This window comes from Serratia liquefaciens ATCC 27592 (assembly GCF_000422085.1).
Lineage (GTDB): Bacteria > Pseudomonadota > Gammaproteobacteria > Enterobacterales > Enterobacteriaceae > Serratia > Serratia liquefaciens.
Window position 1 is genome coordinate 1,376,375 of record NC_021741.1, and the last position, 113,084, is coordinate 1,489,458.

Here is a 113,084-nt window from a genome sequence, read left to right on the forward strand (position 1 = left end):
TGCTCATGCTGTGCCTCAGGTGTTTTTTATGCATTTAAAACCAATTTAAATCGGTTTATTTAGCGATACCTCACAGATTTGTCTGAACATATCGGCGGCGCTCCGGTTTTTATTTAATAACCTCCTCATCATTAGTGGAGGAAAAACGATGACAACAATGAAAACCTTAGTGTGTGAGCAGCCGACAAAATTAGTTTATCAACGGCGTCCGGTGCCTTTTCCTGCCGCGCAGGAAGTGGTGATAAAAATAATCACCGTCGGCATTTGCGGCACGGATATTCATGCCTGGTCCGGTCATCAGCCTTTCTTCAGTTATCCACGCGTATTGGGTCATGAAATATGCGGTGAAATTTTCAGCGTCGGCAATAACACCACTGACTGGCAGGTGGGCCAGCGGGTGGCGGTAATGCCGTATATTTCTTGCCACCGCTGTGGCGCCTGCCAAAGTGGCAAAACCAACTGCTGCGAGAATATTTCGGTGATTGGTGTTCATCAGGATGGCGGTTTTTGCGAATACCTCAGCGTGCCGATCGGCAACCTGCTGGCGGTGGACGATGTGGCTCCTGAAGCGGCGGCGCTGATTGAGCCCTTTGCCATCAGCGCTCATGCGGTGCGTCGTGCCGGAATTGCGGCGGACGATCAGCTGCTGGTGGTGGGTGCCGGGCCTATCGGGCTGGGCGTCGCGGCGATCGCCAAAGCCGATGGCGCGCAGGTGGTGGTGGCGGATACCAGCGCCGAGCGTCGGCGGCACGTCGAGCAGGTGTTGCAGTTACCAACGCTTGATCCGCAGGATGAACGCTTTGATGCGGCGCTGCGCGGCCAGTTCGACGGCAAATTGGCCGCCAAGGTGATTGACGCCACCGGCAACCCGCAGGCGATGAACCACGCCGTCGATCTGATTCGTCACGGCGGCAGCATCGTGTTTGTCGGCTTGTTTAAGGGCGACCTGCAGTTCTCCGATCCGGAGTTCCATAAAAAGGAAACTACCCTGATGGGCAGCCGCAACGCGACCAGCGAAGACTTTGCCAAGGTGGGGCGGCTGATGGCGGCAGGGAAAATCACCGCTCAGATGATGCTTTCACACCATTTTGATTTCGATACCCTGGCGGAGCATTACGAAGCGCAGGTGATCAACAACAAGCAGTTAATTAAGGGTGTCATTCACTTTCAATAAGCCCCTGCGGGAAATGATGGCACGCGTCATTTCCCGGCCACAAAAGCATCATCCCGTTGTCATAAACTTATCCGTTAATAGGTGCCCATAATGATTAGTCACTGAAACCAGAGAAATCATATGGCTCAGGCACTGTTAAAACTGGCACCAACCGATTTTCCAGGGCAGCAACCGGTTCAACTACAAAAAGTGTTATCGGTTAAAGGTTTGGGAAAAGCGTATAAATCTCAGCATCGCGTGCTGGATGACATCAACTTCGATCTGCACGTCGGTGAATTCGTGGCGGTGATCGGGCGTTCCGGCGCCGGCAAATCCACCTTGCTGCATACCCTGAACGGCACCATTCCTTCGAGCTGTGGCGAGATGCTGCACTTTGAGGATGACGGCGTAGCTCAGGATATCGCGCAGCTTTCCCCTCGTCAGATGCGGCAATGGCGTGCCCGCTGCGGCATGATCTTCCAGGACTTCTGCCTGGTGCCACGGCTGGACGTGATGACCAACGTGCTGTTGGGGCGACTGAGCCACACCTCGACCCTGAAATCCTTCTTCAAACTGTTTGACGATACCGACCGCGCCCGTGCTATCGAGCTGTTGCAATGGCTCAATATGCTGCCGCATGCCCTGCAGCGCGCCGAAAACCTGTCAGGCGGTCAAATGCAGCGAGTGGCGATCTGCCGCGCGCTGATGCAAAACCCCAAAATCCTGCTGGCCGATGAGCCGGTGGCGTCGCTCGATCCGAAAAATACCCGTCGCATTATGGATGCGCTGCAAAAAGTCAGCGAAAACGACATCGCAGTGATGGTGAACCTGCACTCGGTCGAGTTGGTAAAAGAGTATTGCACCCGGGTGATCGGCATTGCACAGGGCAAGATCGTGTTTGACGGCCACCCTTCGCAATTGAACGAACGGATACTGCACCAGCTGTACGGCGAGGAAGCCAATCAGATCCATTAACCACCAGAACCTTTATCTTCACTTTTACCTTTACACACACAAGGCATTGTAATGAAAAAAGTATTGAGTCTGACCACAGTGATGGCCGGCGCGATGATGGTATTTAATGCTGCCGCAGCGGATGCACCTAAAGAACTGAATCTGGGCATTCTTGGCGGACAGAACGCCACCCAGCAAATCGGCGACAACCAGTGCGTGAAGCAGTTCCTGGACAAGGAACTGAACGTGGACACCAAGCTGCGCAACTCGTCTGACTATTCTGGCGTGATCCAGGGTCTGCTGGGCGGCAAAATCGATCTGGTGCTGAGCATGTCACCGTCGTCGTTTGCCTCGGTCTATATCAAGGATCCGAAAGCGGTTGATATCGTCGGCATCGCGATAGATGACGTTGACCAATCTCGCGGTTACCACTCCGTGGTAGTGGTTAAAGCCGGGAGCCCGTATAAAAAGCTGGAAGATCTGAAGGGCAAGGCCATCGGCTTCGCCGATCCGGATTCCACTTCCGGTTTCCTGATCCCGAACCAGGAGTTCAAGAAACTGTTCGGCGGCACGGTAGACAATAAATATAACAACGCCTTCTCTAGCGTCACCTTCTCCGGCGGCCATGAGCAGGACATCCTTGGCGTGCTGAACGGCCAGTTCGAAGGCGCGGTGACCTGGGCGTCGATGATCGGCGACTACAACACCGGCTATACCAGCGGCGCGTTCAACCGCATGATCCGTATGGACCATCCCGATTTGATGAAACAGCTGCGCATTATCTGGCAGTCGCCGCTGATCCCGAATGGCCCAATCCTGGTGAGCAACTCGCTACCGGCTGATTTCAAAGCCAAGGTCGTGACGGCCATCAAGAAGCTGGATAAGGACGATCACCAGTGCTTCATCAAGGCCATGGGCGGTAAACAGCACATCGGTGACACCACTCTGGCGGAATACCAGAACATCATCGACATGAAACGTGAGCTGACCAAAGGCGACCGTTAATGCTGACGGGGCTCGGCCTAGTCGAGCCCCGCTGAATTCCTCACGTCGGAAACCTATTTTGAATACAGATTTTGCGCACTACTACCAACAGATCCGCAGCAAACAAAAGCGCGAGACGCTGTTTTGGTCGCTCGGTCTGGTGGCGCTCTACCTGGGCGCCGGCAGCATCGCCGAGTTCAACCTGCACACCGTGTGGGTCTCCATTCCTCACTTCTTTGATTATCTGGCGGAAACCATCCCCACCCTGCATTGGAATCTGCTGTTCGCCGATGGCCGCACCGAAGGCTCTTTGGCCTACTGGGGCTATCGGTTGAATATCCAACTGCCGCTGATTTGGGAAACGCTGCAGCTGGCGCTGGCGGCCACCATTCTTTCGGTACTGGTGGCGGGGGCGCTGGCATTCCTGGCGGCCAATAATACCCACAGCCCGGCGTCGTTGCGGCTGGCAATCCGAACGCTGGTGGCGTTTTTGCGCACCATGCCGGAGCTGGCCTGGGCGGTCATGTTCGTGATGGCGTTTGGCATCGGTGCCATTCCGGGCTTTTTAGCCCTGGCGCTGCACACCATCGGCAGCCTGACCAAACTGTTTTATGAATCGATCGAAACCGCGTCCAACAAGCCGGTACGTGGGCTGGCGGCCTGTGGCGCGACGCCGCTGCAGCGCATGCGGTTTGGCCTTTGGCCGCAGGTAAAACCGGTCTTCTTGTCGTACAGCTTTATGCGCCTGGAAATCAACTTCCGTCAGTCGACCATTTTGGGGCTGGTGGGGGCGGGCGGCATCGGCCAAGAGCTGATGACCAATATCAAACTCGATCGCTATGACCAGGTCAGCATGACGCTGCTGCTGATTATTCTGGTGGTTTCGCTGCTGGACTATGCCTCAGGCGAACTGCGTAAACGGGTCGTGGAGGGGAAAAAATGATCACAGCACCAACGCTCACGGCGGAAGGAATGCAGGCGCTCAAGCAGCAGCATCCGGAAATATTCTCGCAGCAGCGTCGCTACCTGCGCACCGTCGGCATTATCGCGGTAGCGATCGCGCTGTATTACCTGTTCTTCTTCCAGTTTTTCGGCATCTCCTGGCCGCAGTTCGTTAACGGATGCCATCAGCTTGGCCGCTATTTTATGCGCATGTTCGTCTGGCATGATTTCGTCAACTGGCCGTTCATGTACTATTTCCAGCAGATTTTCATCACCATCGGCATCGTGTTCGCCGGGACCATTACCGCTTCGCTGATCGCCTTACCGCTGTCGTTCTTCGCAGCGCGCAACGTGATGTCAACGCCGCTGTTGCGACCCATATCGGTGGTGGTGCGACGGTTTTTAGATATTTTTCGTGGCATCGATATGGCGATCTGGGGGCTTATTTTTGTCCGCGCGGTTGGTATGGGGCCGCTGGCCGGGGTGCTGGCGATCGTGATGCAGGACGTTGGTCTGCTCGGAAAACTGTATGCGGAAGGGCATGAAGCGGTCGATAAATCCCCGAGTCGTGGTCTGACGGCGGTGGGGGCCAACGGCCTGCAAAAGCACCGTTACGGTATCTTCACCCAGTCGTTCCCGACCTTTCTGGCGTTAAGCCTTTACCAGATTGAATCCAATACCCGCTCGGCGGCAGTGTTGGGCTTTGTGGGGGCCGGCGGCATAGGGTTGGTGTATGCGGAAAACATGCGGCTGTGGAATTGGGACGTCGTGATGTTTATCACGCTGATCCTGGTGGTGGTGGTGATGATTATGGATAAGGTGTCGTCGATCCTGCGTAATAAATACATCATCGGCGAAGACATTCCGTTGTACCAGCAGAAAAGCCAAATCGATTAAGCCCCGACACTATTTCACTGGCGGTTGGACATATTTGGCTTCTGATACTGCGTTATCCACTTACAAGATTAATGCAGCGTATAGATAGCCAGGTAGTTATGATTAAGGCGCAATGTCACCGTTGCGCCTTTTTATTTTATGGGATTTATCCCCCTCGCTGTTCTATGTGTTGTGTGGTACTTCAGTAATCGCTATCGATTAGTGCATAAGTGCATTCTTAATTATTTTATCCAGGTCTGTTAGAGGACAAAATAACCTTGAGGAATGCAGGATGCCAACTATCACTAAATCAAAATCACTTTATACTTTGACGCGACCCGTTTGGTTAGATGCTGCGGGCATGAGCAAAGGAATTGACCACGATCGTCAACATCTGGGGATTATTCTCGCCGCCGGCCAAGTGGTGCGCGTTCGCCAGACCAATGCGGCCTTTAGCGGCAAGCTGAAGCTGCGCTTGCTGAACGACGACAGCAAAACCGAGGCCGAATTCACTATCGGCAGCAGCTGGGTTGAGGCCAGCGTGAAGGCCGTATCCGTGCCGTTTATCGACACGCCATACGCGGCTGGGGCGCCCGTCGTGGAGGTTGAGTACCCGGACACGTCGAAAATCTTGCCGGTCTACCGTAAAGGCGAAAACGAAACGGCGTTCTTCGCCCGCTGGGATAATCAGGATGCGGAATTTGCACTTGTCGAGTCCGACTACGCGGCGCTGCTGGTGCCAAAAATCAGCAAAAAAGAGCTGAAGGCGCTGGGCGAAGCTAAAAACATCGACGGCCTGATCGCCTATTACGATCGCATTTTCACTTTTTATAATGCGCTGGCGGGGGTGTCATTCGAGGCTGAGAATGCTTCGGATCTTAATATCAAAAACCGCTACTTTATTAAGGCCGATAAAAATGGCGCCGGCGCTGCTTATTACGGTGGTCGTTGGACGGCGGAAACCAGTAATTCGGTCAGCAGTTTCTGGCTAACCCCGAAAGACAATAACTGGGGAAGCCTGCATGAAATTGCCCATGGTTATCAGGGCCATTTTATGGGCGATAAATACTTCGCCACCGGTGAGATGTGGAACAATATCTATGCTGCCTGTTATCAGGACGTGATGCTGGGGGCGCGCAAATATCAAGAAGGCTGGTTGTATGCGCATGGCGATATGGCTGGCGTGGAGAAGGTTATTGTTGATTTTATCGCCAAAGCGACTCCGCTTAATCAATGGGACCTGCGCTCGAAACTCTACTTTGCGGTTCTGATGGTGGATAAGGCGGGCAAAAATGCCTTTACCCACTTTAATCAGCAATACCGTAAAAGTTGCAACACCCCAGGCTTTGTTCCTTCCGAACATGCGCTGCTGGATATGCTCAGCGAAAGCTTTGCGGTCTCCGGCGAGCAGGTTGACGTTACGCCATTTATCCAACTGGTCGGCGGCTACGTCACACCGGCCCAGCAGAAGCGTAATGTCTTTAGCCATGCGAAAGCGGTTTATCCTCTCTATCAATTGGTTGCCGCGCAGGATCTTGATGCGGTGAAAACGCAGTTGAAGCTGGACTCCACCCTGCGTCTGGTGGATTCCGCCCAGTTGAAGGCTACCGGCCTGAAAGGCAACGTTACCCTGAGCTTTGACATTGACGATTTCGCCCAGATTTACGGCGAAGATCTGATCCTGCTGGAAGGGGCACGTTACGTTCGCAAAATGCGGATCGACAGCTCAACCCTGGTGCTGAAAGAGCTACCGATTGGCGTTTATACCCTGCGACTGCCTACCGGCAAAGACCGGAAGTATCAGTTGGCCCATGCTTACCTGGTGCTGAAACAGGGCGATAACGCGCTGAAGCTCGGCTTGGTTAAAAAAGTTGCGTCGCCGATCGCCACGCAAGAAATTAACCTGTTGGGGCTGAGTGATGCCGTTTTCGCCACGATTGTGGCCGATCGCGGCAGGGGCAAAGTGGTGATTGACGTTACCAGCAAGGAACCGCACTCTTACTTCCCCGGAGAGACCTATGCCAAAATCACCCTGCGCAATGCACAAGATGCGGTGATCTTCAGCAAGGATATCCAGGGTACCGCCGCGAGCCTGAGCCATGATGAGTTGCCTCTTGCCGTCGGCGACAAAATTGAAATCTATCATGTGGAGCCGGGACGCGTACGGGTGGCACCGGCCTCTCCGGATATCATTGATAATAAAAATAAAACCAACGTATTGACGATCACCCAATACGGATTGAAGAACGAAACCTTGTCGGGAGATCCGCAGGCAGCTCTGTTGGTGCGTCTTGAGGCAGCGGTACAGCGTCTGCGTGAATACCGTCAGGCCTATTTAGCGCCGTTCAGTGAGTTTAAAGACGATATCTATCTGGCGATCAATACCTTCGACAGCCCGCAGCGCGAGCAGTTATCGGCAAGCTATCAGGACTGCATTCCGGCTCACAATACCCGGCCGGGAGATCACCTGGGCAATGCCTTTACCATTGCCGGCAAAGGCATTGGCGATCGTCAGTTCCTGACCGGTACGGTCGATCTGGTGAAGAAAACTTTCACCCTGTCGATTGGGGCAGGGATTGCACATCATTACTTCACGGATGTTTATGCGGCCGTTAGCTACACGGATGCGGAAGGAAACGTACTGTATAGCGATGAGGTGGTGGGTAACCAAGAGCAACAGGCTCGTTCGGTCGTGTTGCCAATTTCCGGCTACGGCGGCGAGGTGATTCAACTGCGGCATGAGGAACCGGATAACCGCCTGATTATCACCAACGAGATGCAGCATGTCCGGCTGGCTGAAAAGGGCAAGCAGCAGAGCTATTGCCTCACGCCGGTGGGGTTGGAGCGGATGGCTGAATAACCTGTAGCAAGGCGGTTAATGGCGCCGGGTTGATCACCCGGCGCTGTTTTAGTTTAAGAGCCCAAAAGCCAAATCGATTGAGAAACCCTGCACTGATCCTTATACTGCCGCACATATTCAAGGCGTGCGGCACTTATTTGATTTAACAACGCGAGCACGCCTTCCGGTTTACAAGCTAAAGGCAATTCTATGATCAACAATGACGTGCTGCGCAGCGTGCGCTACATGCTGAGTATTAACGACGCGAAAATGGTCGAGATTATCAAGCTGGATAATTTCGATGTTGCGGTCTCGGCAATGGGTGCTTACGTCATCAAAGAAGGTGAGCCAGGTTTCGAGAAGTGCCCGGACGAAGTGATGGCTCACTTCCTGAACGGTCTGGTGTTTTTCAAACGCGGCAAGGACGACAAGTTCCCGGCGCCGGAAGTGGAACTGCCGATCACCAATAACCTGGTGTTGAAAAAGCTGCGCGTGGCGTTTGAGTTGAAAGATACCGACATGCATCAGATTTTCACCGCCGTAGATTTCCGTATTTCCAAGCCGGAGCTAAGTGCGCTGTTCCGCAAAGAAGGCACCAAAAACTTCCGCCCGTGCGGCGATCAGATGCTGCGTTATTTTCTCAAAGGCTTGGCGCAACGTCTTCGCGGCGCATAAGTTACGCCACCATTGATGAAACCCGCTGCCCAACGCCAACATCCTGTTGGCGTTGTTCTTTCTGCGATATGAACCAAAATCGAGCTTAACTCTTATTTAGCGCCTCAAAAACGGCTCCAATTCTCCGCGTCGTCATCGGCAACCGCTGGTCCTTTTGCTGCGGTAATAACCTGCGGCCGGACATTAATCGCGGCGGGCACGGACGTGGATAGTTTGAAAACGGCGACGGTTTGGTTCAAGTGATTGGCCTGATCTTCCAGCGCACTGGCGGCGGAAGCTGATTGTTCAACCAGCGCGGCATTCTGCTGGGTCACCTTATCCATTTCGTTAACGGCCTGCGCGATCTGTGCAATCCCACGGCTTTGTTCTTCTGAGGCGCTTGAGATCTCCTGCATGGTTTCCGTGACCTGACCGATGGCGGTTACAATCTCCGTCATGGCTCCGTTAACGTTCTCCACCAGATCGTTGCCCTGACTGACGCGCAGCACCGACGTATCGATCAGCGTTTTAATTTCTTTGGCTGCCTGAGCGCTGCGCTGTGCAAGGTTGCGCACTTCACCGGCGACCACGGCAAAGCCACGGCCTTGTTCACCTGCACGCGCCGCTTCCACTGCCGCATTCAGGGCCAAAATATTGGTTTGGAAAGCGATACCGTCAATGACGCTGGTGATATCACCAATTTTGCGTGAGCTGTCGGCGATATCGCTCATGGTGACCACCATTTTGCGAGTAATCTCGCCGCCGTTGATGGCACTTTGCGAAGCGCTTTTCACCAACGAAGTGGCAGCGCCGGCGCTCTCTGCGTTGTTTTTCACCGTAGCAGAAAGCTGCTCCATGCTGGCCGCCGTTTCTTCCAGTGAACTTGCCTGTTCTTCCGTGCGGCTTGAGAGGTCGTTGTTACCCGCGGCAATTTCCTGCACGCCGGTATAAATATTTTGCGTGCCTGCACGGACGGCGCTGACGGTATTCGCCAGCTCATCACGCATATTGACGAGGCCTTGCATCAGCTTGCCAATTTCATTATTCCCACTGGCATTAATTTCTATCGCCAAATTTCCGTGTGCAATTTCAGCTTGATAGTCGATAATCTGATTGATTTTGTTGATCACATATTTTCTGATCCAGACCAGTACCACGCCGGTTAGCAGAATAAAGATGAAAATAAACGTCAACGATAAAGGCACCATTTTATGGTAACTGTCCTGTGCCGCAATACCCGCTGGAGTAATAATATCGTTGGCAACGTAGGCTGAGGTCTCATCAAGCGCAGACATGAAATGCGTGGCTGAGCTATTGTGCATAATTGTTTGGAAACGGGAGATATCGCCATCTTCCAGGCTGATAATTAATTTAAGCAGGTCGCCGCGTGCTTTTTCATACAGATTCTTGACGTTCTTGGTCCGCGCTTGTTCATCCTGATCCTTCAGTGACAGTTGATAAAATTCTTCCATCAATTTATCAACTTCAGTGAGGCGCTGGCGAAGTTCGCCCAGAGATTTTTTTGCATTGTGATTTTGTGGCTGCGTGCTGAGCATCAAGGCATCTTTCAGCACGTCTTCACGGATCTCGGTAACGGAAGCGTAGGCATTATCCATTGCCATGATTTGATTAAAGCCGGAGGAGATTTGTGTAATGCGGTTATTGGTGCCTGAGGCATCCAGAATGCTCCATGCGCCGGAGAATATCTGAATAATACAGAATAGGGTTAAAATCCCCATTAGCCCGTGGGAGATTTTTAATCGTTCAAACATAGTACAACCTGAGATTTCAGTGAGGTGCCAGTGCGGCAAATAACACTATTTTGCCGCGAGAAGTGCTGTGTGTTTTCGGCAGATTACGATAAAACTTTAGTGATTAATTGGGGGCGGGATTTGAGTGCCATAATATCTTTGTTTTTAACTTTTCGTTTTTAGTTGAAACATACAGATAACATGAACTGGCCTGAGACCTATTATCCAAAGCCCGGCAGTAAAGTAATAGCGATACCTCGAGGGAAAATAGCTTAAGATTTTGTAACGGAGCGTATTTATTTTTCCAGGTAATTATTAATCATGTTTCTATTTTGATGGCGGTGCAGCCAAACCCAAACAGGGCTCAGACTGCTGACAAACGCTCGAAAAGGCTAAACCGGTAGGGGTCGAACATATTCGACCCGATTTAATTCATTGATTATGCTATTGGGCGCAGCATGCAGCGCCCCTACCATTAAACAACAGAGCACTTTGTCAACGGCTTCAGCTCGCAGGGGGGATTGGCGAAGCGCCGAGCAATTGCTGCGCCAGCGATTCTGCGTGTTGCGCCACCTGCGGCAACCCCATCAGTTCACCGAAGCGTCCGCGAGCGGCGGGGCCTGCCACGTAGAGACGATCGTTACTTTTTCCCTGGCGATCAATCGCTCGCGAGTGGGCATCAACCCAAATTCCCAGCGCCAGCGGATCGGGCTGGATAGCCCCTTCCGCTGCGAGCTGCTTCAGCAGCGTATCGCTGTTGAGCAACGCACCGTGCGCCGGGCCAGTTGTGACAATCAGTTTATCCACCCGCAGAGTTTCCGTGGCGGCTTTACCGCGTGCCTTCACCGTCAGAATGAGCGTTTCTTTGTCTACCTCAACCTGCTTAAGGCTGGCGGCCAGCACCTTAAGGCGCCCATTTTGCTGTAGCAGGGACAATACCTCACTGACCTGCGGTGCAATGCGGTAACGGTGCACGTCCCACCATGGACGCAGATGGCGTAGAAAACGCCGCTGTTCTTTCAGCGAAAGCCGTTGCCAAATCTGCTGTCCGTTCAGCCGTATGTCATCCAGTACCCCTTGCCAGGGCAGGCCTTCCTTGGCGGCCAGCGCTACTTCCTGTCGGACTCGCCGCAGCCAGGCGCGGGCGCTGTCGGCCTGTGGACGCCGATAATCAAGCTGGCGAGGCGGCGACTCACCGGTCAGATTTGGCCGGGGCAGCAGGCCGCGGCGCGAGAATGCCAGGATCGGCCCACGATGCCCCTGGCGGTCAAGCGATGCCACCACGTCAGACATGGTTAACCCGGAACCGATGATAGCCACCCGCGCACTCTTCTCCACCTCGATTAACGCATCTGTCCGCCACGGGTTGGCGATAAGGCCTGGATGGTCTTGCGGCACCTGCTGTAGTTGTCTCGGTACGTCAGGGGGCGGGTGGCTGATGGCCAGCACCACCTCATCCGCGCGATATCTATCCCCGGAGGCCGTCAGCACCTCTGCATTTTGCAGCGCCACGGCATAATCCTGAACATGGGTGACCTCTACTGGCGATGTTTCCAGCGCAGCGGCCAGCTTGTCGACGATATAGGCGGCAAACCGTCCCCGTTGCGGATAAAGGCTACCATCCGTCCAGAGCGCTTTGTCATCCTGTTTGAGGCCTCCCTCAGCCCTCAGCCAGCGGTCGAAGTCACCTTCTTCGGCGGCGGAAAGCTGCATACGTGCGGCAGGGACGTTTATGCGATGCGCCGGGTCGACCGTGCCATAAGCCACGCCCTGAGCCAACTGGGCTCGAGGCTCGATAACGATCACCTTCAGGCCGGATTGGCCCAACCGCGCCAGATGAATAGCCAGCGCGGTACCGCTAAAGCCGCCGCCAATGATGACAATCTGCCGATCAGCCATGACTTAACACCGGTTGCTGTTGGCGTTCCAGCTCGCGAACCCGCGGGATCACTTCGCGGCCAAAGAACTCCACCTCTTCCTGAAAATGCAGGAAGCCCAGCAGCATCAGATCCACGCCGGCTTGTTTGAGTTCGACGATCCGCTCCGCTATCTGCTGCGGGGTGCCAATCAGGTTGGTTTTGAAGCCATCGTTATATTGCACCAAATCTTCCAGCGTCGATTTCGCCCAGTTACCTTCCCCCTCAGGGGAGGCGCTACCGGCATTTTTCACCTCAGACTGGAACCCTTTCACCGCATCCGGATTCGCATTGTCCAGGATATCACGCAGTACGCTTTGCGCTTCCTGCTCCGTTTGGCGGGCAATGACGAAGCCATTGACGCCGATCTTGACCTTGTGCTGATTTTCGGCGGCTTTTAGCTGGATATCTTCAACCTGCTGACGGATACCTTCCGGGGTGTTGCCGTTGGTGAAGTACCAGTCGGACACTCGTGCGGCCATATCCCGCGCGGCTCTTGAACTGCCTCCCTGGAAAATCTCCGGTTGTGGATCCAGCGGTTTCGGCTTCAGCGAATAGTCGCGGAAGCGGTAAAAATCACCGGCAAAGGTGAAGCTGTCCTGCTGCCAGATGCCCTGCAGGCAGCGAATGAACTCTTCCGAACGCAGATAGCGCTCCTCGTGATCCAGCCAGGGTTCGCCAATGGCTTTGAACTCGCCCCGGAACCAACCGCTGACGATATTGACCGCAATACGCGCGTTGGACAGATGGCTGATGGTGGCAATCTGTTTGGCGGCGAGGGTTGGATTCCATGGGCCCGGCAACAGGGCGGCGATGACCTTGAGCTTCTCCGTCGCTCCCAGCAAGTCCTGTGAAAATGTCACCGACTCATGTTGATTATCCGCGCCATAGCCGGCGGTAAAGCGGATCTGCGTCAGGGCATAGTCAAACCCGGCGCGCTCGGCAATTTGCGCCAGCTTGCGGTTATAGTTTGCATCCCAACTGGTGCGCTGAGGAATTTGGCTGATCACCAGGCCACCCGACACGTTAGGGACCCAGTAGGCGAACTTGATCGGTTCATTGCTCATGGTTTTCTCCTCAGTTTCACTTTTTCACCGGACGACGATCGCCGCCGATGGTTTCTCCAAATGGCCCGGTGTTAACCGTGCGCTGACGTTTTTCGACGTTGCCCGCCAGCGGCAACAGCGGCATTACCAATTCGGCAAACCGATGAGCCTCTTCCAGGTGCGGATAACCCGAGAAAATAAAATTAGTGATCCCCAATGCCTGATATTCACGGATGCGTTCGGCAACCTGTTGTGGATTGCCGACCAATGCGGTACCTGCGCCGCCGCGCACCAGCCCCACGCCTGCCCATAAGTTGGGGGCGATGCGCAAACTGTCCTTCGAGCCACCGTGCAGTGCGCTCATACGGGCCTGTCCGGTCGAGTCCATACGCGAGAAAATTTTCTGTGCGGCGGCGATGGTGTCATCATCCAAATGGGCAATCAGTTTGTCGGCGGCAGCCCAGGCTTCCTCTTCCGTTTCCCGAACAATGACGTGCAGGCGAATGCCGTAGTCCAGCGTGCGTCCGCGCTCCTGTGCGCGCCGACGCACCACGGCAATTTTCTCCGCCACCTGCTCAACCGGTTCTCCCCAGGTGAGATAGGTGTCGATCTGGCTCGCCGCCACCTCCAGCGCTTCCTCTGACGAGCCGCCAAAAAATAGCGGCGGCCCGTTCTCCTGTACCGGCGGGAACAGCACTTCAGCGCCTTCAACCCGCAAATAATCGCCCTGAAAATCGACCTTTTCGCCTTTCAGCAGGCGGGAATAGACCTCCAGAAACTCGCGGGTGACCTGATAGCGCTCGGCGTGACTGAGGAAGATCCCATCGCCTTTGTTCTCGATGGGATCGCCACCGGTCACCACGTTGATTAACAGACGTCCCTCCGAAAGGCGATCCAGCGTGGCGGCCATCCGCGCGGCAAGGCTCGGGGGCTGCAACCCAGGGCGCACGGCGACCAGATAGCGCAGACGTTTGGTGAGGGGGGCGAGTGCGGCAGCGACCAGCCAGGAATCCTCGCAGCTTTTGCCGGTTGGGATCAGCACGCCGTAATAGCCAAGGTTGTCTGCCGCCAGCGCAACCTGTTGCAAATAAGGCAGATCTACGGCTCTTCCGCCCTCGGTCGTGCCCAGATAACGGCCGTCGCCGTGGGTCGGTAAGAACCAGAATACGTTGATGTTTTGCGCCTGCCGTTCGCTCATTAGTCATTTCCTATATAACGATATCTTAATTTATTCAATAGAATATCCATGCTTGGTTATAAACAACCAAGCAGAAAGCATGCCAAAATGATTGGTTATTTTTGTTCTTATCTATTAACGGGTTAGCGATTTTTGCCGTGGACGGTTTTGCTGCAAATGCAGCAGTGACTGATGGCAGGCTGTTGCATTTGCAGCAACGGGGGCGGTCGAGCCTCTCGTCTTGTCTGGCCGCTGTCGGTATTGTTTCTGTACTGTTCCCTTAAAGGTATCGACGATGCAAAGCTCCGGTCCGCAGTTAATTGATCCCGCTTCTCTTGCCTTCCAAAACGTTCTGGATCGTCTGGCTCCGACGGACGCCACCGTGCTTATCGTGGGCGAAACCGGCACGGGTAAGGAGCTAATGGCCCGCTATCTGCACCATCACAGCCTAAGGCGCGATCGCCCCTTTCTGGCGGTGAACTGTGGCGCGCTGACGGAGAGCCTTGCCGAGTCGGAACTTTTTGGACATGAGAAAGGTGCTTTCACCGGGGCGGTGGATCGCCACCAGGGTTGGTTCGAGGCGGCAGAAGGGGGCACCTTGCTGCTGGATGAAATCGGTGAGTTAAGCCTGCCGCTACAGGTAAAGCTGCTGCGTGTATTGCAAGAACGGGAAGTGACCCGGGTGGGCTCCCATCGGCCGGTAAAAGTGAACGTCCGCGTCGTGGCCGCTACCCATGTGGATCTGGCGAATGCCATCCGCGAACGCCGCTTTCGTGAAGATCTTTATTACCGGCTCAACGTGGCCGCCGTCACTCTGCCTCCCTTGCGCCAGCGGCGGCAGGATATTCCACTGTTGGCTGAGCATTTCCTGACGCTGTACGCGTGGCGGTTGGGGCGCCCTCAACTGCGTCTTAGCGCAGAGGCGCTGGCCACGCTGATGGATTACCCGTGGCCGGGGAATATCCGCGAGCTGGAAAACACCCTGCATAATGCGGTGCTGCTCAGCAAAGCACCGCTGATTACGCCGCAACAGCTGAGGCTAAGCGCTGAAATGGCCAGCTTGCCGCCTCAGGGGGATGCTTCGCTGGACAGCTTTCTTCGCCAGCAGTTGGCGGGTAACGATGGCCCCCTCTACCAGCGGGTGATCGACTCGCTGGTGCGCAATGCTTTTGAACTGAGCCAGGGTAACCAGTTGCAGGCCGCGGCGCTGTTGGGCATCAGCCGTAATACGCTGCGTACCCATCTGGGGCATCTTGGCTTAATCAAAGCCAGGAGAAGCGCCGGCGGCACGGCGTTAAAATCAGGCCGGGAGACCGGCAGCCGCGAACGCGAACTGCGTATTGGTTACCAGAAGTTTGGCAACCTGGGAATACTCAAGGCCCGCCAGTCGCTGGAGGCGCGCCTGGCCGACAGTGGGGTGAGCGTGTTGTGGAGCGAGTTTCCTGCCGGTCCTCAGTTGCTGCATGCCCTGACTAACCGAGAGATCGATTTTGGCACCACCGGCGAGGTTCCTCCTTTATTTGCTCAGGCCGGCAACAGCCCATTGCTGTACGTTGCCTGGGAACCGGCCGCACCACAAAGCGTGGCGTTGCTGGTTATCGATGACAGCCCGATCCGCACTCTTGCCGACCTGCGCGGAAAGCGGATTGCGGTCAATAAAGGCTCCAATGTGCATTATCTGCTGTTGCAGATCCTTGATGAAGCCGGATTGACGCTGGAAGACGTACGGGTGGTTTATGCGCCGCCAAAATACCCGCTGACCCCCAGCGATCATCATGCGGTGGATGCCTGGATGATGTGGGATCCCTTGCTGAGCGATGCCGAACAAAGCGGGCAGTTCAGGGTTATCGCCAACGGCGTAGGGCGGGTGAGCAACCATCAGTTCTATCTTGCTCACCGCGATTTCGCCGGCCACTCTTCCGATTTGCTGCACGGCCTGATGGCGGCGCTGGAACAAACCGGGCGCTATATTGACGCCCATCGCGACGAAGCGGCAACGCTGCTGTCGGCCGAACTGGGACAAGGTATCCCCTCGCTCACCCACGCACTGGCTCGCCGCAGCCATCAGACACGCCGAATGGATTTAAATATCATTCGCCAGCAGCAGGCGATAGCCGATCGTTTTTACGCTTTGGGGCTGTTACCCCGAGCGATTAAAGTTCGCGAGGCGATATGGCAGTGACGGGTTACTTCCGTCATCAACCCAGTTCCCTTGGCGCTAATGCATTCATCAAAGTGGGCTGCGGCTTGTTTGTGATCAATCGAAAAGCGGCATTTAGCCGTGTGAGTCGAGAGCGTGGTGCATACCAGAAAGCCCCGCCAGCGCTGTAATAACAGAAAGTATACTGCACCTTTTTTGCTCGCCGATTGTGCAGCGCTGGTGCAGGATGATTATTTTATTGTCATAAGTTTTAATTATAATTTATTGAAATCATACGATTAAAAATTGGCACGTCGGTTGCTCTATTGAATCCCATCTTGTGTACTAGATGGAATTCAGCCGATGACCCAGCCTGTTAATACGCTACGTGGTTTTACCCTCAGCGAATGGCAACACCACTATCACACCCGCCCGGCCGACGAGCGCATTGCCTGCGTGCGCGCTACCCTGACTGCACTGGCCGCCGACCTGCCGGCGGATGACAACGCCTGGCTGTATCTTGCCAGCGCCGCACAGCGTGAAGTGCAGTACCAAAGATTGGCGCAGTGGCTTGAAGCGGTTGCCGGCGATATCAGCCAGCTTCCGCTGTTTGGCGTCCCCTTTGCGGTAAAAGACAATATCGACGTCGGCGGCTGGCCGACCAGCGCGGCCTGCCCGGAGTTCGCTTATCTGGCGGCATCGGATGCCACCGTGGTCACCAATTTGTGCGCTGCCGGAGCCATCGTGATCGGTAAAACCAATCTCGATCAGTTTGCGACCGGGCTGGTGGGCACCCGTTCGCCACACGGCGCGGTGGTCAACAGTTTCGATAGTCGTTACGTCAGCGGCGGTTCCAGCTCCGGTTCGGCGTCGGTAGTGGCGCGCGGCCTGACGCCGTTTTCTCTGGGCACCGACACCGCAGGTTCGGGGCGCGTTCCGGCAGGATTCAACAATATTGTCGGCCTGAAACCGACCAAAGGCGGGTTGTCGAACCGTGGCGTGGTGCCCGCTTGCCGATTGAATGACACCGTATCGGTGTTTGCCCTGACGGTGGCGGACGCAGCGCTGGTGGCCGAATTGGCCGGCGGCTATGACGCAGCCGATGCCTATTCCCGCATTAACCCCCGTACCGCCCCGGCGGATTTACCTGCGTCACCTCGTTTCGCGGTGCCTGCGCAACTCGAATTTTTCGGCGATGTGCAGGCCGAGCGGGCATTTCAGCGGGCGCTGGTGCAGTTGAAAAGCAGCGGCGTGACGCTGGAAACCCTCGATTTTACGCCGTTTCGCGTGCTGGCGGAGCAGCTCTACTACGGCCCTTGGGTGGCGGAGCGTACCGTGGCGGTCGAAGCGGTGCTGAGCGCCAACCCGCAGGCCATCAATCCGGTGGTGCGCGGCATCGTCAATAACGGCCTGAAGTACAGCGCCTGCGATGCTTACAAGGCGGAATACCTGCGTGCCGAACTGACGCGGCAGATTGAGCAGCAACTGGCTCCCTTTGATGCGCTGGTGGTGCCGACCTCGCCGACGATCCGCACCCTGGCGGAAATGGAGCAAGAGCCGGTGTTGTTTAACTCGCAGTTCGGCACCTACACCAATTTCACCAACCTGGCCGATCTGAGCGCACTGGCGCTGCCTGCGCCGATGCGTGACGACGGATTGCCTGCCGGTATCACCCTGATTGCACCCGCCTGGCACGATCGTGCGTTGGCGGCGTTCGGCCAGCGCTGGCAGCAGGCCCAGGATCTGCCGCTTGGCGCAACGGGTCGCCGGTTGCCTGCTGCTCAATTCTTGACGCCATCCAGCCAGCACGTGCGGGTAGCGGTGGTCGGTGCGCACCTCAGCGATATGCCGCTGAATTTCCAGCTCGTGCAGCGCGCGGCAACCTTCGTAGAGCAAACCACTACCGCGCCGTGCTATCGCCTCTACGCCCTCGCCAATAGCCAACCGCCAAAGCCGGGGTTGGTCAAAGCCGCTCAGGGGGCCGCCATCAGCGTCGAACTATGGGATATCCCGCTGGCGCGTTTCGGCGAGTTGGTGGCCGAGATCCCGGCGCCGCTGGGTATGGGCACCTTGCTGCTGGCAGACGGGCGACGGGTGAAAGGCTTTATCTGCGAACCCTGGGCGCTAGAGGGCGCGACGGACATCACTGAATTTGGCGGTTGGCGCCACTACATCGCCAGCCAGAAGGGGGCCTGATCATGTTTACTACCGTATTAATTGCCAACCGCGGCGAAATTGCCTGCCGGGCGATCCGCTCTCTGAAACGTTTGGGCATCACCAGCGTAGCGGTTTATTCCGACACCGATCGCAATGCGCCGCACGTGACCGAGGCTAATCTGGCGATACCGCTCGGCGGCGACAAGGCCGCTGACAGCTATCTGTGCATCGACAAGATCCTGGCGGCCGCGGCGCAAACCGGCGCGCAGGCGATTTATCCGGGCTATGGCTTCCTTTCCGAGAGCGCCGAGTTTGCCGACGCCTGTGAAACGGCGGGCATTGCTTTTATCGGTCCGACGGCGGCGCAAATCCGCGAGTTTGGCCTGAAACACCGTGCTCGCGAGCTGGCGGCGGTGGCGCAGGTGCCGATGACGCCGGGTACGGGCCTGCTGAACAGCGTTGAGGAGGCGGTCAGCGCCGCCGGCCGCATTGGCTATCCGGTGATGCTGAAAAGTACCGCCGGTGGCGGTGGCATTGGCCTGACGCGCTGCGACGATGAAGCCGCGCTGCGTGAGGCTTATGACAGCGTAAAACGCCTGGGCGAGCAGTTCTTCCGCGACTCTGGGGCCTTTATTGAGCGCTTTGTCGATCAGGCCCGGCACGTGGAAGTGCAAATATTTGGCGACGGTCAGGGCTGGGTGGTGGCGCTGGGTGAGCGCGACTGCTCATTGCAACGCCGCAACCAGAAAGTGGTGGAGGAAACCCCGGCACCGAATCTGTCCGCCGTCACGCGTCAGGCGCTGCATCAAGCCGCAGTGGCGCTGGGGGCGTCGGTCAACTACCGCAGCGCCGGCACCGTGGAATTTATCTACGACGCTGCGCGTGACGAGTTTTATTTTCTGGAAGTGAATACTCGCCTGCAAGTGGAGCATCCGGTGACTGAATGTGTCACCGGGCTGGATCTGATCGAATGCATGTTGCAGGTGGCGGCGGGCGATGCGCTGGACTGGGCGGCGTTGCAACGAGCGCCGCAGGGGGCATCGATTGAAGTGCGCATTTATGCCGAAGATCCTCTGAAGCATTTCCAACCCAGTCCCGGCGTGCTGACTGAAGTGCACTTTCCGGACGACGTGCGCGTCGACGGTTGGGTGGCCACCGGCAGCGAAGTGTCGGCCTTTTATGACCCGATGATCGCCAAGCTGATCGTTCATGGCGAAGACCGCCGCCAGGCGCTGGAGAAAATGCGTGTCGCGCTGGATGCAACCCGACTGCACGGGATTGCCACTAACCTGGACTACCTGCGACAGGTGATTGCGACCGAGGCATTCCAGAACGGCAGCGTCTGGACACGCATGCTGGACAGCTTCCGGTTCCAACCCAATAGCATTGAAGTGCTGCAGCCGGGCACCTACAGCAGCGTGCAGGATTATCCCGGCCGTGTTGGCTATTGGGATATCGGCGTGCCGCCGTCCGGGCCGATGGACGACTTCGCTTTCCGGCTGGCCAACCGCATTGTCGGCAACCACCCCAGCGCCGCCGGGCTGGAGTTTACCCTGCAGGGGCCGACCCTGCGCTTTCACTGCGACGCCATCATTGCCCTGACCGGTGCGGATTGTCCCGCCGATCTGGACGGTGAGGCCGTGGCCTACTGGCAGCCGATAGCGGTGCGTGCCGGTCAGGTACTGCGTTTGGGGCGAGCACAGCGGGGATGCCGTACCTATCTGGCGGTACGCAATGGTTTTGACGTGCCGGTGTATCTGGGCAGTCGTTCGACCTTTGCGCTGGGGCAGTTTGGCGGCCACGCCGGCCGTACCCTGCGCGTGGCGGACATGCTGGCGGTATCGCAACCGGGTTTGGCCGCCGCCACTACCCCGGCGCCGATTGCGGCCCCGCAGGCAATGGACGAAAGCCTGATCCCGCAGTACGGCAATCTGTGGAATATCGGCGTGCTGTATGGTCCGCACGGCGCACCCGACTTCTTTACCCCGGCATCCATCGAACGTTTCTTTGCCGCCGAATGGCAGGTGCATTACAACTCTAACCGGTTGGGCGTACGCCTGTCCGGGCCTAAACCGGAATGGGCGCGACAGGACGGCGGCGAGGCGGGGCTACACCCGTCCAACGTGCACGACTGCGAGTACGCCATCGGTTCGATTAACTTCACCGGCGATTTCCCGGTGATCCTTACCCGCGACGGACCGAGCCTGGGCGGCTTTGTTTGCCCGGTGACCATCGCCAGGGCGGAGCTGTGGAAGGTCGGTCAGGTGAAACCGGGGGATCGCATCCGTTTTCATCCTATCGGTTTCAAGCAGGCGCAGTCGCTGGAGCAGGCGCAGCTCGGCAGTATCGAAGCCCTGGCAGCGGTGAAGGCTATCACCCTGGCACCGCCGGATCTGATGCCGGGCACGACCGCCTCCGCCGCCATAGTGGCGGCGTTACCGGCCACCGACAGTCGGCCGGCAGTGGTCTATCGCCAGGCCGGAGATGGTTACATTTTGCTGGAGTACGGCGACAACGTGCTCGATCTGGCGCTGCGGCTGCGCATCCATTTGCTGATGCAATCGCTCAAGCAGGATGCGATCCCGGGCGTGGAGGAGCTGGCACCCGGCGTGCGATCGCTGCAGATCCGTTATGACAGCCGCATTCTCGGTCAGGCCGATTTACTCCAGCGCTTGTTGGCGCGCGAACAGGCGTTGGGTGATGTCAGTCAGCTGAAAGTGCCGACGCGAACGGTTTATCTGCCGATGGCGTTTGAAGATTCCGCCACGCTGGGCGCGGTGGAACGTTACCAGCAGACGGTGCGTTCGTCGGCCCCCTGGTTGCCGAACAACGTCGATTTTATCCAGCGCATCAACGGGCTCGGCAGCCGCGAGCAGGTACGCGACATCATCTTCGACGCCAGCTACCTGATCCTCGGGCTGGGCGACGTCTACCTGGGCGCACCCTGCGCGGTGCCGATCGACCCGCGGCACCGTTTGCTCAGTTCCAAATACAACCCGGCGCGCACCCATACCGCCGAAGGCACGGTTGGCATCGGCGGCATGTACATGTGCATCTATGGCATGGATTCGCCGGGCGGCTATCAGTTGGTCGGACGTACCTTGCCGATTTGGAACAAATTTCTCAAAAACCCGCAGTTCAACTCCGGCGAGCCCTGGCTGCTGCATTTCTTCGATCAGGTGCGTTTCTACCCGGTGAGCGAGCAGGAGCTGGATGAGCAGCGCGAGGCGTTCCGCGAAGGGCGCGCGCAGATCCGCATTGAGGACAGCGAATTCGATTTTGCCGATTACCGCCGTTTTCTGGCGGAAAACGCGGAAGACATCAGCGCCTTCCAGCAGCGCCAACAACAAGCATTCAGCCACGAAGTGACGCGCTGGCAGGCGGAAGAGGGGGAGGCCGAGGCCCAATTGTTGCCACCGCAGACTGATGAGGAAGAGGTGGATGGCGACCTGGTCAGCGCCGACCTGAATGGCAGCGTGTGGAAGATCCTGGTTGAGCCGGGGCAGAGGGTAGAAGCCGGTCAACCGCTGATCGTGGTCGAGGCGATGAAAATGGAGCTGGCGGTCACCGCGCCGCGCGCCGGGATCATCAAGCGCATCAGTTGCCAGCAGGGGCGACCGGTGGGGCCGGGCGATGCGCTGCTGTGGCTGGAACACGCCAGCTGACGCTCAATCATTCACGTCGGGGCGCGCTATGCCGCGCCCACGGAGAGGCATGAGATGCAAATCACCAATAACCGCAGCAAGGCTCGGCCGGAGGGGCTGGCGGAACGTATCTATCTGCAGCTCAAGGACGACATTTTTGATTTTCACCTGCTGCCGGGCGATCGCTTCAGCGAAAACGAAATTGCCGTGCGTATGGACGTCAGCCGTACGCCAGTGCGTCAGGCGTTGTTCTGGCTGGAGCGCGAGGGCTACGTAGAGGTGCATTTTCGCAGCGGCTGGCAGGTGCGGCCGTTCGATTTTGCCTACTTCGAAGAACTGTATGACCTGCGCATCGTGTTGGAGTGCGAAGCGGTAAAACGGCTGTGCGCTCGGTCAATGGGCGAGGTGCCGGGGCAGTTGGCGGCGCTTACCCGTTTTTGGATCGACGAACCGCGGCTGGAGGAGGGAAAAACCGTCTCAGTGCACGACGAGCAGTTTCATATGACGCTGGTCGAGGCGGCGGGGAATGGCGAAATGGCGCGTATTCACCGCGATTTGACCGAGAAAATTCGCATCATACGTCGGCTCGATTTCACCCAGGAAAGCCGGGTGGAGGCGACCTACAACGAACACGCCGCCATTTTGCTGGCGATCTTGCAACACCGAACCGAGGAGGCGCAAACGCGGCTCAGTCACCATATTGCCGTCAGCAAGGCTGAAGTAAGAAAAATAACTCTGCATATGCTGCATCAGGCCCGGCTTCGTCAGCCATAACCCGGCGTCTTTCGAGCTGCAGCGTTGTTGGCTGCAACTCGAAATTCCTAGGGTTAATTCTTCTTAACAAGGTGGGTTTTCTAACATCAACATCAGGAGTTTGAATTATGCAACGTCGTCACTTTATAAAAGCTTTTGCGTTGTCCGCCACCGTGATCGGCATGGGGATGGCCTGGGGCGTACAGGCCGCCGACACCATCAAGGTCGGTATCCTGAGCTCGCTGTCCGGCACCATGGCGATTTCTGAAACGCCGCTGAAAGACGTGGCGCTGATGACCATCGACGATATCAACGCCAAAGGTGGCGTGTTGGGTAAAAAGCTTGAGCCGGTGGTGGTGGATCCAGCCTCCAACTGGCCGCTGTTCGCCGAGAAGGCGCGTCAGCTGTTGAGTCAGGACAAGGTGGCGGCGGTGTTTGGCTGCTGGACTTCGGTGTCGCGCAAGTCAGTGCTGCCGGTGTTTGAAGAGCTCAACGGCCTGCTGTTTTACCCGGTGCAGTACGAAGGGGAAGAGATGTCGCCGAACGTGTTCTACACCGGTGCCGCGCCTAACCAGCAGGCAATCCCGGCGGTGGAGTATCTGCTGAGTGAAGACGGCGGAGCGGCCAAACGCTTCTTCCTGTTGGGAACCGACTACGTGTATCCGCGCACCACCAACAAGATACTGCGCGCCTTCCTGCATTCGAAAGGGATCCAGGATAAAGACATTGAAGAGGTCTATACACCGTTCGGTTACAGCGACTATCAGACCATTGTCGCCAACATTAAAAAATTCTCCGCCGGGGGCAAAACGGCGGTGATCTCCACCATCAACGGTGACTCCAACGTCCCCTTCTACAAAGAGCTGGCCAACCAGGGTATCAAGGCTACCGATGTGCCGGTGATTGCCTTCTCGGTCGGTGAAGAAGAGCTGCGCGGTATCGACACCAAACCGCTGGTGGGTAACCTGGCGGCCTGGAACTACTTCGAGTCGGTGGATAACCCGACCAACAAGCAGTTTGTCAGCGAATGGCGAGCCTACGCCAAGGCCCATAACTTGCCGAACTACGCCACCGCCGTGACCAACGACCCGATGGAAGCGACCTATGTCGGCATTCACATGTGGGCGCAGGCGGTTGAGAAGGCCGGAACTACCGACGTTGATAAGGTGCGCGCCGCCATGGCCGGACAGACCTTCGCTGCGCCATCGGGCTTTACCCTGACCATGGACGCCACCAACCACCATCTGCATAAGCCGGTGATGATCGGTGAGATTGAAGGCAACGGCCAGTTCAACGTGGTGTGGCAGACCGATGCGCCTGTTCGCGCTCAGCCGTGGAGCCCGTACATTGCCGGCAACGATAAAAAGCCGGATCACCCGGTAAAAGGCGGTCAGTAAAACCCGGTTCCCCCGCTGCGGCGGGGGCAGGCTACGACGCCCCATTGCGACGAGACACCCGATGAAACTTTTCTCTTTAAGCCAACTCAGGCCTCTGTGTTTTCTGCTGTGCTGCCTGCCGATGTTCGCGCAGGCGGGGCCGGCCGATGAATTTGCTACGGCCAATCGCACGCAGCAAGCCAAATTATTACAGGCATGGGCCACCGCGCCGGATGCTTCGCGACTGCCGCTGCTGCAAGCGCTGAAACAAGAAAGTGTGGTGATCGACGACGCCAAACATGCCTTTGTCCAGCAGGGCGAAAATTACCAGCCCTTGTCTGGCAGCGCTGCCCCGGTCGGCACACCGAAGAAGCTGTGGTTGAACAACCGGCTGCGCATCCTGATTGCCAACGCACTGTCGGCGCATCGGCTGGTCAGCGAGGACCCGGCGGTGCGTTTACAGGCGGCGCAGGCCCTGCAGCGCGAGGCGCAAAGCGATCAGTTGCCGCTGCTGACCCAGCGTTTGGCGCTGGAACAAGACAGCCGGGTGCATGAGGCATTGAGCATCGCGCTGGCGAATCTGCAACTTAACGATGCCGATGCCGGGGTACGCCTCAACGCGGTGCGCTTGCTTGGCAGCTCGGGCGATCCTGAAACGCAAACGCGCCTGCAGGCGTTGACGGAGACAGGCCATGAGCCGGACGCCGCGGTACGTGCCGAAGCGATGAAAAGCCTGAGCAGCGTGAAACATCGGCTGATGATCGGTGACCTGATCGGCCAGGCATTTACCGGTCTGTCGCTGGGTTCGATCCTGCTGTTGGCGGCGCTCGGTTTGGCAATCACCTATGGCCTGCTGGGGGTGATCAACATGGCGCACGGCGAAATGCTGATGCTCGGCGCCTATTCGGCTTATCTGGTACAGGGGCTGTTTCAGCAGTTTGCGCCGCAGTGGCTGGCGCTGTATCCGCTGGTGGCGCTGCCGGTGGCGTTCGCCATCACGGCCTGCATCGGCATGGCGCTGGAGCGCACGGTGATCCGCCACCTTTACGGCCGACCGCTGGAAACGCTGTTGGCCACCTGGGGCATTAGCCTGGTGCTGATCCAAGGGGTACGGGTGTTGTTCGGTGCGCAAAACGTGGAGGTCGCAAACCCGGCCTGGCTGTCGGGCGGTATTCAGCTCCTGCCGAATCTGGTGCTGCCGTGGAACCGCATTGCCGTCATCGTGTTTGTGGCGTTGGTCCTGATCCTCACCTGGCTGTTGCTGAATAAAACCCGACTGGGCATGAACGTGCGAGCCGTGACGCAAAACCGCGGCATGGCCGCGTGTTGCGGTGTGCCCACCGGCCGTGTCGATATGCTGGCGTTCGGGTTGGGGTCCGGCATTGCCGGGTTGGGCGGCGTAGCCTTGTCGCAGTTGGGCAACGTCGGGCCCGAGCTGGGGCAGGGTTATATCATCGACTCCTTCCTGGTGGTGGTGCTTGGCGGCGTGGGCCAGTTGGCCGGTACGGTGGTGGCGGCTTTTGGCCTCGGCATCCTCAACAAAATTCTCGAACCACAGATTGGCGCCGTGCTGGGTAAAATCCTGATCCTGGCGCTGATTGTCCTGTTTATTCAAAAGCGTCCTCAGGGGCTATTTGCCCTCAAGGGCAGGGTGAATGACTGATGAGCCAACCTTTGACTGTAACCGGGGTGCAAAAGGCCCCCCGGCTGGCGCTCGGCATCGGCGGGCTGGCGTTGCTGACGCTGTTAATCATGCCGTTTCTCGCGCTGTTACCGGCGGATCACCCGCTGGCGATCTCCACCTATACCCTGACGCTGGTAGGCAAAATTCTGTGCTATGCCGTGGTGGCGGTGGCGCTTGATCTGGTGTGGGGCTATGCCGGGTTGTTGTCCCTGGGTCATGGGCTGTTTTTCGCTCTGGGTGGCTATGCCATGGGCATGTACCTGATGCGCCAGGCGGCGGGAGAGGGCCTGCCGAGCTTTATGGCGTTCCTGTCCTGGAGCGAACTGCCCTGGTTTTGGAGCGGCACCCAGTATTTCGCCTGGGCATTGTGCCTGATTGTGCTGGTGCCGGGCGTGCTGGCTTTTGTCTTCGGCTACTTCGCCTTCCGTTCAAAAATCAAAGGCGTCTATTTTTCCATCATGACGCAGGCATTGACCTATGCCGGCATGCTGCTGTTCTTCCGCAACGAAACCGGGTTTGGCGGTAACAACGGCTTTACCGGCTTCACCACGCTGCTGGGTTTTCCGATCACCGCGATCGGCACGCGGGTGGCGCTGTTTCTGGCAACGGTGTTGTTGCTGGCGGCCAGTTTGGCGATCGGCTTTGCCCTGGCGCGCAGCAAGTTTGGCCGGGTGTTAACCGCGGTGCGCGATGCGGAAAATCGCCTGACGTTTTGCGGTTACGATCCAAAAGGTTTCAAGCTGTTCGTCTGGACGCTGTCGGCGGTGCTGTGCGGCCTGGCCGGGGCGTTATATGTGCCGCAGGTGGGCATTATCAACCCGGGTGAAATGTCGCCGACCAACTCGATCGAGGCCGCTATCTGGGTGGCACTCGGTGGACGCGGCACCTTGGTGGGGCCACTGCTCGGTGCCGGTATCGTCAACGGCGCCAAAAGTTGGTTCACCATGGCGATCCCGGAATACTGGCAGTTCTTCCTTGGCCTGATGTTTATCATCGTCACGCTGTTCTTGCCCAAAGGGGTTATCGGCCTGCTACGCAGAGGGAAATCACAATGAATTCGCTGCAAATGACCGACGAGTTGTTCACCCAACCGTTGCCGGCGGATAAACACCGCCAGCAAACCGATCCGGTGCTGTTGCTCGACAAGATCAACGTCAGCTTCGACGGTTTTCGCGCACTGAGCGATTTGTCGTTGCAGATTGGCGTAGGGGAATTGCGCTGTGTGATCGGGCCAAACGGGGCAGGGAAAACCACCTTGATGGATGTGATCACCGGCAAAACCCGGCCGGACAGCGGCAGAGTGTTTTACGATCAAACTGTCGATCTGACCGCGTTGGATCCGATGCAGATTGCCCAAGCCGGCATTGGCCGCAAGTTCCAAAAGCCTACGGTGTTTGAGGCACTGACGGTGTTCGAAAATCTTGAGATTGCCCAGAAGGCGAAGAAATCGGTGTGGGCCTGCCTGCGCGCCAGGCTGAGCGGCGAACAGCGCGACCGTATCGATGAAATGCTGAAAACCTTGCGGCTGGGCCATGAGCGACATCGGCCCGCCGGACTGCTGTCCCACGGGCAGAAGCAATTTCTTGAGATTGGCATGCTGTTGGTGCAGGAGCCGCACCTGTTGCTGCTCGACGAACCGGCAGCCGGAATGACGGATGCGGAAACCGAGTACACCGCCGAGCTGTTCCGCGCATTGGCGGGCAAGCATTCGCTGATGGTGGTAGAGCACGACATGGGCTTTGTCGAAACCATCGCCGATCATGTCACCGTACTGCATCAGGGCCAGGTGCTGGCGGAGGGCTCTTTGGCGCAGGTGCAGGCCAACGAGCAGGTGATTGAAGTCTATTTGGGGCGCTGAGGAACCACTATGTTGCAGGTTAACGAGCTGAATCAATACTACGGTGGCAGCCATATTTTACGCGGCCTGTCGTTTGAGGCCCGCATCGGTGAGGTGACTTGCCTCCTGGGGCGCAACGGCGTGGGGAAAACCACGTTGCTGAAATGCCTGATGGGGCTGATCCCGGTTAAAAGCGGCACCCTCAGTTGGCAGGGAACGGCCCTTAACGGCAAAAAACCGCACCAGCGTGTACAAGCGGGGATCGCCTATGTGCCGCAGGGGCGAGAGATTTTCCCGCGCCTGACGGTAGAGGAAAACTTGCTGATGGGGCTGGCGCGTTTTTCCGGCACGGAGGCACGTAAGGTGCCGGAGCATATTTATGAGTTATTCCCTGTCCTGTTGCAGATGAAAGATCGGCGCGGTGGCGATCTCTCTGGCGGGCAGCAACAGCAGTTGGCGATTGGCCGTGCGCTGGCCTGTCGGCCGCAGTTGTTGATCCTCGATGAGCCGACCGAGGGGATCCAACCTTCGGTGATCAAAGAGATCGGCGCTGTGATCAAGCAGTTGGCGGCAGGTGGCGATATGGCGATCCTGCTGGTAGAGCAGTTCTATGATTTTGCCGCCGAATTGGCAGACAGCTATCTCGTGATGTCGCGTGGCAGCATCATTCAGCGCGGGGCAGGCAGCGCGATGGAGCAGGACGGCGTACGCGGGCTGGTGGCGATATAAACGTGGGGATTACCTAATAAATTGCGTGCGGGTGGGATCCCGGGAGTGATGCAAAACCCTGATGATTCTTACCCAATGGATATCTTCACGAAAATAAATGAGATGCCCAGCGGCTGGCAGAACGCAGAGATCTTGTGCAATCAAGGCTACGTTTCTGCCAAGCTGAGAATGGCTAAGATTATCAAATGCCTTATGAATATGGTTAAGGTAGTCTTTGGCGGCTTGTAATCCATACCGCTCCAGGCCATAGAAATAAATACTTTCCATGTCATCCAGTGCTTTTGGGCGGACGACTATTTTTCTCCGCATCCTTTTGTTTTACTCCGTATTCTTTCCATGAACACATCTCGATCCCACTCTTGGGCATCGCCACTATTTTCACCTTCGGCGATCAAGCGGCGCAGTTCTTCCAGTTTTGATGCAGCTGTACGTTCGCGCAGGGTACGTACCGATTCGCGGATGACCTCGCTTGGGGTACGGTAGTCGCCGCTGGCGACCAGGCCTTCGACAAACCCACGCAGTTCTTTACCCAGGTCTACCGTCAATGTTCTGCCCATTGTGCGCCTCCATCAATTATGTCTCTTTTGTAAGATTTGTTCTTACAATATAGTTGCTAAGATACTCCAGGAACTGACCGACTGCAAACCTCGGTCCGTTTGGATAATCGGGGATACACCTAAAATAATTAAGGATAATTATGAACGAAATCAATATCTCACGCCTGTCTTGTATCGTCCTGTCACTGTTCCCGGCCCTGTGGGGGATTTTCAGCCTGCTGAACAATACTGCGGATTTTGCCAATACCGCCCGGCATGCCGTGGGGCCCCTGCTAACTATGCAAAATACCTATCAGGTGCCCGGTCTGATGTGGCGTGCCATCACCGCGCCCTGGGCCGGAATGGTCGGGTTGGCGTTTATTACCCTGCTGGAATCTCTGGCCGGGATCGCGGCAACCTTGGGCATAGTGTTGATGGTGAAACATAGGGGTCACTCTTATGCGACGTTCGCCAGAGGCAAAGCCTGGGCCATGCTGGGTGCGCTATGTGCGATTACAGTATGGGGGATCGGTTTTATGGTGGTCGCCGGCGACTGGTTTATGGCCTGGCAGGCCAAGGAGGATCCGCTGGCGGTGCAGCTGGGTGCCTTACTGTATATGGTGCCCAATACGCTGGCGCTGATGTTGTTGATGCTGCAACGGGACTCGCGATAGGCGCTGAGGGGGCGACATTTTAATAAAACTGCGGCGAAGTTCGCGAAAGTGTTGCCAAATGCTAACCTGCCGCAGTCTGTCACATTTCGTTCATAATTGTGCCATAGCATAATGACTCTTAAATAAATTGATAATAAATCAACAGGTTAAATTTTTTAAGGGAACAGGCATGAGCGATAAACCACAGAATGATTTGCCGCCGTCGGCGCAGGATCAACAGCAGCAACCGAGCAACCCGGCGCGTCGCCGCTTTTTGGCGGGAGCGACGGCATTGGGCGTTGGCGCCTCCATTGCCCCCTTGGCCGGAGCCGCGGCGGAGGGGAACAAAAAAGTGCTGCTAAATGCTTTGCCGCAAAGTGCGCAAAACTCGTTGCTGCGGCGCTATGTGAAGAATGTGGTGGTGATTTACGCCGAAAACCGCAGCTTCAACAACCTGTTCGCCAATTTCCCCGGGGTAGAAAAACCGCTGTCGGCGCTCAAGCCGGAGGAGTACCAGCAGCGCGATCGCGATGGTCAACTGCTGGATACGCTGCCGCCGATCTGGAAAGGCCTGGTGCCGAAGGCTCAGGAAGTCGGGCATGTTAACTACAAAATCGACGAAGATGCGGTTTTTACTACTCAACTGCCGAACCAGCCGTTTGTGCTGACCGGGCCGCAGGGGGAAAACCTGCCGCATGGCGTGGTAACTCGCGATTTGTGGCACGTGTTTTATCAGAACCAGATGCAGATCAACGGCGGCAAAAATGACAAATTCGTCGCCTGGGCCGATTCCGGTGCTCTGACCATGGGCTATTACGGCGACGGCGCATACAACCTGCGGCTATGGACGTTGGCGCAGGAATTTACCCTGTGCGATAACTTCTTCCAGGGGGCGTTTGGCGGCTCGTTCCTCAATCATCAGTATCTGATTTGCGCCCGCCCACCGTTCTACCCTGACGTGCAAAACTCTGTCGCCAAAGACGGCATTGCTCAGCTTGAAAGCGACGACGTGACGGACTGGCGTTTAAAGCCGCTGAGCGATTCGCCGGTCAGCGCTTCATTCGGCATTCCGCTGTTCGGCAAAAGCCTGCTGACGCCGGACGGTTACGCGGTCAATACCATGGCGCCACCGTACTGGCCGTCATGGACGCAGGATGAGAAAGATCCGACGTTGGCGGATGCCACCATGCCCAACGTTATGCCGCCACAGAAACACCCGCACATTGGTGATTTGCTCAGCCAGAAAGGGATCGATTGGGCCTGGTACGCCGGTGGTTGGCAGTACGCGCTGGACAACCGCAAAGATCAGGGTGATTTCCCCGGCGCACCGGATTTTCAGTATCATCATCAACCGTTCAATTACTTTGAAAATCTGGGGCCGTCCAACCCGCAGGCGCGCGAAGCTCATTTGCGTGATGGCGGCATTGGCGATTCAACCGCCGGCAATAAATTCCTGGCGGCGGTGGAAGCGGGCACCTTGCCGCCGGTCGCTTTCTACAAGCCACAGGGCAACCTCAATATGCACGCCGGCTATTCGGATGTCGAAGCCGGAGACCGTCATATTGCCCATATTATCAATAGCCTGCGTAATGGCCCGCAGTGGGATAACAGCGTGGTGGTCATTACCTTCGATGAAAACGGCGGCTGGTGGGATCACGTTGCACCGCCGCAGGGGGATCGTTGGGGACCTGGCTCGCGCATTCCAGCGTTGGTGATCTCACCGTTCGCCCGTAAGGGATATGTCGATCACCAAGTGTACGATACCGGATCCATCTTGCGATTCATCAGTCGGGTGTTTGATTTGCCAACGCTGGAAGGGCTGGCAGATCGCGATAAGGCAATGGCGACGCGTGGCCAGAAACCCTTGGGGGATCTGACCGGCACGCTGGAGTTTCCGGGTTAATCTCATGCTTGAGCGCTGGAGTTACAGCGCTTTCGACATATACCAGATGCCGATGGAACCTTGGGCGCTGGTGTAGCAGGTCTCGCCGCAAATGCTCAGCCCCTGACGTTGGTAAAAACGCTGGGCGCTGGTGTTGCGCTTTAGCACCTCCAGCCACAGCGTTGTCTGCCGGCGTTCGAGTGCCCGCTGCTGCACCTGTTCAAAAAAACGCTGGCCATAACCCTGGCCGGCATATTCCGGCAGGAAATAGATTTTCTGCAGTTCTGCGCCCGTCTGTTGAGTGGGCGCCAGCAGGCTGTTGAAGTTCAGCCGTGCATAGCCCACCAGACGCTCGTCTTCATAGCCCAACAGCCAGCACACGTCCGGATCCTGCAGGGTCTGCTCCAGGGCTTCGACCGCAAAGTCCTGAGCCAAAAAAGCATCCAATTCCGCTTTATGGTGCCAAAGTTCGCCAAAATGGGCCTGATAAGTACGAATACCGACGTCACGAACTAGCGCTAAATCATGGCGTAAAGCCTGGCGAATACTGAACATGTAAACCTCTTGATGGATAGGAACAGGGCCGTTGGCGAGGATTTAGGCAATCCAGCGCATACTCAATTTACTCAATTTACTCAATATCCGCATACCGGAGGGAGTATGACCGAGAAACAACACACCCATCGTCGACAGGGACATCGCATGGCCATGCAGATGCTCACTGCCGATCAGCTACAGCATCTTAAGCCAAGTAAAGGTTCGGCGCGATTCCTGGTAGTTGAAATCGATCCCGATGCTCATCAACCCCAAGGCCAGAGTCACGTCGGTAATAACGCTTTGCGTAAAAAACTGACGGACATGGTCAATGACCCCGCGGTGGATCCGAATACGGCGATGCAAATGCTGGAGATTGCGTGGGATAGGGTGACAAAGTCTGCTGGAGTGAAGGTTCCGGTAGCTGCAGTCGACATTGAAAGCGAAGCCAGTGAACCTGACGCTTTAATGGAAACGAGTTATCTATTGCTGTTAGCACGGTATCAGTAACAGATAAAAGCGTTTTAATACATCTATTCGAACTGGCCGATAGCATGGGGATGACGCTTCTGGAGGGGGGTTGAGCACGCCAATATTATCGGTTTAGCGCTTTTCCTCTCTTCCTCTCTTCTTCCTGATCCTGACTGAGCCCGATCAGTCCAAATGTTTCGGCGTCTCGCGCCTGAATCCCAGACCGATAATCCGGCCAAACAAATGTGGCAACCAACGGCTGTTGCCTACCCGGGCCATCAGTTTGGAGCTCTCGCCGGCACGGCGTTTTTTCGGCCTGCGCTGGCTCATTTTGATTTGCAGGAACTGAGTGGCTTTGGTGGGGAAGTTGCGGCGTCGCTGTACCTGCTGCAGGTGTTTTAGCTGCAAGCGCTGGCTGCGCAGCGGGGGAATGATCGCGTTGGCGGTCGCGACTGCATCCTGAATCGCCAGATTCACCCCAACGCCACCGATGGGTGACATGGCGTGCGCGGCATCGCCAATGCACAGCACGCCCGGCTTGGCCCACTGATCCAGACGATCGATGCGGATGCTGAGCAGCTTCACCTGTTGCCAACTGACGATCGTTTGCAGGCGATGATCCTGGAACGGTGCCACCTCGGCAATCTGCAGTAAAAAATTCTCCAGTCCGTCTTGTTGGATCGCCTCGAAGCTGCCTTTGTCGATCGAATAGCCACACTGCCAGTATTCACCCCGGTCGATCATGATGAAGTTTTGCTTTGGTCCGGTGTGGCCCATCGACCAGGCCGGATCGCCTTCCTGTTTATCGATTTTCATCCACAACACGTCACGCGGTGAGCCAAAACTGTGGCTGCTGAGAGAAGCCTGTTCACGCACCACCGAGTTGCGTCCGTCGGTACCTATCACCAACTGGCAGCGAACGCGGATCGGCCCTTCCGGCGTGTCCGCCAGCACGCCGCAGACCTGGCCGCGATCGTACAACAGCTGGTGCACCTGCGCGGACTTGATCAGTGTGAATTCGGGAAAGGCGGCGGCCTTTTCTGCCAGAAAGTTGAGAAACTCCCATTGCGGCATAAAGGCGATAAATTTGCAGCGGGTTGGCAAGCGTGTGAAGTCTGCCAGCCGAATGTCACGCCCGGCGATCTCGGCATGCAGCGTTTCCGCACGCTGGTGTGGCAGAGCCAGCAATGCTTCCAGCAGGCCAAGCTGGTGCATGATTTCCAGCGTCGAGGGGTGAATGGTATCGCCGCGAAAATCTCGCAGAAAATCGGCGTGTTTTTCCAGCACCGTCACGTTAATGCCAGCCCGAGCCAACAAATAGCCGAGCATCAGCCCGGCGGGGCCGCCGCCAACGATACAGCAACGGGTGACATAAGGCGTGATCAGGGACTGTGGCATAGCGGTGACCTCAACGAGTCGCATCCTGCAAATCGTTATTGAAAACTTTATTGTGATAATGATTATCAATATCAAATAAGGCTGTCAACCCGTGGCACTGTGTGGTCAAAGAGTGAAAACCGATTTTTACCCGTGCTCGCCTGGCGTCAGGCTTTACCTCATGCTGAATGGCAGCCCCGTCGTCACCGGCGGGCAGGGGGAAGAGTATTCCCGAACGCCTTGCTGAAAGCGGTTGACCCGCGATGCCTGACGCGCCATGTTTATCCATAAATCGGTATTATTTTGATTAATGGTTCTTAAAAACGGGACGGTCAGTATGGGGCGTGTCACCTTTGATCTCGAAGATCTGCGCAGTTACGTTACCGGTATTGAGTTGGGCAGTTTCGCCAAAGCGGCGGAGCGGCTGGGGCGCTCAACCTCGGCAGTCAGCGCGCACCTGAAAAAGCTGGAGCAACAGGTTGGCACCCCGATTCTGCGCAAGGCCGGGCGCAACATGGTGATGACCGAGGCCGGCGAGACATTGCTGGGCTACGCCCGCCGGCTGCTGGAGTTGAACGATGAGGCCGCCGCGGCGGTGCGCGGGCTGGATTTGCATGGCCGGGTACGCTTGGGGTTACAGGAGGACTTCGGGGAAACCTTTTTGCCGCAGGTGTTGGGCAGTTTCACTCGCGCGCATCCGCGTGTGCGCATCGAAGCGCGGATCGCCCGCAATGCCGAGCTGATCGACTGGGTATTGAAAGGGGAGCTGGATTTGTCGCTGGCGTGGGACGGGGGCATCAGCACGCCATTTCACCAGGCGCTGGGGCAAAGGCAAATGCACTGGATCGCCTCGCCTGATTTTGATCTGTCGCTCTGGCGCAGTGGGCATGAACCGCTGCCGCTGGTGATGTTCGACGCCCCTTGCCTGATGCGCAGTGCGGCGACGCAGGCATTGGATCGCGCCGGGATTGCGTGGCGTGTCGCCTTTACCAGCCGTAGCCTGAATGGCGTATGGGCCGCCGTCAGCGCCGGGCTGGGAGTGACGGTACGCACCGATGCCGGGCTGCCGTCGGGATTATCCCTTCTGCCGCCCGGCATGTTACCGACGTTAAGCCCGCTTGGCGTGGTGTTGCATCGCGCACAAGAAACTCCAACGGCGGCCATTCAGCGGTTGGCGCAAATCGTGGCCGACAGAATCAAAAACTAGTCCTGCTCGATCGGCTGATTGCCGCTCAGCGCACCCCATTCGGTCCAGGCGCCGTCATACAGTTTCACCTGTTTTGCATCGAGGGAAAGCAGGCCAAAAGCCAGCACTGCCGCAGTTACCCCGGAGCCACAGCTGGTGATGATTGGCCCGTTGAGATCGACGCCCTTGTCGCTGAAGGTTTTCTTGAGGGCTTCCAGCGATTTGAAGCGGCCGTTTTCCAGCAGTTCGCCGTAAGGAATATTGATGCTGCCGGGAATATGGCCACGGTGCAGGCCGGGGCGCGGCTCTGGGGCTTCAGCGTAAAAACGCGGTGCGGCGCGTGCGTCGAGGATCTGCACCTGCGTGTTCAGCGCCTGTTCCACCTGCTGCATAGTGACTACCGCGTCTGCATTGAAGCGGGCGTTGAAGGTTTGCTGCGTGCGTTGCGTTGCGCCGGTTGCCAGCGGTTGGCCCAGCGCAGTCCAGCCGTTGAGGCCTTCGTCCAGCACATAAACCTGCTGCGCGCCAAAGTTACGGAAGGTCCACCAGCCGCGTGGGGCAGAGAACTGATTGCCCTCGTCATAGAACACAATGGTGTGTTGATCGCTAATGCCCAACTTGCCTGCCGCCGCGCTGAAGGCTTCCGCCGTAGGCAGCATATGCGGCAGATCGGTGTTTTTATCCGCGATGTCATCGATATCGAAGTACACCGCGCCCGGGATATGACCGCGTTCAAATTCGGCAAGCATATCTTTTTTCGGTACCAGGCCGACCGGAGACATTCTGACATCGACCACGACCAGATTTTCATCGTTGATATGTTGTGCAAGCCATTGGGGAGTAACCAGAAACGGAGAGTTCATCGTCATTGTTCGCCTGTGGTGAAAACGGTTTTTCACTATACACCAGCGCGCACTCCGATGAGGTAAGATGTTAGCTCAATGGCGAAAACGGGAGCCAGGCGGGATGACGGATAAGCATTTTGGTGGCGCGAAAATCGCGCTGTTGTGCGGCAACAGCGTGCTGACCTATCAGCGAGACGACAAGCCCGACATTCCCTGGCCTGGCTGCTGGGATCTGCCCGGTGGCGGGCGCGAAAACGACGAAACGCCGCTGCAATGCGTGCAGCGGGAAACCCTGGAAGAGTTCGGCCTGCGGATTGCCGCGGGGCAGGTTCTTCACCAGCAGCGCTACGAGGGGATTTTCGCCGGCTATCCACCGACCTGGTTTATGCTGGGCGAAATCACCCCGCAGCAGATTGCCGCCATCCGCTTTGGCGATGAAGGGCAGCGTTGGCAGATGATGACACTCGACCGCTTTATCCATCACCCGCAGGGGATCTCCCATCTTCAACAGCGGCTGGCGGAGCACCTGCAGCGTTAGGGTAGCTCCTCGGCCTCCACCCGGGCGATCAGCGCCTCCAACTGACGGTCGGAAAAGACCTCAATGCCATTCTGACGCAGCAGTTCGGCGGTGACGCCGCTGCCGGGTTTGGTCTGGCCGCTGAAAGAACCGTCGTAGATAAATTGGCTGCCGCAGGACGGGCTGCCGTCGGTGAGCAGGGCAAAGCGGCAGCCGTGGCGCCGCGCGGTTTCCAGCGCCAGATGGGCGCCAAGCAGGTAACTGTCGGTGACGTCACCGCCGCTGATCTCCATAACCCGAGCCCGTTGCGCGAGCACCGTGGCCCCTTCGGCGGCCGGAGTGATTTCTGCTGAGGGACGTGGCGTGGAGAAGCCGGCGGCCAGTTCCGGGCAGCAAACCACTAAACGGCCTTCGCGCTGCCAGCGCAGCAGGGTGAGATGGGGCAACGGTTTATCGGAACCGTTATAGCGAACCTTAAAACCGGCCAAGCAGGCGCTGAATAAAATTTTTGACGGCATGGGTCTGTCTCTGTCGCAGTGGCGAAAGCGTGGCACAGGTGGCCCACGCGCGCGGCTTTAACATAGCAGAATCAACCCGCCGAGGGCAGGGCCAAACGGTTAATCTCCACCGGTTCAAGGATGCGCAAGTCTGTCTCGCGCCGTGCCACGGCCAACATTGCCAGTCCGATACGTTCGGTGGTGGTGACCTGATTGGGGAACAGCCGTTGGGCGCCAAACCACAGCGGTTTAAAAAGCCGGTACAGCAGATCATAAAGCCGGGTTCGGGAGCGGATGCCGTGCAGCGGCACGATAACGCCCGGGCGGAACATCACCGCATGGAACGGCAGCGCCAACAAGGCATTTTCGGTTGCGCCCTTGACCCGTGCCCACATGCTGCGGCCTTGCTCGCTGCTGTCGGTGCCGACGCCGGAGACATAAATAAAGACCATGTTCGGGTTTAACCGCGCCAGCGGGCGGCCCGCAGCCAGCGTCAGATCGTAGGTCAGGGCACGGTAGCGTGCTTCGCTCATGCCGGCGGAAGATACGCCAAGGCAGAAGAAGCAGGCGTCGTAGCCGCTGAGCTGAGTCTCCAGGGCGGATAAATCACTCAGATCGGGCAACGTCAGTTGGCGGAGCTTGGCATCGCTTTGCGCCAGTTCACTGCGGCCGATGCTCAGCACTTCCGTCACCTGCGGATCGAGCAGACATTCGCGCAGTGCGCCTTGCCCGACCATGCCGCTGGCACCGAATATTATCACTTTCATAACCTGTTCTCCTGACGCCCGGCGATGCGTTGATGACGCCAACGGTTCGGCGTTTGTGATTCCCATTGCATAAAGGCACGGCTAAATGAATTCAGTTCTTCGAACCCGAGCACGAAGGCAATTTCACCGGGCTCCAGATCGGTATCCGACAGCAGATGACAGGCCGTACGGTGGCGGGTTTTATCCAACAGTTGCTGATAGCTGTAGCCGTGCTGTTGCAGACGACGCTGCAGGGTGCGTGGGCTGAGGTACAACTCGGCAGCCACGCTGTTTACGCTGGGTCGTTGTCCGCGCATGCTACGGGTGAGGATCGCCATCACCCGTGCGGGCAAACTGTCGTCCTGCTCGACCTTGGCCAACTCGGCTTCCAGCCCAGGCAGCAGCACGGCCAGCATGTCCTGGTTATAGGTGATAAAGGGCTGCTGCATCAGCGCACGATCAAATATCAACACGTCCAACGGGGCGTCGAAGCGGATCGGACAGCTAAAATGGCGCAGCAACGGCGAAGCGGGATCGTGGTGCCGCGTCAGTTCAATCGCCCTCGGTTGAATAGCCAGGCCGGTGCCACGACGGCACAGAGTGGTGATGGACGCAAACATGGCGTCCACCAACAGCTCAGGGGCATGACCTTCGGCCATGGTCCAACGGGTGTGCAACCGCACGGCCTCGCCGTCTTCCGTCAGCGTCAGTTCTTCGGGACACACCAACCGCTTGTAGCGGGCGACTTTTTGCAAGGCCTCCCCCAGCGTCGCAGAATGCAGCGCCGCGACCGAAGCGATATCGTAATGCTCGGGTGCGACGTCACTGCCGAGGCGAAGACCAAAGGCCGTATCATCGGTCAGGCGCGGGAGCGCCTGCCAAATATCAAAAAATTGCCTGGTGGAAAGCTTGACCTTTTCGCGCCCGTGGCTGAGTAGCCCGCTGGGGAGGCCGGCCAGTTGACCAAGCTTTTCAATATCCACCCCCAGCGCTTTGAGACGAATGGCTAAGGCGCTGGAGACCGGGATTTGATCGCTGCTCATGGTGTTCCTTATGATTTGCCAGCCACCAACGCCGCCATGGTTTCGTGATCCGGTTGGCTATCGTCCCGGTCGGTGCTCAGGCTGAGGTAACGGAATTTGGCATCCGCCGCTTCACGTTCGGCCTGCACCTGTCCGGCGATAAATACCGCATCGCTGCCGAGTAACAGGCGCAGCGGGGGTTCATCCATCTCGGCGATCTGCAAGATAACCTGCGCGGCCTTGGCCGGGTCGCCGGGTTGGTGGCCGTTATGCTGTTGCAAGTAGTCTAGCATGGGCCCAAGCGTTGCCTGATAAGCGGCGCTGACAGGGGCGATGGTCATTGATGAGCCGGCCCAGTCGGTGCGGAAGCCGCCGGGTTCAACCAGGGTCACCTTCACGCCGAAGGGCGCAATTTCTTTTGCCAGCGATTCGGAGAAGCCTTCGACCGCCCACTTGGCGGTGTGGTAAGCGCTCAGACCCGGTACGCCAAGGCGTGCGCCTATGGTGGAGATCTGAATGATATGGCCGCTGCCCTGTTGACGCAGCACCGGTAGCGCCGCGCGGGTGACGTTAAAAACGCCATAGAAATTGGTATCGACCTGGGCGCGGAAATCGGCTTCATCGGCATCTTCCACCGGCGCGATGTTGCCATAGCCGGCATTGTTGACCACCACATCCAGTCGGCCGAAGCTGTCTATTGCTGTCTGTACCGCACGTTTGGCGGCCACGGCGTCAGTAACGTCCAACGCCACGGTGACCACTTGCTCACCGTACTGTTCCACCAGCGGCTGTAACTGCTGTGGCTGGCGTGCGGTCGCGACCAGACGGTGGCCGGCGGCCAAAACAGCCTGCGCCAACTGCTGGCCCAAACCGCGTGAACTGCCGGTAATTAACCATACCTGAGACTGAGACATAACCACCTTCCTGTACCTGCTTGTTGAAGAGGTTCTACTCTAGAAGGTTCGGCCACATGCGGATAATCCGATTGCGCCAGAGTTTAATCCGATCGCGCCAATGTGATGTCGCGCTCTGGGGCGTGCGCCAGCATCAGCATTTGAATGGTCTCGCCAACCCGTTGCACCGCTTGTTCAATCTCTGGCGTCAGCTTGGGCGCATAGTTGATACGCAGGCAGTTACGGTATTTACCGGAGGCGGAAAAAATGCTGCCGACGGCGATCTGCACACCCTGTTGTTCCAAATGGCGATTTAGCCGCAGGGTATCAAACGCTTCATCCAGCTCAATCCACAGCATAAAGCCGCCGCGTGGTTGGCTAACACGGGTACCGGGCGGGAAGTACTTCATAATCCATCCGGTCATCACGTCCCGGTTCTGCTGGTAGCGGGTACGCATGCGCCGCAAATGTTGCAGATAGTGGCCGTGGCGGATGAATTCGGCAATCGCCAGCTGCGGCTGGGTCGCGGTAGAGCCGGTGCCGATATATTTCATGTGCAACACGCGCTCCAGATAACGCCCTGGGGCAATCCAGCCGATGCGCAGGCCGGGTGCCAGCGTTTTGGAGAACGAGCTGCACAGCAATACCCGGCCGTCTTCATCGAAGGATTTGATGGTGCGAGGCCTTGGGTATTGGTAGGCGATATCACCGTATACGTCGTCTTCGATGATCGTCACATCGTAGCGCTGCGCCAGCGTCAGCAAACGCTGTTTACGCTCCTCCGGCATAATGTAACCCAAGGGGTTATTGCAGTTGGGCGTCAACAGAATGGTTTTCACCGGCCACTGCTCCAGCGCCAGTTCCAGCGCCTCCAGGCTGATCCCGGTCAGCGGATCGGTAGGGATTTCCAACGCCTTCATGCCCAACCCTTTCAGCGTTTGCATGGTGCCGTGAAAGCAGGGGGAGTCTACCGCCACGATATCCCCCGGCTGGCAGACGGCGCGCAGGCCGGTGAACAACGCCTCGTGGCAGCCGGTGGTGATCACCAGCTGGTCGGCGCTAATCTGGCAACCGGAGTCCAGCAGCAGCCGGGCGATTTGTTCACGCAAGCCGATAACGCCTTGAATGCTGTCGTAGAGCAGGCTGCGCAGATCGCCGTGACGGCCCAGGGTGCCCAGCGCTTTGGTCAACGGTTTCAGCGTAGGTTCGCTGATATCCGGCATGCCACGGCCGAGCTGGATCACATCTTCGCGCGGTTTATTTCGGATCAGTTCCAGTACCTGCTCCCACTGCGAAATATCCACCGGTCGCTGCACCGGACGGGTGACGGCGGGAAGCTCGGCCAGAGTGCGGCGCCTTTGTACGAAATAGCCGGATTTGGGGCGCGCTTCCACCAGTTGGGTCTCTTCCAGCAGGCGATAGGCCTGTTGCACCGTGCTGATGCTGACGCCGTGTTCCAGGCTTAGCGCGCGCACCGACGGCAGACGATCGCCGGCCGGATAGAGCCCCTGTTCGATGCGTTGGCTAAGGAGCGCGGCCAGGGTGGCGTAGCGTGTCATACAGATACCCAAAGTGAGAGTGGTTGAGGAAAAAACCGGTACAGATGAGATTAAATTAGACCATTCAGATAGGCAGAGACAGCTTTTGTATGGAAAAAATATCAACGCCCTGAATCTGTATTGTTTTTCGCGCGATCAGCATCATAGGTTTCGTGGCCAAACCGAAAGAGGATCTGTGATGAGCATTTCTGTTGAGAGCGAACCGGTACAACACCGGGCGAGATTTCCACTTTGGCAGTTGTACCTGCAGCGTTATCGCACCCGTAGATCTTTGTTGCAGTTGGACGATGCCCAACTGGCGGACATTGGTCTGTCGCGCGCGCAGGCAATGCAAGAAGGGCGCAAGCCTTTTTGGAGAACATAAATGTTGAAATTGTTGGGTAAGGCCTCGTCGATCAATGTGCGCAAAGTATTGTGGACCAGCCATGAACTGGCGTTGCCGCTGACCAGAGAAGACTGGGGCAGTGGTTTTCGCTCCACGCAAACACCGGAGTTTTTGGCCCTCAACCCCAATGGCCTGGTGCCGGTATTGATTGACGGCGATCGGGTGCTGTGGGAATCCAACACGATTTGTCGTTACCTGGCGGGCCGGGAAGGGCGTCAGGATCTGTTGCCGACAGAACCGGGCGCACGGGCAGCGGTAGAAATGTGGATGGACTGGCAGGCCACCGATCTCAACAACGCCTGGCGCTATGTTTTCATGTCGCGAGTTCGCCAGGATGCCGCCTACCAGGATCAGGAGCGACTGGCAGCGGCGGAGCGGGAGTGGAACAGGTTAATGGGCATGCTCGAACAGCATTTGGCGCAGGGGAATGCTTATATTGCTGGCACGACCTTTAGCCTGGCGGATGTGGTCATTGGGCTGTCGCTCAATCGTTGGCTGATGACGCCTTTCTCGCGCCCGGATTACCCAGGGTTACAAGGGTATTTGCAACGGCTGCAACAGCGGCCGGGTTTCTTGCTGTATGGTGCCAACGGGTTGCCGTGATATGAAATAAAATATTCATTTTGGCCTGACATCTTTGGCCAGAAGACGCAGCGTACCCTCGAGGCTGCCTCGTTACATTCCCGTCTGCAAGGTTTCATGAACGGCATCACGGATATGAGTTTTATTTTTCTCTTTGCTTGTTATTGAAATTTATATTTCATATAACCGTATCACAGACGGCGCGTTTCATTGGGTGGCGCGCTGACCAGATTACGGATACAGGCAACGGGAGAGGGTGATGAAACAGGTACGCGTTGGTTTAATTGGCACCGGCTACATTGGGCGCTGCCACGCTATTGCTTATGCGCAGGCTGCCACGGTATTTCCACTGAAGGGGGAACTGGTGTTGGAAATGCTGGCGGAAGTGACGCCGGAGCTGGCGCAGCAGCGCGCTGCTGAATTTGGTTTCTCTCGTTCGACCGCCGACTGGCGCCAGCTGGTGGCCGATCCGGCTATTGATGTGGTGGATATCTGCGCGCCGAATTTCCTGCATAAGGAGATGGCGCTGGAAGCGATTCGCCACGGCAAACACGTTTATTCTGAAAAACCGCTGGCGTTGGACGCCAAAGACGCCGCTGAAATGGTGCAGGCCGCTCGCGCCAAGGGGGTTAAAACGCTGGTGGGTTTCAACTATATGAAGAACCCGACCAGCCAGCTGGCGCGCGAAATTATCGCCAATGGCGAGATTGGCGAAGTGGTGCATTTTTACGGCACCCACAATGAAGATTATCTCGCCGATCCGCGTACGCCTATCGACTGGCACTGCCGCAAGGCCACGGCCGGGTTAGGCGCGCTGGGCGATTTGGCGGCGCATATTGTCAACATGGCGCATTACCTGGTGGGTGACATTGTGGCGGTCTCCGGCGATATGCAGACCATCATCAAACAGCGCCCGGATGCGAAAGACCCTACGCTGATGCATCAGGTTGAAAATGAGGATCAGGCCAGCGCGCTGGTGCGTTTTGCCGGTGGCGCCATGGGTACCATCGAGACTTCACGCATTGCCTGCGGGCGCAAGATGGGGCTGACCTACGTGGTCACCGGAACCAAGGGTACGTTAAGTTACACCCAGGAGCGAATGGCGGAGCTGAAGCTGTATCGTCACGATGAGCCGGCGGAGCGCCAGGGGTTTAAAACGCTGCTGGTAGGCCCTAAGCATCCGGATTACGCCGCCTTCTGTATTAGCGCAGGGCACGGCATTGGTTTTAACGATCAGAAAACGGTGGAGATCCGCGACCTGGTTAACGGCATTGCCGCCGGTGATCGCATGTGGCCTGACTTTGAAGAGGGCTGGAAAGTATCTTGCGTGCTGGATGCGATAGCCGCCTCCGCCGAACAGCGGCGCTGGCTGGAAATTAATCGCGATTAACCCAGGGCTATGACGCTCACAACTTGAGAGCGTCATAGCTTAACTGGCTAATAAGTTAATAAGTTAATAAGCTATTGGCTTGATAACTTGCTGCGGTGATAGCCTGCCAATCAAAAAGCGAAGCAGGAACAACCGAATGCGCCCCAAAAGGCATTGTCGTCTGAAACAGGAATGCTGGAACGGCGGGCGACGTCATGCTGATGCGCGTGCACGCCGCAAGGGCCGCAACACTGGTGCGCCTGGCTCAGCACCCCGACGCGGGCCGCGGCTGAAGGAGGGGCAGAGCGATAATGCCCCGGCACCTGGGTCACCGGCGACCAGTCAGGCAGTACCGGAATTGCCGGCGGCGCCAGCGGTGAAAAACTGCCGGCGGCGTATACCACCTTGCCGTCCACCACCGTCATCACCGATTCAATCCCCTTGATCTGCTCCTCGGGTATGCTGAAATAATCCTGCGACAGCACGGCCAGATCGGCTAACTGTCCGACCTTAATCTGTCCTTTTTTACCCTGTTCGGTTGAGAACCAGGCGCTGCCCTGGGTCCACAACATCAGGGCCGTTTCGCGATCCAATCGCGCACTGTCGTCGTACATCGCCATACCGCCAACGGTACGGCCGGACACCAGCCAATACAGCGCCGTCCACGGGTTATAACTGGCCACGCGGGTGGCGTCGGTGCCTAACCCTACCGGCAACTCGGCCGCCAGCATTTTTGCGACCGGCGGCGTCTGTTTGGCGGCTTCTTTGCCGTAGCGTTCGGCAAAGTATTCCCCCTGAAATGCCATGCGATGCTGTACGGCAATGCCGCCGCCCAGCGCTTTCACCCGCTCGATGTTACGTTCGGAGATGGTTTCCGCGTGGTCGAAGATCCAGTGCAGGCCGTTGAACGGAATATCGCGGTTCACCTTTTCGAACACGTTCAGCATGCGGCTGATGGATTCGTCATAGGTGGCATGCAGGCGGAACGGCCAGCGGTGCTCGACCAGATGGCGCACTACGCGCTCGAGCTCGTCTTCCGTACCTTCCGGCAGATCCGGACGCGGCTGGAGGAAATCCTCGAAGTCGGCGGCGGAGAACACCAACATTTCACCGGCACCGTTATGACGGTAAAAATCGGTGCCCTGACCGGGTTTCAGCATGTCGGTCCACAGCTGGAAATCTTCCAGCTCCTGCTTCGGTCGCTGAGTGAACAGGTTATAGGCGATACGCAGAGTGAGTTGCTGCTTATCGTGCAGTTCGGAAATCACCTGATAGTCATCGGGGTAGTTCTGGAAGCCGCCGCCGGCGTCGATGGCGCTGGTCAGGCCCAGGCGATTGAGCTCGCGCATAAACTGGCGGGTGGAATTGACCTGTTGTTCAAGCGGCAGCTTGGGCCCTTTGGCCAGCGTGGCATACAGGATCATGGCATTAGGCTTGGCAATCAGCATGCCGGTTGGGTTGCCGTTGCCATCGCGCTGGATCTCACCCCCCGGCGGATTTGGCGTGTCTTTGGTGTAGCCCACCACTTTCAGCGCAGCTCGGTTGAGTAAAGCGCGATCGTACAGGTGCAGAATAAACACCGGGGTGTCCGGCGCCGCCTGATTGATTTCGTCCAGCGTTGGCATGCGGCGTTCCGCGAACTGGAATTCGGTCCAGCCGCCGACCACCCGCACCCATTGTGGGCTGGGGGTACGCAGTGCCTGCTCTTTCAGCATGCGCAGCGCATCGGCCAACGACGGCACGCCTTCCCAACGCAGCTCAAGATTGTAGTTCAGACCGCCGCGGATCAGGTGCAGGTGCGAGTCATTGAGGCCGGGGACGGCGGTGTGGCCGTGCAGGTCAATCACCTGAGTTTCAGGTCCTGCATGCTGCATAACGTCGTTTTCACTGCCGACGGCGAGGAATTTTCCGTCGCGGATAGCAACCGCCTGGGCGGTAGGCGCCTCGCGATCGACGGTGTGAAATTTACCGTTGGTGATAATCAGGGAAGCAGAGTTACTCATAACGTTCTCCCGGCAGGCCGCCTAACGGCGGGTGAGCCATTGATGAAATATGCGTGTGACTATCGGCATCCAGAGGAAGACCACCAGGGCAACGACGGTGGCGTCATTAAGCAGGTGGCCGACCAGCGTGCCGTTCAACTGCGGCAACAGGTTTCCCCAAAACCAGGGCACCAGATTGGTGGACGGAAAAATCACCAGCAGGGTGATCAAAAATTGTTTCCACTTGGCGGGCTGGCGGGTATTGGCGCTCGGCGGCGTGAACCAGAATTCTGCGCCGGGCCGAATTTCAATGCTGTCGCTCTCCAGCAGCAGCGGCGAAACTTCCTCGATGTAGCGTTTGCGCAGCGGTGAATTCACCCACTGGGACAGGTTGTCGAGGTTGTCAAAACGGACCAGTACGGTGTAGGCCTGCTCATGACCGGTGGGGCGGATCACGTTAACGCCCAGATGTCCGGCAAAGTTGGCGGCTTCGGGCATAATGCGCTTCAGCCAGGCCTCGTAGGCCGGTTCATGCCCCGGCGCCAAACGGTGAGTGATAACTAGCGTGACATGCTGCGGGTGGGCCATAGCACCGACTCCAGAAAACCCCGGCGACGCGGCCGGGGTTAAGGTTTATTTCGCCACCCGCGCCGGGGCGTGATGCACCATGGTGTAAGCGTAGTCAACGCCCATGCCGTAAGCACCGCTGTGTTCGCGCACCAGTTCCATAACTGCGTCGTAAGTCTCTTTGCGCGCCCAGTCGCGTTGATACTCCAATAGCACCTGCTGCCAGGTTACCGGGATGGCACCGGCCTGCACCATACGGTCGATGGAACGCTCATGCGCATCCACCGAGGTACCACCGGAAGTGTCGGTGACCACGTAAACTTCATAGCCTGCCTCGAGCGCCATCAGCGCCGGGAAAGTCAGACAGACTTCGGTCCACAGCGCGGAAATCACCAGCTTTTTGCGACCGGTGGCTTCAACGGCCTTTACGAAGGCTGCGTCTTCCCAGGAGTTCATCGAAGTGCGTTCAATCGGGGTGATTTCAGGGTGAACCGCCAACAGTTCTGGCCAGATATAGCCGCTGAAACTTTCGGTTTCAACCGAGGTGAAAAGGGTGGGAACATTAAAAATCTTGCCGGCTTTCGCCAGACCGACCACGTTGTTTTTCAGCTGCTGGCGATCAATATTGGCCACGCCAAAAGACATTTGCGGCTGGTGGTCAATGAAAATCAGTGCAGAATTATCTTTATCAAGTAATTGAAACTTAGACATTATTTACCTTCCCAGAAAGACTTAGGTTTAACAACGGGTGAATGTAACGTCGATAAACCGCATGGTAGGCAGGGGCTGATTTCAAAGATAGCGCAGAATTTTTGCCGTCTTGTTGAGTTTTTTTATACACGGAGAGGAAGCGATGAGGTTAAACCTGGAGGCGTTATTGATTTTGGATGCGCTCGATCGGCATGGGTCATTTGCGGCCGCCGCCGCCGTGCTGTTTAAAACACCTTCGGCGTTGAGCTATATGGTGCAAAAACTGGAGGGCGATCTCGACATCACCTTGCTCGATCGCTCAGGCCACCGCGCCAAATTCACCGATACCGGCAAGTTGATGTTGGAAAAGGGCCGGGTGCTATTGCGCGCCGCGCAGGATTTGGAGCAGCAGGCTCGCTATGTGGAAAACGGCTGGGAAAGCGAGATCACTCTCGGTATCGATGCCTCGTTTCCTTTTGAGCGCCTGTTGCCGCTGATGGAAGAATTTTATCAGCAGAATCACCATACCCGGCTGCGCGTTAGTCACGAGGTGTTGGCGGGATCCTGGGAGTCGCTGGTTTATGGTTGTGCGGATATTATTATTGGCGCGATTTGTGAACCCCCATCGCGGGTAGGCTATGCTTTTAGTCAGTTGGGTCGGTTGGACTACGTATTTGCCGTCGCGCCGCAACACCCGCTGGCGACAATGGCGGAGCCTTTGCCGAAGGCAGAGATCCGTCAGCACCGTGCGGTGGTGGTGCGTGATACCTCAAGGGTGAACGCACCGCAGAACCTGAATATTCTCGAGGAGCAGGACACCTTGACGGTATTCGGTTTCGACGCCAAGTTGCGGGCGCAGCTCAGCGGTCTCGGCTGTGGTTATTTGCCGCGTTATCGGGCTGAACCTTACCTGAAAAGTGGCGAGTTGGTCGCGAAAAACGTCGAATCTGAGCGCTGCAGCGACGTCGCTTATTTTGGCTGGCGTGAGAATAACGCCGGTTTGGCGTCCAAGTGGTGGCGTGAACGCTTGCAGCAGTGTGCCGATGCCGGGAGCCTGTACCCGGCATCTTGATGCCCCGCCATTGTGCGGAACGACAAGGATGCAGAATGATGAAAACAGGGATGTGGCTTTTGGTAGCGTTGTTACCGTTGCTGGCCGGTTGTAATACGGACCACCGTTCCGAGGCTGCCGGGCTGGAGAAACCGATGTCTGCCGCGGCATCGGTGCAGCCGCCGTCGGGCAACTACCCGGAAAGAATGCGTCGTGCCATTACGCAAGAAATGCCGACGCTCGGCAAATACAAATCCCAAACCTGTTCGATCAGCATTCATCTGTTACCGGACGGCTCCCTGAAGGACTTCAAGGTACTGGCAGGCGATGCTGAGTTTTGCGCTGTAGCAAGTCAGGCAGTACAGCGCGCCAAACTGCCCAAAATGACCAGTCAGACCGAATACGCCTTATTCAACAGCTCGGTGCTGGATTTCGTTCCCTGATGCCGATGGCTTACCGCATCGGATGCCGGGATGCGGTGAGCAAAATACCTGTTACAACATGCCCTTCTGCGCAAAGGTGATGCGGGTGGCCTCATTGAGGTCAAGTTCACCTAACTTGTCAGGCCTCACCCAGGCCACTTCCTGAAACTCTTCATTGACGGTGATCTGACGATTGGCGCTGACACAATCGAAGATCAGATACAGCATATAGATAGGCTCTTGTGTCCCGTCAGGATATGTCTTGGTGCGGACATCATCTCTGAAAGTCCAGGGTGTCATCTGTGTGATCTGCAGCGCTTCGCCTAATTCTTCTCTGATCTCACGACGGAGCGCTTGCTCAATGGTCTCTCCCGGTTCCATGCCACCGCCGGACAATGCCCACTGGCCGGGAAAGACACCGCGGTCATCAGCCATTTTACAGAGTAAATACTCGCCATTATTCTCAATGATTGGGCAGACAATGATCCGTTGACGCATGCAACCTCCTGATGTGACGAATTTTTATTGCTAACGTGGGCAAAGGCTTTTCGACTCGGATCTTACCAGCAATCGCTGCTGGCGGACGGCGTTGAATTCAATGAACGCGCGATAATGGGAGCGCCATCAATAAAAGCGGCATAAATAGCTGATTTTTAACTTTGCTTTACCGCTTTCGTTATTTTGAGCGCCTGCGCTGCTCGCAGATACTGAGGAAAATGACCCACAGCGAGCCGCCGCATGTCCTCAACCAAAAGCCACAGCCACTATTTGCATTCTGCACAACGCCTTTGGATCCAACAGCTTAACCAGCGCTGGTATTGGCGATGCGAGTTGCCGACCTGGGGCATCATGGCGGCGGTGTACGGCGGCTGGTTTGGGGTGGTGCACTACTGGCAGTCGCTGGGACCCTGGCTTGGCACGCCGTTGCTGATTTTGTTGGCCACCTGGTATATGTCGTTGCAGCATGAGCTGATCCACGGCCATCCGACGCGGTGGCCCCGCATCAATCAACTCTTTGGCCTCTTGCCGCTGGCGGTGTGGTATCCCTATGGGCTGTATCGCGATTCGCATATTCAGCATCACCGCAATGAACATCTGACCGACCCGCATGAAGATCCCGAAAGTTATTATTTCAGTCAGACACAGTGGCAGCGTTATCCCAGATTGTTTCCGCTGTTGGCCAAGGTGCGCAATACGCTTAGCGGGCGGATTGTGTTCGGTCCGGCGCTGGATATCGTCGCGACGGGGGTTAATGCGCTGAAAGCGATTGCCGCCGGTGAACTGCGCACGTTGGCGATGTGGTTGGTGCATCTGCTGCTGCTGGCGGCAGTGCTGGTTTGGCTGAAGCAACATGGCATTGGAACGGCGTTTTACCTGTTGGCGATCGGCTATCCAGCGCTGGCGCTGACCAAGATAAGATCGTTTTTTGAGCACCGCGCCGTTGAAGCTCCGCAGGCACGTTCTATTATTAATGAGGCGGCTTGGCCGTGGCGGCTGCTGTTTCTCAATCTGAACTATCATTTAGTTCACCATGATCTCCCCGGCTTGCCGTGGTACGGTTTAAGGGAGGTCTATCTGGCGGAGCGCGGTGCTTACCAGCAGCGCAGCCAGGGATTTGTGGTGCAGGGCTATGGCCAATGGGTCAGCGAATACGCTTTTACCCCGGTCGCCGTTGAGGTTCATCCGTTTAACGCCGGCGAGCCGCTAAAGGAAGTTCAGGGCGAAACCGAAGCCTGGCCGGCGGAGACTTTTATCGTGCGATGGAAACGCGCGTCTCAGGATTTTCCAATCGATCTGGCCAAATAGCCGGAAAATACACAACAAGAGGAAAAAGTATGGCAATCACCCCATTACGTGGTCGCGTTTTCGCTTTGGCACTGGGTTTACTTGCCGCGAGTATCGGCGTGGCTCAGGCGGCCGATACGGTGCGCGTGGGCTCAAAAATCGATACCGAAGGCTCGCTGCTGGGTAACATCATCGTGCAGGTGCTGGAGTCCAACGGCATCAAAACCACCAACAAATTACAGCTCGGTACCACCAAGGTGCTGCGCGGGGCGATCACCTCCGGCGAGATTGACATCTACCCGGAATACACCGGCAACGGCGCATTTTTCTTCTCCGATGAAAAAGATCCGGCGTGGAAGAACGCCCAGGCCGGTTTTGAGAAGGTCAAAAAACTCGATTACGACAAGAACAAAATTGTCTGGCTGGATGCTTCGCCGGCCAACAATACCTGGACTATTGCCATCCGTCAGGACGTGGCGGACGCCAACCACCTGAAGACGCTGGCCGATCTGGGCAAATGGATCAACGGCGGCGGCAAGTTCAAACTGGCGGCCTCGGCGGAATTTATCGAACGTCCGGACGCACTGCCGGCATTCCAGAATGCCTATGGCTTTAAGCTGAATCAGGATCAGCTGCTGTCGCTGGCTGGAGGGGACACGGCGGTGACCATTAAAGCGGCGGCGGAGCAAACCTCCGGCGTGAACGCGGCCATGGCTTACGGCACCGATGGCCCGGTGGCGGCCCTGGGTCTGCAAACGCTGGAAGACCCAAAAGGGGTGCAGCCGATTTACGCACCGGCACCGATCATTCGTGAAGCCGCGCTGAAACAGCACGCCAATATCGCCGAATTGCTGAAGCCGGTCTTTGCAACGCTGGACGGCCCGACGCTGCAAAAACTTAATGCGCAGATCGCGGTGGAAGGTCAGGATGCCAAACAGGTTGCGGCCGCTTATCTGAAAGAAAAAGGATTGGTTAAGGGATAGCGCTGATATTCCCTCTCTCTCAATGGGAGAGAGGGAGAGCAGGGCCCATTGACTATGGAGCCGGAGAGTTTCTTTGATTATTGCCGTAAAAAACCGCGTATTACTGACGCTGCTTGTTTTGTTGCTGCTGGCCGCATTTGGCCTGCCGTTCCTCAGCTATGCCCCCAATCGCCTGCTGTCGGGCAAGAGCATTTCCCTGATTTCCCTGCTGCACGGCCCGGCGCTGTGGCTATTGGCCCCGCTGTTGATGCTGGCAGTGCTCAGCCTGTTGCCACCGCTCAGGCGCAATGCATTGCTGACCGCGCTGGCGGCTGCAGCGCTGCTGGCGCTCACCTTCTGGCTGAGCGGGCATGCCGCGCAGCAGTTGGCGCAGGAAGGTTCCAAACTGGCACGTACCTCCTGGGGCAGCGGCTGCTGGCTGATGCTGGCGCTGAGCCTGCTGATGGCTGCCGATGCTATCACCCGCATCACGTCTTCGCATTTGTGGCGCATGCTCGGCAACCTGCTGGTGATATTGCCTGCGCTGGCGCTGCTGTTCGGCCATCAGTTGGATCAGCTTTCGCTGCTGAAAGAGTATTACAACCGGCAAGATGTGTTTGATGCCGCGCTGTTGCAGCACCTGACTATTCTGCTGGCGACGATGGTCCCGGCGCTGCTGATCGGCGTGCCGCTCGGGGTGTTGTGTTTTCGTTCATCCCGTTTGCAAACCCCGATCTTCTCCACGCTGAACATTATCCAGACCGTGCCGTCGATTGCCCTGTTCGGCCTGCTGATAGCGCCGTTGGCCGGATTGGCGAAGGCGGTGCCCTGGCTGGCGGAACACGGCGTCAGCGGTATTGGCATGGCGCCGGCGATAGTCGCCCTGGTGTTGTACGCCCTGTTGCCGCTGGTGCGCAGCGTGGTGGCCGGGTTACAGAGCGTGCCCGCCAGCGTGATCGAATCTGCCAGCGGTATGGGACTGACGCGCGGCCAGATTTTCTTTCTCGTACAGCTGCCGTTGGCTTTGCCGCTGTTTCTGACCGGCGTGCGCATTCTGGCGGTGCAGACCGTCGGTATGGCGGTGGTAGCCGCGTTGATCGGTGCCGGAGGTTTCGGCGCCATCGTTTTCCAGGGTTTGCTGAGCAGCGCGCTGGATCTGGTGCTGCTGGGCGTGATCCCGGTGATCGTGATGGCGGTAATCGTCGATTCGCTGTTTAAATTTATGGTTTCAATTTTGGAAGTGTCACGCCGATGATTCAGTTTAATCAGGTCAGCAAGATTTTTCAGGGTAAGCCGGCGGTGGACGATCTGACGCTGCAGATTGCCAAAGGCGAATTTGCCGTACTGATCGGTACCTCAGGCTCCGGTAAATCCACCACATTAAAAATGATCAACCGGCTGATCGAACACGATCAGGGCAAAATTTACTTTGCCGATGAAGAGATCCAAAAATTCAAACCGCAGGATCTGCGGCGCCGCATGGGCTATGCCATTCAGTCGATCGGCCTGTTTCCGCATTGGACGGTAGAGGAGAACATCGCCACCGTGCCGCAATTGCTGAAATGGCCGCGGGCACGGATCCGCGATCGGGTGACCGAACTGCTGGAGCTGTTGCACCTGGAGCCGGAACTGTTCCGACACCGTTATCCGCACCAGCTTTCCGGCGGGCAACAGCAGCGAGTGGGAGTGGCGCGCGCGTTGGCTGCCGATCCGGAAGTGTGGTTGATGGACGAACCCTTTGGCGCTCTCGATCCGGTAACGCGCACCGCGCTGCAGACGGAGATTGCGCGTATTCATCATCTCTCCGGGCGCACCATCGTACTGGTGACGCATGACATTGACGAAGCGCTGGCATTGGCCGATCGCATCGTGTTGCTCGACCAGGGTCGTGTGGTGCAACAAGGCACGCCGCTGGAGCTGCTGACTGCACCGGCCAACGATTTTGTGCGCGATTTCTTTGGCCGAAGCGATCGCGGCATCAAACTGCTTTCTTTAGGCACGGTGGCGGAACGGGTGCGTCCTGGCCATGCGGACGGTGAGCCTATTTCCTCCACCATGAACCTGCGTGAAGCGCTGTCGGTATTTGTGGCGCGCGGCAGTGAATGCTTGCCGGTGGTGGGGGAGCAAGGAGAGGCACTCGGCGTGCTGCATTTCAACGATCTGATTGCCCAAAAGGCGCTGTCATGAGTGCGCCTAAAGCCCTGCGTTGGCTGCGCGATCCGCTGCCCTGGACCTTTGCCCTGCTGCTGGCGCTGGTGTTTGGCATGAATCATTTGCATGGCCTGTTTGCAGCCTGGTTTCCCGATCTGGAAAGGCCGGTGTATCAGCAGGACAGTTTTATCTCGCTGGTGTGGGCACATCTGTTGCTGGTCGCGGTCTCCAGTCTGATCGCCGTGGTGATTGGCGTAGCGGCCGGGATCGGCGTGACGCGCCCTGCCGGTAAGGCGTTTCGTTCGCTGGTGGAAACCGTGGTAGCGGTCGGCCAGACTTTTCCGCCCGTGGCGGTGCTGGCGGTAGCGGTACCTGTGATGGGCTTTAGCGAACAGCCGGCGATTATCGCACTGGTGCTGTACGGTTTGCTGCCGATCTTGCAGGGCACGCTGACGGGTATTGAATCGGTACCCAGCGCGACCCGCGAGGTTGCGCAAGGGGTTGGTATGAGCGCCAGGCAAATTCTGTGGCGCGTCGAACTGCCGCTGGCGGCGCCGGTGATTGTTGCCGGTATTCGGACCTCGGTGATCATCAATATCGGCACGGCGGCAATCGCTTCCACCGTCGGCACCAAAACGCTTGGTTCGCCGATAATCATTGGCCTGAGCGGTTTTAATACCGCCTACGTGATCCAGGGTGCGATAGTGGTGGCGCTGCTGGCGATCATTACCGATATGCTGTTTGAGCGCTGGGTGCGCTATCTCACCGCCTGGCGTCAGCAGACGCAGGCGGCTTCTTCTGCGGGGTAAGGGAATAAGATGCAAGTATCTTTGCCGATGTACGGCGTGACCCATCAACCGGCCGAATCTTTCTGGCGAGTGCTGCGCGGTAAATTACTGCAGTTGGGATTGCCGCTGGCTCCTGAACAGCTCGTCTGGCCGCACGACCTGGCTCAGCACTGGCTACAGGACGATTTATTGCTCAGCCAAACCTGCGGTTATCCGCTGGTCAGCAGCCTGCAGCAGGTGCAGCTGATCGGGACTTATCACTACCGCGTCGAGGGTTGCGAGGGCGCGAACTACAGCAGTTGGTTAGTGGTGCGCGACGACGACCCAGGCGAGCGGCTGGCGGATTTTCGCGGCCGGATCGCCGCATACAACAGTACCGACTCTCAGTCAGGGCATAACAGCTTGCGTGCGCTGATCGCACCCTTGGCACAGAACGGCAGCTTCTTCAGTGATGCCATCGCCTCCGGGGCGCACTATCAGTCGCTCAAGCTGATCCAAAACCGGCAGGCAGACATTGCCGCCGTCGACTGCGTCAGCCTGAAACTGTTGAAACGGGCACGGCCACAGGCGTTGGCCGGGCTGAAAATTATTGGACGAACGGCCAGCGTGCCGGGGCTACCCTTGATTACCTCGTCGCAGACCCCGCCGGAACAGCTGGAAATACTGCGTGCCGGGGCGAAGGCGATGCTGGGCGAAGCGGTAAGCGACAATCTGCTGATCGGCGATTTCAGCCTGGTGCCGCGTTCGGCATACCAAATAATCACCGAGCTGGAGCAGCAGGCCGCCGCCCGCGGGGTGACAGCGCTGTAAGCTTATGACTGGCCCGTGTTCAGGCGGCGCTAAATAATGATGCCTGCGGCAGCGCGCAGAAAATCGCACCAACGGTTGGCGAAGGAAGAGAAGGGGAGTTGCTGCTGAAATGGAGAAATGAGGCGGTTACCGCGCCCTTTGCAGATACTGGTGCGCGTCAGGCGACTGCAGCGTTTTTTTACAACAACGCTGCCAGCGCGGGACGCATCACTTGGCCTGAATGCTCTCTGCCGGAGTGGCAGTGGCGGCGGCTTCGTGTGACGTGGCGGTCTCTTCTAGCGGCGTGGTGGAACGGGTGTACATATTCAGCCCGGCCAGGAATACGCCGCCGAGTGAACCAAAGGCACACAGAAAGATAACGATAATGAACGATTTTTTCAGCATGGGGATGATTTCGCAGGTTGCCAGGAACAACGGGAATTATAGACGCTTCGTAATATGAAACAAGAATCGTTTTAATACCCGTCGTCTTTCAAGCTGCAGCGTTTAAATCTGTTTCCGGTGGATTTGTCACTCCAGCCGCTGTAGGGGGCGTATACATTCGCCCCGATTAATTCGGCCGCAGCGTGCAGCGCCCCTACCTTTCCCTGCTTATGCGACTGACCGGGCGAGCAAACAGGAATTTGCCCAGCGTCACCAGCACCACCGCCGCTACGATAATCACCAGCGCCGCCCATTCACGCGGTGCCAGCGATTCGCCGGCAAAACCGATGCCGAGCAGCACGGCCACCACCGGATTGACATAGGCATAACTGGTGGCTACCGCCGGACGCACGTTTTTCAGCAAAAACATATAGGCGCTAATAGCCAACATGGAACCGAAGATAATCAGGTATCCCAGCGCAAAGAAACCTTTGGCGCTGGGCATCTGCGTCAGGCGTTCGCCGCTGAGCTGACTGACGACCAGCAGAACCACTCCGGCAACCAGCATTTCCGCCGCGCCCGCCATCGGTCCGGCCGGTAGCGAAATACGTGACCCCAGCACCGAGCCAAAGGCCCAACTGGCGGAAGCCAGCAGGATCAGTAACGCACCGGTAGGGTTGCCCACCAGGTTATTGCCGGTATTGAGCAATACGATCCCCACCAGGCCCAATGCGATACCTGCCCACTCCAGCTTGGTATTGCGCATGCCCCAAAACAGGCTGAAGAACAGGGTGAACAGCGGTACCGTCGCGACCATCACGGCGGCAATACCGGAAGGTACGTGCTGGTGTTCCGCCACGGTCACCAGACCGTTACCCACCGCCAGTAGCAAGATACCGATAGTGCCAGCGGCCAGCCACTGCCTGAGGGTTGGTAATGCATGGCCGCGCAACGCTAAAAAGCTGAACAGCACTATACCGGCGACCAAAAAGCGGATCCCGGCCATCATCAGCGGTGGCCAGCTCTCCACGCCCAGACGAATAACGAAGTAGGTAGAACCCCAGACAATATATAACGTGAACAGCGCCCCGATTAACGGCAGGACGTTACGGCTACTTTGACTCAGCATGGATATTTATTCTGCAGGGAGGTTATTATTAGAGGACTCAGTAAACCCGATCGCACGGAAGATTAGCAACGCTTTTCACTATTTTTTAACGGCAAGGTCGGCTGGCGAACCGATGAAAATCGAGAGAGAACGCCAGCCTGCAGATAGCCTTGAGCGAGTGCCGATTACAGCAGCGAAATACGGTAGGCGCAGCGGCGTGCACCGGCCAGAATATGTTCGGAACGTTCAACCTGCGCCTGCAACACCTCGGTGAAAATACTCAGCTCAGCACGACAGAACCCCTGACAAACGGTAGCGGCGGCGCAAATAGGGCAGTGGTTCTCTACCAACAGAAAGGAGCCGTCTTCCTGAGTACGGCATTCGGCCATATAGCCTTCGCGGCAGCGAATGGCCGTCAGACGCTGAACCCGTTCCTGCAAGTCGGTAGCGCCAATCATCGCCTGCTTGTAATTAATCCGCGTTTCTTGCTCGCGGGTGTCGATCAATAACTCAATCGCCTGCTCGCCCAGCTTGTCGCGTACGGTACGCAGCAACTGTACCGTCAATTCTGAATGGGTATCCGGAAAGCGCGCATTGCCGGCGGCGGTCAGGTGCCAGAGCTGCACCGGTCGGCCGACGCCGCGGGTTTCCGCCACGGCTTCAACCAGCCCGTCTTTGGCCAGTTTGACAAACTGCTGGCGCGCAGCCTCACCTGTGGTGCCAAGAACCTTTCCTGCATCAGACGCTTGTTGTGGGCCGCGGGTTTTTAATAGTGTCAGCAAACGGTCACTGACCGATTGTGCGGGACTATCGCCATTTTCCAAGTTTATTCTTGACATATTTCTCCGCCTCGCCCTACCATTATTCCAAGTTAAACCTTGTTAAATTTAACGCAATATCACTATTAACTCAATGCCCTTCCTCTGAAAACAGGACGACAACCGTGATAACCAACGATGATAGCCGCTGGGCCGACTTATTCTCCGGCAAAAATGGCGCCAGTGCGATCGCGCTCTCACTCGGCGTAGCGCTGCATGCGATCAATATTCTGGTCGCCACCACCATTCTGCCCTCGGTGGTGCAGGATATTGGTGGCCTGAATCTGTATGCCTGGAACACCACGCTGTTTGTGGTGGCGTCGATTCTCGGATCGGCGTTATCTGCACGTCTGCTCAGTGGTTACGGTGCACGCAGTGCCTATCTGGTGGCGTCGCTGTTCTTTATTGCCGGGGCAATGCTGTGTGCATTGGCGCCGTCGATGCCGGTGATGCTGATAGGTCGCACCGTGCAGGGGTTCGGCGGCGGGCTGATTTTCGCGCTTTCGTACGCCATGATCAACCTGGTGTTCGAGCAAAAACTTTGGCCGCGGGCAATGGCGCTGATTTCGGCGATGTGGGGTATTGCTACGCTGGTGGGGCCGGCGGTGGGCGGCATTTTCGCCGAACTGAACGCCTGGCGCTGGGCCTTTGGCATCCTGTTGCCAATCATGGTGTTGTACGCCGGGTTCACCTTCCTGATCCTGCCGAAAGGCAAACCGCAACAGCAGGCAGCGCCGCTGCCGGTAGCCCAGCTGTTGCTGCTGGCGGTGGCGGTGCTGGTGGTATCCGCCGGCAGCCTGGCCGACAGCGCCTGGGTCAATTTTGGCGGTATTGCATTGGCCGTGCTGATGATGGTTTGGCTGATTCGCCGTGAAGCACACTCCCGCGCCCGTCTACTGCCTCAAGGCGCTTTACGCCGCGGTTCCCCTCTGGCTTCGCTGTATATCACCGTCTCCCTGCTGGTTGTGGGCATGACCAGCGAAATCTTCGTGCCTTATTTTCTGCAAACGCTGCACGGGCAGTCACCGCTGATTTCCGGCTATATCGCAGCCACCATGGCGGCGGGCTGGACGCTGTCGGAGATCCTCAGTTCGGGCTGGCGCAGTGCGGGTATGCGTCGGGCCATTATCAGCGGGCCGCTGTTTGTGTTTGTCGGGCTATTGGCCCTGGGCGTATTGATGCCAACGCCTTCCGGTGGTCATTGGTCGGCACTGACGCCGATTGTCATCGCTCTGACAGTGGTGGGGTTTGGTATCGGTTTTGGCTGGCCACATCTGCTGACGCGTATTCTGCAAGTCTCGCCAGAGGCGGATAAGGATATTGCCGGCGCGTCGATCACTACGGTGCAACTGTTTGCCACCGCGTTCGGTGCCGCGTTGGCGGGAATGGTCGCCAACCTGGCCGGGCTGAACGTGCCGGGTGGGGCACCGGGTGCCGCCTCCGCCGCGCGCTGGCTGTTCCTGCTGTTTGCCTTGGCGCCGCTGCTGGCGGTTTTTAGCGCTTGGCGCTGTGCGGCGATTACTCCACCTGTTGTGGCAACCAGCGATGCCGAAATTGCGCTGGCATCGCCGGGGTTGTCGCTCTCTGTCACCCCTGTGAGCGAATGCGTTCGTCCTGAATAAGGCGGGTGCCGCCTGCTGAGTTTTATAACTTTGTAGGGTTTACTTTAAAATCTGATTGACGAATCCCGTATTTGAGATTATTTCTCTCATATGGGATTCTTCATATCAGGGCTATAGAGATCATGGATAACGGAGTGGACAGCGCCGACCTTCGCTTGGCGCAACGGCTGTCTGATTTACGCCAGCAGCAGGGCTGGTCGCTGGAAGCGTTGGCGCAGCAAACCGGCATCAGCCGGGCAACGCTATCGCGGGTTGAGCGTACGGAAACCAGCCCGACCGCCTCGTTGTTGAACAAACTGTGCGCGGCGTATGGGCTGACCATGTCACGGCTGCTGAGCGAGGTTGAGGACGAACCGCCCGAGTTGCTGCATCGCGAACAGCAGACGGTGTGGGTTGATCGCGCCAGCGGTTTTCATCGTCGTTCGGTATCACCACCCGCCGCCCTCTATAAGGCGGAATTTATCGAGGGCACGCTGGAGGCCGGCGCGGTGATCGCTTATGACGCCCCTTCGATACACGCGCTTGAACACCATTTATGGCTGCTGGAAGGCCGGCTTGAATTGACGCTGGAGGCGCGAACTTTTCAGCTAGAACCGGGCGATTGCCTGCGTTACCGCTTGTTCGGCGCTTCAAAATTTCATGCACCCGGCCCCGAGCCGGCCCATTACACCCTCGTTATCTGCAGGCCATAACCATGATTGAGATACAGCAATTGAACGTCGATGCGGTACAGAGTGCGATCCCTGAACTGGCGGCGATGCTGCATGCCAGCGTCTCGCAGGGGGCGAGCATCGGTTTTGTCATGCCGTTTAGCCTTGAGCAGGCGCAGGCGTTCTGGCACCGTCTGTTGCCGGCTATTGAACGGAAGGAAAGGCTGCTGCTGGTGGCCCGAGATCGAGATGCCGGAAGGGTGGTCGGTACGGTGCAACTGCTGCTGGATATGCCTGATAACGGCCGCCACCGGGCGGAGGTGGTGAAGCTGATGGTGCACCCGGATGCTCGCCGTCAGGGCATTGCCCGCAGCCTGATGTTGCAGGTGCAACAGCTGGCGGTTGAGCATCAACGGCATTTACTGGTGCTGGATACCCTGACCGGCGACACTGCGGAAGGCCTGTACCGTCGGCTGGGCTTTCAACTGGCGGGCAGCATTCCGCAATACGCTCGCGCCAGCAATGGCGGTGCGCTGGATGCCACCAGTTATATGTATAAATTGCTCTGACTACCCCGTCGTTTTTCAAGCGTTATCGCCTAAGGGGGCGAACGTATCGCCCCCTTAATCAGAACGCAGCCAGCGCCGTCCCTGCAAGGCTCAGGAAGTTATTGTCCGTTCCAGGCCTTGATTGCCTGTTGGCGAATCTGCAGCTTTTGCTCTGGCGTCAGCTTGTTAAAGTCCTTCGCCATGCCGCTTTCCCAATCGCCGTACAACGGATTGGGCAACACGATAAACTCGGTGCCGAATTTGCTTTGGTTGTCGGCGACGAACGCCCGCCGCTGCGCGTTATCTTTGTGGTAGGTCGCGGCGCCGAAGTCGTTCAGGTTGTCACCGGCGTAAACCACGATGTCGTAACCGGCGTTCTTGATTGCGTCGAAACGCGCCTGCTTGTTGGAGGTATCACCGCTTAACAGCACGGTTTTTTCCGACATGCCGGTGAAGCCCAATTTTTGCATATTGGCCAGCGTGGCGGCGTATTCAGACTGTTTGCGGTTGGAGACGTAAAACATGGTGCCCTGATGACTGTTGACGTAGCGGGCAAACTGCACGGCACCTGGCACCGCGCCGGCCTGTTGCGCCTGTGACCACTTCGCCCAGGTGGCAGCGGCGAAAGGTTGGCCCTGCTGCGCCTGCCAGCCGGAATAAGGGCTGTTATCCAGCATAGTTTCGTCCAAATCGACCACCACGGCCTTCTTCTTGCCCGGCGCGGCCTTGGCCTGATCAAAGGCCAGCCTGGCGCTGTTGAAGGCCTGGTGCGTCAGCGCCTGATATTCGCCGGATTGCTGGAACCAGTTCAGCGCCAGCACGGATTGCTCAGCCAACTGCTGTTGGGCCTGCCGATCGGTTTTTGCTGGCTGCACGCAGCCGGTCAGGGTCACCAGCGCAATGCCGATCGCCGCGCCGAGGGCCATTTTCTGTCTCATTATTCCTGCCATAAATAAATCACTCTCTGATTGTTATTGTGGTGTGTTCAAGGTCATCGTCATTTCAAACTGGCGCAACGCGTCCTGCTGCCAGCCGAGGCGGTCGAAGAAGGGGGCGGCCACTTCAGGAACGTAAACGTTGGCTACCAGCGGTAACGGCGCAAACTTCGCCTGTAATGCAGCCAGCATGGTACGGGCATGGCCCTGACTGCGGTGCTGCGGCGGCACGTAGATCATGCGCAAAAAGCATTTGTCGGCTCCCAACTGCACCACCGCATAGGCCTGGTGGCCAAGGCTGAAAGCATGGGGTTTGCCGGGTAGCTTGAACAACGTCTCCGGCGCGATCAGCCAAGGCAGGTCGGTGGCACCCTCGGCAATCAGGCGGTGAGAGACGAACAGCGGGTCGATCTCTTGCAACTGCGCAACTTCGGCAAGTACCGGCGTAGCGGCCAGATGCCCGGTCAGCGTGCGGACGATTTGCAACCCGGCCCGATGGTAGAGCGCCAACGCGGCCTCGTTCCCTTCAATCACTTCCAATGACAGTTGACGATCGCCGCGCTGATGCGCGTCGGCGACAATGCGCTTCATCAAGGCTTTTCCCAAACCTTTGCCGCGCATTTCCGGACGGATGGAGAGTGCCGATATCCGGCTGTGCAGGCCACGGCGGCTGATCAGCGCCAGCGCTACCGGTTGTTGCTGGTGGGTAACGATAATACTGTCGTTCAGGCTGAGGTCTTCGGCACCAAAACGGCGGGCGAAGGTATCACCGTCAATCACGAAACGTACAATATAGTTTTCAAAACAATGACAAAGGATCTGCGCCAGCTCGTCGCTGCTGTAGCGCAGGGCGCTTTGGTACTCGAAGCTTTCATCGGTGTGCATGAGCTTTCCCTGTCTAAGGCGGAAGCTATACATCTAGACCTGATTGTTTTATAAGGCAAGTTTCCGCGTGCGGTTACGGGATATGCAGCGGTAAATGAGGCAGGAACAGGCGGTAAAAGCACAAATGAAAAAACCGGGCGTTGCCGCCCGGCGAAGTAACTCTGGGTATAAAGTGAAGCTAAGGTTTGCAGTGGTGGTTATTCATCACATCAGAACTGGTAGGTCAGGGCGACGGCAATCACGTTGTCGTCTTTCAGACCCAGCTTGTTATCGCCGTCGAGTTGGTTGATTTTATAATCGACATAGGTCGACATGTTCTTGTTGAAATAGTAGTAGGCGCCAACGTCGATATATTTCACCAGGTCGGCGTCGCCGATGCCTTCAATATCTTTGCCTTTCTGCTGAACATAACCCAGCGATGGACGCAGACCGAAGTCGAACTGATATTGAGCAACCAATTCCAGACCTTCCGCCTTATTGGCAAAGCCGCTTACGGAAGTGGAATTATTATTGATAGTGGCGGTGCCGGAGATTGGCGCGATATTACGGCTTTGCGAATAGGTCGCTGCCAGGTAAACATCGTTGTTGTCGTATTTCAGGCCGCCGGCCCAAATATCAGCTTTGTCGCCCTTACCGAAGGTGCCCGCTTTTTGCCCGGCAGTACGGTTGGAAGACGCATAGGCGGCACCCACGCTCAGGCCGTCGATGATTTCATAGCTGGAAGACAGGCCCCAACCGTCGCCGTTCGCCTTGCTGTTGGAACGGCCGTCGTTTTCGTTCTTGCCCTGGTACTGTACCGCGAACTTCAGACCTTCGACCAGGCCGAAGAAGTCATTGTTACGGTAGGTTGCCACGCCGTTGGTACGACCATTCATAAAGTTGTCGGTTTTGACGTAGGCGTCATCACCGAACTCAGGCAGCATATCCGTCCAGGCGCCGACGTCATAGATAATGCCGTAGTTGCGGCCGTAGTCGAATGAACCGATATCTTTATATTTCAGACCGGCGAAGCCCAAACGGGTTTTGGTATCTTTTGTGCCGTCAGATTCAGAGTGGTTGGCTGCTATTTGATATTCCCACTGGCCATAGCCAGTCAGCATATCGTTAATTTGAGTAGCGCCTTTAAAACCGATACGCACATAGGTTTTATCGCCATCATTACCGGCATCGTCAGAGAAATAGTGCAGTGCTTTTACGCGGCCGTAAAAATCAAGTTTGTTGCCGTCTTTATTGTAGATTTCTGCTGCCTGTGCTGTCTGCGCAATTAAAAGTGCCGGAATAATAACGGCCAGAAGATTACGTTTCATGATTTACCCTGCTTTATTCGATTGAAAGACGCTTATCATCAGTAGTACTGCTGTTTCACTGTGCCGCCTGTTTGTTTGCAGCGAGGATTTTTTACCGTAGTTATGTGATCTATTTATGACAAAATATTCATTTCCATGTCGAACGATTAAAAATCTCGCGGAAAGCGTCTGTTTCTTCTACGGGCGCCTAAAATTCCCCGTGATGCCCATCAGGTCGCTGCCAAAAATCATGCGTGAGATTTATACGTTGACGACTTCCTTCAGCGCATCAGGAGGGCTTATTGTCCTGTTTATGTGAATGATTGATGCTGAAAATCCCGATTTTCACCCATGCAGGTTGAGGGTAGCGTAAAGCTTCCCTTCAGCAGCAGGAGTGCAAGATGCAACCTTCCCAACAGGCTGGCCAGCAGGCGTTTGGCGACATTGCCCCCAAGTTGGCGCAGCTCAGCGACAGCGTATTATTCGACGATGTATGGCAGCGACCGGGGCTCACGCCGCGCGAGCGCAGTCTGATCACCGTGGCGGCGCTGGTGGCGCTCAACCGCGTGGAGCAGATGCCGTTTCATCTGCAACTGGCCGAACGCAATGGCGTGAGCGTTGAACAGCTCGCCGAGGCGATCACCCATCTGGCGTTTTATGCCGGTTGGCCAGCGGCGGCCTCTGCCGTGGCACGCCTGCGCGAATTGAAACAGGAGTAGTCCCATGCCATTCAGCCGTATCGCTTTGCATCAGGGCAAGTCAGCGCAATACCTGAAAACCTTATCTGACAGCCTGCACCAGGCGCTGGTCGAGACTTTTAGCGTGCCGCCGGCCGACAAGTTTCAGGCCATTGATCAATACCGCCCCGGCGAGCTGATTTACGATCCCCATTATCTCGGCGGCCCACGTTCGGCGGATTATGTGCTGTTTTACATCACCATTGGCCGTCCGCGCGATACCGCCACCAAGCAGCGTTTTTATCAGCGGTTGGCGGCGTTGCTGGCAGAAAACCTGCAGTTGAGCCCGCAGGATGTGATGGTAGTGATTACCACCACCCAACAGGACGAGTGGTCGTTCAGTGCGGGTCGCGCTTCAATGATCGAAGGCTAGGCTGACGCAGCCGACGGTCTGTGGGACAATAGCGCCATCATTTCGTTGAGATACAGAGTTGAATGGCGCTCTCCCCCGCAGTTAAAGATCAGATTGGCCAGTGGTACAAAGCCCTGCAGCAACAAATACCGGATTTTATTTCCCGTGCACCGCAACGGCAGATGATCGCCGAAGTCGCGAAAACCCTGGCCGGAGATTATCCGCGCCACCTGGCGATTGAGGCGCCGACCGGCGTGGGCAAAACCCTGTCGTACCTGATCCCAGGGATCGCCGTAGGCCGCGCGGAGAGCAAACCCCTGGTGGTCAGTACCGCCAACGTGGCGCTGCAGGATCAGATTTACAGCAAGGATTTGCCGTTGCTGAAGAAGATCATTCCCGATTTGAAATTCACTGGCGCCTTTGGCCGCGGGCGCTATGTTTGCCCGCGTAATCTGGCGGCATTGAGCACCGACGTCAGCGAGCAGGGTGATCTGACGCTGTTCCTGGATGACGAACTGGCCCCTTCCAGCGGGGAAGAGCAGGCGCTGTGCCAGAAACTGAGCAAAGCGCTCAGCCGCCATGAGTGGGACGGGTTGCGAGACCACTATCAGCTGACGATCGACGATCCGCTGTGGATTAAACTCAGCACCGACAAGGCCAACTGCCTAGGGCGCAACTGCCATTACATCCGCGAATGCCCGTTTTATATCGCCCGTAAAGAGATTGAAACCGCCGACGTGGTGGTGGCTAACCATGCTCTGGTGATGGCGGCGCTGGAAACGGAATCGGTACTGCCCAACCCGAAAGAGCTGTTGCTGGTGCTGGACGAAGGCCATCACCTGCCGGAAGTGGCGCGTGACGCGCTAGAGATTGACGGCGAAATCACCGCGCTGTCGACCAATTTGCAACTGGACATGATCGTGCGTCAGGTTGAACAGTGCATGACGCAATATCGCCCGAAAAGCCCACCGGGGCTGACCAACGACGAACGTTTGAAAAATCACTGCGAAGAGATGCGTGAGCTGATCCAGATTTTCGAGCATCAGGTCAGCGCCTATCTGCCGACCGACACCGTGATTGCCGAACACCGGTTTGAAATGGGCGAACTGCCTGCGGAGATGGTGGAAACCAGCGCACGCTTGTTCAAGCTGACTGACGCGTTGCGTGGGGTGGCGGAATTTATCCTCAACGATCTCAGCGAGCAAACCGGTAAGCACGACATTGTGCGACTGCACCGTTCAATCATTCAGATGAGCCGCACCCTGGGTTATCTGGAAGCGATGAGCAAACTGTGGCGGCTGGCGGCACTGGACAAGTCTTCCAATGCGCCGATCTCCAAATGGGTCACGCGCGATTTGCGCGATAACGTGACGCACCTGTATTTGCACTGCGTAGGCATTCGCGTGAGCGACCAGCTCGAAAAGCTGTTGTGGCGCAAGGTGCCGCATGTGGTCGTCACCTCGGCGACTCTGCGTTCATTGAACAGCTTTGCGCGCCTGCAGGAAATGAGTGGGCTGAGCGAGAAAGCCGGCGATCGTTTCGAAACCCTGTCTTCGCCGTTTAACCACGTTGAGCAGGGCAAGATTGTCATCCCGAACATGCGTTTCGAACCGGCGATGGCCAACGAAGCTGAGCATCTGGAAGAGATGGCGCGCTTTTTCCGCGCCGAGCAGGCCAGCGGCAAACACAAGGGCATGCTGATCCTGTTCAGCAGTCATCGTGCGATGCAGACCTTCCTCAGCTACGTGACCGATTTGCGCCTGATGCTGTTGGTACAGGGCGATCAACCGCGTTATCGCTTGGTGGAAGAGCACCGCAAGCGGGTCGAAAAAGGCACTGCCAGCGTGCTGATAGGCCTGCAGTCGTTTGCTGAAGGGTTGGATCTGAAAGGGGAATTGCTGACCCAGGTGCATATTCACAAGATCGCCTTCCCGCCGATCGACAGCCCGGTGATCCTGACCGAAGGCGAGTGGCTGAAGTCGCTGAAGCGTTATCCCTTCGAGGTGCAAAGCCTGCCGAGCGCTTCGTTCAACCTGATCCAGCAGGTGGGCCGACTGATCCGCAGCAACGAATGCCACGGCGAGATCGTGATTTACGATCGCCGGCTGCTTACCAAAAGCTACGGCTCGCGCCTGCTGGCGGCATTGCCGGTGTTCCCCATCGAACAGCGTGAGGTGCCTGAAGCCGACAAGGCACACCAGGCAGCGCTTAAATCCGTCGCCGAAGCGGAGAAAAAGAGCAAGAAGCGCAAGAGCCCGTTCGCCCGCAAACGTACCCGTTAATCACAGCATTGGCGGCAGGCGACGTTTCACCGGCGTTGTTTTGACGATGGAGGTATTGCTCTGTGCGCGCTCGGCCAGCCGATCGAGGATCTGGTCGAGTTGCTCCATCGAATGAGCCACCAGACGCACGATAAAGCAGTCTTCGCCGGTCACCTTGTCACACTCAACCACCTCCGGGATCTCCTGAATCATTTGCTCGACCTTTTTCAGCATGCCCGGCAGCGGTTTGATGCGCACCAGCGACTGAAAAGCGTAGCCCAACGCCTGCAAATTGACGTTCAGGGTGTAGCCCTGGATCACGCCGCTCTCCTCCAGCCGCCGCAGCCGCTCCGAGGTACTGGGTGATGACAACCCGACGCTGGCGCTGAGGGTTTTCAGCGATACCCGCGCATCCTCTGCCAGCAGGTTCAGGATTTGACGATCGATAGCATCCATAGGCTCTCCATTAGTTTTTTTCAATTCATGCCTTAATTAAAAAGGAATTTAAGCATTATTGCCTTTTTTATGCCATGGAAACCGCTGCAGGAAAGCCGCAAGCTAAGTGCATAGGCTTACTGTGAGGAAACCAAGATGAATGCAGAGATAAAACGCGGCTCGCTGGAGATGATCGCCGCGATGTTGATTTCCGGTACCATCGGCTGGTTTGTGCTGATGTCCGGCCAGCCGGTGATCAACGTGGTGTTCTGGCGCTGTGCGGTAGGGGCGCTGGTGCTGCTGGCCATTTGTGCTGCGCTGGGGCAGCTGCGGCGCGACAGCCTGACGCGTACTACGTTGCTGGTGGCAATCGCCGGCGGCGTAGCGCTGGTGGTTAATTGGCTGTTGTTGTTTGCTGCCTATTCCTATGCGTCGATCTCCATCGCGACGGCGGTGTATAACACGCAGCCGTTCATGCTGGTGGCGCTGGGGGCGCTGTTTCTCGGCGAGAAGCTGACCCTGCGTAAGCTGTTTTGGTTGGCATTGGCGTTTATCGGCATGACGCTGGTGGTGTTGGCGCAGCCCAAACAGGCCGGTGGACAGAACAACTACCTGATGGGCATTTTGTTGTCGCTGGGCGCGGCATTTTTTTACGCGCTGATGGCGCTGGCCGCCAAACGGTTGAAAGGGACGCCACCGCACCTGATCGCCTTGATCCAGGTAACGGTCGGCGCGCTGATGCTGTTGCCGATGGTAGATTTCCACGCGCGGGCCAATGCCGGACAGTGGGGCATGCTGGTGACGGTGGGCGTATTGCACACCGGGATCATGTATGTGTTGCTGTATGGCGCGATCCAAAAGTTGCCGACCAACCTGACAGGTTCGCTGTCGTTTATTTATCCGATCGCCGCCATGCTGGTGGATCGCCTGGCGTTCGGTCACCGATTGGTGGCGCTGCAGTTTGCTGGCGCTGCCCTCATTTTGCTGGCGGCGGCAGGCATGAACCTGCTGGGGGAGCGCCGCGTTCGGCTAGCGGCTGCGCCAGGCGGCAAGCAGGCCCCCGAACAATGACAGCGCCAACAGCAACAACATCACCGGCGTGTAGCCGTAGCTCGGGTAAATCAGGGTCGCCACCGCCAGGCCAACGGCGCCGCCGAGATTGTGCAGTGTCCAGGTGATGCCTAACGCGCCGCCGCTTTGCGATTCGTTGACGCTGTTGAGCGTCGCCAACACCAGCGGGCCGAGAATGCAGCCCCAGCCCAGCCCCATCAGGGCGAAGGCCCCGAGCAGCAGCGGCAGCGGGCTGTCGACGCTAAACCGGCTTTGCAGGGCCGCGGAGCCGGCAAGGGCGGCAAAACCGAGGATCAACGCCGCGCGTGGGCCGGATTTATCCACCCATCTGCCGACCCAGGGCGAGAGGGCTGCCATCACCGCGGTGGTTGGCAGCAACAACAGTCCCAGCATCGTTCCCTGGTAGTGGCGGGTGTTTTCCAGGTAAATCGGCATCAAAAAGAAAGCGGCGCAGTAGAAAAAGGCCAATAGCGCGCTCATCAGGCAAACGCGCAAAAAGGCGGGACGCCGCAGCAAAACCAGCGGTACCAGTGGCGAATGTGCCCGTCGTTCAACCGGCAGTAGCAGGCCGAGCGCGGCGAGCGCCAGTGCAGCCGTTAACCCGGTTTTTGCGCTCAGCCATCCCCATTGGCTGCCCTGACTGATGGCCAGCAGCAGCCCGGCAACGCCGATCACCAACAGCAATAAACCGGGGATATCCAGCCTGCTGCCTTGTTGGGCGCGAGACTCTCGAACGGTTCCCAGGCAGAAGGCGAAACTCAGCGCAATCAGCGGCACGTTCAACAGAAACACCCAGCGCCAGCCCAGGGAACCGACCAACAGGCCACCGGCCACCGGGCCGATCGCCAGACCCAGGCCGTTGACCGCCAGCAAAATGCCGATTGCACGACCGCGCTGCTGCGGCGGCCAGGCATCGGCGACAATGGCCGTAGTGGCGGTGTACAGTACCGCGCAGGCGGCGCCCTGCACAAAACGCCAGACGTTGAGCAGCTCAATACTGCCTGAGAGCCCGGCGCCCAACGACGCGGCGGCGAACGTCAGCATTCCGCAGTACAACACCCGACGACGGCCATACAGATCCGCCAGCCGCCCGGCGCTGACCATAAAGGCGCACAGTGCCATCACGAACAACGTCATCACCCATTGTACGCTGCTCAGGCTGGCGGCCAGCTCACGCTGGATCGCGGGGATGGCGGTATTGACGATGGTGAAATCGATACAGCCCAAAAAGCTGGCGATACTGATGCCAATCAGCAGACGCCATAGTTGGGGTGTGCCGCTGTCGGTCAGAATTTCACTGCGTTCGCTCATAGGGGTTTCCTGACAGAGAAGAGTGCGTCCAGTTTACTCAGCGAAGGCGGTAGCCAGTGGCGTTGTTTCATCGTTTAATAGGCGAATTAATATCGCCAATAGGGCAGGTATCATGATTTCCAGCGAACGATTACATGCAATCCGCGCCTTTGTGCAGGCGGTGCAGGCCGGTGGTTTTAGCCGTGCCGCCGAGCAACTGGGCCTTTCGCGTTCAACGGTGGGTAAAGCCGTGGCTCGGCTGGAACAGCGGCTGCAGGTGCGGTTGTTCCAACGCACCACGCGCAGCCTGTCGCTGACCGATGAAGGGCAGTTGTTCTATGACGATTGCCTGAAGGCGCTGGCGGCGCTGGAAGCGGCGGAAAACCAGCTGGCGGTTCGGGCCCAAACACCGGAGGGACGACTGCGGGTATCGCTGCCGGTGCTGTTCGGCCAAAAGTGGGTGATGCCGCCGCTGCTGGCATTGGCGGACCGTTACCCGAAATTGCACATCGAAGCGTTGTTTTCCAACCGTGCGGCAGATTTGGCGGAAGAGGGGATCGATTTGGCAGTGCGGATCGGTTCGCCGGGTGATGCCGTGGCCATCACCGCCCGGCAACTGGGTGAGCAGCAGCAAATACTCTGCGCAGCTCCGGGTTATCTGACACGACAGGGGGAACCGAGCACGTTAGCAGAACTGTTGCAGCATCAGGCGATTGGCTTACTGCGTGATGGGCGTAGCCAGCCGTGGCATTTGCTGGATGAGCAGGGTAAAGCTCAGCGGTTGTCGCCACCGGCCCGTTTGAGATTGGGCAATATGGAGGCGGTGCTGGGGGCTGCCTGCGCCGGTCAGGGGGTTGCCATGCTGCCGCGTTGGCTGGCGCATGATGCGCTGACGGCCGGGACGTTGCGTGAGGTTTTACCCGGCAGCTGCGGTGCGGGGCTGGCGATTAACGTGGTCTGGCTAAAAGGGACTGGCATGCCGTTACGGGTGAGGGTCGCCATTGATGCCCTGCTGGCGGCCTTCACCCCCAAAGCGCCGTGGCAGTGATTTGGCGCTGGTAAACGCCGGTGGCGCGGCTATGATAAAGCCTGCTTCCCACCATGCTGCGTACGGGTGACTTATGATCGATGCTTCCACCATTTTGCTGTTTTCCGGGGCCTGTCTGGCGCTGACGGTGACCCCTGGGCCGGATATGTTGCTGATTGCCTCGCGCAGCGTTAGCCAGGGGCGCCGTGCCGGTTTCGCGTCACTGGCGGGGATCCAACTGGGTACCTATTGCCACGCGCTGGCGGCGGCATTAGGCCTGTCGCAACTGTTTGTCGCGGTCCCGCTGGCCTATGATGCGGTGCGCATGTTGGGCGCTGCTTATTTACTGTATCTGGCGTGGAAAACGCTGCGATCCGGCAGCAGTTTGCAGGCTTCTGCGGGGTTGGCGGCGGTACCGGCTGCACGCATTTTCCGGCAGGGATTATTCACCAACATTCTTAACCCAAAAATGGCGCTGTTCGTTTTAGCACTGTTCCCACAGTTTATCGATCCACACGCCGGTTCGCTGGTGGTACAAATGCTGTTGCTGGCGACGGTGTTAAATCTGGTGGGGTTGGTGATTAACGGTGGGTTGATCCTGGCGGTCAGCGGCATGAAAAACCGTTTTATCGGCCGCCGCTTCAGTGCGCGCTGGCCGAATTACCTGTTGAGCGGCGTGTTCGCCGGGCTGGCCTGCAAGCTGATTTTTGACAGCCGCAAATAGCCTTACTCCTGCAAGGATGCTTCAAAAGCCGCGCTGGCCGGGCATTGCGGCAGCGCGCTGTACATCACCAGCCGCAAATGATTTTCTTCATCGACAATAAACGACGCATGTTCGAAGGTCACCTGGCCGGCGCCCGGTACGATGAACGTGCGTTCTCCCTGGCAGCGACCGTGAATGTCATGCTGTTGCCACAGCTGACGGAACTGAGGCGAAACCTGCTCCAGCGCCTGCACCCGCTGTTGCATGGTGGCGTCTTGTGGCGCACGCGCATAGTCGCGGCGAAAGCTGGCGAGGATTTGCGGTGCCTGCGCTTGCCATTCCACCAGCCGTTGATTGAGTTGGGGATCGGCAAACAGCATCCACAGCATATTGCGTTGATCCGCCGGGCGATCGCCAATCGCGAATAGCCGTTCCGCCGCCGGGTTCCAGGCGATGATGTCCCAGCTCAGATTCATCACGTAAGCCGGGCGCAGTTGCAGATCGTCCAGCAAGCGGCGCACCAGCGGTGAAACCTGACACCACTGATGACCGACCGGTACCGGCGGGCGTTGATGCGCCAGCAAAAACAGATGGTAGCGCCCGGTCGCATCCAGCTTTAATACCCGCGCCAGATTTTCCAGAAAATCGACCGAAACGTTGATTTCCCGCCCCTGTTCCAGCCAGGTGTACCAGGTCAATCCTACGCCTGCCAACGCGGCGACTTCTTCGCGCCTCAACCCCGGCGTACGGCGACGCGTGCCGCTCGGTAAGCCGACGGCCTGCGGTGACAGCTTCTCGCGTTTTTGACGCAGGAAATCCGCCAGATCCTGACGGGTTCGGTTGAGGGTACGCGGTGGCATAGCGGCCGTCCTGTTGCTGTTAGTAATAGTATAACTGGCTATATAGTAACAGTTTATGACATGTTCCATACTGCCGCCATCGTAATCTTTGGAGGCACGTATGGAACAGTCATTAGCACAAGGCGATCGTCGTCTGGTGGGGTTACCGGTGTTGCTGTTGGGCGGTTTTGTGACGGTGTTTGACCTGTTTGTGGTGAACGTCGCGGCGCCGGTGATCCAGCAGCAGTTCGCGGCCAGTTTCGCTGGCGTGGGGTTGATCATTGCCGGTTATGAGTTGGCATTCGGCGTGTTGTTGATTGCCGGTGGACGTCTGGGCGATCGCTTCGGGCGACAGCGTATGTTTAGCCTCGGCATGCTGGGGTTTTCGCTGACGTCGGCGCTGTGCGGTATGGCTACGTCACTGAGTATGCTGATCGTTGCGCGTTTTCTTCAGGGGGCCGCCGCGGCTCTGCTATTTCCGCAGATATATGCGTTGATGCGCGTATTGTACAACCCACATCAGCGGCGGTGCGCCTTCGCCTGGCTGGGGATGACGCTGGGGCTGGCGGCGATTTTCGGCCAGATATTCGGCGGGTTTATTATTGAAGCCGATGTTTTCGGCAGCGGCTGGCGTATGATTTTTCTGATCAATCTGCCGATTGGCGTATTGGCAATCGTGGCGGCGCGTCGCATTCCCGAGTCACGTCTTGAACAAGCACAGCGGCTGGACGGCATGGGCTTGCTGTTGGCGGCGACCGGTTTGCTGTTGCTGCTAGTGCCCTTGTTGGAAGGGCCATCGCGCGGCTGGCCCTGGTGGGTATTACCGGCGTTGGCTTGCGGAATTGGCATGCTGTGGGCTTTTATTCGTTGGGAGCGGCGTCTGGCGCAGCGTTCTGGGGATGCGGTCCTGGATCCTGCGCTGTTGCGGCAGGGCAGTTTTGCCCCGGGGGTGGGCGTGGTGCTGGCGATTTACTCGACCGCCTCTTCGTTCTTTCTGTGTTTTGCCCTGCTGCTGCAAGCGGGAATAGGCCTGACGCCGTTTCAGGCCGGTAGCCTGTTTGCCCCCGCCAGTGCGGCATTTATGCTGGCCTCGTTCCTGGCACCGGGGCTGGTGCAACGCTGGGGGAACGGCGTGCTGGCGCTTGGCGTCGCAGTCTATGCCGCCGGCATGGCGCTGTTGGTGGTGGAGGTGCTGTCGGGCGCGGCATTGGTACAACCGTTGTGGTTATTGCCGGGGCTGGTGATCCTGGGCTTCGGCCAGGCGCTGAGCATGACGCCGTTGCTTAATTTGGTGCTCGGGCTGGCGAAAGAGCATCAGGCCGGGATGGCCGCGGGGGTCATTTCGACCGTGCAGCAGGTGGGCGGGGCGTTGGGGATTGCCGCCAGCGGCGCGTTTTTTGTTCCCCTGTTGGCGGGCGGTGCTGGCGCAGAACGTTACGGACAGGCGTTTGCCGGCGCGATGGTTTACAACCTGCTGGCGATGGCCGTTGCCTTCGGCTTGCTGAGGTGGATCATCCAAAAACAACGCAAACTGGCCCTTCAGTAAACCCATGGCGGGTGTTATTGCTATTTACCGCCAACCGTAAATCCCCAAGGAGCCAAGGTAATGTATCTGCCTGCCTCATTCCGTGAAGACCAACTGGACGCTCAAATTGCGCTGGTGCGCGCCAACCCGCTCGGCATGTTAATCAGCCAGGGGGAGCAGGGCCTGGTGGCGGATCCGCTGCCCTTTTTAATCGATGCCGATGAGCAGGGTAACGTCCTGCTGCGGGCGCATTTGTCCCGTGCCAATTCCCATTGGCGGCTGTTACAGGCCGCCAGTGAGTGCCTGGTGATTTTTCAGGGAAGAGACGGATATATTTCCCCTGGTTGGTATGAGACCAAACGCCGGAGCGGCAAAGTGGTACCCACCTGGAATTACAGCGTGGTACAGCTGCGCGGTACGCCACGGATCACGGAAGATGCCCGCTGGCTGCGACAACAGCTGGAGGGTTTAACTGCGCTGCAGGAGGGGCGTCAACCTGAACCCTGGCGAATGGAAGATGCTCAAGCCCACTATATTGCCGCACAGATCCAGGGCATTGTCGGCATTGAGATAGCCGTAACCGAACGTTTGGGCAAATGGAAAATGAGCCAAAACCGCAGTGCCGAAGACGCTGATGGGGTGATCGCCGGGCTGCGAGCAGGCGATTCGGACCAGCAGCAACTGGCGGATGAGGTTGAGCGTCGACGCGGATAGGGTATGCTGATCCCAGATTGGATCAGGGGACAGCAGAACGATGGATTACACCAAAATTATCAAAGAAATCGGCCGTGGCAAAAACCATGCGCGCGATCTGGATCGGGAAACCGCTTTCCAGCTCTATCAAAAGATGCTGGCCGGTGAGGTGGGCGAACTGGAGTTGGGCGGTATTCTAATCGCCCTGCGGATTAAAGGCGAAGCCGAAGAGGAAATGCTCGGTTTTTATCAGGCGATGCAGCAACAGGTGATGCGTCTGCAGGTGCCGCAGGGACGGCCGATGCCGGTGGTGCTGCCAAGCTATAACGGAGCGCGCAAGCAGGCGAATCTGACACCGCTGTTGGCGTTGTTGCTGACGCGCGTCGGGTTGCCGGTAGTGGTGCACGGCGTGCTGGACGACAGTACCCGGGTTACCAGCGCGGAAACTTTTCAGGCGCTGGGCCTGCCCTGGTCGCAAGATGCTGCCCATGCCCAACGGCGTTTGGATAACGGCGAAACGGTGTTTATCCCTGTCTCGGCGCTGTCTGCCCCTTTGGATCTGCAACTTGGCCTGCGCTGGCGCATGGGGGTACGTAACAGCGCCCATACGCTGGCCAAACTGGCAACGCCGTTTGCTGAACAGGATGTGTTACGCATTGCCAGCGTGTCGCATCCGGAATACGTCGGTCGGGTGGCTTCTTTCTTCCGTCAAATCGGCGCCCGTGGCTTGCTGATGCACGGCACCGAAGGGGAGGCGTACGCCAATCCTCAGCGCTGCCCGCAGATCCATTACATCGTTAACGGCGAGCAGCAAGTGTTGCTGGAGCGTCCGGAGCAGGATCCCACGCCGGAGCTGCCGGCAGCCAAGGATGCAGAAACCACCGCTCGCTGGACTGAGCGTTGCCTGGCGGGGGACGTGGCGATCCCGCTGGCGATCCAACGCCAGATCGCCTGCTGCCTGTTGGCCGCCGGTGAAGTCGACACCCTGGAACAGGGACTTGAACGTTTACGCAGCGCGTAAAACCCTTGCCTATACTGGAATATTTCGCTAATCGGCTGAAAGGATGGTTATGCAACAGGCTCTCGATTACTTCAATCAATTGAATCAGGACTATCTTGAGGTGCACCGCACCAAAGAAGATTTGTTTTGGCAAAACTATATGGGCATTGGCGGTGAGGGCGTTTCGGCCCGCTTCTCGGCGGCGGAAAGCGCCTATAAGCGTTTTATCGCCGAGCCGCGTCGGTTAGCGGAAATTCGTCAACTGTTGGCCGGGCTGGAGGCCCTGCCGCACGATGCTCAGCGAGATGCGCTGCAGCACGGGCTGAACGGTTGGCTACGCTTTTTTGATTGCAACGCGATTGAAGATGCCGAGGCTCAAACGCTGTTGGATCAAATCATCAGCGCTGAGGCGGATCTTTATACCCGCCGTAAGGCTAACCCGGTCAGCCATCTGAATGCCGCCGGGCAGCGGGTGAACGCCTCGCTCGGCGAGCTGTTGACCAATCAGGCGACCAATGAAAATGAAGAGTATCGTCGCAGCTCGCAGAACGCGCTGCGTGAACTGGAGCAGTGGCTGTTGCATAACGGTCTGCCGGAGCTGATTAGCCTGCGAAACCGTTTTGCTCGCCAGATGGGCTTTCGTAACTATTTTGACTACAAGGTGAACAAAACCGAGCGTATGACGCCGGAACAGCTGTTCGCCATCCTTGATCGCTTCGAGCAGCAAACTCGCGAAGCCAACTCACGTAGCCTGCAGCAGTTGGCGGCGGAGAAGGGTGAACAGGCACTGGAACCCTGGAACGTACGTTTTGCCAGCGCCGGTGATGTGACCCGCCAACTGGATCCATACTTCCCGTTTGCCCAGTCGCTGGAGCGTTGGATCAACAGCTTTAAACGGCTGCATATCGGGTTTCGCGGTGCGCAGATGGATCTCGATCTGCTGGTGCGCGAGGGCAAGTATGAAAACGGGTTTATGCATGGGCCAGTGCCGCCGTTTATCCAGCAGGGAAAATGGCTACCGGCACGCATTAACTTTACCAGCCTGGCGCAGCCGGATCAGGTCGGCAGCGGGGCTCATGGTTTAAATACCTTGTTCCACGAAGGCGGTCACGCCGCGCACTTTGCCAATATTTGCCAGAATGCGCCCTGTTTTTCGCAGGAATTCCCCCCGACCTCCATGGCCTACGCCGAAACCCAGTCGATGTTCTGTGACAGCCTGCTGGACGACGCCGATTGGTTGAAACGCTATGCGAAAAACGCGGCGGGTGAGGCAGTGCCGGATACGTTGATTGAGGCCAGCATCGCTGCGCGTCAGCCGATGCGTGCGTTCAACGAACGTCATATTTTACTGGTGCCTTACTTTGAGTGGGCGTTGTATCAGTGGGATGACGAACAGCGCACGCCGGAAGCGATAACCGCACTGGCACGTGAAGTTGAGCAAAAAATATTGGGCATCAGCGGCAGCCCGCGGCCGACGCTGGCGATCCCGCATTTGCTGTCGCTGGAATCGGCCTGCTCATATCAGGGCTATCTGCTGGCGCTGATGGCGGTTGAGCAGACGCGACACTTCTTCTTGCAGCGCGACGGTTACCTTACCGATAACCCGGCAATTGGTCCGGATCTGGCGCGTCATTACTGGCTGCCGGGTAACGGTGTCAGCCACGACGACACGCTGCGTAGTTTGACCGGTGAAGGTTTCAATCCGGACTATCTGGCGCAGGCCTGTAATCAGACGGTGGCACAGGCCTGGCAGGCTGCGCAGCAAACCATAGCGGCTGCGGTTGCCCGGCCACAGCCGGCGGCAGACTTCGATTTGGCGGCACATATCCGCGTGGTGGATGGCGATCGCGTGCTGGCTGACAACGCCGAAGGCGATGAAAAGATGTGCCGTGATTTCGCCGCGGCGATTAATGCCCGCCTGAATTAAATAGCCATAAAAAAGCCCGCCGATAGCGCGTATCGGCGGGCTTTTTCATTGTAATCCGTTAATTACTTGTAGATTACCGCGGTGCCGTGCATCAGGTTGTTGCCGCCAGCGGAGGTAATGGTGAACGCTTTGGCACCGGCCGCATCGGCTTTGGCGGACAGTTGCGCTTTCAGGCTGCTCAGGTCGGTCGCGCCACTGGCAGAGATCACACCGGCCTTCTCAAACTGTGTGGCATCTTGTGCGCTGACGTAGTCGGCAGCAAAAGAAGTGAAAGAGACGGCGCTCAGAGCGATAGCAGCAGCAAAAGTTTTGATGTTTTTCATGATAGTCATTCCTGTCTGGTTTTTAAGGGGGAAAGGCGTTTGCCTTTCGATGGAGTGATTATTGCGCAGTGACAGGAAGGATGAAATCGGAGAGTATTGATAATATCATTCAATTTATTTGATTATTAATTGAACCCTCCCTCCAGAGGAAGAAAGGGCCGTTTATTATCGTTTTTGCGCATCCGGGCGAACCAGATCGAAACGGTGTTGCTCCGAGATGCCATAGTAGGCCGTCGGCCCGCCGGCGCGCAGGATAGGCTCGGCAGCAGCGGTCTGATAAACGCCGTGTTGGTCCAGCAGTGACGAATCGATATGTACCGCGACCACTTCTCCCAGTACCAGCCAGGTATCCACCTTTTCTCCGTCGGCGCTTTGCAACTGAATGCACTGTGACAGGCGGCATTCAAAGTTCACCGGGCTTTCAGCCACCCTTTCCGCTTTCACCCGACGGCTGGGCAGCGGCGTCACGCCGGCAAAGGCAAATTCATCTTCACCGCGGGCCAGGCTGGCCGAGCTGTTGTTCATGGCATCGGCCAGCGGGCGCGTCGCCAGATTCCAGACAAACTCCCCGGTTTCGACGATGTTTGCCACGCTGTCTTTCCAACCGCTGCTGGCGAAACCGATGATCGGCGGGCGGTAGTTGAAGCAGTTGAAAAAGCTGTAGGGGGCCAGATTGCGCTGGCCGCTCGCGCTGATCGATGAGATCCACCCGATGGGGCGTGGGCCGATGATGGCGTTCAGGGGATCGTGCGGCAGACCATGACCTGTCGCGGGTTCGTAGTAATATCGGGACTGACTGCTCATAAGTGACCTGGGGTGGCTAAACGGAACTTTTATTCTGACGGGTTTCCCGTCGGCTGCAAGTTTGCCGCTGCTTTATGGTATCTTACGCGCCAGAAATACCTTTAAGAGAGCCCGTCACGGTGGAAAAAAAGAAAACCTTCCCGCAGCAGAAAAGCGGCCTGCACCCGCGTAACCGTCATCGCTCGCGCTATGATTTCCCGGCGCTGATCGCCAGCTGCCCTGCGCTGGAGCCGTTCGTCAAGCCGAATGCCTGGGGCGATATTTCGGTAGATTTTGCCGATCCGGCGGCGGTTAAAATGCTCAACCGTGCGTTGCTGCAACATTTTTATGGTATCGAACATTGGGATATTCCCGCCGATTATCTGTGTCCGCCGATCCCAGGACGCGCCGACTATTTGCACCACCTGGCCGACTTGTTGGCGACCAGCAACGGCGGTGAGATACCGCGTGGTAAAGGCGTGGCGATCCTCGACGTAGGCATTGGCGCCAACTGCATTTACCCGATCGTCGGCCTGCGTGAATACGGCTGGCGCTTTACCGGTTCAGAGATCGACCCGGTGTCGCTCAATTCGGCCAAAATGATTGTCGAGATGAACCCGACACTGAGAAACAGCGTACGTTTACGTTTGCAAAAACAGCCTGAGTTTATCTTTAACGGCATCATTGGCGTGGCGGAGAAGTTCGACGCCACGTTGTGTAACCCACCGTTCCACGGTTCAGAGCAGGAAGCACAGGCGAGTACCCGCCGCAAACTGCATAAGCTGGGCAAGGGTGAGGTGGCGGATAAGCCGGTACAGAACTTTGGCGGCAAAAATAACGAGCTGTGGTGCGAAGGCGGCGAAGAAGCCTTCGTGCGTAAAATGGTAGAGGAAAGCGTGAGTAAGGCGCAAAACTGCCTGTGGTTCACCTCGCTTATCTCCAAAAACACCACTTTGCCATCGATTTACCACGCGTTGAAGCTGGCTGGTGCCGCCGAAGTGCGCACCATTGAGATGGCGCAGGGGCAAAAGATCAGCCGTTTTGTAGCCTGGACCTTCCACGACGCGGAACAGCAGGCTGCCTGGGCGGCAGAACGCTGGCGTTAACTCCCCCTGGGTGCCGGTTATTTGACCGGCACCTATAAATCTTCGCGTTTCCCTTTCAATTTCCGCATGTTGCGTTATTCTCAATACGTCGTCCAATACTAAAAATCTTAAATAAGTTATTTATTCAAAACACAATAGTTACCTTACTTAATTGATATTTTAATCCGGTGAGTTTTATCTGCCAGGAGAATTAGGCCTGCCTGTTTCTCAGGGTGATGCACGTCTGCATGTGGGCGCGGCGTGCAGAAAAAATAAAATGAAAAGCACTTGTCTGCTAAATCATCTGCCAGAAGGATTTTAACCCTATGCTGTTACGATTCAGTCAGTTAAACACCCACAGCCGTGCCGAGTTGAGCGCGATAGAAAATGCCGTTGCCATGATCGTATTTAAACCCGATGGCACCGTGCTGCGCGCTAACGATTTATTTCTAAAAACGATGGGATTTCAACGACAGGAAGTTATCGGCCAGCATCACCGCCTCTTTTGTTCCCCGGAATATGTCGTCAGCCCGGCATATCGCAAACACTGGGATATGTTAAATAACGGCAAGCCCATTACCGATAATATAAAACGCATTCGCAAAGACGGAGAGGCCGTGTGGCTGCAGGGCACCTATACCCCGGTGATGAATAAACAGGGGCGGGTGGTGGAGATCGTCAAGATCGCCAGCGTTGTGACGGAGCGCATCACCCAGGCGCAGGAGCATCAGAGCCTGCTGTCGGCGCTAAACCGTTCGATGGCAATGATCACCTTTGACGCGCAGGGCAAGATCCTTGCCGCCAACGACAATATGCTGAAATTGATGGGCTACCGAATTGAGGAGGCGCGGGGACAAGCGCATGCGGTGCTCTGCCCACCTGAGTTTGCCCATTCTGACGATTACCGCCAGCATTGGCGGCGTCTCGCACGCGGCGAGTTTATCACCGGGCGTTTTGAACGGGTGAACCGACGCGGAGAGCGGGTATGGCTGGAGGCCAGCTACAACCCGATTCTTGATGATGATGGGCAAGTGGTCAAAGTGGTGAAAATTGCTCAAGATATCACCCGGCAGATGATCCAACAGCAGCACGAAGAGGAAATGGTGCGTAATGCCCACCATTTATCACTGGATACTGACCGGACCGCTGCACAAGGGGCCGTGATCGTCCAGCAGGCGGTCGCAGGCATGCAACAGGTTGAAGCGGCCGCGCGCGATACTTCCGCGGTGGTCAGTGAGCTGGGCATTGGTTCACAGCAGATAGGCACTATGGTGGAGGCAATCCGTAAAATCGCCTCTCAAACCAACCTGTTGGCGATTAATGCCTCGATTGAGGCAGCGCATGCGGGTGAGCATGGGCGCGGATTTGCCGTTGTCGCTAATGAAGTACGTACTCTGGCGGAACAGTCTCGCCAGGCGGCGACTGAAATTGAACGTATCACCAAATCTATTCAGCAGGGAGTGGCGGCGGCCATAGCCGGCATGGCGGTCTGTGTGGAACAGGCTGGCGGTGGCGTAACCTTGACGCACGATGCCGGTGAAGTGATTAATCGGGTGAATATAGGTATGCAGGATGTGGTCAAACTGATGCAGACGTTTACCACGGTCAAGCAGGAGGAAACAACCCACTGAGGCCAATAGGCGCTAACCTGGGTGTCGGTTAGCGTCTCTTCTTTTCAATAGGGGCCGGTTTATTATTGGCTACTCGCTGGCCGGGTAACATGAATGATCCGTTATTCGCCATCTTAATGCGTTATTCACAGATCCTGACGTCGTTACCACTAAATTCTCTTCTGCCAGTTGTAATAAGAAATAGCGGGCCTGATAAATACCCAATTGACATTGATCGGCCACTTCTCGAGTGCTCAGCCATTTCTCCGGCGGTGTTTCCGGTGAGATGCACTTGACTGCGCAGAGCTCAGATAAAGAGTTCATGAGCTGTTTTTTTATTATTTTCTTCTTTTCTGTTTCACTGGATTTCATGCTTTGGTTTCCCTCTCTTCAGCAAAGAATAACTGGCTGCTCCCTATTATTCATCACAAAAAAATAGGTGTGTGATGTGCTTTGCATAACGGGATTTGTACTGCCTTTCCCGGTTTGGTGTGGGACCTATGTGTTACGACAATTGCAGCATTATATCGAAAAAATATTATTTTAAGATATAAAATAACGCCATGCTTTGACATTTGGTTTTTTTTTGTGAAAAGCTGGGTTTTTTAGGCATAAAGATCGTGAAACCTTTCTTTGTAATACAAGAGTGGATAAATCTGGCGTAATTAAATCATGTTGGAAATTTTATTTTTAACTATGAACATGTTTTGTCATACTTCTCCGTATCAACAGTGAGAAGATTAAAATAAACTCTGAGTTTTAGATTAATTATCTGTATGTTTTTCATATGATTATGGACTAGGTCAGGCGATGTAAACTGCCTGTTAGTGATGTGATTACGCCAGTAAAAATTAAATTTATCGCCTATTCAACGGAATGAGCGCGTACGCCTTTTGGCAGAGGGATGTCTATTTCGCAAGAACGATGATGTCCAGCTCGGTGCTGAAAATACTAATGGCCAACTGAGGCTATGTCTTCCCGCTCTCAGGATGTCGGTCATTATTGGAAATCGTTAACGCATTATTTTTAAGGATTAAAAATGAAATTGAACAAAATTATGCTGGCCGCCGTTATGGCAATGGGTGTTTCTTCTTTTGCCGCTAACGCTGTGGATGCCGGTCACGGCAAAGTGACCTTCAAAGGCTCCATCATTGATGCTCCATGCTCTATCGACCCGGACAGCATCGACCAAACCGTGCAACTGGGCCAGATTTCCAACGTGGCGCTGAAAGACGGCGGCTCTTCTTCACCTAAGAATTTTGAGATCCGTCTGGAAAATTGCACTCTGAGTACCGCCAAGACAGTGACTACCACCTTTACTGGCGCCAAGGGTGTGAACGGTTTGGGCATTACCGGCACGGCTAAAGGCGCCAGCATCGTTATCACCGATGGTAAGGGCGCAGCGATTGAACTGGGTAAAGCAACGGATGCTCAGGGCATTCAGGATGGGAAAAATACCCTGAGCTTCTCTGCTTATCTGAAAGGGGATGGTAAAACCGCAGCTGGTGCAACTATTGATGTGGTACCGGGTGACTTTACGGGGATTGCTGATTTCACCTTGGCTTACCTGTAAGTCAGTCGTTTCAGAGTAAGCATGCGGGATTGTCCGCATGCTTTTTGCTCAAACTCTGCTTCTGGAACGAACCTATGTCACGACAAGCAAGAGCCGCTTTGACATTGCTGGTGGCAGGGCTGACAGCTTGTAATGTCTGTCTTGCTACTCCGCAGGGATGGGGGCGCGTCACGATGCAGGGCGCTATTCTTGAAACCGCTTGTGCTATCGATACATCCAGCCGCGATCAAACTATCACTATGGCAACTATGCCTGTTAGCCAAATCAGCCGTGATGGCGTGGGGAGCATGCGTTTATTTGTGGTTAAGTTGGTGAATTGTACGTTAGTGCGTTTAGATCCCAAACAGCCTAATTGGCAGAACTTCCAAATCACCTTTGATGGTGTCGCGGACACCGGTGGTTTTAATCTGGAAGGGGAAGCCAAGGGCGTTGCGTTACAAATTGCTGATGAGCGCGGCCATATTGCCATTCCCGGCGTTCCTATGCCTGCAATCGGAATAACCCCCGGTGATAGGTATCTGAATTACACTTTGCGGCTGGTAAGTAATAAAAAGATATTAAAACCTGGAGATTACTTCTCCACCGTGCGTTTTAAAATGGATTATTACTGATCACATCTTGGCGATATTTATATGAAGAGGGGTGGCGGTCATTCAATCCTGTTCAGACGGGAGGGCAGGGTTTTATTAAAAATAATGATGATAACACTTAACGGATAATTAAAAGGCCTATGGATTATGACCTTATCTCATTTTGTGGCGTTCCCCTCTCGCCCACGTTTATTGGGAATGTTAATCACTTCTTTGCTCAGCGGCGTAACGAATATCGCTTGGGCCGATGACATTCAATTCAACACTGATGTATTGGATGTGAAAGACCGCGCTAATATTGATCTTGGGCAGTTTTCCCGTGGCGGATTTATTATGCCAGGAAATTACAGTATGGCGGTACATCTCAATAAGCAGGAACTGCCAGAGCAAGATATTCCGTTTTATCCCCCAGACAACGATCCCAAGGGCAGCGAAGCGTGCCTGAGTCCACAATTGGTTGAACAATTAGGCCTGCAACCGAGTGCTAAAAACGGGCTGACCTGGTGGCATCAGGGAGAATGTCTGACGGTGAGTAGCCTGAAAGGCATGACGACCAAGGGCGATATTGCCGCCGGTGCGTTATATGTGAGCATCCCGCAGGCGTATCTGGAATATACCGCAGCGAACTGGGATCCACCGTCACGCTGGGATGAGGGCATTCCGGGACTGCTGTTTGACTACAACGTTAACGCCCAAACTCAGCGGCAGGAAAAAGCCGGTACACAAGGTTATAACCTAAGCGGTAACGGCGTTGTCGGGGCCAATCTGGGGCCATGGCGTTTGCGTGCCGACTGGCAGAGTCGCTATCAGCACCAAACGGGTTCCGGTACGCCTAGCGACAAAAGTTGGGATTGGAGTCGCTACTACGCTTACCGAGCCATTTCCCGCCTGGGTGCCAGGCTGATGCTGGGAGAAAACTACCTTAGCTCCGATATCTTCGACAGCTTCCGATTTGCCGGCGCCAGTCTGACGACCGATGACAACATGTTGCCGCCAAACCTGCGTGGTTACGCACCCGAAGTGACCGGTGTTGCTCGCACTAATGCCAAAGTCGTGGTGAGCCAGCAAGGCCGAGTACTGTATGAAACCCAGGTCGCCGCAGGCCCGTTTCGAATTCAGGATCTGAACGATGCCGTATCCGGTCAACTGGATGTGCGTGTGGAAGAACAAGACGGCACGGTACAGCAATTCAAGATGGATACCGCCAGCATTCCCTATCTGACCCGTCCTGGACAGGTGCGTTACAAAGTGGCCATGGGGCGACCAACCGATTGGCAGCACAATACCAATGGCCCGGTATTTGCCACCGGCGAATTTTCCTGGGGTATCAATAACGGCTGGTCTCTGTATGGCGGTGGCGTAGCCGGTGGTGAGTACAACGCGCTGGCGGCGGGTATCGGTCGGGATTTACTGATGTTTGGTGCGCTCTCATTTGATGTCACTCAGTCACGGGCCAGCTTGCCGCAGAGCAATGAGATGCTGAGTGGGCGCTCTTATCGCCTGAGTTATTCGAAACGGTTTGATGAGTACAACAGTCAGGTGACCTTTGCTGGCTATCGGTTTTCGGAACAGAACTATATGAGTATGAGCGAATACCTGGACTATCGCACTTACGGTACCCGCTCACAAAGTAGCAAGGAGATGTATACCGTCTCCTTTAATAAGCAATTCCAAGATCTGGGTTTTAGCACCTACCTGAACTATAGCCACCAGACTTATTGGAATCAGTCGGATAACGACCGTTACAGCCTGAGCTTGTCGCGATACTTCGATATGGGTCGTGTCAAAAACCTGAACCTGTCTTTGACCGGATATCGCAATGCTTATAACGGCGTTAACGACGACGGCATGTATCTGTCGCTGTCAGTTCCTTGGGGCAACAGCGGCACCCTCAGTTATAACGGCAGCGTCGATCGCAATGGTAATTCACAGCAAGCCAGTTATTACGATCGCCTGAATGAACGCGACAGCTACCAGATCAGTGCGGGCGGCTCTAACACTGGTGCCACCAGCAGTGGTTACTTCAACCACCAAGGCGATTTGGCCCAGGTGAGCGCCAACGCCAGTTACCAGGCGGGCAGCTACTCGTCACTTGGGGTTACCTTCCAGGGGGGGGCGACCGCTACCGCCAACGGGGCTGCACTGCACCGTACCGGCATAATGGGGGGGACTCGGGTGTTGATAGATACCGACGGCGTGGCCGGAATTCCGGTTCGTGGTTACGGTGCAACTGCGCTGAGTAACCACTGGGGCAAGCTGGTGGTGTCGGATGTCAGCAGCTACAACCGCAACAAGATGAGCATTGATCTCAATACCATGCCGGATAACGCAGAAGCGAGCAAATCGGTGGTGCAGGCAACCCTTACCGAGGGCGCTATCGGCTACCGACGCTTTGACGTGGTTTCTGGCGAGAAAGCCATGGCAGTACTTCGCCTGGCGGACGGCAGCACACCGGCGTTCGGTGCTACGGTGCTAAATAGCAAGAAACAGAACGTTGGAATTGTCAGCGACGACGGCAGCGTTTACCTCAGCGGTATCAACGCCGGTGAGATCATGACGGTTCACTGGGATGACAAATTGCAGTGCGTACTGGATTTGCCGGCGGTGCTGCCGAATACCGGGACGACTAATCTGCTGCTGCCATGTCACCTGCCGGGCAGTGCTAAATAATGCAACCAGACGAATCAATAAGATGGAAATAAATCAATGAAAATGAAAATGAACGCCTTCCTTGTCGCGAGCACCTTGTGTTGCGCACTGGGAGTTCAGTCTGCTTACGCCGCTATTGCGCTGGATCGAACCCGGGTGATTTTTGACGGTAGTGAGAAGTCAGTGAGTTTGAACGTCAGTAACGAGAACAAGCAATTGCCCTATCTGGCACAGGGATGGATTGAGGATGAAAAGGGCAACAAAATCACCAGCCCGTTGACGGTGTTGCCACCGGTGCAGCGCATCGAGCCCGGCGCCAAGAGTCAGGTGAAGGTACAGGGCTTGCCGGCGCTGAGTACGTTACCTCAGGATCGCGAATCACTGTTCTATTTTAATTTGCGCGAAATTCCTCCGCGCAGTGAGAAACCGAACACGCTGCAAATCGCATTACAAACGCGCATCAAACTGTTTTACCGGCCCCAGGCGATTCAGCCGGCGGCCTCGGCGTCACCGGCTCAGGAAGCATTAACGCTGAGCAAGGTTGGGAACAAGTACAAACTGATCAATCCGACGCCGTACTTCGTCACTATCGTAGACGGCAGCAATAGCCCGAAGGGATTGCCTCTGAAGGGTTTTGAACCGCTGATGTTGGCGCCGAAAAGCGAAGGCATGTTGAATCTGAACGCAGAGGCACTGGGTAGCAACCCGGTACTGACCTACATAAACGACTATGGCGGGCGACCACAGCTCCAGTTTACCTGTGCGGGCAGTACCTGCCAGGCTAAGTCGCTAAAAAACGGTTAATCATGGACTCAGAGGTACCCTGCGGGTCAAGGAGCAAGACATGCAATGGTATAAAAGGATACTGCAAACGTATCAGGATAGCTTTTGTAAGCGGCAGCGCCCTGCGTGGAGACGGAGATGCGGTTGCGCCCTGATTTTGGTGCTGGCTGGTGGGCAGAGCAGTGTTCTTTTGCCCGCCGCTACCGCCGCCGACGCGGAAAAACAGTGGGGTAACGACGGTAATGTCGGCGTCCTGCATGTCCGCGGTGCATTGACGGAGAGTGCCTGCCGGTTAGATATGACGTCAGCGTGGCAGGATATTTCGCTGGGTGAGGTAGGAACCGGTCGATTCCAGCATATTGGCGCACGTGGTACGCCGGTGACGGTAACGTTCAAACTGTTGGACTGTCTGTCTAGTGGGTCTCGCAATGTAGATGAACGAACAGCGACGCGAAAATGGAGCGCCGAGCAACCCTCGGCGACGGTGTACTTTGTGGCACCGGCGGACGACGATAATCCCCAACTGGTGCAGGTCAGCGGCGCTGAAGGGGTAGGGCTGCGACTGCTGGACAGTACCGGTCGGGAAGTGGTTTTAGGGCAGCGCGGAACGCCCTTGCTGCTGACGCCGGGCCAGGACCAACTGGTCTATCAGATCATGCTGGAGCGAACCCGTGCTGCCCTGAGTGCTGGGGCCTTTTGGTCGCAGATCAACTTTAAACTGAACTACGACTGATGCGAGATTTACGTGTTTTTAATGCCTGTCTGTTATTGATATCGAGTACTGGCTGGAGCATCGGGGACTTTGACCACCTAAAGGGTGACGTGCCGGCAAAGAGGGGATGAACATGAAACGAGCGCGATTTTGTGGTCTAGGGAAAGGGGGATTATGGGGACTGTCGCTGATGTTCAGCCTACCGATACAGGCCGCTGACAATTTGAAGTTGCACGGCACTCTGGTAGCTGAACCTTGCGTGATATTACCTGCGGACGCCGACATTCAGTTGGATTTTGGAACGGTAATCGATAAATATCTGTATCTGAACGGACGTACCCATGGTCAACAATTTGAGTTACGTCTCAGTGACTGTGACCTTAGCCTGGGTAATACGGTGAGGATGTCGTTCAGCGGTACCGAGAACCCAAAACTGCCAGGCTTATTGGCCCTGGATTCGGGGAGTATGGCCTCTGGCGTGGGGATCGGTATTGAGACGGATGAAGGCGTCCCGGTGCTTTTATCCCACGAGACCAAGAAGTACCCGATACTGGCGGGTAATAATGTGATTACGCTTAAGGCATATGTCAAAGCGGAGCAAGCCGCGATCGCGACGAAAAGTATTGGTCGCGGTTCTTTTAGCGCGTCGGCAACCTTTAATCTGGAATACGAATAGCATTCAGCTTATTTAGAACATCCTATTGCGGTACCGCACTGATGCCCCGCACGCCGACCCTGGCAAACAGGGTTGGCGTTTTTGCCGTTCTGTCACTCCCTGAATTGTTGACCTTCCGTTTAAGTACATCGGCTTGACATCCGTTAGGCCAGGCTAGAATATGAATGAACGTTCGTTCATTTTATTCGGCGGCGACAGCCGCCTCCTTATACCGGGGCAGTATTAATGGGTAATCGCGACAAAATCGTTGAAGCTGCGTTGCATAGCTTTACTCACAAAGGGTTCCACCAGACCAGTATGCGGGATATTGCGCTTGCGGCTGGGGTCAGCGTGGGAAACCTTTACAACCACTTTGCCGGTAAGGAAGCGCTGATCGACGAAATTGCGTTTTTGGAGCATCGGGTTTTTGCCGATTTTGCTACCCCGTTGCTCGCTGAGCATGAGCGACCTAAGCAGGCGTTATCCGATTTTATCAGCGCCTATTATGATTTCGTCTCGTCCCCGGGCAATGTACAACTGTCGGCGGAAATAGTGGCTGAAGTCGCGCGAAATCCAGTACTGGCTGAGAAATTCAGCGTCAATCAGCAACAACTGGTGGCGGCGTTAAAGCAAGCTGTGGTACTAGCCCAGCAAAGTGGCGACATCGAAGCGTCGTTAAACCCTCACGAACTTGCTCAATTAATCCTGGATGTTGTTGAAAGCCAAGCCTGGCGGCAGACGATTTTCCCGTCCCGGGAACCGACAAGGGTACCGCCAAACCAACTGCTGGAGCAGTTGATCTTTGGCCGGTAATAGCGGAGGTCGGGGATGTTTGAGGTAGAGCCATATCGTGAATCTTGTCGTTTGCAAACCGCTGCACTGATCTTTTCCGCCTTTAGCGACAAATTTCAACGCCCATGCGGCTTAAGCGAACGTCAGCAATGGCGGCTATTTTACCGGTTGTGGGTCTGGAAACAGAGCGATAGCCAGGAGCACAGTTTTGTCGTTAGGCATGCAGGCCAGGTGGTGGCCGCATTCGGGTTGAAATCTGTCAGCCAGTTGGGAAATGTGATTTTGCGGGAACGGGCGCTACCGGTAATGCGTTTGTGCCGCTGCTATGGCGTGCTGAATTTCTGGCGTATGTATCTGCAAATTGCGCTGCTGCAACATCAGCCTGCGTCCGATGAACTGTATCTTTCTTATCTGGCGGTGGATGAAAAACAGCGTGGCAGGGGCTTGGGGAAAAAATTACTGGAATGGATAACGCGCTACGCCGTGACCTACCGACCGAACCTATGGCTGCGTCTGCATGTAAGCCAGCAAAATGTCGGTGCTTTGCGGCTGTATCAGCAGTGCGGTTTCAGGCGCAAGGCCGTCAGGAAATATCTCTTGCTGTGGTTGCTGTTCCGCCAGCCCCATTGGTTGTTCTTGGAAAAACCTATCGGGGATAAGCGATGAAAAAAACAGCGGTTTGCTTGTTGGCCCTGATCCTGATGATGCTGGGGTGGATCATCTACGCCAACGATTATCAATTTGTCGCCGAACCTATTGCGTTGAATGCGGGCGGCAATCGGCTTACTGGCACGTTGGTATTGCCGAAAGAAACCGTGGATAAACCGGGCGTCATTGTGCTTATTCATGGTGACGGCCCGGCCAATGCAGACCGGGATGAAGGTTACTACAGCCTCTGGGAAACCCTGGCTGAACAAGGATACGCCGTTTTGGCCTTCGACAAAGCGGGGGTTGGCGGCTCCTCCGGCAACTGGCTGCATCAAACCATGAGCGACCGGGCTAAGGAAACGGTCGATATTATCGACTGGGCAAGAAAAGACGGACGTTTTGATTCGCAATGCATCGGGTTGTGGGGGGCCAGCCAGGCGGGATGGGTCATGCCGAGTGTTGCCGCTCAACGGCCGGATATCGCCTTCACGTTGGCAGTGGCGCCGGCGATTAACTGGCTTCGTCAAGGGGACTATAACACCCGGGCGGAAATGATGGCTGCGGGAAAAACGCAAGCGCAGATTAAGGCTCGTGAGCGGCAGGACCAGCGTTTGTTGTCACTGCTCCGTCAGCCTGACGGCTATACACAGTACCGTAAAGAGTTTGGTGATTCAGCGACAATCAGCGTCGATCGCTGGCAGTTTATTCGCGCCAATATGATCAGCGACGCGACGGAGGGGTTACGCAGCTTCAAAACGCCGGTGCATCTGATCGTCGGTGGGCGCGATCTTAATGTCGACGTCGATGAAACCGAGCGTATTTACAGACACAATATTCCTGTGGATCTGTTGACGGTAACCCGTATTGAAGATGCCGATCATATGATGTTAAAACCGCTGTTTACACGCCACCCACTACTGATAAATGTGATTGGCCTGTTCGCTCCTCGCTCCGTGCAGGACGAAGCCTATCTGCAAGACATTGCGGCCTTCCTTGGCGCTCAGCCTTGTAGCCATGGGCAATAATCGTTATTGGGCTGCGGGTGGTTCACCATTGTCCGGCGCATAAGAAAGTTGAATGGCCTGTTGCGGCATGGCGATACCGGCTTGATCAAAGTGTATTTTGACCAGACGGTCGAGGGCATACTGCACCACCCACTGCTTTAACGCCTGGGTACGCACGGTCACCCGGGTGGTGAAGGAGCGATCGCCCAGCGCCACTACGCCGTTGAATACCGGTTCGCCCACCAAAAATTGCTTCACCTGATCGTCTTGTTTCAACGCGGCGACGGCCTGATGCAGTACCTCATGGACATGATCGATATCTTCGTCACGGCTAACGCTGTAGTTGGCGCGGTACACGCCAAATTCACGGGCGTAATTCGCCAGCGTCGTGATCGAAGAAAAGGGGACGATATGATACACGCCGTAATCGTCCCGCAGGCCAATCGACCGGATGGTCATGCGCTCAACCGTACCGGTAATGCCGCTGACGGTGACGTACTCGCCGGTATTCATGCCGTTCTCAAACTGGATGAATACGCCGGTGATCACGTCCTTTACCAGCGTTTGCGCGCCAAAACTGATGGCCAGCCCCAACGCCCCGGCCCCGGCCAGCAGCGGGGCAATATTTATCCCCACCTGCGACAGCACAATCATAATGGTAATGGTGCTGATAACGATGGCCAGCACGTTACGAAACAGCGTCAGCAGCGTGCGTTCGCGCGCGCTGGGACGGATGCCGTTGCTCAACTCCAGCGCCAGTCGATGTTCGATAACGCTGGCCATCAGCGTCCAGCTGATAACCGCAATCACCAGGATCAGCAGGATATGAACCAGACCGCCGACGATTTTTTCCCCGTTTTCGCTGCTTGCCCACTGGTAAAGGTTGATCAGATGCCAGGCGTCAAACAGCAGCAGCGTGACCGTCAGTACCACCATCACCCGCAATATTTTCAACCCATTGGGAATATAGGAATTAATACGACGTTCCAGCATCGGATAGCGTCGGTTGACATCATCCGGCAGCGAAATACGGCGGAAAATCCAGCGGGTCAGTTGGCCGGAGATCAACGCCCCGACGCCGATAACCACCAGGCTTTTTATCGTTGCGGTCATCATAAAGTTCAGGCTGTTGCCAATATCAAATTGCGACAGGACAAACAGCACCAGGAAATAAGCGATCGCCAGCAGGTGCCAGACATGGCCCAAACCGCGCAGAATGATGCTGAAGAACGCCATCGATCGTTCGGCCAACAGGTTAATCTGGAGCTGTATCGGCTTGCGGTTACGCAGGATCAACGCCAGTGCGTATAGCGTCAGTGCCAGCATGATGACCAGATTGGCTGCGGCGGCTGCGGGGTAACTGATCTGTGTCGCCACTACCGGCACCACCACCATCAGGCCGTAGCCGATCAGGCCACTAAGCCAGGCAAGGCGCGTATTCCAGTAATGGGCGACGGCATCGGAGAACGCAAAAGGACGCAGGTAATCGAAATTGGGTGCAAAAATCAGCCGCAGCACCGCCTTGAAGAATTCGATCACCGCGAAGGCGCTAAGAAACAGGGTTTGCAGCCGCAATATGGTGGCGTTGTCGGCGTGGACATGACGGGCAAACAGGTTACCCGCAGTCAGTGCCAGCAACAACACCAGCAAATCGATAGCGAAGGCGCCGAGGATCGCCGTTGGCAGTTTGTACCACGAATCATGCTGAAGTTTGGCGTTGTGCCCCCAGTTGCCGATGCGTTTGTATAGCGGGCGGATTATCCGGCGGATCAGATGGAAGAGGGCAAAGGTCAGCGCAACCGTCAGCAGAAAATAACTCAAAGCCCGAAAGAAAACGTCCGGATGGAAAGTGCGTTTTGGCCCAGAGTCGATCAGTTTTTGCCTCGAGTTTAACTTCTTGTCGAGGGTGCTAAGGCTGTCTTGCGCCAAACTGGTCAGGCTTTCGCTTAGCGAGTCTGATGGCTCGGGCGTTGCTGACTTGGGCTGCGCTGCGGCTGGTTGACCCGCCGCCTGTCTCAGATGGTTAATCAGTTCGGCACGGGTTTTGTCGTCTTGCAGAATATCTGCGAGCGCCGCGTAGGAGACTTTTTGCTGCTCGGTTTGGCCACTGGGCGCGGGATCCTGTGCGGGCTGCGCCGTTGCCAGTGGAGAAACTGCATAAGTGATCAGCAGCAGCAACAGGGGAAACAGCTGTTCTCGCAGATGAGAACCGAATCGGGAGTATGCGGTTGCGGGCATGTATCCTCTCTTGGGGCTCTGTAAATCGGCGGATTAATTACAAATGTTAAGAAAAACAAAGAATATAGTAGAAAATGAAGAGGCGCAGGGAGTGATAACGCGTGCTATTGCCATATAGAAACGGCGGGCCCGGAACAGGCCCACCGCTGGGTAGGGTAAATCAGGATACGTGCTGCAAGAACTCCTGCAAGCGCGGGCTTGGCGGGTGGTTGATCAGGTCATGCGGGTTGCCGTCTTCCGCAATCCGGCCTTTATCAATAAAGATCAGCCGCGAAGCCACTTTTTCGGCAAAGCCGACTTCGTGGGTGACGATCACCATAGTCATGCCTTCTTCCGCCAGATCCTGCATAACCTTCAGCACTTCATGGCGCAGTTCCGGATCAAGTGCGGAGGTCGGTTCATCAAACAGCATCATTTTCGGTTTTACCGCCAGCGCACGGGCGATGGCCACGCGCTGCTGTTGGCCGCCGGAAAGCTCGGAAGGGTAGTGATGTGCACGCTCCGCCAGGCCGACTTTGGCCAGCAGTTCGCGCGCCAGTTTTTCCGCGTCCGACTTTTTCAAACCGCGTACGCGGATCGGGCCGAAGGCAACGTTTTCCAGTGCGGTCAGGTGTGGGAACAGGTAAAACTGTTGGAATACCATGCCGGCTTCCTGACGAATCAGACGATCGTCAACCTTGGGATCGTTGGCTTTCAGACCGTCGACGATCAGATCGCCACTGGTGATCTCTTCCAATTTGTTGATGCAGCGCAGCAGCGTGGATTTGCCGGAGCCGGAAGGCCCGATAATCACCACCACTTCACCCTGATTAATTTTCAGGTCGATATTGTGTAGCACCTGGGTTTGCCCAAAGTGCTTGGAGACGTTTTTAAATTCAATCACAGGATTTTCATCCTTCTTTCCAGACGACGCAGCACGAAGCTCAGCACCAGGGTAATAATCAGATAAATAACCGCCACGGCGCTCCAGATTTCCAGCGCGCGGAAGTTGCCGGCAATAATTTCCTGGCCCTGACGGGTCAGTTCCGCCACGCCGATCACGATAAACAGCGAGGTGTCTTTAATGCTGATGATCCACTGGTTACCCAGCGGCGGCAGCATGCGGCGCAGCGCCAGCGGCATAATGACATAGCGGATGGTTTCGCGGCGCGACAGACCCAACGCCAGACCTGCTTCACGGAAGCCGCTGTGGATCGACAATACGGCGCCGCGAGTGATTTCCGCAATGTAGGCGCCGGAGTTGATCATGATGGTGACCACCGCCGCGCTAAAGGGATCGATGCGCAAATCGCTGAACGCCATCGGCAGGGCGAAGTAGATAAACATCACCTGCACCACGATAGGCGTGCCGCGAATAACTTCGATGAATACCAGGGCGATGTGGTTGGCAATCCAACCGCCGTAGGTACGGGCAAAACCGGCAACGAGGCCGATGATCAGGCCGCCAATCAGACCGAGGACCGAAATCCACAGGGTCATTTTGGCGCCTTCTAACAGGATAGGGATGGCGGGCCAGATGGCGCTCCAGTCGAACTGCATGGTGTTTTCTCCCGGTGATCCCAAACGTGGGAATCAGATACAACAAAGCGCAGGGGCTAAGGCACCACCCCTGTGCTTAAGTGAATCAGTGACTGACTTCATCCGTTATTTAGGTTCGGTACCGAACCATTTTTTGTAGATTTCGTTGTAGGTGCCGTTGTCGCGCAGCGTTTTCAGCGCGCCATTCACCTTGACGCGCAGTTCGTCACTGCCTTTAGGGAAGGCGATGCCGTATTGCTGTGCTTCCAGCGAGTCGCCAACGGTTTTGAACTTGCCGGCGCCGGCGGTTTTAATGAAATACAGAATGTTTGGCGTGTCGTGCAGCACCGCGTCAGCGCGTTTGGTGCCCAGTTCCATATAGGCGTTATCGATGTTCGGGAACTGACGCAGGTCTTTGGTTTTGATGTGCTGCTTGGCGTAATCCACGGAGCCGGTGCCACTCTTCACCGCCACCACTTTGCCGTTCAGATCGTCAATGCCCTTGATGCTGTCATCGTTGGCGTTAACCATCACCAGCAGGCCGCTTTTGTAGTAGCCGTCAGAGAATTCGATGGCTTTTTTACGTTCTTCGGTAATGGTGATGCCAGCCAGCGCCAGGTCGATATTTTTGGTTTGCAGTGCCGGGATGATGCCGCTGAAATCCATAGGCTTCAGGGTGTAATCCAGTTTCAGTTCTTTGGCGATAGCGGCCCACAGGTCGATATCGAAACCAACGTATTTATCGCCTTGTTTGAATTCAAAAGGAACGAACGCGGTATCGGTGGCGACGACCAGTTTGTCTGCTGCGTGGGAGCTTACGGCAAAGGCCAGCGAAAGTGCGGCCAGGGAGACTTTAAAAATTGACTTCATGAGAGGAATTTCCTGTACAGGTTGCGGATTACCCATTTTTTATATTGCAGTTGGTGCCATGAAAAAATCGTGCCATGTTTTCAACTACTATAAAAACAAAGAGTTGCGGTGTGATGTTGGCTCTGAAGGTCGAATTATTATTTTTATGCACCAAATTGAGGCCCCAAAATGGTGCTTTTGGCGACCTGTTGGTGCATGCGTCTATCATTAACCAAATAATGGGGTTGAAACAACCGATAGTTAACGGTTTCGCTTCAATATTGATAACTAACTCTAACTTTTATGCCGCAAGCTTGTTGCATTTGGTGCAGGAGTGTTCTGTCAGAGAGGTCCGGGGGGATATTTTGCGTCGATAAGCTCAACGCAGCTGGCTGTCTTTACTGCCGCGACGATTATACAAACTGCTTGCCGCCTGCTTTTTATCCAACTCGGTTTGGCAGGCCAGGCAATAACGCACGCCTTTCAGCGCCTGCCGACGCGCCAGAGGGATTTCCTCTCCGCATTCCTGACAGTAATGTTCGCTTTCGCCCTGTCCCAGCGCCTGTCTGGCACGCTGTACGGCATCATCGACGGTAGAGTCGATTTGATCTTGTACGGCACCGTCTGCCGCCCATCCGCTTGCCATGATCACCTCGCTAGTGCTGAGTCTTCATCAGTTCGTTTTATCTACTATTTATCTACTATGGGCTGTTTTTTGAGCAATTCAAGCGGCGTAAAAGAAAAACAGGCCGGGGCAAAGCCCGCAGCCTGTTCAATCCCGCAATGCGGAACGCTTTGATTGTTTGTCGCGCAGATTTATTCGATGTTGGACTCGATAAACCACAGGAACTTGTCCAGATCGCGTGACGCAGCGGTAAACATATCCGCGGTATCTTCATCAGCGACTTCTGTGATGGCCTTGCGAATGTCGTTCGCGGCCACACCGTAGCGATCGGCCAGCGCTTTCAGGTGTTCCTGCACGCTGTGGATGTTGGTCGGATAGCTTTTCAGCGGGGTCTTGTCATTCACGACCTGCACGGTACCCAACGCCACGCCGCCCAACTGCACCACGCGCTCGGCAAAAGTGTCCAGGTGATCGATGATGGCGGTACGGAACCCGTCCAGCATTTCATGCACGGCAATGAAGTTGGCGCCACGCATGTTCCAGTGCGCCTGCTTGGTGATCAACGACAGGTCGGTAAACTGCACCACCTGATGGTTCAACGCCTTGATGGCTTCCAGTTTGGTTTTTTCGTCCATGTCATTACGAGTGTAAAGCAGCTCAGAAGATTTCGTTTTCACCAGTTTAGCGGTACTCATATCAGATATCCTCTCGTTAGTTCGTTGTCCTATTTTTTGTCACGGGAGTAATTATAGCAGCGATATAGCATTTTGCAGGCCGAAAATGGCTATTGGATAAATAGGCTCTAACGAATTGAAAATTAACTCCAGTAAGGGTAAGGTTATAGGGATATATTTATTTTTTTACTAATAATTTGAATTTTAATGATATTTTTTCGTCTTCTCTCGTGAGGCTGGTTCCGCAGGGTAATAATTTCAGGAAGGCGTTTAATAACCATTTTCATTTATATTTTCATCAAAATTCGTCATTCTAAATCATTTTTATTTCATTTTATTAATTGCCTGTTAATTCATATTGATAGACGAATAACATCCCGCTAAGCTATTTCCCCCCATCTCAGAATTCGCTCCCATGAAAATTAACGTCGTTGGAACCAGTGGCAGTGGCAAAAGCACGGTGGCGCGCCAGCTAGCGGAAAAGTTTGCGCTGCCTCATATCGAGCTGGACAAGCTGTTTTGGCGTCCGCAATGGCAGGGTACACCCGATGACGAGTTTTTGGCGCAGGTCGCGCAGGCGCTGGCCAAGGCGGAGTCCGGCTGGGTGCTTGACGGCAATTACAGCCGGACCAAAACGATTAAATGGGAAAGCGTTGATTGGGTGGTATGGGTAGATTACGGCTTTTGTCGTACGCTGTTTCAGGCGGTGCGTCGTGCCGCTACACGTGCATGGCAAGGTACCGAGTTGTGGCCCGGCACCGGTAACCGCGAGAGCTTCCGCCGTTCCTTTTTTAGCCGTGATTCCATCGTTTTATGGACCATCAAAACCTACCGTAAAAACCGGGCCGGCTACCTTGCGGATATGAACGATGCCCGGTATCGCCATATCCGCTTTATCCAACTGCGCTCTCCGGCGCAGACCGAAAAGTTTCTTCGCGCATTGTCCCGGCAATAGCTATGAGAGGTTCATCTTAAATGGCGGACAAGCCGGTCACTCGGACCGGCAGGCCGGCTACAGCAACAGGGTGTAATGCACTCTCACTAACGCTTTTTTGATCGACATAGGTACGTTCAGTTGGCAGCCGGTTTTATGTGGCTCATGGGGGAAAAAGATGGCGTACATACCGGGGAACATCGCCAGCGTTTGGCTGTGGCGCTTGATATCCAGCAGTTGTATGTCCTGCACTTCGTCATAGGGCAATTCGTTTTGCCAATCTCCCGCCACACTATAATCAATGCGTTCTTCGCCGCTGAGCAGCAGATGGATAACGGCATATTCCTGATGCAGTGCTGCATGCTGGGCCTCCGCTAACCCGGTGGTTAACGTCATCACGTCCATAACGATCTTTTCCCCCTTTATTTCATGTCGCCCCTGTGCCAGTTCGGGCAGATCGTATTGGCGTAACCTGGTGAGGGTCTCGATCAGAATCGGTGACAGCCCACGGCCATAGCGTGGGTTAAACAGCGTGTTATAAATCACTTTAACTCTCCATGTGGTTAACCCTGCCGGGTTTATTTCCATAACAACGTGGGGGGACTGCGGGGAAAAGTATGCCTGTTTGCCAGCGTGAAAACAGTTAACCCGCCTGCATTCTGCTTGGGGTAAATGCAGGCGCGGTCGATCCTCAGGACAAGTTTTCGATTTGTGGTTTGGGTTTGATGGTCAGGGTCGCCCCCATAGAGGCGGTAATGATCGCCGCCAGCGCCAGCCATTGCACCGTCGTCAGGTGTTCATTCAGGAACAACATGCCCGAAAGCGCAGCCAGTGCCGGTTCCAAACTCATCAATGTGCCGAAAGTCCGCGCCGGTATTTTTGGCAACGCAATAATTTCCAGCGAATAGGGCAGCGCGGTAGAGAGGATAGCTACGGCCAGGGCGACCGGCAGGATATCAACGTTCAGCAGTGCGCTGCCGGCTTGCCAGGCACCAATCGGGCAAAACACCACGGCGGCAATCAGTGAGCCCACCGCAACGGTTCCCGGCCCGTGGTCGCCACCGGCTTTCTGGCCGCAGATAATGTAGACCGCCCAACAGGCACCGGCACCCAGTGCACAGGCGGCGCCGAAGGGATCGATGCTGCCCATGTCATGGCCCAACGGCAGCAGGAACCAGAGGCCGGCGATCGCCAGTGCCACCCACAAAAAGTCAATCGCACGGCGTGAAGAGAACATGGCGACCGCCAGCGGGCCGGTGAACTCCAATGCCACGGCGATACCGAGCGGCAGAGTGCGCAGGGAAAGATAGAACAGGTAATTCATCGCGCCCAGCGCCAGACCGTAAATGAACAACGGTAGTCGGCTACCGGCGGCAAATCGCATGCGCCACGGGCGGAAGATAATAAAGAGGATCAGCGTGCCGATACTCAAACGCAGCGTGGTGATGCCTTCTGCGCCGACCAGCGGGAACAGGCTTTTGGCCAGGGAGGCACCGCTTTGGATAGAGACCATAGCGATGATCAACAGGCAGATTGGCAGCAGCGTAGAAGACGCTTTTGCGGTTGCAGACGAAGACATCCTTTAGAGCCTTTTATGCATTTTCCACGATCTGGGAAGAGGTCGATGTTTGGATGACGGCAGTGTAAATGAATTGCGGTAAATGTGTCTGAGAAAAGCATTTTCAACGAAAAAAAGCGCTGGCTTACGGCGCCAGAACAGCTTTTATGGTCAAAAAGTGCTCTTTTTTTAAGAATTGTCTGGATATTAAATAGGTGATTCTTATCACAGAAACGCGTAGAATGCGGCTCGAAAATAGAGCGAAATGAAGTAGATACACTGTTCTTGAAATCTAATGTTACACGATATAAAGCATTAGACACTCATTTTAAGGCAGAGTTTCACGCTAATTTTTGTTATATTTTCAATGCATGAACAAATGGATTTACTTAAAAATATAACGCGTTTGAGGTGGTTATGAAAAAAATTGCATGTCTTTCCGCAGTAGCAGCCTGTGTATTAGCAGTAACCGCAGGTACCGCATTCGCTGGTCAGAGCACCGTATCCGCTGGCTATGCGCAGGGTGATCTCCAAGGCGTTGCTAACAAAGCCGACGGTTTCAACCTGAAATACCGTTACGAGTTCGACAACAACCCACTGGGTGTTATCGGTTCCTTTACCCACGTAGAGAAGAACGGTTCTGAGAACGGTTACTACGGTAAAGCTCAGTACAACTCTATCACTGCCGGTCCAGCTTACCGCTTCAACGACTGGGCAAGCATCTACGGTGTAGTGGGTGTTGGTTACGGTAAAAACATCGACAACGCTCAAAACGGTACTGACCGTAACGGCAGCAGCGACTACGGCTTCACCTACGGTGCTGGCCTGCAGTTCAACCCAATCCAGGACGTAGCACTGGACGTTGGTTACGAGCAGAGCCGTATCCGCAGTGTTGACGTTGGTATCTGGAGCGTTGGCGTAGGCTACCGTTTCTAAGATTTCTCCATGCCTGCGGGCATGAGCATGTGGCGCAGTTGGCCGCATCAGATAAAAATCCGCCTTCGGGCGGATTTTTTTTGCCTGTCATTCGGCGTCGGTCACTTGCCCAATTTTTGCGCCGGTTCCGTTGAAAACCGTGCGCTGCGGGCATCTCGCTCATAGCCTTGCGGCTGCGTAAGAATGTCGTACAGTGCCGGTCGACGACCGTGGATCCAGCGGCGGCCCGTGCTGAGTGGGATCAGCGACAGATCAAGGTTGGCCGTGACCATCTGATCTTCTGCCGCCCAGGTTTCCGCCAGAATGCGGCCATAAGGGTCGAGGATCATCGCATTGCCGGTACGCACTTCGTCATCGTCACGTCCCACTCCGTTGCTGAATAACACAAACAAACCATTGTCATGGGCACGTGCCGGGAGCCAGCGCATCAGCCAGCCACGCCCGTGTTCGCCACGAAACGCCGCCTCTATCGCCGCCGGATCCTCCTGCCGCCGTTGCCAAATTTCCAGTGGGATCGGCTTCATGCCGTGCGGGCTACGCGAATGAGTGCCGCCGGTCTGATGCGGTGCCAACAGCACCTCCGCCCCCAGCAATGCGGTCGCGCGGACATTCTCAACCAGGTTATTGTCCCAACAGATCAGCACCCCCATTCGGATACCCCATGGGGTGTCGAACACGGTGAAACTGTCGCCGCTGGCGATTGCCGGGTGTTCAAAGGCATGCAGTTTACGGTGAACGTGAAGTTTGCCGTCGGGCAGGCAGACGGCGTAGGCATTGTAATATTTGCCGTCGTCTCCCAATTCGATCAGCCCGACGCCGATCGCCATGTTGTAGCGTTCGGCCAGCGGGCGAATGCGCGCCAGCGAAGGGCTGTCGGCGATGGGCTCCGCCAGTGCACCAATTTCACCGGCGCTGAGGTGGCGCACGTGCCAATAGCCGGTGATGCACATTTCCGGGAAGGTCAGCAGCTGGATCTGTTCGGCGGCGGCGCGGGTGATAAAGCCCTCGATCACCGACAGGTTGTAGTTTTTATCATTGGCGCGATGCTGAAACTGCACCGTCGCGGCGCGTAAAGAGTTTGTCATAGGATTACCTTTTGGCTGTTATCTGGCGTTGATTACAGCAAAGCCATTGATTACTGTATAATCAATTAAATTCCTTTTTTGATAACCTAACGGAATGGATATACGACAACTCCGCGCCTTCGTGGTGCTGGCCGAACAGGGCAATTATCGCTTGGCGGCAGAGCGGCTGTGCATCACCCAGCCGGCGCTGAGCAAACAGATCCAGGCGTTGGAAACGCTGCTGGGCGCCCGCTTGTTTAACCGGGGCCGTCAGGGGGCGCAACTGACCGCCAGCGGCCAACGGCTCTATCCTGAAGCTCAAACGTTAGTCGCTCAGCATCTGCAGTTTCAGCAGCGAGCCGTGCAGGTGGTACGGGGGGAGGCGGGGCGTTTGGCAATCGGCTTTGGCCTGTCCAGCTTTCATCTGGCGCCGCAGTTGGTGGCCGCTTTCCGTCATCGCTTTCCCGAGGTTGCCGTGGGGTTGGAAGACTTGCCTTCAGAACGGCAATATCAGTTGCTCTTGCAGGGGGAGCTGCAGGTGGGATTTGTGCGATTACCTGTCAGTACGCCGTTGCGTGCCAGTGCGTTGCTGAGTGACCGATTGGTGCTGGCGGCGCCTTCGGCGCTGGCGCTGCGGGCGGACACCCTGATGGAGCAATTCAACACCTTACCGTTGTTACAGTTGACGCCCAAGCGTGGGCGCGGGCTGAGCGACCAGTCGCTGCGTTTTATTGCCGCCCATCAACTGACACCTAACGTGGTACAGCAGGCCGGTGATATTCAAACCTTGCTGGCACTGGTTGCCGCCGGCATTGGCGTTGCTCTGCTGCCGCATAGCGTCACGCATATTGCGCCGGCGGGCATCGATATTCTGCCGCTGAGCGGCGAACAGACCCAATGGCAAGTCGGTATCGCCTGGAACCCGCAGCAGCCTGATGCGCTACGGGATAACTTTGTCCAGGTGGCTTTGGCTACCGCGTCGGGTCAGGTTGCCGGTTTATAGCGGGCAGTGCATCACCAGAATTGGGCTTTGGTGGTACTCGCTGCGATGACTTTCGCTGAAACCGACCTTCTTCGCCAATGCCAATGAGGGCTGATTTTCCGGGGAGATAATGCATACCGCCTTATCGCCCGGTAAATGGTCTTTGCCCCAGGCCAAAGCCGCGCGCAGCGCTTCGGTGGCATAGCCTTTACCCTGTGCCGAGGTCACCAGCGTCCAGCCCATTTCGGGGGCATCAAGCGCCGGATGGATATTGCGCTGGAAGTCAGAAAAACCGATGCCGCCAAGGTAGGCACCGCTGACTTTATCGCGCACGGCCCAGTAGCCATAACCCAGCAACGCCCAGTGGCCGACGTAGCGCATCAGGCGGCCCCAGGAATCTTCACGATCTCTCGGCGTGCCGCCGATATAACGAACCACTTCAGGATCGGCCCACATGGCGGCCAACGAGTCAAAGTCGTCCAGCGTATGCGCATCAAGGCGTAAACGTTCGGTAAGCAACAGCGGTGCGGTAGTGATAAGAGGCATTATTTTTTCCTGCACAGAGCCAGAGGCGGTCTGTGCAGTATGCCAGAGAAATTACACCGCCAGCCACAGTAACCAGGTGAACAGGAAACCGCTCAGGCCAAGGATCGTCGTCAGTACCGTCCAGGTTTTCAGGCCATCGGCGACCGAAAGCCCGAGGTATTTGGTGACGATCCAAAAGCCGGAGTCATTTACGTGCGATAAGCCCAGCCCGCCGAAGCAGGTGGCGAGAGTGACCAGTACCAATTGCAGCTGATTAAGCCCGCTAACCGCTTCCGATAACAGGCCACCGGTCGTGAGTATCGCTACAGTAGCTGATCCCTGAGAGGCGCGCAGCGCCAGCGAAATGATAAAAGCTGCCGGGATCAACGGCAGGCCGATGGTGGTCAGCACGTCTGCCAATGCCTTGCCCACGCCTGACTCCACCAGAACTTTGCCGAATACGCCACCGGCACCGGTAACCAGGATCACCACCGCGGCGGTCGGCAGAGCGCCCCCCATGACGTCGCTGGTGTGTTGCAGGCTCCAGCCGCGACGAATGGCCAGGAAGTAGAATGCCAGCAAGAGGGCAATCATCAGCGCTACCGCCGGTGAGCCGAGCAACGAAAGCGTGTCACGCAGTGCTGAACCCGGCTCGAGCAGCGTGGCCGAAACGGTGCCCAGCATGATAATCGCGATAGGAATGACGATCAGCGCGGCCACCAACCCGGCACCAGGCGGATTGATGCGGTCGCTCAATGGTGCTTTGCCTTCCGGCGCCGGTTCGGGCGCCGCCAGCTGCAGCTGTTCCAGTACCTCAATCGACAGTGGATAAGTTTTACGATTCAAATGCTTGGCTGTGAAATAACCGATCACGCCTACCGGAATACAAATCGCGAGACCGATAATGGTCAGCCAGCCAATATCGGCGTTCAGCAGCCCGGCTGCGGCGACCGGGCCTGGGTGTGGCGGCAGGGCGACATGCACCGCCAGCATTACGCCGGCCATCGGCAGGCCGAACTTCAGCGGCGAAACTTTAGCGACCTTGGCAAAACCGTAGATGATCGGCGCCAGGATGATAAAGCCGACGTCGAAAAAGACCGGAATGCCGAGAATAAATGCGGCGATGGTCAGGGCGGCCACGGTATGTTTCGGCCCCAAAGCTTTGCTGAAGCGTTGGGCCAGCGATTCGGCACCGCCAGAATGTTCGATCATCCGGCCGAGCATCGCGCCCAGGCCGATGATAATGGTCACCGAACCCAGTACACCGCCCATACCTGCGGTCATCACTTTCATCACTTCGCCGGTAGGAATGCCGCTGGCCAACGCCACCAACAGACTGACCACCAGCAAGGCGACAAAGGGCTGGATCTTGGCCTTGATGACCATCAGCAAGAGCAGTACCACACCTAATACGGCAATCATCAAAAGCATAGAGGTAGACATGAAATAGCCTTTAATCGGGTAAGAGTCAGGCACCGCGATCGCCGGCTGGTGATACGGGTGCGTTTAATTTTTATGTTTTGGAAATCCCTGGGTTGGCGCAGTGCCTTACTGGTAAGGTCTTAGCCAATCAAGCCCGACGGTGGTATCGCCACGCGGCCGGTATTCACAACCGATCCAACCTTGATAGCCGATGGCGTCCAGTTGGTCGAACAGCCACGGATAATTCAGTTCGCCGTCGTCCGGTTCATGACGATCTGGCACCGAGGCAATCTGAATATGGGCGTAGCGGCCGGCCAGCGAATGCATCAGCCCGCTGATGTTGCCGTCCACCAACTGAGCATGGAAAAAGTCGAACTGTACGAAGACGTTCGAGCGATCGATGGCCTCGACCAGTTCGGCTGCCTGGTGCTGGCTGGAAAACAGATAATGCGGCTTAACCTGTGGGCTGAGCGCTTCAATCAGCACCTTGATGCCGTGCTGGGCGAAGCGGTCTGCGGCATAGCGAATATTGCCGATAAAGGTATCGCGATAGCGCTGCCAGTCCGCTCCAGGGGGAACGACGCCGGCCATCACGTGCACGTTGGGGCAGTTCAGCTCAATGGCGTAAGCCAGGGCGCGATCGATATCTGCACGCGCATCTTGCTCGCGGCCCGGCACCGCCGCCAGACCCCATTCGCCGGCTTCGGCATTGCCCGGCGCGGTATTAAACAGCACCTGCTGCAAACCATTGCTGCGCAGTTGTTCCGCCAGCAATTCGGCCGGATAGTCATAGGGAAACAGGAACTCGACTGCCGTGAAACCTTCGGCTGCGGCAGCCTCGAACCTTTCCAGGAATGGCAGTTCGTTAAACATCATCGATAAATTGGCGGCAAACTTAGGCATGGTTCAGCTCCGTAGTTCGGTAATTTCATCATCGGTCAAATAGCGTATTGGGCGGTCGCCGAGGGTGAAAATCAGCCTGGCGGCATCTTCCATCTCTTCGGTATTATCCGCTGCCGCCCGCAGATCCTTGCCCGTAACCACCGGGCCGTGATTGGCCAGCAAAAAGGCGCGGTGGGTCGGTGCCAGTTTGGCCAAGTCTTCCGCCAGCCGTAAATCACCCGGGCGGTAGTACGGCACCACCGGCACCTTGCCGACCCGCATCACCACATAAGGGGTGAAGGGTTTTATGGCATTCTCCACGTCCAACCCTTGCAGGCACGATAATGCGGTGAGGTAGGTACAGTGCAGGTGCACCACCGCTTTGCACTCTGGGTTATTCAGATACAGCGCACGATGAAAGCTGATCTCTTTCGAGGGTTTGTCGCCGGACAGCCATTCGCCGTTCAGGCTGACTTTCGACAGCCGCTCGGCCTGCAGTTCGCCCAGGCAGGATCCGGTCGGGGTTGCCAGCAGCGTGCCGTCCGCCAGCAACAGCGAAAGGTTACCGGCAGAGCCCGTGGCGTAGCCGCGTTGGAAGAACGAGGCTCCGAGGCGCACCATCTCTTCGCGTGCCTGTTGTTCGATCGTCATTGTCATAATGGGAATTCCGTTTGTGCCCGGGCGAAAAAGTTATCATCGCCAAAATTGCCCGATTTAAGGGCCAGTGAAACCGGTTGTTCGATGGCGCGAACCCAGGGTACGCCGGGAGAGATGCAGGGGCCGATGTGGAAGCCGCGAATGCCCAGCGCCTGCGTCACTACGCCAGAGGTTTCGCCACCGGCAACGATAAAGCGACGGTACCCTGATTGTTGGAGCTGTTTAACCACCCCGGCAAACAGTGACTCCACTGCCTGACTGGCTGCAGCCATGCCATATTGTTGCTGAACCTGCTGCAGTTTCTCCGGTTCGGCGGTGGCATACAGCAGCGGGGCCAGCGGGGCATTTTCCTGCCGCTGTATCCAGGCGGCCAGTTCTGTGACATAGGCCGCGCGGTCAGATTCGCTAAGGCAACGCGCCACGTCGATAGCCACGGCCGGGGCCTGTTGACGATATCGAGCGACCTGTCGATTGGTCATGACGGAGCAGGAGCCGGACAGGACCACCGCTTTCTCCCCCTGTGGGGCTCCCGCGGCCTGCGGACGACCTTGTCCCGGCTGAGCCCATTGCCGTGCGAGGCCGATGGCCAGACCCGATCCGCCGGTCACCAGCTTCATATTTTTCAGCGCTTCGCCCTGGGTCAGCAAGTGCTGCTCATTGAGCGTATCCAGTACCGCATATCGCACGCCTTGCTGCGCCAGCTGTTGCAGCTTTTCCACCACCGCGCCGGCACCGCAATCCATCTCTGCGGCCGTTACCAGTCCGCAGCGTCCCTGAGCCTGTGCTTCCATTAACCGCAGCAGGTTACTGTCGGTCATCGGCGTCACCGGGTGATGGCGCATGCCGGACTCCGACAGCAGTTGATCCAATACAAACAGATAGCCCTGATACACCGTCCGGCCGTTGACCGGCAGCGCCGGGGAAATCACCGTTTGGCTTTCGCCCAGCGCATCAAGCAGCGCATCGGTCACCGGGCCGATATTACCCTGCGCAGTGCTGTCGAAGGTTGAGCAATATTTGAAGTAAAATTGCCGGCAGCCCTGGCGCTGCAGCCAGGCCAGCGCCTGCAAAGATTGTTCAACTGCCTGCGAAGCTGGGCAAGATCTTGATTTCAGGCTGATAACGACCGCTTGCGCTTCAATCGGCACTTCATCATGCGGTACGCCATTTAACTGCACCGTCGACAGGCCGTTTTCCACCAGAAAGCTGGCAATGTCGGTCGCGCCGGTAAAATCATCTGCAATTACGCCGAGCAGCATTATGCGTTCTCCTTCTTTTGCGGCAGGTCGATACCGGAGAAGATTTTGATCACTGCGCTGTCATCCTCTTTGCCGAAACCGGCATTACTGGCGGCGGTAAACATATTAAAAGCGGTAGATGCCAGCGGCAGCGGGAAATGCAGTGCTTTGGCGGTATCCGCCACCAGCCCCAGATCCTTCACGAAGATATCCACCGCCGATTTGGGCGCATAGTCGCCGTCAACCACGTGACGCATACGGTTCTCGAACATCCACGAATTGCCGGCCGCGTGGGTGACGACGTCGTACATGACATCCAGAGGAATACCGGCGCGGGCAGCCAGCGCCATGGCCTCGGCTCCGGCGGCGATGTGCACCCCGGCCAGCAATTGGTGGATGATTTTCACCGTGGCACCCAGGCCAATCTCTTCACCAATGCGATAGACCTTGCCGGCAATGGCGTCCAGCACCGGCTGCAATTGTTGGAATGTAGATTCTGCGCCGGATGCCATCACCGTCATTTGGCCTTCAGCCGCCTTGGCTGCGCCACCGGAAACCGGAGCGTCAAGCATGTTCAGGCCAAGCGCCAGCAGTTGTTGTTCTATCTGCCTGGCATCGGCAGCGGAGATGGTGGAAGAGACCATGACTGGCGTATTGGGCTTCAGCTTCGCCGCCAGGCCGTTTTCGCCGAACAGGATCTGCTTGACCTGAGCAGCGTTAACCACCAGCAGCAATAACGCATCCAACTCAGAGGCGAATCCATCTGCGCTGGTGGCAGCCTGTTTGGCCCCGGCCTGCTGCAATGTGGCCAGCGCCAGTGGGTTAAGATCGACACCATAAGTCGTCAGCCCGGCATTAATGCACGACTTCGCCGCCCCCATTCCCATGGAACCTAACCCTACGATGCAAACTGCAAAATCCCCTGGCTGTGTCATTTGGCACCTCGTGTTAATTTTAGTGATAATTTGTTTTGTTGTGTTAAATGTAAGCGCATTGATGCGCTGAGTCAGCGATCGATATCACAATTATTAACATTAAGTGGAGCCTTAATTGATGCGCTTAAAAAGGTTGATGTCGAGTTATCTCACTGTTTTAAAAATATTTAAAATAAGTCATCGATACCATGAGCGATCTCACGACCTGCAAAATGGCTGCTTTCATCGAACGAAAATTGACGTAAAATCACAATTATTATCACTGCGGTAAAAAGAGAGGGAACCGTGATACCTGTAGAACGCCATCAGCAAATTTTAGCGCTGGTATCAGAACGCGGGGTGGTCAGTATTGCCGAATTGACCGAGCGGCTGGGAGTGTCGCATATGACGATTCGCCGCGATCTGCAAAAACTGGAGGAGCAGGGCGCGGTACTGGCAGTGTCAGGCGGGGTGCAATCTGCTGAACGGGTGGCGATTGAACCTTCTCATCAGGATAAGGAAGGGATGTACAGCCAACAGAAAGCGGCCATTGGTCAGTTGGCTGCCCGGCAGGTCCCGCCCAACAGCTGCATTTATCTGGATGCGGGCACCACTACGCTGGCATTGGCAAAGCACCTCAGTGAGCGCGAGGATCTGACGGTGGTCACCAATGATTTTGTGATTGCGGGCTACCTGATAGAACACAGCCAGTGCAAGATCATTCACACCGGCGGCACCGTCTGTCGTGAGAACCGTTCCTGCGTTGGTGAAGCGGCAGCTCAGGCGCTACGTGGGTTGTTTATCGACCTGGCGTTTATTTCCGCTTCATCATGGAGCATGCGCGGCCTGTCGACGCCCAATGAAGATAAGGTGATGGTGAAGAAAGCCATCGTTGACGCCAGTCGCCGCTGTATCCTGCTCAGCGATACCTCAAAATACGGTAAAATAGCCACCTATCTGGCGTTGCCGATTGCGGTATTTGACGCGATTATTACCGATGATAATCTGCCCGCCGCAGCGCGAGAGGCGATCCTGCAGGCGGATATCACGCTGATGACGACCGGGGAGAAAAGCTGAACATAGCCTCGTATTAACAGCGTCGGAATAAATGTACCAGCGGGGGTGAGCTCTCTGCGCAGCGCTACGCAGAAATTAAATGCCGCTGAACCAGTTATAGCCCTGATCTTCCCAGTAACCGCCGGGATTGGTATCGCTGACGAAAATGGCGGCGATATGTTTGGCGTTCTTGAAGCCCAGCTTGGTCGGCACCCGCAGCCGCAGCGGGTAACCGTAATCGGCCGGCAGCGCCTTGCCGCCGAAATCCAGCGCCAGAATGGTTTGTGGATGCAGGGCGGTGGCCATATCGATGCTGGAATAGTAACGATCCGCGCATTTGAATCCGACGTAACGGGCGTTCAGATCCGCCCCGATGTGTTGCAGGAAATTGCGCAGCGGCACGCCACCCCATTGGCCAATGGCGCTCCAGCCCTCGATGCAGATTAACCGGGTTATCTGGCTTTGCTGCGGCAGGCGTTGCAGTTGCTCCAGCGTCCAGGGGGCCTTTTTTTCTACTTTACCGGAGACTTCCAGCCGGTAGCTGGCGAGATCCACTTCCGGAACGTTGTATTCCGGGTAATACGCGTTGAACGGGAACGGATGGGTAATCTGATCCGAACGGTAGGTCTGCGCCAGCTTTTGGCCGTTGAACAGCCAGGCTTGCACCCGATCGTTCCAGCGGGACATTGCCCACAGCACTTTATCCACCTGGTCACCGTCCTGCAGATTGCAGCCGGTCAGCATGGCGACGCCACCCAGCGTCAGGCCGGAGCGAAGCATCAGGCGGCGCTGCAAATTAACCAGCTGTTTCTTTTGTGCCGGTTCCAGCCCCGGTGCCATGGGGCGTTGTTTTTTATCCGTCATGTTTGCCACCCGTTATCATTGCCCAAAGCGTGCGCGGCACGATAATCACCATCAGCAGGTGAATCACCACAAATAAGCCAATGCCTGCCATGGCGAAAAAATGTACGTAACGCGCAATGTCAAAGCCGCCGAACAGGCTAACCAAACCTTGTAACTGCACCGGTTTCCAAATGGCTAGTCCGGAGAGCACCAGCAGCAGCCCCAGAAGCAGTACGCCGAGGTACATCAGCTTTTGAATGGCGTTGTAATGACCATGCTGATGTTTGAGCCGCAGCGTCACGGCTTGCCAGATATCGCGCCGCAGCGCGCCGAGGCCAAGCGGCAGCAGATCGCGCCGCAAGTGGCCGCTGAACAGGCTCCACAAGACATAACACAGCGCGTTGCAGGCCAGCAGCCACATCACCGCCAGATGCCAGCCGATCGCGCCGCCCAGCCAGCCGCCGAGCGTGACTTGCGGCGGAAAGCGGAAGCCGAACAGCGGCGAAGCGTTATAGATTTCCCAGCCGCTCATGAACATGCAGACCATGGCGAACAGGTTAATCCAATGGGTCAGGCGGACCGGCCAGCGATGCACCGGCCGCGGCGCGTTGCTTTTCATCATGCACTCCTGAATTACATCGGTGGAACGGTACCGTCTTTGCCGGCAGATATGCGGGTAGCGACGCGTTCGCCCTTATCGTCCGTGGCGGAGAACAACACGATATGCGCACCCGGTTTCAACAGGCTGTGGTCACCGGGATCCAGAGTGACGATCGGCACATCTTCCGGCACGTTAACGGTTTTCTGCTGGTTGCCGTAGGTCACGGTCAGGGTGCGGCCGTTGGACTTCACCAGTTTGCCCACGGTGCCGTTGGTCATGGTGTCGACCTTACCGTCGGCGGATTCCCAGGCCGAGTGGCCTTCGCCGGTGCCACGCAGGCTGGCTGCGAACACGTGCACTTCCAACGCTTTCAAAGAGCCGTCCGGCTGCGGTACGGCAGCGGTGCCGATAAAGCTGTCCGGCTTGATATCATCCAGCGTGCCCTTCGACACGCTCAGCACTCGGGTCTGGTCATTGAGCTTGACGCTGACCTTTTCCCCTTTGCGATCGGTGACCTGCAGGCTGGTGTCGCTCACCTGATCGATAACGCCACGCAGCGGGGCAATCACCTTGCCTGGGGTTTGCGCTGCGGCGGCCGCACCGCTGCACAGCATGAGAGTGGAAAGCAGTAAACCGGCAAAACGATGACGGGTAATCATAAGGTTCTCCTTTGTTTAGGTTGCCGGTTAAGCATGGTTGAACACCGGGGACAGCACCATGTCCGTTTGATGACATTAATGTCATCAAGAATGTCCGCCAGAACTGCTAGTATTTCCGCAAGAGTCATGAGGTGGCGATAATGCGAATACTGGTGGTTGAAGACGACATCAGCACGGGTGATTACCTGAAAAAGGGGCTGGGAGAGGCGGGGTACAGCGTCGATTTGGCACGTAACGGCACCGACGGCCTGTTTCGGGCACTGGAACACGGCTATGACGCTATCGTGCTGGACGTAATGTTGCCGGGGCTGGACGGCTGGCAGATTATCGAGGTACTGCGCAAGAAAAGTGATGTGCCCATTCTATTTCTGACCGCACGAGATGGGGTGCAGGATCGCATTCATGGCCTCGAACTGGGTGCCGATGATTACCTGATTAAGCCCTTCTCCTTTACGGAACTGGTGTTGCGTCTGCGCACTTTGCTGCGGCGTGGCACGGTACGTGAAGCCGATCACTATGTGATAGCCGACCTGCAGCTCGACGTGCTGCGCCGTAAAGCGGTGCGGCAGGAGCAGGTGATCGCGCTGACCAATAAAGAATTTATGTTGTTGCACCTGTTGGTGCGACGCGAGGGGGAGGTGTTGTCACGCACCATGATCGCCTCCCAGGTTTGGGACATGAACTTTGACAGCGATACCAACGTGGTGGATGTCGCCATCAAGCGGCTGCGTGCCAAGATTGACCGGCCGTTCGAGGTCAAGCTGATCCACAGCGTGCGTGGTATCGGCTACGTTTGCGAACCGCGTTCATGAAGGCCGTGATCCAGCGTTGGCGCGTCTTGTCACTGACGTTGCGCAGCGCCATGCTGTTTGCGCTGGTGGCGGCTCTGGTGGTTAGCGGCGCGGGCGGCTACCTGTACGGTGCAATGCGTCAGGAGATGACTACCCGTAGCGATTTGCAGGTTACCGGCCGGGTGGAGTATTACCGCAATTTGCTGAGTCAGCGTTTTCCGTTGGAGCGTCTGACGGCGAATACCGGCCTGTTCGAAAATATGCTGGGTAACGAACAGGACGTGCTGATTTTTCAGCAGCCGGGGAAAAAACCGTTAATCAACGTGAATCCGGCGAGGTTGATCCTGCCACCGGTGATCCCGACGCCGGTCGGCACGCCGCAGCGCTTGAGCGCGGTTCAAGGCGGAGTGACCGCTCAAGGAGTGCCATTGCGTGCCGCATCGGCACTGGTCAGGCTGGAGGACGGTAACCTGCTGCAAATCTCGGCTGCCCATGTGATGGTCAATGAGCAGAAGATGCTGGCGCGTTATCTCTGGCGGATCGTCGCCGCCGTCGCGGTGGCATTTATTCTGATTGCATTGCTGGGATACTGGGTGATGCGCCGCGGACTGCAGCCACTGTGGCGAATGGCGGCGCAGGCGGCGGTGATCACCCCGAACACGCTGTCGACTCGCCTGAGCGAGCACGGGGTACCGAAGGAATTGCAGCAACTGACCCGTTCGTTCAACGCCATGTTGGATCGCCTGAATGAAGGTTATCTGCGCCTGACGCAATTCTCCGCAGATTTGGCCCATGAAATCCGCACGCCGGTAGGGGCACTGATGGGGCACTGTCAGGTAGCGCTGTATCAGGCGCGCAGTGTGGAAGAGTATGAAACCTTGTTGTCGAACAACATGGAGGAGCTGGAGCGTATTTCCCGTATGGTGGAAAATATTCTATTTCTGGCGCGCGCCGGCGAAGGGCAAGCGGTGTTGAACCCTCAGCGGCTTGATGTGGCACAAGAGCTGCAACGGGTGGCTGACTACTTCGAAGGTTTGGCGGAAGAACGCGGCATTACGTTGGTCTGCCAGGGAGAAGGGCAATGGATGGCGGATGCTATGCTGTTTCAGCGCGCATTGAGTAACCTGGTCTCCAACGCGGTACGCTATGCCGATGAAAACAGTCAGGTACAGCTGCAGGCTGTCAGTCAGGCCGATGGTGGGCTGGCGATACTGGTTATCAATCAGGGCCCGCCGATCTCCCCTGCGCATCTGAACAAGTTGTTCGACCGCTTCTATCGTGCCGATGCCGCCCGCAGTTCCGGCAGCCATGCCAGCGGACTGGGGCTGGCGATCGTCCGTGCGATCATGACACTGCATGGCGGCACAGCGCACGCCCATTGTGTTGTCGAAGAAAATACTGCTCGCATCACCTTCAGCCTGATATTCCCCGCGCAAGAATAGCCTATTTCCCACGTCGGATTTGATTGGCTGGGGCGGCCAAATCCGTTTATCCGGCCTGGTCGAAACTATTTACTTTCATTTACCGCTGGGCTAACCCAATCACCTCCGGATCAAAAGATTAATTCTGACCAGAATTAGGGCAATGTTGCGGCCTAGGCCCGGTTTTTTGGCGGCGACCCCTTTTGGCAAAATTCACCCTTCGTTACGTTGTTATTAAAATTGCTTGCATTAAAGGAATGACGAGAATTTTCAGCTTAAAGGCGGTAATTTACAAAACAAAAAACTAACTTTAAGATCTTTTACATATAAATATATCAATGATGTGGATGTTTGTATAATCTTTGGTTATGACATATGAGAAAATTCTTATATCAAAAATGATAAGGTGAGAAATATTTACTTTGTGGCGTTAATTGATTTTCAGAAGGGTCAGTGGCTAAGGTTGGCTAATTAATCTGATTAAATATTGCTTAATATTCTATTAACATTTAACGCCGGCGATAAATAATCCTAGAGTGAA

The 113,084-nt window shown here is 56.4% G+C and carries 111 protein-coding genes (1 of these 111 cut by a window edge); 62 read left to right on the forward strand and 49 right to left on the reverse strand.

Annotated elements, in window-relative coordinates:
* A protein-coding gene (locus M495_RS06440) for a GntR family transcriptional regulator (RefSeq protein WP_020825826.1) crosses the window boundary here: on the reverse strand, nt 1-7 show its 5' portion. 899 nt of this gene lie to the left of the window's left edge; 7 of the gene's 906 nt are visible here — the first part of the coding sequence; it begins with the start codon at nt 5-7; the stop codon falls past the left edge of the window.
* Nucleotides 8-148: 141 nt separating this feature from the next.
* Between M495_RS06440 and M495_RS06445 the strand changes: the two genes are divergently transcribed.
* The 7 genes from M495_RS06445 (at nt 149) to M495_RS06475 (ending at nt 8,423) form a co-directional block, all read left to right on the forward strand.
* Nucleotides 149-1,174, forward strand: a complete 1,026-nt coding sequence (locus M495_RS06445; RefSeq protein ID WP_041414325.1) for a zinc-binding alcohol dehydrogenase family protein — start codon at nt 149-151, stop codon at nt 1,172-1,174.
* Between the two features lie 120 nt (nt 1,175-1,294).
* A complete protein-coding gene (gene phnC / locus M495_RS06450; protein WP_020825828.1) occupies nt 1,295-2,128 on the forward strand; it encodes a phosphonate ABC transporter ATP-binding protein in 834 nt (277 codons plus the stop codon).
* A 51-nt stretch (nt 2,129-2,179) separates the two neighbouring features.
* Nucleotides 2,180-3,112: a phosphonate ABC transporter substrate-binding protein gene (gene phnD / locus M495_RS06455; RefSeq protein WP_020825829.1), complete on the forward strand. Its 933-nt coding sequence runs from the start codon at nt 2,180-2,182 to the stop codon at nt 3,110-3,112.
* Between the two features lie 58 nt (nt 3,113-3,170).
* The gene (phnE, locus tag M495_RS06460; protein WP_020825830.1) at nt 3,171-4,034 is read left to right on the forward strand and encodes a phosphonate ABC transporter, permease protein PhnE; all 864 of its coding nucleotides are present in this window, start codon (nt 3,171-3,173) and stop codon (nt 4,032-4,034) included.
* Complete coding sequence (phnE, locus tag M495_RS06465; protein ID WP_041414326.1) at nt 4,031-4,930, forward strand: phosphonate ABC transporter, permease protein PhnE; 900 nt, start codon at nt 4,031-4,033, stop codon at nt 4,928-4,930. Before phnE (M495_RS06460) ends, phnE (M495_RS06465) begins: the two co-directional genes overlap by 4 nt.
* Nucleotides 4,931-5,201: 271 nt before the next feature.
* Nucleotides 5,202-7,769, forward strand: a complete 2,568-nt coding sequence (locus tag M495_RS06470; RefSeq protein WP_041414328.1) for a putative mucin/carbohydrate-binding domain-containing protein — start codon at nt 5,202-5,204, stop codon at nt 7,767-7,769.
* Between the two features lie 189 nt (nt 7,770-7,958).
* Nucleotides 7,959-8,423, forward strand: a complete 465-nt coding sequence (locus tag M495_RS06475; RefSeq protein WP_020825833.1) for a YehS family protein — start codon at nt 7,959-7,961, stop codon at nt 8,421-8,423.
* A 104-nt stretch (nt 8,424-8,527) separates the two neighbouring features.
* On the opposite strand, the gene M495_RS06480 is transcribed toward M495_RS06475, so the two are convergent.
* The 4 genes from M495_RS06480 to ssuD form a co-directional block, all read right to left on the reverse strand.
* Complete coding sequence (locus tag M495_RS06480; RefSeq protein WP_020825834.1) at nt 8,528-10,174, reverse strand: methyl-accepting chemotaxis protein; 1,647 nt, start codon at nt 10,172-10,174, stop codon at nt 8,528-8,530.
* A gap of 483 nt (nt 10,175-10,657) precedes the next feature.
* Complete coding sequence (locus tag M495_RS06485; protein WP_020825835.1) at nt 10,658-12,052, reverse strand: FAD/NAD(P)-binding protein; 1,395 nt, start codon at nt 12,050-12,052, stop codon at nt 10,658-10,660.
* The gene (gene sfnG, locus M495_RS06490) at nt 12,045-13,136 is read right to left on the reverse strand and encodes a dimethylsulfone monooxygenase SfnG (RefSeq protein WP_020825836.1); all 1,092 of its coding nucleotides are present in this window, start codon (nt 13,134-13,136) and stop codon (nt 12,045-12,047) included. The genes M495_RS06485 and sfnG overlap by 8 nt, the downstream gene beginning before the upstream one ends.
* Before the next feature lie 16 nt (nt 13,137-13,152).
* The gene (gene ssuD / locus M495_RS06495) at nt 13,153-14,313 is read right to left on the reverse strand and encodes an FMNH2-dependent alkanesulfonate monooxygenase (protein WP_020825837.1); all 1,161 of its coding nucleotides are present in this window, start codon (nt 14,311-14,313) and stop codon (nt 13,153-13,155) included.
* Between the two features lie 274 nt (nt 14,314-14,587).
* Between ssuD and M495_RS06500 the strand changes: the two genes are divergently transcribed.
* The 9 genes from M495_RS06500 to urtE all read left to right on the forward strand — a co-directional run bounded on the left by M495_RS06500 (nt 14,588) and on the right by urtE (nt 28,612).
* Nucleotides 14,588-16,474 carry a sigma-54-dependent Fis family transcriptional regulator gene (locus M495_RS06500; protein WP_020825838.1) on the forward strand — a complete coding sequence of 629 codons (1,887 nt, stop codon included), beginning with the start codon at nt 14,588-14,590 and terminating at the stop codon, nt 16,472-16,474.
* Between the two features lie 321 nt (nt 16,475-16,795).
* Nucleotides 16,796-18,628, forward strand: a complete 1,833-nt coding sequence (gene atzF, locus M495_RS06505) for an allophanate hydrolase (protein ID WP_020825839.1) — start codon at nt 16,796-16,798, stop codon at nt 18,626-18,628.
* 2 nt (nt 18,629-18,630) lie between these two features.
* Nucleotides 18,631-22,254, forward strand: coding sequence for an urea carboxylase (gene uca, locus M495_RS06510; protein ID WP_020825840.1), 3,624 nt, complete (start codon nt 18,631-18,633; stop codon nt 22,252-22,254).
* A 54-nt stretch (nt 22,255-22,308) separates the two neighbouring features.
* Nucleotides 22,309-23,007 (forward strand): GntR family transcriptional regulator, encoded by a 699-nt coding sequence (locus tag M495_RS06515; RefSeq protein ID WP_020825841.1) that lies wholly within the window; start codon nt 22,309-22,311, stop codon nt 23,005-23,007.
* Nucleotides 23,008-23,114: 107 nt separating this feature from the next.
* Nucleotides 23,115-24,383: an urea ABC transporter substrate-binding protein gene (gene urtA, locus M495_RS06520; RefSeq protein WP_020825842.1), complete on the forward strand. Its 1,269-nt coding sequence runs from the start codon at nt 23,115-23,117 to the stop codon at nt 24,381-24,383.
* Nucleotides 24,384-24,444: 61 nt separating this feature from the next.
* Nucleotides 24,445-26,025 carry an urea ABC transporter permease subunit UrtB gene (gene urtB / locus M495_RS06525; protein ID WP_041414329.1) on the forward strand — a complete coding sequence of 527 codons (1,581 nt, stop codon included), beginning with the start codon at nt 24,445-24,447 and terminating at the stop codon, nt 26,023-26,025.
* Nucleotides 26,025-27,101, forward strand: coding sequence for an urea ABC transporter permease subunit UrtC (gene urtC / locus M495_RS06530; protein ID WP_020825844.1), 1,077 nt, complete (start codon nt 26,025-26,027; stop codon nt 27,099-27,101). Before urtB ends, urtC begins: the two co-directional genes overlap by 1 nt.
* The gene (gene urtD / locus M495_RS06535) at nt 27,098-27,904 is read left to right on the forward strand and encodes an urea ABC transporter ATP-binding protein UrtD (protein WP_020825845.1); all 807 of its coding nucleotides are present in this window, start codon (nt 27,098-27,100) and stop codon (nt 27,902-27,904) included. The genes urtC and urtD overlap by 4 nt, the downstream gene beginning before the upstream one ends.
* 9 nt (nt 27,905-27,913) lie before the next feature.
* Nucleotides 27,914-28,612, forward strand: coding sequence for an urea ABC transporter ATP-binding subunit UrtE (gene urtE, locus M495_RS06540; RefSeq protein WP_020825846.1), 699 nt, complete (start codon nt 27,914-27,916; stop codon nt 28,610-28,612).
* Nucleotides 28,613-28,621: 9 nt separating this feature from the next.
* On the opposite strand, the gene M495_RS24870 is transcribed toward urtE, so the two are convergent.
* Nucleotides 28,622-28,879 carry a type II toxin-antitoxin system RelE/ParE family toxin gene (locus tag M495_RS24870; protein ID WP_236615027.1) on the reverse strand — a complete coding sequence of 86 codons (258 nt, stop codon included), beginning with the start codon at nt 28,877-28,879 and terminating at the stop codon, nt 28,622-28,624.
* A gap of 26 nt (nt 28,880-28,905) precedes the next feature.
* Nucleotides 28,906-29,169 carry a type II toxin-antitoxin system ParD family antitoxin gene (locus M495_RS06550; protein WP_020825848.1) on the reverse strand — a complete coding sequence of 88 codons (264 nt, stop codon included), beginning with the start codon at nt 29,167-29,169 and terminating at the stop codon, nt 28,906-28,908.
* Nucleotides 29,170-29,309: 140 nt separating this feature from the next.
* Between M495_RS06550 and M495_RS06555 the strand changes: the two genes are divergently transcribed.
* Nucleotides 29,310-29,822, forward strand: a complete 513-nt coding sequence (locus M495_RS06555; protein ID WP_020825849.1) for a DUF2165 family protein — start codon at nt 29,310-29,312, stop codon at nt 29,820-29,822.
* Between the two features lie 169 nt (nt 29,823-29,991).
* Nucleotides 29,992-31,704 carry an acid phosphatase gene (acpA, locus tag M495_RS06560; RefSeq protein WP_020825850.1) on the forward strand — a complete coding sequence of 571 codons (1,713 nt, stop codon included), beginning with the start codon at nt 29,992-29,994 and terminating at the stop codon, nt 31,702-31,704.
* Between the two features lie 21 nt (nt 31,705-31,725).
* On the opposite strand, the gene M495_RS06565 is transcribed toward acpA, so the two are convergent.
* A complete protein-coding gene (locus M495_RS06565; RefSeq protein WP_020825851.1) occupies nt 31,726-32,238 on the reverse strand; it encodes a GNAT family N-acetyltransferase in 513 nt (170 codons plus the stop codon).
* Between the two features lie 105 nt (nt 32,239-32,343).
* Here M495_RS06565 and M495_RS06570 point away from each other — a divergent pair, with 105 nt between their 5' ends.
* Nucleotides 32,344-32,727: a hypothetical protein gene (locus tag M495_RS06570; RefSeq protein ID WP_144079302.1), complete on the forward strand. Its 384-nt coding sequence runs from the start codon at nt 32,344-32,346 to the stop codon at nt 32,725-32,727.
* Between the two features lie 144 nt (nt 32,728-32,871).
* Here the strand turns inward: M495_RS06570 and M495_RS06575 are convergent, their stop codons facing one another.
* Entirely contained in the window at nt 32,872-34,086 is a 1,215-nt protein-coding gene (locus tag M495_RS06575) for an FAD-dependent oxidoreductase (RefSeq protein ID WP_020825853.1), read from the reverse strand.
* A 316-nt stretch (nt 34,087-34,402) separates the two neighbouring features.
* Between M495_RS06575 and M495_RS06580 the strand changes: the two genes are divergently transcribed.
* Entirely contained in the window at nt 34,403-35,272 is an 870-nt protein-coding gene (locus M495_RS06580; protein WP_020825854.1) for a LysR substrate-binding domain-containing protein, read from the forward strand.
* Here the strand turns inward: M495_RS06580 and sseA are convergent.
* Nucleotides 35,269-36,114 (reverse strand): 3-mercaptopyruvate sulfurtransferase, encoded by an 846-nt coding sequence (sseA, locus tag M495_RS06585; RefSeq protein ID WP_020825855.1) that lies wholly within the window; start codon nt 36,112-36,114, stop codon nt 35,269-35,271. The two genes, M495_RS06580 and sseA, sit on opposite strands and share 4 nt — an antisense overlap.
* A 103-nt stretch (nt 36,115-36,217) precedes the next feature.
* On the opposite strand from sseA, the gene M495_RS06590 reads away from it, so the two are divergent.
* Nucleotides 36,218-36,634, forward strand: coding sequence for an NUDIX hydrolase (locus M495_RS06590; RefSeq protein ID WP_020825856.1), 417 nt, complete (start codon nt 36,218-36,220; stop codon nt 36,632-36,634).
* Here the strand turns inward: M495_RS06590 and M495_RS06595 are convergent.
* The 5 genes from M495_RS06595 to M495_RS06615 all read right to left on the reverse strand — a co-directional run bounded on the left by M495_RS06595 (nt 36,631) and on the right by M495_RS06615 (nt 41,330).
* The gene (locus tag M495_RS06595) at nt 36,631-37,131 is read right to left on the reverse strand and encodes a DUF523 domain-containing protein (protein ID WP_020825857.1); all 501 of its coding nucleotides are present in this window, start codon (nt 37,129-37,131) and stop codon (nt 36,631-36,633) included. The two genes, M495_RS06590 and M495_RS06595, sit on opposite strands and share 4 nt — an antisense overlap.
* Before the next feature lie 71 nt (nt 37,132-37,202).
* Nucleotides 37,203-37,877, reverse strand: coding sequence for a Rossmann-fold NAD(P)-binding domain-containing protein (locus M495_RS06600; protein ID WP_020825858.1), 675 nt, complete (start codon nt 37,875-37,877; stop codon nt 37,203-37,205).
* Nucleotides 37,874-38,899 carry an AraC family transcriptional regulator gene (locus M495_RS06605; RefSeq protein ID WP_020825859.1) on the reverse strand — a complete coding sequence of 342 codons (1,026 nt, stop codon included), beginning with the start codon at nt 38,897-38,899 and terminating at the stop codon, nt 37,874-37,876. The genes M495_RS06600 and M495_RS06605 overlap by 4 nt, the downstream gene beginning before the upstream one ends.
* Nucleotides 38,900-38,907: 8 nt before the next feature.
* Entirely contained in the window at nt 38,908-39,792 is an 885-nt protein-coding gene (locus tag M495_RS06610) for an oxidoreductase (protein WP_020825860.1), read from the reverse strand.
* An 83-nt stretch (nt 39,793-39,875) separates the two neighbouring features.
* On the reverse strand, nt 39,876-41,330 hold the full coding sequence (locus tag M495_RS06615; protein WP_020825861.1) for an aminotransferase-like domain-containing protein: 1,455 nt from the start codon (nt 41,328-41,330) through the stop codon (nt 39,876-39,878).
* 178 nt (nt 41,331-41,508) lie between these two features.
* Between M495_RS06615 and M495_RS06620 the strand changes: the two genes are divergently transcribed.
* The 3 genes from M495_RS06620 (at nt 41,509) to M495_RS06630 (ending at nt 43,687) form a co-directional block, all read left to right on the forward strand.
* The gene (locus tag M495_RS06620; RefSeq protein WP_020825862.1) at nt 41,509-41,694 is read left to right on the forward strand and encodes a DUF1127 domain-containing protein; all 186 of its coding nucleotides are present in this window, start codon (nt 41,509-41,511) and stop codon (nt 41,692-41,694) included.
* A complete protein-coding gene (locus tag M495_RS06625; protein ID WP_020825863.1) occupies nt 41,695-42,318 on the forward strand; it encodes a glutathione S-transferase family protein in 624 nt (207 codons plus the stop codon).
* Nucleotides 42,319-42,556: 238 nt separating this feature from the next.
* Nucleotides 42,557-43,687, forward strand: a complete 1,131-nt coding sequence (locus M495_RS06630; protein ID WP_020825864.1) for a Gfo/Idh/MocA family protein — start codon at nt 42,557-42,559, stop codon at nt 43,685-43,687.
* Between the two features lie 110 nt (nt 43,688-43,797).
* On the opposite strand, the gene M495_RS06635 is transcribed toward M495_RS06630, so the two are convergent.
* Genes M495_RS06635 through M495_RS06645 form a run of 3 tightly spaced genes read right to left on the reverse strand, consistent with a single transcriptional unit; the run spans nt 43,798 to nt 46,926 of the window.
* Complete coding sequence (locus tag M495_RS06635; RefSeq protein ID WP_020825865.1) at nt 43,798-45,669, reverse strand: amidohydrolase; 1,872 nt, start codon at nt 45,667-45,669, stop codon at nt 43,798-43,800.
* 21 nt (nt 45,670-45,690) lie between these two features.
* Nucleotides 45,691-46,236 (reverse strand): antibiotic biosynthesis monooxygenase, encoded by a 546-nt coding sequence (locus M495_RS06640; RefSeq protein ID WP_020825866.1) that lies wholly within the window; start codon nt 46,234-46,236, stop codon nt 45,691-45,693.
* A 45-nt stretch (nt 46,237-46,281) separates the two neighbouring features.
* Nucleotides 46,282-46,926, reverse strand: coding sequence for a hydrolase (locus M495_RS06645; protein WP_020825867.1), 645 nt, complete (start codon nt 46,924-46,926; stop codon nt 46,282-46,284).
* Nucleotides 46,927-47,068: 142 nt separating this feature from the next.
* On the opposite strand from M495_RS06645, the gene M495_RS06650 reads away from it, so the two are divergent.
* Together M495_RS06650 and M495_RS06655 are read left to right on the forward strand one after the other, a co-directional pair.
* A complete protein-coding gene (locus M495_RS06650; protein ID WP_020825868.1) occupies nt 47,069-47,977 on the forward strand; it encodes a LysR family transcriptional regulator in 909 nt (302 codons plus the stop codon).
* Between the two features lie 35 nt (nt 47,978-48,012).
* On the forward strand, nt 48,013-48,399 hold the full coding sequence (locus M495_RS06655) for a cell envelope integrity TolA C-terminal domain-containing protein (RefSeq protein WP_020825869.1): 387 nt from the start codon (nt 48,013-48,015) through the stop codon (nt 48,397-48,399).
* A gap of 51 nt (nt 48,400-48,450) precedes the next feature.
* Here the strand turns inward: M495_RS06655 and nudI are convergent, their stop codons facing one another.
* The gene (gene nudI / locus M495_RS06660) at nt 48,451-48,876 is read right to left on the reverse strand and encodes a nucleoside triphosphatase NudI (protein ID WP_020825870.1); all 426 of its coding nucleotides are present in this window, start codon (nt 48,874-48,876) and stop codon (nt 48,451-48,453) included.
* A 240-nt stretch (nt 48,877-49,116) separates the two neighbouring features.
* Here nudI and M495_RS06665 point away from each other — a divergent pair, with 240 nt between their 5' ends.
* The 6 genes from M495_RS06665 (at nt 49,117) to M495_RS06690 (ending at nt 54,874) form a co-directional block, all read left to right on the forward strand.
* Entirely contained in the window at nt 49,117-50,184 is a 1,068-nt protein-coding gene (locus tag M495_RS06665; protein WP_020825871.1) for a fatty acid desaturase, read from the forward strand.
* A 29-nt stretch (nt 50,185-50,213) separates the two neighbouring features.
* Nucleotides 50,214-51,146, forward strand: a complete 933-nt coding sequence (gene osmF, locus M495_RS06670) for a glycine betaine ABC transporter substrate-binding protein OsmF (protein WP_020825872.1) — start codon at nt 50,214-50,216, stop codon at nt 51,144-51,146.
* A 73-nt stretch (nt 51,147-51,219) separates the two neighbouring features.
* Nucleotides 51,220-52,380 carry an ABC transporter permease gene (locus M495_RS06675; protein WP_020825873.1) on the forward strand — a complete coding sequence of 387 codons (1,161 nt, stop codon included), beginning with the start codon at nt 51,220-51,222 and terminating at the stop codon, nt 52,378-52,380.
* Nucleotides 52,377-53,312, forward strand: a complete 936-nt coding sequence (locus tag M495_RS06680) for an ABC transporter ATP-binding protein (RefSeq protein WP_020825874.1) — start codon at nt 52,377-52,379, stop codon at nt 53,310-53,312. Before M495_RS06675 ends, M495_RS06680 begins: the two co-directional genes overlap by 4 nt.
* Nucleotides 53,309-54,085, forward strand: coding sequence for an ABC transporter permease (locus M495_RS06685; RefSeq protein ID WP_020825875.1), 777 nt, complete (start codon nt 53,309-53,311; stop codon nt 54,083-54,085). Before M495_RS06680 ends, M495_RS06685 begins: the two co-directional genes overlap by 4 nt.
* Before the next feature lie 9 nt (nt 54,086-54,094).
* On the forward strand, nt 54,095-54,874 hold the full coding sequence (locus M495_RS06690) for a phosphate/phosphite/phosphonate ABC transporter substrate-binding protein (protein WP_020825876.1): 780 nt from the start codon (nt 54,095-54,097) through the stop codon (nt 54,872-54,874).
* 207 nt (nt 54,875-55,081) lie between these two features.
* Here the strand turns inward: M495_RS06690 and M495_RS25760 are convergent, their stop codons facing one another.
* The 3 genes from M495_RS25760 to M495_RS06705 form a co-directional block, all read right to left on the reverse strand.
* The gene (locus tag M495_RS25760) at nt 55,082-55,258 is read right to left on the reverse strand and encodes a hypothetical protein (RefSeq protein WP_162838007.1); all 177 of its coding nucleotides are present in this window, start codon (nt 55,256-55,258) and stop codon (nt 55,082-55,084) included.
* Nucleotides 55,259-55,451: 193 nt separating this feature from the next.
* Entirely contained in the window at nt 55,452-56,366 is a 915-nt protein-coding gene (gene yedA, locus M495_RS06700) for a drug/metabolite exporter YedA (protein WP_020825878.1), read from the reverse strand.
* A gap of 164 nt (nt 56,367-56,530) precedes the next feature.
* Nucleotides 56,531-57,184 carry a helix-turn-helix transcriptional regulator gene (locus M495_RS06705; protein WP_041414333.1) on the reverse strand — a complete coding sequence of 218 codons (654 nt, stop codon included), beginning with the start codon at nt 57,182-57,184 and terminating at the stop codon, nt 56,531-56,533.
* A 104-nt stretch (nt 57,185-57,288) separates the two neighbouring features.
* Here M495_RS06705 and M495_RS06710 point away from each other — a divergent pair, with 104 nt between their 5' ends.
* The 3 genes from M495_RS06710 to M495_RS06720 all read left to right on the forward strand — a co-directional run bounded on the left by M495_RS06710 (nt 57,289) and on the right by M495_RS06720 (nt 60,004).
* Complete coding sequence (locus M495_RS06710; protein ID WP_020825880.1) at nt 57,289-58,785, forward strand: MFS transporter; 1,497 nt, start codon at nt 57,289-57,291, stop codon at nt 58,783-58,785.
* Between the two features lie 122 nt (nt 58,786-58,907).
* A complete protein-coding gene (locus tag M495_RS06715) occupies nt 58,908-59,477 on the forward strand; it encodes a helix-turn-helix domain-containing protein (protein WP_020825881.1) in 570 nt (189 codons plus the stop codon).
* 2 nt (nt 59,478-59,479) lie between these two features.
* On the forward strand, nt 59,480-60,004 hold the full coding sequence (locus M495_RS06720; RefSeq protein ID WP_020825882.1) for a GNAT family N-acetyltransferase: 525 nt from the start codon (nt 59,480-59,482) through the stop codon (nt 60,002-60,004).
* A 98-nt stretch (nt 60,005-60,102) separates the two neighbouring features.
* Here the strand turns inward: M495_RS06720 and M495_RS06725 are convergent, their stop codons facing one another.
* The 3 genes from M495_RS06725 to ompC all read right to left on the reverse strand — a co-directional run bounded on the left by M495_RS06725 (nt 60,103) and on the right by ompC (nt 63,110).
* Nucleotides 60,103-60,921, reverse strand: a complete 819-nt coding sequence (locus tag M495_RS06725) for a 5'-nucleotidase, lipoprotein e(P4) family (RefSeq protein ID WP_390900357.1) — start codon at nt 60,919-60,921, stop codon at nt 60,103-60,105.
* Between the two features lie 33 nt (nt 60,922-60,954).
* Complete coding sequence (locus M495_RS06730) at nt 60,955-61,803, reverse strand: GNAT family N-acetyltransferase (RefSeq protein WP_020825884.1); 849 nt, start codon at nt 61,801-61,803, stop codon at nt 60,955-60,957.
* A 209-nt stretch (nt 61,804-62,012) separates the two neighbouring features.
* Nucleotides 62,013-63,110 carry a porin OmpC gene (gene ompC, locus M495_RS06735; RefSeq protein ID WP_020825885.1) on the reverse strand — a complete coding sequence of 366 codons (1,098 nt, stop codon included), beginning with the start codon at nt 63,108-63,110 and terminating at the stop codon, nt 62,013-62,015.
* Between the two features lie 380 nt (nt 63,111-63,490).
* Between ompC and M495_RS06740 the strand changes: the two genes are divergently transcribed.
* The 3 genes from M495_RS06740 to dinG all read left to right on the forward strand — a co-directional run bounded on the left by M495_RS06740 (nt 63,491) and on the right by dinG (nt 66,460).
* Nucleotides 63,491-63,808, forward strand: a complete 318-nt coding sequence (locus M495_RS06740; RefSeq protein ID WP_020825886.1) for a carboxymuconolactone decarboxylase family protein — start codon at nt 63,491-63,493, stop codon at nt 63,806-63,808.
* Nucleotides 63,809-63,812: 4 nt separating this feature from the next.
* Nucleotides 63,813-64,199 carry a tautomerase family protein gene (locus M495_RS06745; protein WP_020825887.1) on the forward strand — a complete coding sequence of 129 codons (387 nt, stop codon included), beginning with the start codon at nt 63,813-63,815 and terminating at the stop codon, nt 64,197-64,199.
* A 62-nt stretch (nt 64,200-64,261) separates the two neighbouring features.
* Entirely contained in the window at nt 64,262-66,460 is a 2,199-nt protein-coding gene (gene dinG / locus M495_RS06750) for an ATP-dependent DNA helicase DinG (protein WP_020825888.1), read from the forward strand.
* Here the strand turns inward: dinG and M495_RS06755 are convergent, their stop codons facing one another.
* On the reverse strand, nt 66,461-66,895 hold the full coding sequence (locus M495_RS06755; protein WP_020825889.1) for an Lrp/AsnC family transcriptional regulator: 435 nt from the start codon (nt 66,893-66,895) through the stop codon (nt 66,461-66,463). It lies immediately after the preceding gene.
* 135 nt (nt 66,896-67,030) lie between these two features.
* On the opposite strand from M495_RS06755, the gene M495_RS06760 reads away from it, so the two are divergent.
* Entirely contained in the window at nt 67,031-67,945 is a 915-nt protein-coding gene (locus M495_RS06760) for a DMT family transporter (RefSeq protein WP_020825890.1), read from the forward strand.
* On the opposite strand, the gene M495_RS06765 is transcribed toward M495_RS06760, so the two are convergent.
* Nucleotides 67,904-69,256: an MFS transporter gene (locus M495_RS06765; protein WP_020825891.1), complete on the reverse strand. Its 1,353-nt coding sequence runs from the start codon at nt 69,254-69,256 to the stop codon at nt 67,904-67,906. The two genes, M495_RS06760 and M495_RS06765, sit on opposite strands and share 42 nt — an antisense overlap.
* A gap of 112 nt (nt 69,257-69,368) precedes the next feature.
* Between M495_RS06765 and M495_RS06770 the strand changes: the two genes are divergently transcribed.
* Both M495_RS06770 and M495_RS06775 read left to right on the forward strand, forming a co-directional pair.
* Nucleotides 69,369-70,283 (forward strand): LysR family transcriptional regulator, encoded by a 915-nt coding sequence (locus M495_RS06770; protein ID WP_020825892.1) that lies wholly within the window; start codon nt 69,369-69,371, stop codon nt 70,281-70,283.
* A 73-nt stretch (nt 70,284-70,356) separates the two neighbouring features.
* Entirely contained in the window at nt 70,357-70,986 is a 630-nt protein-coding gene (locus tag M495_RS06775) for a LysE family translocator (protein ID WP_020825893.1), read from the forward strand.
* A gap of 2 nt (nt 70,987-70,988) precedes the next feature.
* On the opposite strand, the gene M495_RS06780 is transcribed toward M495_RS06775, so the two are convergent.
* Nucleotides 70,989-71,825 (reverse strand): helix-turn-helix transcriptional regulator, encoded by an 837-nt coding sequence (locus M495_RS06780; protein WP_020825894.1) that lies wholly within the window; start codon nt 71,823-71,825, stop codon nt 70,989-70,991.
* Nucleotides 71,826-71,925: 100 nt separating this feature from the next.
* Between M495_RS06780 and M495_RS06785 the strand changes: the two genes are divergently transcribed.
* Genes M495_RS06785 through M495_RS06800 form a run of 4 tightly spaced genes read left to right on the forward strand, consistent with a single transcriptional unit; the run spans nt 71,926 to nt 76,949 of the window.
* Nucleotides 71,926-73,350 carry an MFS transporter gene (locus tag M495_RS06785; protein WP_020825895.1) on the forward strand — a complete coding sequence of 475 codons (1,425 nt, stop codon included), beginning with the start codon at nt 71,926-71,928 and terminating at the stop codon, nt 73,348-73,350.
* 60 nt (nt 73,351-73,410) lie between these two features.
* The gene (locus M495_RS06790; RefSeq protein ID WP_020825896.1) at nt 73,411-74,043 is read left to right on the forward strand and encodes an FMN-binding negative transcriptional regulator; all 633 of its coding nucleotides are present in this window, start codon (nt 73,411-73,413) and stop codon (nt 74,041-74,043) included.
* Nucleotides 74,044-74,083: 40 nt separating this feature from the next.
* Nucleotides 74,084-75,043, forward strand: a complete 960-nt coding sequence (gene ybiB, locus M495_RS06795; protein WP_020825897.1) for a DNA-binding protein YbiB — start codon at nt 74,084-74,086, stop codon at nt 75,041-75,043.
* A 49-nt stretch (nt 75,044-75,092) separates the two neighbouring features.
* The gene (locus tag M495_RS06800) at nt 75,093-76,949 is read left to right on the forward strand and encodes a M3 family metallopeptidase (protein WP_020825898.1); all 1,857 of its coding nucleotides are present in this window, start codon (nt 75,093-75,095) and stop codon (nt 76,947-76,949) included.
* 62 nt (nt 76,950-77,011) lie between these two features.
* On the opposite strand, the gene bhsA is transcribed toward M495_RS06800, so the two are convergent.
* Both bhsA and M495_RS06810 read right to left on the reverse strand, forming a co-directional pair.
* Entirely contained in the window at nt 77,012-77,272 is a 261-nt protein-coding gene (gene bhsA, locus M495_RS06805; protein WP_020825899.1) for a multiple stress resistance protein BhsA, read from the reverse strand.
* 165 nt (nt 77,273-77,437) lie between these two features.
* A complete protein-coding gene (locus M495_RS06810; RefSeq protein ID WP_020825900.1) occupies nt 77,438-78,076 on the reverse strand; it encodes a flavin reductase family protein in 639 nt (212 codons plus the stop codon).
* Nucleotides 78,077-78,195: 119 nt separating this feature from the next.
* Between M495_RS06810 and rlmF the strand changes: the two genes are divergently transcribed.
* Nucleotides 78,196-79,161, forward strand: a complete 966-nt coding sequence (rlmF, locus tag M495_RS06815) for a 23S rRNA (adenine(1618)-N(6))-methyltransferase RlmF (RefSeq protein WP_020825901.1) — start codon at nt 78,196-78,198, stop codon at nt 79,159-79,161.
* Nucleotides 79,162-79,466: 305 nt separating this feature from the next.
* Entirely contained in the window at nt 79,467-80,771 is a 1,305-nt protein-coding gene (locus M495_RS06820) for a methyl-accepting chemotaxis protein (protein WP_020825902.1), read from the forward strand.
* A 69-nt stretch (nt 80,772-80,840) separates the two neighbouring features.
* Here M495_RS06820 and M495_RS24875 read toward each other — a convergent pair whose 3' ends face one another.
* Nucleotides 80,841-81,122 (reverse strand): FaeA/PapI family transcriptional regulator, encoded by a 282-nt coding sequence (locus tag M495_RS24875; RefSeq protein ID WP_071844571.1) that lies wholly within the window; start codon nt 81,120-81,122, stop codon nt 80,841-80,843.
* Nucleotides 81,123-81,789: 667 nt separating this feature from the next.
* On the opposite strand from M495_RS24875, the gene M495_RS06825 reads away from it, so the two are divergent.
* From M495_RS06825 to M495_RS06865, 9 genes are all read left to right on the forward strand, one after another.
* Nucleotides 81,790-82,323, forward strand: coding sequence for a fimbrial protein (locus tag M495_RS06825; RefSeq protein ID WP_020825903.1), 534 nt, complete (start codon nt 81,790-81,792; stop codon nt 82,321-82,323).
* Between the two features lie 74 nt (nt 82,324-82,397).
* Nucleotides 82,398-82,934: a fimbrial protein gene (locus M495_RS06830; protein ID WP_020825904.1), complete on the forward strand. Its 537-nt coding sequence runs from the start codon at nt 82,398-82,400 to the stop codon at nt 82,932-82,934.
* A 126-nt stretch (nt 82,935-83,060) separates the two neighbouring features.
* Nucleotides 83,061-85,583: an outer membrane usher protein gene (locus M495_RS06835; protein WP_041414338.1), complete on the forward strand. Its 2,523-nt coding sequence runs from the start codon at nt 83,061-83,063 to the stop codon at nt 85,581-85,583.
* A gap of 42 nt (nt 85,584-85,625) precedes the next feature.
* On the forward strand, nt 85,626-86,366 hold the full coding sequence (locus M495_RS06840; RefSeq protein WP_144079331.1) for a fimbria/pilus periplasmic chaperone: 741 nt from the start codon (nt 85,626-85,628) through the stop codon (nt 86,364-86,366).
* 169 nt (nt 86,367-86,535) lie between these two features.
* Nucleotides 86,536-87,078 carry a fimbrial protein gene (locus M495_RS06845; protein WP_158499685.1) on the forward strand — a complete coding sequence of 181 codons (543 nt, stop codon included), beginning with the start codon at nt 86,536-86,538 and terminating at the stop codon, nt 87,076-87,078.
* A gap of 112 nt (nt 87,079-87,190) precedes the next feature.
* Nucleotides 87,191-87,733 carry a fimbrial protein gene (locus tag M495_RS06850; RefSeq protein ID WP_051150503.1) on the forward strand — a complete coding sequence of 181 codons (543 nt, stop codon included), beginning with the start codon at nt 87,191-87,193 and terminating at the stop codon, nt 87,731-87,733.
* A gap of 225 nt (nt 87,734-87,958) precedes the next feature.
* On the forward strand, nt 87,959-88,525 hold the full coding sequence (locus M495_RS06855; RefSeq protein WP_020825909.1) for a TetR/AcrR family transcriptional regulator: 567 nt from the start codon (nt 87,959-87,961) through the stop codon (nt 88,523-88,525).
* A 15-nt stretch (nt 88,526-88,540) separates the two neighbouring features.
* Nucleotides 88,541-89,170, forward strand: coding sequence for a GNAT family N-acetyltransferase (locus tag M495_RS06860; RefSeq protein WP_020825910.1), 630 nt, complete (start codon nt 88,541-88,543; stop codon nt 89,168-89,170).
* The gene (locus tag M495_RS06865) at nt 89,167-90,177 is read left to right on the forward strand and encodes an alpha/beta hydrolase family protein (protein ID WP_020825911.1); all 1,011 of its coding nucleotides are present in this window, start codon (nt 89,167-89,169) and stop codon (nt 90,175-90,177) included. Before M495_RS06860 ends, M495_RS06865 begins: the two co-directional genes overlap by 4 nt.
* Before the next feature lie 3 nt (nt 90,178-90,180).
* On the opposite strand, the gene ybiO is transcribed toward M495_RS06865, so the two are convergent.
* The 6 genes from ybiO to dps form a co-directional block, all read right to left on the reverse strand.
* A complete protein-coding gene (gene ybiO / locus M495_RS06870; protein ID WP_020825912.1) occupies nt 90,181-92,394 on the reverse strand; it encodes a mechanosensitive channel protein in 2,214 nt (737 codons plus the stop codon).
* 160 nt (nt 92,395-92,554) lie between these two features.
* Nucleotides 92,555-93,277 (reverse strand): glutamine ABC transporter ATP-binding protein GlnQ, encoded by a 723-nt coding sequence (gene glnQ / locus M495_RS06875; RefSeq protein ID WP_020825913.1) that lies wholly within the window; start codon nt 93,275-93,277, stop codon nt 92,555-92,557.
* On the reverse strand, nt 93,274-93,933 hold the full coding sequence (gene glnP, locus M495_RS06880; protein WP_020825914.1) for a glutamine ABC transporter permease GlnP: 660 nt from the start codon (nt 93,931-93,933) through the stop codon (nt 93,274-93,276). Before glnP ends, glnQ begins: the two co-directional genes overlap by 4 nt.
* Nucleotides 93,934-94,038: 105 nt before the next feature.
* Entirely contained in the window at nt 94,039-94,782 is a 744-nt protein-coding gene (glnH, locus tag M495_RS06885) for a glutamine ABC transporter substrate-binding protein GlnH (RefSeq protein ID WP_020825915.1), read from the reverse strand.
* A 358-nt stretch (nt 94,783-95,140) separates the two neighbouring features.
* Nucleotides 95,141-95,407, reverse strand: coding sequence for a DksA/TraR family C4-type zinc finger protein (locus M495_RS06895; RefSeq protein WP_020825917.1), 267 nt, complete (start codon nt 95,405-95,407; stop codon nt 95,141-95,143).
* 170 nt (nt 95,408-95,577) lie between these two features.
* Nucleotides 95,578-96,081, reverse strand: a complete 504-nt coding sequence (gene dps / locus M495_RS06900) for a DNA starvation/stationary phase protection protein Dps (RefSeq protein WP_020825918.1) — start codon at nt 96,079-96,081, stop codon at nt 95,578-95,580.
* A 394-nt stretch (nt 96,082-96,475) separates the two neighbouring features.
* Between dps and M495_RS06905 the strand changes: the two genes are divergently transcribed.
* Nucleotides 96,476-97,015, forward strand: coding sequence for a P-loop NTPase family protein (locus M495_RS06905; RefSeq protein WP_020825919.1), 540 nt, complete (start codon nt 96,476-96,478; stop codon nt 97,013-97,015).
* 57 nt (nt 97,016-97,072) lie between these two features.
* Here the strand turns inward: M495_RS06905 and M495_RS06910 are convergent, their stop codons facing one another.
* Nucleotides 97,073-97,540, reverse strand: coding sequence for a YhcH/YjgK/YiaL family protein (locus M495_RS06910; RefSeq protein ID WP_020825920.1), 468 nt, complete (start codon nt 97,538-97,540; stop codon nt 97,073-97,075).
* Between the two features lie 145 nt (nt 97,541-97,685).
* Nucleotides 97,686-98,573, reverse strand: a complete 888-nt coding sequence (rhtA, locus tag M495_RS06915) for a threonine/homoserine exporter RhtA (protein ID WP_020825921.1) — start codon at nt 98,571-98,573, stop codon at nt 97,686-97,688.
* A 396-nt stretch (nt 98,574-98,969) separates the two neighbouring features.
* On the opposite strand from rhtA, the gene ompX reads away from it, so the two are divergent.
* The gene (gene ompX / locus M495_RS06920; RefSeq protein ID WP_020825922.1) at nt 98,970-99,488 is read left to right on the forward strand and encodes an outer membrane protein OmpX; all 519 of its coding nucleotides are present in this window, start codon (nt 98,970-98,972) and stop codon (nt 99,486-99,488) included.
* A gap of 101 nt (nt 99,489-99,589) precedes the next feature.
* On the opposite strand, the gene M495_RS06925 is transcribed toward ompX, so the two are convergent.
* Nucleotides 99,590-100,573, reverse strand: coding sequence for a nitrilase family protein (locus M495_RS06925; RefSeq protein ID WP_020825923.1), 984 nt, complete (start codon nt 100,571-100,573; stop codon nt 99,590-99,592).
* A 94-nt stretch (nt 100,574-100,667) separates the two neighbouring features.
* On the opposite strand from M495_RS06925, the gene M495_RS06930 reads away from it, so the two are divergent.
* Nucleotides 100,668-101,555, forward strand: a complete 888-nt coding sequence (locus tag M495_RS06930; RefSeq protein ID WP_041414341.1) for a LysR family transcriptional regulator — start codon at nt 100,668-100,670, stop codon at nt 101,553-101,555.
* Here the strand turns inward: M495_RS06930 and M495_RS06935 are convergent.
* The 6 genes from M495_RS06935 to ltnD all read right to left on the reverse strand — a co-directional run bounded on the left by M495_RS06935 (nt 101,550) and on the right by ltnD (nt 107,193).
* Nucleotides 101,550-102,080, reverse strand: coding sequence for a GNAT family N-acetyltransferase (locus M495_RS06935; RefSeq protein WP_020825925.1), 531 nt, complete (start codon nt 102,078-102,080; stop codon nt 101,550-101,552). The two genes, M495_RS06930 and M495_RS06935, sit on opposite strands and share 6 nt — an antisense overlap.
* 51 nt (nt 102,081-102,131) lie before the next feature.
* On the reverse strand, nt 102,132-103,502 hold the full coding sequence (locus tag M495_RS06940) for a GntP family transporter (RefSeq protein WP_020825926.1): 1,371 nt from the start codon (nt 103,500-103,502) through the stop codon (nt 102,132-102,134).
* A gap of 105 nt (nt 103,503-103,607) precedes the next feature.
* Nucleotides 103,608-104,384: an HPr family phosphocarrier protein gene (locus M495_RS06945; protein WP_020825927.1), complete on the reverse strand. Its 777-nt coding sequence runs from the start codon at nt 104,382-104,384 to the stop codon at nt 103,608-103,610.
* 3 nt (nt 104,385-104,387) lie between these two features.
* On the reverse strand, nt 104,388-105,020 hold the full coding sequence (otnC, locus tag M495_RS06950; RefSeq protein WP_020825928.1) for a 3-oxo-tetronate 4-phosphate decarboxylase: 633 nt from the start codon (nt 105,018-105,020) through the stop codon (nt 104,388-104,390).
* Nucleotides 105,017-106,279 (reverse strand): 3-oxo-tetronate kinase, encoded by a 1,263-nt coding sequence (otnK, locus tag M495_RS06955; protein WP_020825929.1) that lies wholly within the window; start codon nt 106,277-106,279, stop codon nt 105,017-105,019. The genes otnC and otnK overlap by 4 nt, the downstream gene beginning before the upstream one ends.
* Complete coding sequence (ltnD, locus tag M495_RS06960) at nt 106,279-107,193, reverse strand: L-threonate dehydrogenase (protein WP_041414346.1); 915 nt, start codon at nt 107,191-107,193, stop codon at nt 106,279-106,281. Before ltnD ends, otnK begins: the two co-directional genes overlap by 1 nt.
* A 285-nt stretch (nt 107,194-107,478) precedes the next feature.
* On the opposite strand from ltnD, the gene ygbI reads away from it, so the two are divergent.
* The gene (ygbI, locus tag M495_RS06965) at nt 107,479-108,249 is read left to right on the forward strand and encodes a DNA-binding transcriptional repressor YgbI (protein WP_020825931.1); all 771 of its coding nucleotides are present in this window, start codon (nt 107,479-107,481) and stop codon (nt 108,247-108,249) included.
* Nucleotides 108,250-108,324: 75 nt separating this feature from the next.
* On the opposite strand, the gene M495_RS06970 is transcribed toward ygbI, so the two are convergent.
* Genes M495_RS06970 through M495_RS06980 form a run of 3 tightly spaced genes read right to left on the reverse strand, consistent with a single transcriptional unit; the run spans nt 108,325 to nt 110,331 of the window.
* Entirely contained in the window at nt 108,325-109,092 is a 768-nt protein-coding gene (locus M495_RS06970; RefSeq protein ID WP_020825932.1) for a molybdopterin-dependent oxidoreductase, read from the reverse strand.
* Nucleotides 109,082-109,690 (reverse strand): cytochrome b/b6 domain-containing protein, encoded by a 609-nt coding sequence (locus M495_RS06975; protein WP_020825933.1) that lies wholly within the window; start codon nt 109,688-109,690, stop codon nt 109,082-109,084. Before M495_RS06975 ends, M495_RS06970 begins: the two co-directional genes overlap by 11 nt.
* A gap of 14 nt (nt 109,691-109,704) precedes the next feature.
* Entirely contained in the window at nt 109,705-110,331 is a 627-nt protein-coding gene (locus tag M495_RS06980; protein ID WP_020825934.1) for a hypothetical protein, read from the reverse strand.
* A 140-nt stretch (nt 110,332-110,471) separates the two neighbouring features.
* Here M495_RS06980 and M495_RS06985 point away from each other — a divergent pair, with 140 nt between their 5' ends.
* Nucleotides 110,472-111,143, forward strand: coding sequence for a heavy metal response regulator transcription factor (locus M495_RS06985; RefSeq protein ID WP_020825935.1), 672 nt, complete (start codon nt 110,472-110,474; stop codon nt 111,141-111,143).
* On the forward strand, nt 111,140-112,564 hold the full coding sequence (locus M495_RS06990; protein WP_020825936.1) for a heavy metal sensor histidine kinase: 1,425 nt from the start codon (nt 111,140-111,142) through the stop codon (nt 112,562-112,564). The genes M495_RS06985 and M495_RS06990 overlap by 4 nt, the downstream gene beginning before the upstream one ends.
* Nucleotides 112,565-113,084 lie beyond the last annotated feature (520 nt).

Coding starts and splice junctions, on each gene's coding strand:
- M495_RS06755 (WP_020825889.1), bottom strand. CDS start 66,895: ATGGATGCTATCGATCGTCAAATCCTGAACCTGCTGGCAGAGGATGCG.
- M495_RS06790 (WP_020825896.1), top strand. CDS start 73,411: ATGTATCTGCCTGCCTCATTCCGTGAAGACCAACTGGACGCTCAAATT.
- M495_RS06975 (WP_020825933.1), bottom strand. CDS start 109,690: ATGAAAAGCAACGCGCCGCGGCCGGTGCATCGCTGGCCGGTCCGCCTG.
- M495_RS06895 (WP_020825917.1), bottom strand. CDS start 95,407: ATGGCAAGCGGATGGGCGGCAGACGGTGCCGTACAAGATCAAATCGAC.
- M495_RS06475 (WP_020825833.1), top strand. CDS start 7,959: ATGATCAACAATGACGTGCTGCGCAGCGTGCGCTACATGCTGAGTATT.
- M495_RS06840 (WP_144079331.1), top strand. CDS start 85,626: ATGAAAATGAACGCCTTCCTTGTCGCGAGCACCTTGTGTTGCGCACTG.
- sseA (WP_020825855.1), bottom strand. CDS start 36,114: ATGAACTCTCCGTTTCTGGTTACTCCCCAATGGCTTGCACAACATATC.
- M495_RS06745 (WP_020825887.1), top strand. CDS start 63,813: ATGCCATTCAGCCGTATCGCTTTGCATCAGGGCAAGTCAGCGCAATAC.
- urtB (WP_041414329.1), top strand. CDS start 24,445: ATGAAACTTTTCTCTTTAAGCCAACTCAGGCCTCTGTGTTTTCTGCTG.
- M495_RS06640 (WP_020825866.1), bottom strand. CDS start 46,236: ATGGCCCACCCGCAGCATGTCACGCTAGTTATCACTCACCGTTTGGCG.
- ybiB (WP_020825897.1), top strand. CDS start 74,084: ATGGATTACACCAAAATTATCAAAGAAATCGGCCGTGGCAAAAACCAT.
- phnD (WP_020825829.1), top strand. CDS start 2,180: ATGAAAAAAGTATTGAGTCTGACCACAGTGATGGCCGGCGCGATGATG.
- M495_RS06555 (WP_020825849.1), top strand. CDS start 29,310: ATGAACGAAATCAATATCTCACGCCTGTCTTGTATCGTCCTGTCACTG.
- M495_RS06575 (WP_020825853.1), bottom strand. CDS start 34,086: ATGCCACAGTCCCTGATCACGCCTTATGTCACCCGTTGCTGTATCGTT.
- M495_RS06985 (WP_020825935.1), top strand. CDS start 110,472: ATGCGAATACTGGTGGTTGAAGACGACATCAGCACGGGTGATTACCTG.
- M495_RS06780 (WP_020825894.1), bottom strand. CDS start 71,825: ATGCCACCGCGTACCCTCAACCGAACCCGTCAGGATCTGGCGGATTTC.
- M495_RS06830 (WP_020825904.1), top strand. CDS start 82,398: ATGTCACGACAAGCAAGAGCCGCTTTGACATTGCTGGTGGCAGGGCTG.
- M495_RS06800 (WP_020825898.1), top strand. CDS start 75,093: ATGCAACAGGCTCTCGATTACTTCAATCAATTGAATCAGGACTATCTT.
- M495_RS06820 (WP_020825902.1), top strand. CDS start 79,467: ATGCTGTTACGATTCAGTCAGTTAAACACCCACAGCCGTGCCGAGTTG.
- M495_RS06715 (WP_020825881.1), top strand. CDS start 58,908: ATGGATAACGGAGTGGACAGCGCCGACCTTCGCTTGGCGCAACGGCTG.
- urtA (WP_020825842.1), top strand. CDS start 23,115: ATGCAACGTCGTCACTTTATAAAAGCTTTTGCGTTGTCCGCCACCGTG.
- M495_RS06470 (WP_041414328.1), top strand. CDS start 5,202: ATGCCAACTATCACTAAATCAAAATCACTTTATACTTTGACGCGACCC.
- M495_RS06730 (WP_020825884.1), bottom strand. CDS start 61,803: ATGCACACCGATGAAAGCTTCGAGTACCAAAGCGCCCTGCGCTACAGC.
- M495_RS06865 (WP_020825911.1), top strand. CDS start 89,167: ATGAAAAAAACAGCGGTTTGCTTGTTGGCCCTGATCCTGATGATGCTG.
- atzF (WP_020825839.1), top strand. CDS start 16,796: ATGACCCAGCCTGTTAATACGCTACGTGGTTTTACCCTCAGCGAATGG.
- M495_RS06935 (WP_020825925.1), bottom strand. CDS start 102,080: ATGCCTCTTATCACTACCGCACCGCTGTTGCTTACCGAACGTTTACGC.
- M495_RS06770 (WP_020825892.1), top strand. CDS start 69,369: ATGATTTCCAGCGAACGATTACATGCAATCCGCGCCTTTGTGCAGGCG.
- M495_RS24875 (WP_071844571.1), bottom strand. CDS start 81,122: ATGAAATCCAGTGAAACAGAAAAGAAGAAAATAATAAAAAAACAGCTC.
- osmF (WP_020825872.1), top strand. CDS start 50,214: ATGGCAATCACCCCATTACGTGGTCGCGTTTTCGCTTTGGCACTGGGT.
- dinG (WP_020825888.1), top strand. CDS start 64,262: ATGGCGCTCTCCCCCGCAGTTAAAGATCAGATTGGCCAGTGGTACAAA.
- phnC (WP_020825828.1), top strand. CDS start 1,295: ATGGCTCAGGCACTGTTAAAACTGGCACCAACCGATTTTCCAGGGCAG.
- sfnG (WP_020825836.1), bottom strand. CDS start 13,136: ATGAGCAATGAACCGATCAAGTTCGCCTACTGGGTCCCTAACGTGTCG.
- M495_RS06775 (WP_020825893.1), top strand. CDS start 70,357: ATGATCGATGCTTCCACCATTTTGCTGTTTTCCGGGGCCTGTCTGGCG.
- M495_RS06690 (WP_020825876.1), top strand. CDS start 54,095: ATGCAAGTATCTTTGCCGATGTACGGCGTGACCCATCAACCGGCCGAA.
- M495_RS06835 (WP_041414338.1), top strand. CDS start 83,061: ATGACCTTATCTCATTTTGTGGCGTTCCCCTCTCGCCCACGTTTATTG.
- ltnD (WP_041414346.1), bottom strand. CDS start 107,193: ATGACACAGCCAGGGGATTTTGCAGTTTGCATCGTAGGGTTAGGTTCC.
- M495_RS06515 (WP_020825841.1), top strand. CDS start 22,309: ATGCAAATCACCAATAACCGCAGCAAGGCTCGGCCGGAGGGGCTGGCG.
- M495_RS06550 (WP_020825848.1), bottom strand. CDS start 29,169: ATGGGCAGAACATTGACGGTAGACCTGGGTAAAGAACTGCGTGGGTTT.
- M495_RS06680 (WP_020825874.1), top strand. CDS start 52,377: ATGATTCAGTTTAATCAGGTCAGCAAGATTTTTCAGGGTAAGCCGGCG.
- M495_RS06600 (WP_020825858.1), bottom strand. CDS start 37,877: ATGAAAGTGATAATATTCGGTGCCAGCGGCATGGTCGGGCAAGGCGCA.
- ssuD (WP_020825837.1), bottom strand. CDS start 14,313: ATGAGCGAACGGCAGGCGCAAAACATCAACGTATTCTGGTTCTTACCG.
- urtE (WP_020825846.1), top strand. CDS start 27,914: ATGTTGCAGGTTAACGAGCTGAATCAATACTACGGTGGCAGCCATATT.
- M495_RS06725 (WP_390900357.1), bottom strand. CDS start 60,921: ATGAGACAGAAAATGGCCCTCGGCGCGGCGATCGGCATTGCGCTGGTG.
- M495_RS06620 (WP_020825862.1), top strand. CDS start 41,509: ATGAGCATTTCTGTTGAGAGCGAACCGGTACAACACCGGGCGAGATTT.
- glnH (WP_020825915.1), bottom strand. CDS start 94,782: ATGAAGTCAATTTTTAAAGTCTCCCTGGCCGCACTTTCGCTGGCCTTT.
- M495_RS06785 (WP_020825895.1), top strand. CDS start 71,926: ATGGAACAGTCATTAGCACAAGGCGATCGTCGTCTGGTGGGGTTACCG.
- yedA (WP_020825878.1), bottom strand. CDS start 56,366: ATGCTGAGTCAAAGTAGCCGTAACGTCCTGCCGTTAATCGGGGCGCTG.
- M495_RS06635 (WP_020825865.1), bottom strand. CDS start 45,669: ATGAGTAACTCTGCTTCCCTGATTATCACCAACGGTAAATTTCACACC.
- nudI (WP_020825870.1), bottom strand. CDS start 48,876: ATGCGTCAACGGATCATTGTCTGCCCAATCATTGAGAATAATGGCGAG.
- M495_RS06580 (WP_020825854.1), top strand. CDS start 34,403: ATGGGGCGTGTCACCTTTGATCTCGAAGATCTGCGCAGTTACGTTACC.
- M495_RS06645 (WP_020825867.1), bottom strand. CDS start 46,926: ATGTCTAAGTTTCAATTACTTGATAAAGATAATTCTGCACTGATTTTC.
- M495_RS06970 (WP_020825932.1), bottom strand. CDS start 109,092: ATGACGGATAAAAAACAACGCCCCATGGCACCGGGGCTGGAACCGGCA.
- M495_RS06860 (WP_020825910.1), top strand. CDS start 88,541: ATGTTTGAGGTAGAGCCATATCGTGAATCTTGTCGTTTGCAAACCGCT.
- M495_RS06590 (WP_020825856.1), top strand. CDS start 36,218: ATGACGGATAAGCATTTTGGTGGCGCGAAAATCGCGCTGTTGTGCGGC.
- M495_RS06655 (WP_020825869.1), top strand. CDS start 48,013: ATGATGAAAACAGGGATGTGGCTTTTGGTAGCGTTGTTACCGTTGCTG.
- ybiO (WP_020825912.1), bottom strand. CDS start 92,394: ATGCCCGCAACCGCATACTCCCGATTCGGTTCTCATCTGCGAGAACAG.
- M495_RS06595 (WP_020825857.1), bottom strand. CDS start 37,131: ATGCCGTCAAAAATTTTATTCAGCGCCTGCTTGGCCGGTTTTAAGGTT.
- M495_RS06500 (WP_020825838.1), top strand. CDS start 14,588: ATGCAAAGCTCCGGTCCGCAGTTAATTGATCCCGCTTCTCTTGCCTTC.
- M495_RS06480 (WP_020825834.1), bottom strand. CDS start 10,174: ATGTTTGAACGATTAAAAATCTCCCACGGGCTAATGGGGATTTTAACC.
- M495_RS06665 (WP_020825871.1), top strand. CDS start 49,117: ATGTCCTCAACCAAAAGCCACAGCCACTATTTGCATTCTGCACAACGC.
- urtD (WP_020825845.1), top strand. CDS start 27,098: ATGAATTCGCTGCAAATGACCGACGAGTTGTTCACCCAACCGTTGCCG.
- M495_RS06765 (WP_020825891.1), bottom strand. CDS start 69,256: ATGAGCGAACGCAGTGAAATTCTGACCGACAGCGGCACACCCCAACTA.
- rhtA (WP_020825921.1), bottom strand. CDS start 98,573: ATGTCTTCGTCTGCAACCGCAAAAGCGTCTTCTACGCTGCTGCCAATC.
- M495_RS06605 (WP_020825859.1), bottom strand. CDS start 38,899: ATGAGCAGCGATCAAATCCCGGTCTCCAGCGCCTTAGCCATTCGTCTC.
- M495_RS06905 (WP_020825919.1), top strand. CDS start 96,476: ATGAAAATTAACGTCGTTGGAACCAGTGGCAGTGGCAAAAGCACGGTG.
- M495_RS06485 (WP_020825835.1), bottom strand. CDS start 12,052: ATGGCTGATCGGCAGATTGTCATCATTGGCGGCGGCTTTAGCGGTACC.
- ompC (WP_020825885.1), bottom strand. CDS start 63,110: ATGAAACGTAATCTTCTGGCCGTTATTATTCCGGCACTTTTAATTGCG.
- urtC (WP_020825844.1), top strand. CDS start 26,025: ATGAGCCAACCTTTGACTGTAACCGGGGTGCAAAAGGCCCCCCGGCTG.
- M495_RS06940 (WP_020825926.1), bottom strand. CDS start 103,502: ATGTCTACCTCTATGCTTTTGATGATTGCCGTATTAGGTGTGGTACTG.
- glnP (WP_020825914.1), bottom strand. CDS start 93,933: ATGCAGTTCGACTGGAGCGCCATCTGGCCCGCCATCCCTATCCTGTTA.
- M495_RS06705 (WP_041414333.1), bottom strand. CDS start 57,184: ATGTCAAGAATAAACTTGGAAAATGGCGATAGTCCCGCACAATCGGTC.
- M495_RS25760 (WP_162838007.1), bottom strand. CDS start 55,258: ATGCTGAAAAAATCGTTCATTATCGTTATCTTTCTGTGTGCCTTTGGT.
- M495_RS06570 (WP_144079302.1), top strand. CDS start 32,344: ATGACCGAGAAACAACACACCCATCGTCGACAGGGACATCGCATGGCC.
- M495_RS06565 (WP_020825851.1), bottom strand. CDS start 32,238: ATGTTCAGTATTCGCCAGGCTTTACGCCATGATTTAGCGCTAGTTCGT.
- M495_RS06610 (WP_020825860.1), bottom strand. CDS start 39,792: ATGTCTCAGTCTCAGGTATGGTTAATTACCGGCAGTTCACGCGGTTTG.
- M495_RS06445 (WP_041414325.1), top strand. CDS start 149: ATGACAACAATGAAAACCTTAGTGTGTGAGCAGCCGACAAAATTAGTT.
- M495_RS06720 (WP_020825882.1), top strand. CDS start 59,480: ATGATTGAGATACAGCAATTGAACGTCGATGCGGTACAGAGTGCGATC.
- M495_RS06625 (WP_020825863.1), top strand. CDS start 41,695: ATGTTGAAATTGTTGGGTAAGGCCTCGTCGATCAATGTGCGCAAAGTA.
- otnK (WP_020825929.1), bottom strand. CDS start 106,279: ATGCTGCTCGGCGTAATTGCAGATGATTTTACCGGCGCGACCGACATT.
- M495_RS06760 (WP_020825890.1), top strand. CDS start 67,031: ATGAATGCAGAGATAAAACGCGGCTCGCTGGAGATGATCGCCGCGATG.
- M495_RS24870 (WP_236615027.1), bottom strand. CDS start 28,879: ATGGAAAGTATTTATTTCTATGGCCTGGAGCGGTATGGATTACAAGCC.
- phnE (WP_041414326.1), top strand. CDS start 4,031: ATGATCACAGCACCAACGCTCACGGCGGAAGGAATGCAGGCGCTCAAG.
- M495_RS06990 (WP_020825936.1), top strand. CDS start 111,140: ATGAAGGCCGTGATCCAGCGTTGGCGCGTCTTGTCACTGACGTTGCGC.
- M495_RS06855 (WP_020825909.1), top strand. CDS start 87,959: ATGGGTAATCGCGACAAAATCGTTGAAGCTGCGTTGCATAGCTTTACT.
- ompX (WP_020825922.1), top strand. CDS start 98,970: ATGAAAAAAATTGCATGTCTTTCCGCAGTAGCAGCCTGTGTATTAGCA.
- dps (WP_020825918.1), bottom strand. CDS start 96,081: ATGAGTACCGCTAAACTGGTGAAAACGAAATCTTCTGAGCTGCTTTAC.
- M495_RS06630 (WP_020825864.1), top strand. CDS start 42,557: ATGAAACAGGTACGCGTTGGTTTAATTGGCACCGGCTACATTGGGCGC.
- M495_RS06825 (WP_020825903.1), top strand. CDS start 81,790: ATGAAATTGAACAAAATTATGCTGGCCGCCGTTATGGCAATGGGTGTT.
- M495_RS06930 (WP_041414341.1), top strand. CDS start 100,668: ATGGATATACGACAACTCCGCGCCTTCGTGGTGCTGGCCGAACAGGGC.
- M495_RS06925 (WP_020825923.1), bottom strand. CDS start 100,573: ATGACAAACTCTTTACGCGCCGCGACGGTGCAGTTTCAGCATCGCGCC.
- M495_RS06615 (WP_020825861.1), bottom strand. CDS start 41,330: ATGACACGCTACGCCACCCTGGCCGCGCTCCTTAGCCAACGCATCGAA.
- M495_RS06850 (WP_051150503.1), top strand. CDS start 87,191: ATGAAACGAGCGCGATTTTGTGGTCTAGGGAAAGGGGGATTATGGGGA.
- bhsA (WP_020825899.1), bottom strand. CDS start 77,272: ATGAAAAACATCAAAACTTTTGCTGCTGCTATCGCTCTGAGCGCCGTC.
- M495_RS06650 (WP_020825868.1), top strand. CDS start 47,069: ATGAGGTTAAACCTGGAGGCGTTATTGATTTTGGATGCGCTCGATCGG.
- uca (WP_020825840.1), top strand. CDS start 18,631: ATGTTTACTACCGTATTAATTGCCAACCGCGGCGAAATTGCCTGCCGG.
- M495_RS06685 (WP_020825875.1), top strand. CDS start 53,309: ATGAGTGCGCCTAAAGCCCTGCGTTGGCTGCGCGATCCGCTGCCCTGG.
- acpA (WP_020825850.1), top strand. CDS start 29,992: ATGAGCGATAAACCACAGAATGATTTGCCGCCGTCGGCGCAGGATCAA.
- M495_RS06740 (WP_020825886.1), top strand. CDS start 63,491: ATGCAACCTTCCCAACAGGCTGGCCAGCAGGCGTTTGGCGACATTGCC.
- M495_RS06980 (WP_020825934.1), bottom strand. CDS start 110,331: ATGATTACCCGTCATCGTTTTGCCGGTTTACTGCTTTCCACTCTCATG.
- M495_RS06945 (WP_020825927.1), bottom strand. CDS start 104,384: ATGCCTAAGTTTGCCGCCAATTTATCGATGATGTTTAACGAACTGCCA.
- otnC (WP_020825928.1), bottom strand. CDS start 105,020: ATGACAATGACGATCGAACAACAGGCACGCGAAGAGATGGTGCGCCTC.
- M495_RS06810 (WP_020825900.1), bottom strand. CDS start 78,076: ATGAGCAGTCAGTCCCGATATTACTACGAACCCGCGACAGGTCATGGT.